Annotated in this window: 99 protein-coding genes and 2 pseudogenes (2 of these 101 only partly in view); 64 read left to right on the plus strand and 37 right to left on the minus strand. The window is 54.3% G+C overall.

The window, feature by feature from the left end:
- From guaD to dcp, 5 genes are all read left to right on the plus strand, one after another.
- Positions 1-803 carry the 3' portion of a guanine deaminase gene (gene guaD / locus LK04_RS08780; protein ID WP_039336149.1) on the plus strand. Its footprint begins 526 nt before the window's first position, so only the last 803 of its 1,329 coding nucleotides appear in the window; its start codon lies beyond the left edge, outside the window; the stop codon is at positions 801-803.
- Complete coding sequence (gene xdhA, locus LK04_RS08785; RefSeq protein WP_039336151.1) at positions 800-2,242, plus strand: xanthine dehydrogenase small subunit; 1,443 nt, start codon at positions 800-802, stop codon at positions 2,240-2,242. The genes guaD and xdhA overlap by 4 nt, the downstream gene beginning before the upstream one ends.
- A complete protein-coding gene (gene xdhB / locus LK04_RS08790) occupies positions 2,232-4,598 on the plus strand; it encodes a xanthine dehydrogenase molybdopterin binding subunit (protein ID WP_039336153.1) in 2,367 nt (788 codons plus the stop codon). Before xdhA ends, xdhB begins: the two co-directional genes overlap by 11 nt.
- Positions 4,585-5,367, plus strand: coding sequence for a xanthine dehydrogenase accessory protein XdhC (xdhC, locus tag LK04_RS08795; RefSeq protein WP_039336155.1), 783 nt, complete (start codon positions 4,585-4,587; stop codon positions 5,365-5,367). Before xdhB ends, xdhC begins: the two co-directional genes overlap by 14 nt.
- A gap of 73 nt (positions 5,368-5,440) precedes the next feature.
- Complete coding sequence (dcp, locus tag LK04_RS08800) at positions 5,441-7,486, plus strand: peptidyl-dipeptidase Dcp (protein ID WP_039336158.1); 2,046 nt, start codon at positions 5,441-5,443, stop codon at positions 7,484-7,486.
- A 28-nt stretch (positions 7,487-7,514) separates the two neighbouring features.
- On the opposite strand, the gene hpxO is transcribed toward dcp, so the two are convergent.
- Positions 7,515-8,672: an FAD-dependent urate hydroxylase HpxO gene (hpxO, locus tag LK04_RS08805; protein WP_039336160.1), complete on the minus strand. Its 1,158-nt coding sequence runs from the start codon at positions 8,670-8,672 to the stop codon at positions 7,515-7,517.
- A 251-nt stretch (positions 8,673-8,923) separates the two neighbouring features.
- On the opposite strand from hpxO, the gene LK04_RS08810 reads away from it, so the two are divergent.
- Positions 8,924-9,163, plus strand: coding sequence for a hypothetical protein (locus LK04_RS08810; RefSeq protein WP_039336162.1), 240 nt, complete (start codon positions 8,924-8,926; stop codon positions 9,161-9,163).
- A gap of 75 nt (positions 9,164-9,238) precedes the next feature.
- Entirely contained in the window at positions 9,239-10,489 is a 1,251-nt protein-coding gene (locus LK04_RS08815) for an acid phosphatase (RefSeq protein WP_039336164.1), read from the plus strand.
- A gap of 32 nt (positions 10,490-10,521) precedes the next feature.
- Here the strand turns inward: LK04_RS08815 and LK04_RS08820 are convergent, their stop codons facing one another.
- The 6 genes and pseudogenes from LK04_RS08820 to LK04_RS08845 form a co-directional block, all read right to left on the minus strand.
- Positions 10,522-10,986, minus strand: coding sequence for an RES family NAD+ phosphorylase (locus LK04_RS08820; RefSeq protein WP_231568908.1), 465 nt, complete (start codon positions 10,984-10,986; stop codon positions 10,522-10,524).
- 35 nt (positions 10,987-11,021) lie between these two features.
- Positions 11,022-11,504 (minus strand): antitoxin Xre/MbcA/ParS toxin-binding domain-containing protein, encoded by a 483-nt coding sequence (locus tag LK04_RS08825; protein WP_039336167.1) that lies wholly within the window; start codon positions 11,502-11,504, stop codon positions 11,022-11,024.
- A gap of 89 nt (positions 11,505-11,593) precedes the next feature.
- Complete coding sequence (locus tag LK04_RS08830) at positions 11,594-11,923, minus strand: DHCW motif cupin fold protein (protein ID WP_039336169.1); 330 nt, start codon at positions 11,921-11,923, stop codon at positions 11,594-11,596.
- Positions 11,924-11,989: 66 nt separating this feature from the next.
- On the minus strand, positions 11,990-13,477 hold the full coding sequence (locus tag LK04_RS08835; protein ID WP_039336171.1) for an FGGY-family carbohydrate kinase: 1,488 nt from the start codon (positions 13,475-13,477) through the stop codon (positions 11,990-11,992).
- 60 nt (positions 13,478-13,537) lie between these two features.
- A pseudogene (locus tag LK04_RS08840) lies at positions 13,538-14,378 on the minus strand (class I fructose-bisphosphate aldolase).
- Positions 14,362-16,116 (minus strand): glycerol-3-phosphate dehydrogenase/oxidase, encoded by a 1,755-nt coding sequence (locus tag LK04_RS08845; RefSeq protein WP_039336173.1) that lies wholly within the window; start codon positions 16,114-16,116, stop codon positions 14,362-14,364. Before LK04_RS08845 ends, LK04_RS08840 begins: the two are co-directional and overlap by 17 nt.
- 207 nt (positions 16,117-16,323) lie before the next feature.
- On the opposite strand from LK04_RS08845, the gene ampC reads away from it, so the two are divergent.
- Complete coding sequence (gene ampC / locus LK04_RS08850; protein ID WP_039336175.1) at positions 16,324-17,448, plus strand: class C beta-lactamase; 1,125 nt, start codon at positions 16,324-16,326, stop codon at positions 17,446-17,448.
- A 43-nt stretch (positions 17,449-17,491) separates the two neighbouring features.
- Here the strand turns inward: ampC and LK04_RS08855 are convergent, their stop codons facing one another.
- Positions 17,492-18,124 carry a LysE family translocator gene (locus tag LK04_RS08855; protein WP_059109788.1) on the minus strand — a complete coding sequence of 211 codons (633 nt, stop codon included), beginning with the start codon at positions 18,122-18,124 and terminating at the stop codon, positions 17,492-17,494.
- Between the two features lie 134 nt (positions 18,125-18,258).
- Between LK04_RS08855 and LK04_RS08860 the strand changes: the two genes are divergently transcribed.
- The 3 genes and pseudogenes from LK04_RS08860 (at position 18,259) to LK04_RS08870 (ending at position 19,593) form a co-directional block, all read left to right on the plus strand.
- Positions 18,259-18,558, plus strand: coding sequence for a putative quinol monooxygenase (locus LK04_RS08860; RefSeq protein WP_039328681.1), 300 nt, complete (start codon positions 18,259-18,261; stop codon positions 18,556-18,558).
- A 160-nt stretch (positions 18,559-18,718) separates the two neighbouring features.
- Positions 18,719-19,201, plus strand: coding sequence for a hypothetical protein (locus LK04_RS08865; protein ID WP_052205930.1), 483 nt, complete (start codon positions 18,719-18,721; stop codon positions 19,199-19,201).
- Positions 19,198-19,593 (plus strand): annotated as a pseudogene (locus LK04_RS08870) (VOC family protein). Before LK04_RS08865 ends, LK04_RS08870 begins: the two are co-directional and overlap by 4 nt.
- A 209-nt stretch (positions 19,594-19,802) precedes the next feature.
- Here LK04_RS08870 and LK04_RS08875 read toward each other — a convergent pair.
- Positions 19,803-20,138 carry a cupin domain-containing protein gene (locus LK04_RS08875; protein WP_039328693.1) on the minus strand — a complete coding sequence of 112 codons (336 nt, stop codon included), beginning with the start codon at positions 20,136-20,138 and terminating at the stop codon, positions 19,803-19,805.
- A 241-nt stretch (positions 20,139-20,379) separates the two neighbouring features.
- Between LK04_RS08875 and LK04_RS08880 the strand changes: the two genes are divergently transcribed.
- Both LK04_RS08880 and LK04_RS08885 read left to right on the plus strand, forming a co-directional pair.
- A complete protein-coding gene (locus LK04_RS08880; RefSeq protein ID WP_039328679.1) occupies positions 20,380-21,642 on the plus strand; it encodes a DUF1479 domain-containing protein in 1,263 nt (420 codons plus the stop codon).
- 42 nt (positions 21,643-21,684) lie between these two features.
- Complete coding sequence (locus tag LK04_RS08885) at positions 21,685-22,425, plus strand: DNA-binding transcriptional regulator YciT (RefSeq protein WP_039328678.1); 741 nt, start codon at positions 21,685-21,687, stop codon at positions 22,423-22,425.
- Between the two features lie 2 nt (positions 22,426-22,427).
- On the opposite strand, the gene LK04_RS08890 is transcribed toward LK04_RS08885, so the two are convergent.
- On the minus strand, positions 22,428-23,555 hold the full coding sequence (locus LK04_RS08890; RefSeq protein ID WP_039328677.1) for a substrate-binding domain-containing protein: 1,128 nt from the start codon (positions 23,553-23,555) through the stop codon (positions 22,428-22,430).
- Positions 23,556-23,948: 393 nt separating this feature from the next.
- Between LK04_RS08890 and LK04_RS08895 the strand changes: the two genes are divergently transcribed.
- The 7 genes from LK04_RS08895 to LK04_RS08925 all read left to right on the plus strand — a co-directional run bounded on the left by LK04_RS08895 (position 23,949) and on the right by LK04_RS08925 (position 30,234).
- On the plus strand, positions 23,949-24,521 hold the full coding sequence (locus LK04_RS08895; protein ID WP_039328676.1) for an SIS domain-containing protein: 573 nt from the start codon (positions 23,949-23,951) through the stop codon (positions 24,519-24,521).
- A 14-nt stretch (positions 24,522-24,535) separates the two neighbouring features.
- Positions 24,536-25,009, plus strand: coding sequence for a VOC family protein (locus LK04_RS08900; protein WP_039328675.1), 474 nt, complete (start codon positions 24,536-24,538; stop codon positions 25,007-25,009).
- Positions 25,010-25,024: 15 nt separating this feature from the next.
- A complete protein-coding gene (locus LK04_RS08905; RefSeq protein ID WP_231568835.1) occupies positions 25,025-26,014 on the plus strand; it encodes an autoinducer 2 ABC transporter substrate-binding protein in 990 nt (329 codons plus the stop codon).
- A 90-nt stretch (positions 26,015-26,104) separates the two neighbouring features.
- Positions 26,105-27,586: a sugar ABC transporter ATP-binding protein gene (locus LK04_RS08910; RefSeq protein ID WP_039328674.1), complete on the plus strand. Its 1,482-nt coding sequence runs from the start codon at positions 26,105-26,107 to the stop codon at positions 27,584-27,586.
- 27 nt (positions 27,587-27,613) lie between these two features.
- Complete coding sequence (locus tag LK04_RS08915; protein WP_039328691.1) at positions 27,614-28,615, plus strand: ABC transporter permease; 1,002 nt, start codon at positions 27,614-27,616, stop codon at positions 28,613-28,615.
- An 11-nt stretch (positions 28,616-28,626) separates the two neighbouring features.
- Positions 28,627-29,634 (plus strand): ABC transporter permease, encoded by a 1,008-nt coding sequence (locus LK04_RS08920; protein ID WP_039328673.1) that lies wholly within the window; start codon positions 28,627-28,629, stop codon positions 29,632-29,634.
- A gap of 48 nt (positions 29,635-29,682) precedes the next feature.
- Positions 29,683-30,234, plus strand: a complete 552-nt coding sequence (locus tag LK04_RS08925) for a GNAT family N-acetyltransferase (protein WP_039328672.1) — start codon at positions 29,683-29,685, stop codon at positions 30,232-30,234.
- Here LK04_RS08925 and LK04_RS08930 read toward each other — a convergent pair.
- The 4 genes from LK04_RS08930 to LK04_RS08945 are packed head-to-tail and all read right to left on the minus strand — an operon-like array spanning position 30,220 to position 35,231.
- A complete protein-coding gene (locus LK04_RS08930; RefSeq protein ID WP_039328671.1) occupies positions 30,220-31,176 on the minus strand; it encodes a sugar-binding transcriptional regulator in 957 nt (318 codons plus the stop codon). The two genes, LK04_RS08925 and LK04_RS08930, sit on opposite strands and share 15 nt — an antisense overlap.
- Before the next feature lie 25 nt (positions 31,177-31,201).
- Entirely contained in the window at positions 31,202-32,140 is a 939-nt protein-coding gene (locus tag LK04_RS08935; RefSeq protein WP_039328670.1) for a sugar phosphate isomerase/epimerase family protein, read from the minus strand.
- Between the two features lie 3 nt (positions 32,141-32,143).
- Positions 32,144-33,670, minus strand: coding sequence for a glycerol-3-phosphate dehydrogenase (locus LK04_RS08940; RefSeq protein WP_039328669.1), 1,527 nt, complete (start codon positions 33,668-33,670; stop codon positions 32,144-32,146).
- A 10-nt stretch (positions 33,671-33,680) separates the two neighbouring features.
- Positions 33,681-35,231 (minus strand): FGGY-family carbohydrate kinase, encoded by a 1,551-nt coding sequence (locus LK04_RS08945; RefSeq protein ID WP_039328668.1) that lies wholly within the window; start codon positions 35,229-35,231, stop codon positions 33,681-33,683.
- A 408-nt stretch (positions 35,232-35,639) separates the two neighbouring features.
- On the opposite strand from LK04_RS08945, the gene LK04_RS08950 reads away from it, so the two are divergent.
- The 6 genes from LK04_RS08950 to LK04_RS08975 all read left to right on the plus strand — a co-directional run bounded on the left by LK04_RS08950 (position 35,640) and on the right by LK04_RS08975 (position 41,426).
- Entirely contained in the window at positions 35,640-36,293 is a 654-nt protein-coding gene (locus LK04_RS08950; protein WP_039328667.1) for a DUF2291 domain-containing protein, read from the plus strand.
- Positions 36,290-37,828, plus strand: coding sequence for a sugar ABC transporter ATP-binding protein (locus LK04_RS08955; protein ID WP_052205928.1), 1,539 nt, complete (start codon positions 36,290-36,292; stop codon positions 37,826-37,828). The genes LK04_RS08950 and LK04_RS08955 overlap by 4 nt, the downstream gene beginning before the upstream one ends.
- Positions 37,829-37,850: 22 nt before the next feature.
- Positions 37,851-38,906, plus strand: a complete 1,056-nt coding sequence (locus tag LK04_RS08960) for an ABC transporter permease (RefSeq protein ID WP_039328688.1) — start codon at positions 37,851-37,853, stop codon at positions 38,904-38,906.
- A gap of 70 nt (positions 38,907-38,976) precedes the next feature.
- Complete coding sequence (locus tag LK04_RS08965) at positions 38,977-39,924, plus strand: D-ribose ABC transporter substrate-binding protein (RefSeq protein ID WP_039328666.1); 948 nt, start codon at positions 38,977-38,979, stop codon at positions 39,922-39,924.
- A gap of 197 nt (positions 39,925-40,121) precedes the next feature.
- Positions 40,122-40,988 carry a DeoR/GlpR family DNA-binding transcription regulator gene (locus tag LK04_RS08970; protein WP_039328665.1) on the plus strand — a complete coding sequence of 289 codons (867 nt, stop codon included), beginning with the start codon at positions 40,122-40,124 and terminating at the stop codon, positions 40,986-40,988.
- A gap of 228 nt (positions 40,989-41,216) precedes the next feature.
- A complete protein-coding gene (locus LK04_RS08975) occupies positions 41,217-41,426 on the plus strand; it encodes a glycine zipper 2TM domain-containing protein (protein ID WP_034823502.1) in 210 nt (69 codons plus the stop codon).
- A 71-nt stretch (positions 41,427-41,497) separates the two neighbouring features.
- On the opposite strand, the gene LK04_RS08980 is transcribed toward LK04_RS08975, so the two are convergent.
- Entirely contained in the window at positions 41,498-42,868 is a 1,371-nt protein-coding gene (locus LK04_RS08980) for an amidohydrolase (RefSeq protein WP_039328664.1), read from the minus strand.
- A gap of 919 nt (positions 42,869-43,787) precedes the next feature.
- Between LK04_RS08980 and LK04_RS08985 the strand changes: the two genes are divergently transcribed.
- The 7 genes from LK04_RS08985 (at position 43,788) to LK04_RS09010 (ending at position 51,729) form a co-directional block, all read left to right on the plus strand.
- On the plus strand, positions 43,788-45,230 hold the full coding sequence (locus tag LK04_RS08985; protein WP_039328663.1) for a cytochrome ubiquinol oxidase subunit I: 1,443 nt from the start codon (positions 43,788-43,790) through the stop codon (positions 45,228-45,230).
- A gap of 17 nt (positions 45,231-45,247) precedes the next feature.
- Complete coding sequence (locus LK04_RS08990; RefSeq protein WP_039328662.1) at positions 45,248-46,294, plus strand: cytochrome d ubiquinol oxidase subunit II; 1,047 nt, start codon at positions 45,248-45,250, stop codon at positions 46,292-46,294.
- Between the two features lie 112 nt (positions 46,295-46,406).
- On the plus strand, positions 46,407-47,288 hold the full coding sequence (locus tag LK04_RS20875) for an ABC transporter ATP-binding protein/permease (RefSeq protein ID WP_233797843.1): 882 nt from the start codon (positions 46,407-46,409) through the stop codon (positions 47,286-47,288).
- Positions 47,239-48,063, plus strand: a complete 825-nt coding sequence (locus LK04_RS20880) for an ABC transporter ATP-binding protein (RefSeq protein WP_233797845.1) — start codon at positions 47,239-47,241, stop codon at positions 48,061-48,063. Before LK04_RS20875 ends, LK04_RS20880 begins: the two co-directional genes overlap by 50 nt.
- On the plus strand, positions 48,060-49,706 hold the full coding sequence (gene cydC, locus LK04_RS09000) for a thiol reductant ABC exporter subunit CydC (protein WP_039328660.1): 1,647 nt from the start codon (positions 48,060-48,062) through the stop codon (positions 49,704-49,706). Before LK04_RS20880 ends, cydC begins: the two co-directional genes overlap by 4 nt.
- A gap of 111 nt (positions 49,707-49,817) precedes the next feature.
- The gene (locus LK04_RS20085; protein WP_071885740.1) at positions 49,818-49,988 is read left to right on the plus strand and encodes a YlcI/YnfO family protein; all 171 of its coding nucleotides are present in this window, start codon (positions 49,818-49,820) and stop codon (positions 49,986-49,988) included.
- A gap of 1,081 nt (positions 49,989-51,069) precedes the next feature.
- Positions 51,070-51,729 carry a DUF1345 domain-containing protein gene (locus LK04_RS09010; RefSeq protein WP_039328686.1) on the plus strand — a complete coding sequence of 220 codons (660 nt, stop codon included), beginning with the start codon at positions 51,070-51,072 and terminating at the stop codon, positions 51,727-51,729.
- Here LK04_RS09010 and LK04_RS09015 read toward each other — a convergent pair.
- On the minus strand, positions 51,726-52,034 hold the full coding sequence (locus tag LK04_RS09015) for a hypothetical protein (RefSeq protein ID WP_039328659.1): 309 nt from the start codon (positions 52,032-52,034) through the stop codon (positions 51,726-51,728). The genes LK04_RS09010 and LK04_RS09015 overlap by 4 nt on opposite strands.
- A gap of 110 nt (positions 52,035-52,144) precedes the next feature.
- Between LK04_RS09015 and LK04_RS09020 the strand changes: the two genes are divergently transcribed.
- Positions 52,145-52,423: a VF530 family DNA-binding protein gene (locus LK04_RS09020; protein ID WP_039328657.1), complete on the plus strand. Its 279-nt coding sequence runs from the start codon at positions 52,145-52,147 to the stop codon at positions 52,421-52,423.
- A gap of 191 nt (positions 52,424-52,614) precedes the next feature.
- A complete protein-coding gene (locus LK04_RS09025; protein WP_039328655.1) occupies positions 52,615-54,045 on the plus strand; it encodes a purine-cytosine permease family protein in 1,431 nt (476 codons plus the stop codon).
- A 37-nt stretch (positions 54,046-54,082) separates the two neighbouring features.
- Here the strand turns inward: LK04_RS09025 and LK04_RS09030 are convergent, their stop codons facing one another.
- From LK04_RS09030 to LK04_RS09045, 4 genes are all read right to left on the minus strand, one after another.
- Complete coding sequence (locus LK04_RS09030) at positions 54,083-54,634, minus strand: YbhB/YbcL family Raf kinase inhibitor-like protein (RefSeq protein WP_039328654.1); 552 nt, start codon at positions 54,632-54,634, stop codon at positions 54,083-54,085.
- A 76-nt stretch (positions 54,635-54,710) separates the two neighbouring features.
- Complete coding sequence (locus LK04_RS09035; RefSeq protein ID WP_039328653.1) at positions 54,711-56,810, minus strand: FUSC family protein; 2,100 nt, start codon at positions 56,808-56,810, stop codon at positions 54,711-54,713.
- Positions 56,811-57,160: 350 nt separating this feature from the next.
- Complete coding sequence (locus tag LK04_RS09040) at positions 57,161-58,276, minus strand: lactonase family protein (protein WP_039328651.1); 1,116 nt, start codon at positions 58,274-58,276, stop codon at positions 57,161-57,163.
- A gap of 248 nt (positions 58,277-58,524) precedes the next feature.
- On the minus strand, positions 58,525-58,776 hold the full coding sequence (locus LK04_RS09045) for a helix-turn-helix domain-containing protein (protein WP_052205924.1): 252 nt from the start codon (positions 58,774-58,776) through the stop codon (positions 58,525-58,527).
- Positions 58,777-58,903: 127 nt separating this feature from the next.
- Here LK04_RS09045 and LK04_RS09050 point away from each other — a divergent pair, with 127 nt between their 5' ends.
- Positions 58,904-59,935: an NADP-dependent oxidoreductase gene (locus tag LK04_RS09050; protein ID WP_039328650.1), complete on the plus strand. Its 1,032-nt coding sequence runs from the start codon at positions 58,904-58,906 to the stop codon at positions 59,933-59,935.
- Between the two features lie 310 nt (positions 59,936-60,245).
- Here the strand turns inward: LK04_RS09050 and rluF are convergent, their stop codons facing one another.
- Complete coding sequence (gene rluF, locus LK04_RS09055) at positions 60,246-61,127, minus strand: 23S rRNA pseudouridine(2604) synthase RluF (RefSeq protein ID WP_039328649.1); 882 nt, start codon at positions 61,125-61,127, stop codon at positions 60,246-60,248.
- A 190-nt stretch (positions 61,128-61,317) separates the two neighbouring features.
- Here rluF and LK04_RS09060 point away from each other — a divergent pair, with 190 nt between their 5' ends.
- Positions 61,318-62,031 carry an HPP family protein gene (locus tag LK04_RS09060; protein ID WP_039328648.1) on the plus strand — a complete coding sequence of 238 codons (714 nt, stop codon included), beginning with the start codon at positions 61,318-61,320 and terminating at the stop codon, positions 62,029-62,031.
- A gap of 20 nt (positions 62,032-62,051) precedes the next feature.
- Here the strand turns inward: LK04_RS09060 and LK04_RS09065 are convergent, their stop codons facing one another.
- From LK04_RS09065 to LK04_RS09115, 11 genes are all read right to left on the minus strand, one after another.
- Positions 62,052-62,957 carry a metallophosphoesterase gene (locus LK04_RS09065; RefSeq protein WP_039328647.1) on the minus strand — a complete coding sequence of 302 codons (906 nt, stop codon included), beginning with the start codon at positions 62,955-62,957 and terminating at the stop codon, positions 62,052-62,054.
- A gap of 12 nt (positions 62,958-62,969) precedes the next feature.
- On the minus strand, positions 62,970-63,788 hold the full coding sequence (locus tag LK04_RS09070; protein WP_039328645.1) for a carbohydrate ABC transporter permease: 819 nt from the start codon (positions 63,786-63,788) through the stop codon (positions 62,970-62,972).
- Positions 63,785-64,696, minus strand: coding sequence for a carbohydrate ABC transporter permease (locus LK04_RS09075; protein ID WP_039328644.1), 912 nt, complete (start codon positions 64,694-64,696; stop codon positions 63,785-63,787). The genes LK04_RS09070 and LK04_RS09075 overlap by 4 nt, the downstream gene beginning before the upstream one ends.
- Positions 64,697-64,706: 10 nt before the next feature.
- Positions 64,707-65,984, minus strand: coding sequence for an ABC transporter substrate-binding protein (locus LK04_RS09080; RefSeq protein WP_039328642.1), 1,278 nt, complete (start codon positions 65,982-65,984; stop codon positions 64,707-64,709).
- A gap of 27 nt (positions 65,985-66,011) precedes the next feature.
- On the minus strand, positions 66,012-67,115 hold the full coding sequence (locus LK04_RS09085; protein WP_039328641.1) for an ABC transporter ATP-binding protein: 1,104 nt from the start codon (positions 67,113-67,115) through the stop codon (positions 66,012-66,014).
- A gap of 202 nt (positions 67,116-67,317) precedes the next feature.
- Positions 67,318-68,283 carry a sugar-binding transcriptional regulator gene (locus LK04_RS09090; RefSeq protein WP_039328640.1) on the minus strand — a complete coding sequence of 322 codons (966 nt, stop codon included), beginning with the start codon at positions 68,281-68,283 and terminating at the stop codon, positions 67,318-67,320.
- A 107-nt stretch (positions 68,284-68,390) separates the two neighbouring features.
- Positions 68,391-69,248 carry a phosphogluconate dehydrogenase C-terminal domain-containing protein gene (locus LK04_RS09095; RefSeq protein ID WP_039328639.1) on the minus strand — a complete coding sequence of 286 codons (858 nt, stop codon included), beginning with the start codon at positions 69,246-69,248 and terminating at the stop codon, positions 68,391-68,393.
- A 5-nt stretch (positions 69,249-69,253) separates the two neighbouring features.
- Entirely contained in the window at positions 69,254-70,063 is an 810-nt protein-coding gene (locus LK04_RS09100; protein ID WP_039328638.1) for a sugar phosphate isomerase/epimerase family protein, read from the minus strand.
- Positions 70,063-70,836, minus strand: a complete 774-nt coding sequence (locus tag LK04_RS09105) for a triose-phosphate isomerase family protein (protein WP_039328637.1) — start codon at positions 70,834-70,836, stop codon at positions 70,063-70,065. The genes LK04_RS09100 and LK04_RS09105 overlap by 1 nt, the downstream gene beginning before the upstream one ends.
- A 2-nt stretch (positions 70,837-70,838) precedes the next feature.
- Positions 70,839-72,584 (minus strand): dihydroxyacetone kinase family protein, encoded by a 1,746-nt coding sequence (locus tag LK04_RS09110; protein WP_039328635.1) that lies wholly within the window; start codon positions 72,582-72,584, stop codon positions 70,839-70,841.
- A 1-nt stretch (position 72,585) separates the two neighbouring features.
- Entirely contained in the window at positions 72,586-73,920 is a 1,335-nt protein-coding gene (locus tag LK04_RS09115) for an MFS transporter (protein WP_039328634.1), read from the minus strand.
- A 442-nt stretch (positions 73,921-74,362) separates the two neighbouring features.
- Between LK04_RS09115 and LK04_RS09120 the strand changes: the two genes are divergently transcribed.
- From LK04_RS09120 to LK04_RS09130, 3 genes are all read left to right on the plus strand, one after another.
- A complete protein-coding gene (locus LK04_RS09120) occupies positions 74,363-74,821 on the plus strand; it encodes an RpiB/LacA/LacB family sugar-phosphate isomerase (RefSeq protein WP_039328632.1) in 459 nt (152 codons plus the stop codon).
- Positions 74,822-74,850: 29 nt separating this feature from the next.
- Entirely contained in the window at positions 74,851-76,842 is a 1,992-nt protein-coding gene (gene tkt, locus LK04_RS09125) for a transketolase (RefSeq protein ID WP_039328631.1), read from the plus strand.
- A gap of 203 nt (positions 76,843-77,045) precedes the next feature.
- The gene (locus LK04_RS09130) at positions 77,046-78,062 is read left to right on the plus strand and encodes a lipoate--protein ligase A (protein ID WP_039328630.1); all 1,017 of its coding nucleotides are present in this window, start codon (positions 77,046-77,048) and stop codon (positions 78,060-78,062) included.
- Positions 78,063-78,112: 50 nt separating this feature from the next.
- Here LK04_RS09130 and LK04_RS09135 read toward each other — a convergent pair whose 3' ends face one another.
- On the minus strand, positions 78,113-78,817 hold the full coding sequence (locus LK04_RS09135) for a pirin family protein (protein ID WP_039328629.1): 705 nt from the start codon (positions 78,815-78,817) through the stop codon (positions 78,113-78,115).
- A 227-nt stretch (positions 78,818-79,044) separates the two neighbouring features.
- On the opposite strand from LK04_RS09135, the gene LK04_RS09140 reads away from it, so the two are divergent.
- Positions 79,045-79,608, plus strand: a complete 564-nt coding sequence (locus LK04_RS09140) for a TetR/AcrR family transcriptional regulator (protein ID WP_039328627.1) — start codon at positions 79,045-79,047, stop codon at positions 79,606-79,608.
- Positions 79,609-79,610: 2 nt separating this feature from the next.
- Here LK04_RS09140 and LK04_RS09145 read toward each other — a convergent pair whose 3' ends face one another.
- The 4 genes from LK04_RS09145 to LK04_RS09160 form a co-directional block, all read right to left on the minus strand.
- Entirely contained in the window at positions 79,611-80,192 is a 582-nt protein-coding gene (locus LK04_RS09145) for a TetR/AcrR family transcriptional regulator (protein ID WP_039328626.1), read from the minus strand.
- Positions 80,193-80,326: 134 nt separating this feature from the next.
- Complete coding sequence (locus LK04_RS09150) at positions 80,327-81,751, minus strand: efflux transporter outer membrane subunit (RefSeq protein WP_039328625.1); 1,425 nt, start codon at positions 81,749-81,751, stop codon at positions 80,327-80,329.
- Between the two features lies 1 nt (position 81,752).
- Positions 81,753-84,914 carry an efflux RND transporter permease subunit gene (locus LK04_RS09155; RefSeq protein ID WP_039328623.1) on the minus strand — a complete coding sequence of 1,054 codons (3,162 nt, stop codon included), beginning with the start codon at positions 84,912-84,914 and terminating at the stop codon, positions 81,753-81,755.
- Between the two features lies 1 nt (position 84,915).
- The gene (locus tag LK04_RS09160; protein WP_039328622.1) at positions 84,916-86,064 is read right to left on the minus strand and encodes an efflux RND transporter periplasmic adaptor subunit; all 1,149 of its coding nucleotides are present in this window, start codon (positions 86,062-86,064) and stop codon (positions 84,916-84,918) included.
- Positions 86,065-86,799: 735 nt separating this feature from the next.
- Between LK04_RS09160 and LK04_RS20315 the strand changes: the two genes are divergently transcribed.
- The 23 genes from LK04_RS20315 to LK04_RS09275 all read left to right on the plus strand — a co-directional run.
- Entirely contained in the window at positions 86,800-89,127 is a 2,328-nt protein-coding gene (locus LK04_RS20315; protein ID WP_052205922.1) for a type VI secretion system Vgr family protein, read from the plus strand.
- Positions 89,127-91,421 (plus strand): DUF2169 family type VI secretion system accessory protein, encoded by a 2,295-nt coding sequence (locus LK04_RS09170; protein WP_039328621.1) that lies wholly within the window; start codon positions 89,127-89,129, stop codon positions 91,419-91,421. Before LK04_RS20315 ends, LK04_RS09170 begins: the two co-directional genes overlap by 1 nt.
- 3 nt (positions 91,422-91,424) lie before the next feature.
- Positions 91,425-92,510 (plus strand): pentapeptide repeat-containing protein, encoded by a 1,086-nt coding sequence (locus tag LK04_RS09175; RefSeq protein WP_052205919.1) that lies wholly within the window; start codon positions 91,425-91,427, stop codon positions 92,508-92,510.
- Positions 92,497-93,105, plus strand: coding sequence for a DUF3540 domain-containing protein (locus tag LK04_RS09180; protein WP_039328620.1), 609 nt, complete (start codon positions 92,497-92,499; stop codon positions 93,103-93,105). The genes LK04_RS09175 and LK04_RS09180 overlap by 14 nt, the downstream gene beginning before the upstream one ends.
- 13 nt (positions 93,106-93,118) lie before the next feature.
- Complete coding sequence (locus LK04_RS09185) at positions 93,119-93,499, plus strand: DUF4150 domain-containing protein (protein ID WP_058972768.1); 381 nt, start codon at positions 93,119-93,121, stop codon at positions 93,497-93,499.
- Between the two features lie 76 nt (positions 93,500-93,575).
- On the plus strand, positions 93,576-94,079 hold the full coding sequence (locus LK04_RS09190) for a hypothetical protein (protein WP_039335526.1): 504 nt from the start codon (positions 93,576-93,578) through the stop codon (positions 94,077-94,079).
- Entirely contained in the window at positions 94,064-94,567 is a 504-nt protein-coding gene (gene tssJ, locus LK04_RS09195; RefSeq protein WP_039335528.1) for a type VI secretion system lipoprotein TssJ, read from the plus strand. Before LK04_RS09190 ends, tssJ begins: the two co-directional genes overlap by 16 nt.
- Before the next feature lie 19 nt (positions 94,568-94,586).
- Positions 94,587-95,930: a type VI secretion system baseplate subunit TssK gene (gene tssK / locus LK04_RS09200; RefSeq protein ID WP_039335530.1), complete on the plus strand. Its 1,344-nt coding sequence runs from the start codon at positions 94,587-94,589 to the stop codon at positions 95,928-95,930.
- Positions 95,931-95,951: 21 nt separating this feature from the next.
- Positions 95,952-97,175 carry a DotU family type VI secretion system protein gene (locus LK04_RS09205; protein ID WP_081998142.1) on the plus strand — a complete coding sequence of 408 codons (1,224 nt, stop codon included), beginning with the start codon at positions 95,952-95,954 and terminating at the stop codon, positions 97,173-97,175.
- A gap of 11 nt (positions 97,176-97,186) precedes the next feature.
- Positions 97,187-100,780 carry a type VI secretion system membrane subunit TssM gene (gene tssM, locus LK04_RS09210; RefSeq protein WP_039335534.1) on the plus strand — a complete coding sequence of 1,198 codons (3,594 nt, stop codon included), beginning with the start codon at positions 97,187-97,189 and terminating at the stop codon, positions 100,778-100,780.
- Positions 100,781-100,883: 103 nt separating this feature from the next.
- Entirely contained in the window at positions 100,884-101,555 is a 672-nt protein-coding gene (gene tagF, locus LK04_RS09215; protein ID WP_039335536.1) for a type VI secretion system-associated protein TagF, read from the plus strand.
- Between the two features lie 11 nt (positions 101,556-101,566).
- Complete coding sequence (tssA, locus tag LK04_RS09220; RefSeq protein ID WP_039335538.1) at positions 101,567-102,583, plus strand: type VI secretion system protein TssA; 1,017 nt, start codon at positions 101,567-101,569, stop codon at positions 102,581-102,583.
- A 26-nt stretch (positions 102,584-102,609) separates the two neighbouring features.
- The gene (gene tssB, locus LK04_RS09225) at positions 102,610-103,182 is read left to right on the plus strand and encodes a type VI secretion system contractile sheath small subunit (protein WP_052206217.1); all 573 of its coding nucleotides are present in this window, start codon (positions 102,610-102,612) and stop codon (positions 103,180-103,182) included.
- A complete protein-coding gene (gene tssC / locus LK04_RS09230; RefSeq protein ID WP_039335543.1) occupies positions 103,175-104,674 on the plus strand; it encodes a type VI secretion system contractile sheath large subunit in 1,500 nt (499 codons plus the stop codon). The genes tssB and tssC overlap by 8 nt, the downstream gene beginning before the upstream one ends.
- A gap of 64 nt (positions 104,675-104,738) precedes the next feature.
- The gene (locus tag LK04_RS09235) at positions 104,739-105,221 is read left to right on the plus strand and encodes an Hcp family type VI secretion system effector (protein ID WP_034823617.1); all 483 of its coding nucleotides are present in this window, start codon (positions 104,739-104,741) and stop codon (positions 105,219-105,221) included.
- A gap of 177 nt (positions 105,222-105,398) precedes the next feature.
- Positions 105,399-107,012 (plus strand): type VI secretion system-associated FHA domain protein TagH, encoded by a 1,614-nt coding sequence (gene tagH / locus LK04_RS09240; RefSeq protein ID WP_039335546.1) that lies wholly within the window; start codon positions 105,399-105,401, stop codon positions 107,010-107,012.
- On the plus strand, positions 107,012-107,788 hold the full coding sequence (locus LK04_RS09245; protein ID WP_039335548.1) for a PP2C family protein-serine/threonine phosphatase: 777 nt from the start codon (positions 107,012-107,014) through the stop codon (positions 107,786-107,788). Before tagH ends, LK04_RS09245 begins: the two co-directional genes overlap by 1 nt.
- Positions 107,789-107,798: 10 nt before the next feature.
- Positions 107,799-108,665: a hypothetical protein gene (locus LK04_RS09250; protein WP_039335549.1), complete on the plus strand. Its 867-nt coding sequence runs from the start codon at positions 107,799-107,801 to the stop codon at positions 108,663-108,665.
- Positions 108,665-109,216, plus strand: a complete 552-nt coding sequence (tssE, locus tag LK04_RS09255; RefSeq protein WP_039335550.1) for a type VI secretion system baseplate subunit TssE — start codon at positions 108,665-108,667, stop codon at positions 109,214-109,216. The genes LK04_RS09250 and tssE overlap by 1 nt, the downstream gene beginning before the upstream one ends.
- Positions 109,213-111,084 carry a type VI secretion system baseplate subunit TssF gene (gene tssF, locus LK04_RS09260; RefSeq protein WP_039335551.1) on the plus strand — a complete coding sequence of 624 codons (1,872 nt, stop codon included), beginning with the start codon at positions 109,213-109,215 and terminating at the stop codon, positions 111,082-111,084. Before tssE ends, tssF begins: the two co-directional genes overlap by 4 nt.
- Entirely contained in the window at positions 111,081-112,124 is a 1,044-nt protein-coding gene (tssG, locus tag LK04_RS09265; protein WP_052206219.1) for a type VI secretion system baseplate subunit TssG, read from the plus strand. The genes tssF and tssG overlap by 4 nt, the downstream gene beginning before the upstream one ends.
- Before the next feature lie 107 nt (positions 112,125-112,231).
- Positions 112,232-114,853, plus strand: a complete 2,622-nt coding sequence (tssH, locus tag LK04_RS09270) for a type VI secretion system ATPase TssH (protein ID WP_059109789.1) — start codon at positions 112,232-112,234, stop codon at positions 114,851-114,853.
- Positions 114,846-115,343, plus strand: partial view of a serine/threonine protein kinase gene (locus tag LK04_RS09275; protein WP_059109790.1) — the 5' end (the start) only. Its footprint extends 915 nt past the window's final position; only the first 498 of its 1,413 coding nucleotides appear in the window; the start codon lies at positions 114,846-114,848; its stop codon lies off the right edge, out of view. Before tssH ends, LK04_RS09275 begins: the two co-directional genes overlap by 8 nt.

Below are 115,343 nucleotides of genomic sequence, written 5' to 3' on the forward strand. Positions count from 1 at the left end.
CCGAAACCCCCGAAGAGAGTTATCAGCATACCCTGGAACTGATTGAGCGCTGGCACCAGCGTGGTCGGCTTAGTTATGCATTGACGCCGCGCTTTGCGCCAACGTCATCACCGGCGCTGCTGGAGAAGGTACGTCAGCTGCGTGAAGAGTTCCCTGATACCTGGCTGCACACACACCTCAGTGAGAACCAGCAGGAAATTGCCTGGGTGAACGAATTGTTCCCAGAGCACGACGGCTACCTTGATGTGTATCACCAGCATCAACTGACCGGTAAGCGCAGTGTGTTTGCGCATTGCCTGCATCTGGAAGATCGCGAATGGCAATGCCTGCACGATACCGATTCCTCCATCGCATTCTGCCCCACCTCCAATCTGTTCCTCGGCAGCGGGTTGTTCAACATCAAACGCTGCTGGCAGCAGGGTGTGCGCATGGGTATCGGAACCGATGTCGGCGCAGGTACCACTTTTAATATGCTGCAAACCCTGGGGGAGGCTTACAAAGTTGGGCAGTTGCAACAATACCGACTCAGTGCCTGTGAAGCCTTCTACCACGCCACACTGGGCGGGGCGCATGCGCTCGATTTAGATGACAAAATTGGTAACTTCAATCCCGGCAAAGAGGCCGATTTTGTGGTGCTCGATCCGGCGGTGTCACCGCTGCAAAAATTACGCAGTGCCAACAGTAAAGACATCTGGGAACGCCTGTTTGTCATGATGACGCTGGGCGATGACCGCAATATTGCCCAAACCTGGCTGAGTGGCAAACCCGTCTGGCAGCGGCATGGCGAGGAGATAACCGCATGATCCAGTTTCTGCTCAACAACCGCCTGATCACCGAGACGGCTTTAGACCCCAATCTCACGGTGCTCAATTACCTGCGCAATCAGCAGCAGCGGCGCGGCACGAAGGAAGGTTGCGCGTCAGGAGACTGTGGTGCCTGCACGGTAACGCTGGGTAAAGTGGTAGCGGGGCGCATGCAGTATCAAACGGTCAACAGCTGCCTGACACTGGTGAGCAGTTTACAAGGCAAACAGTTGATTACCGTAGAAGATCTCAAGCAGGGGCGTGAACTGCACAGTGTGCAGCAGGCCATGGTGGATTGCCACGGCTCGCAATGCGGTTATTGTACGCCGGGGTTTGTCATGTCCATGTTTACCTTGCAAAAAAACAGTCAAGGCTGGAATCCGCACCATGCCGAACAGGCGCTGGCGGGCAATCTGTGCCGCTGTACCGGCTATCGACCGATTATGGCAGCGGCGCAGCAGGCGTGTGAGCAGCCAGTAGCAGATGCATTTACAGCTGATGAAACCGCGCTGGTACAGCGGCTTCAGGCATTGAACAACACAGAAGTGCAAACCCTTGAAGCCAACGGCAGCCGCTGTTTTGTGCCAAAAACGCTGGCGCAGTTAGCCGCGCTGTATGAGCAGCATCCTGACGCGCGTTTGCTGGCGGGCGGCACTGATCTGACTTTGCAAATTACCCAGCAGTATCAACGTCTGCCATTGTTGATCGCCTTAGAGCAGGTGCAGGAATTAGCCGAGTGCAGCGAAGATGAGGACACGTTCCGGCTGGGAGCGGCCGCGCCGCTGCATCTCTGTTACCACTTCCTGACCGACAAAATCCCGGCTTTTAGCGCCACACTCGAGCGTTTTGCGTCACTGCAAATTCGCAATCAGGGCACGCTGGGCGGCAACATCGGTAATGCTTCACCGATTGGCGACTGTGCGCCGATGCTGCTGGCGTTGAATGCGCGTTTGGCCCTGCAGAAAGGAAAAGTGATGCGTGAGGTGCCACTCGACCAGTTCTTCATCGGCTATCGGCAAACGGTGCTGCAGGCGGGGGAGTTTATTCACTCCATCATCATTCCAAAAGTGACGGTGTCACATGACTTTAGCGCATGGAAGGTGGCTAAACGACTGGATGATGATATCTCTGCGGTGTTTGTCGCCATCAACATTCAGGTGGAAGACGGCGTGGTACAGCAAGCACGACTGGGCTTTGGTGGCATGGCCGCCACCCCAAAACGTGCTCTGGCTGCTGAAGACGCGTTGAATGGGATGCCATTAAATCAAGCCAGTATCGAAAAAGCCTGCGCTGCACTCAGTCAGGATTTTCAGCCCTTGAGCGATTTTCGCGCCAGCGCAGACTATCGCTTGCAGGTGGCGCGCAATCTCTTGCGCCGCTATTACGCCCAGATCACGGGCGAACTGACTATCACGGAGGTGGCGCGTTATGTCTCATAACCGACCCGAGCTGACCGAAACGCTGCTGAAAAGCCAGTTCGCTACTGAGATGAAAACCGGTGTCGGACGCAGTCAAAAGCATGAAAGTGCCGACAAACATGTCACCGGCGAAGCTTGTTACATCGATGACAAACCCGACTTGCCGGGCTTACTGCATCTTTGCCCGCGCTTGAGTGAACATGCACATGCCCGCATCACACATATCGATGTGCAGCCCTGCTATGCGATCCCCGGCGTGGTCAGCGTGCTGACGTGGCGCGATGTGCCCGGACTGAACGATGTCGGTCCGCTTGAACCAGGCGATCCGTTGCTGGCGCAAGATAGCGTCGAATATCTGGGACAAATCGTGATTGCGGTGGCAGCAGACTCCCCGGAAGCGGCGCGTGCGGGCGCAGCGGCGGCAATTATTGAATATCAGCCTCTGCCCGCCATTCTTGATGTGCGTGAAGCGCTGGAGAAACAGCACTTCGTACAACAGCCGCATATTCACCAGCGTGGTGATGTGGATTCCGCGCTGGCGCGTGCGCCACATCGTATTCAGGGCGAGTTTCACATAGGTGGTCAGGAGCATTTTTATCTGGAAACCCAGGTTGCGCTGGTGATCCCCGGCGAGGATGACACGCTGCAGGTTTACTCCTCGACGCAAAACCCCACGGAAGTGCAAAAGCTGGTGGCTGAAGTGATGAATATCACCATGAACAAAGTCACCATTGATATGCGCCGAATGGGTGGGGGCTTTGGGGGGAAAGAAACGCAAGCGGCCGGCGTGGCGTGCTTATGTGCCATTGCAGCCCGGCAGTTGCGTCGGCCAGTGAAAATGCGCCTCGCACGCCGGGATGATATGCGCATCACCGGTAAGCGCCATCCTTTCTATGTGCGTTACGATGTCGGCTTTGACGATCAGGGCATTTTTTGCGGTGTCAAAATCGATCTGGCAGGCAATTGCGGCTATTCGCTCGATCTTAGCGGATCGATTGTCGATCGTGCGATGTTCCACGCAGATAACGCCTATTACCTTGGCGATGCACTGATCACCGGTTATCGCTGTCGTACCCATACCGCCTCCAATACTGCCTATCGCGGTTTCGGTGGGCCACAGGGGATGGTGGCCATTGAGCAGATCATGGATCACATCGCCCGCGAACGTGGGCTTGACCCGCTCGAACTGCGCAAACGCAACTACTACGGCAAACACGACCGCAATGTTACCCATTATTATCAGCAGGTTGAAGATAACCTGCTGCAAGAGATGACTGCGCAGTTGGAAACCAGCAGTGAGTATGCGCAACGACGCGCTGAGATCACCGCCTTTAACGCCAGCCAACGCTTTATGAAACGAGGCCTGGCTCTGACGCCGGTCAAGTTTGGGATTTCCTTTACCTCCAGCTTTCTCAACCAGGCGGGAGCGCTCATCCTGATCTATACCGATGGCACGGTGCAACTGAACCATGGCGGGACGGAGATGGGTCAGGGCTTGAATACTAAGGTGGCGCAGATTGTGGCAGAGGTGCTGCAAATTGATATCAGCCAGATTCAGGTCACGGCAACCGATACCGGTAAAGTCCCCAATACTTCACCGACCGCTGCTTCCAGCGGGGCCGATCTCAACGGTAAAGCAGCGCAGAATGCCGCACAGATATTACGCGATCGCTTAACCGAGATGCTGTGTCGCTTACACCAGTGTTCAGCTGATGACGTTCACTTTAGCAATGGCATTGTGCGTGTGCCGGGACAGCACTTTACCTTTGCGCAGGTGGCACAGCAGGGTTGGCTGAATCAGGTGCCGTTATCGGCCACCGGTTTCTACAAAGTGCCCGGCATTCACTACGATCGTCAGGCCGGGCGCGGCAAACCTTTCTATTACTATGCCTACGGCGCGGCGTGCTGCGAAGTGCTGGTGGACACGCTTACCGGCGAGTATCGGCTGCTTCGTGCGGATATTCTGCATGATGTGGGCGCTTCTCTGAACCCCGCGCTGGATATCGGGCAAGTGGAGGGCGGCTTTGTGCAGGGCATGGGTTGGTTAACCTGCGAAGAGTTGGTATGGAACGACCAAGGAAAATTACTCACCGATGGCCCCGCGAGTTACAAGATTCCGGCGATCAGCGATGTGCCACAGGATCTGCGCGTAACGCTGGTAGAGAACCGCAAAAATCCACAGGACACGGTTTTCCACTCGAAAGCCGTTGGGGAACCACCGTTTATGTTGGGCATCGCGGTATGGTGCGCATTGCAGGATGCGGTTGCCAGCGTGGATAACTATCGGCGTCATCCACAGCTGGATGCGCCAGCCACACCGGAGCGGGTTTTCTGGGGTGTACAGCGCCTCTCGGGAGCGAGTGATGATTTACCATGACTGGATCGCCGTATTGCACGCGCTGCGAGAGCAGCGTGAAAGCTGCGTATTAATCACCGTGCTGAGCCAGCGGGGTTCCGTGCCGCGTGACAGTGGCTGCAAGATGGTGGTCAGTGCCAGCGACACTTTTCTCACCATTGGTGGCGGCCATCTGGAATACCAGTGTATTGCGCTGGCGCGAGAGATGCTGCAGCAACGTAGCCTGCAACCGCGCACCGAAGAGTTCGCACTGGCGGCGCGTCTCGGTCAGTGCTGTGGCGGTCATGCCACGCTGCTGTTTGAGCCGCTAATGCAACAGCAGCCTGAGATTCAGGTTTATGGTGCGGGGCATGTGGGGCAAGCGCTGGTCAATCTGTTGGCCACCTTACCCTGCAAAATCACCTGGATTGATAGCCGTGCCGCACTGTTTCGGGCGGTTCCGCCAGGTGTCACGGTGTGTCAGGTTGAAGACCCGATCGACTGCGTTATAGAGGCTGCGCCTGACAGCTATTTCATTGTGATGACACACGACCATCCGCTGGATTTTGCGCTGAGTGAAGCGATATTACGTCGCGGGGATTTTCGCTATCTCGGGGTGATTGGCTCTGCCACCAAGGCACAACGTTTTCGCTATCGCCTGTCGGGCAAGGGCATTGCCGCTGACGCGCTGGAAAGATTGCGCTGTCCGTTAGGTCTACCGGACGTGAAAGGAAAATTGCCGGCTGAGATCGCAGTAGCGGTAGCTGGCGAGATCATTAGTGTGTATCAGCGCCAGCAAGGCGGTTGTTGAGCGGCGTTGAAGCTGCCAGGATAGAAACATCCCGCCGCACAGGTTGCGGCGTTGCTGATTATCAGGAGCGATAATGACTTCACGAGCAAATCCGTTTTTCACCGCCAGTACGTTACCGTATCAAACCCCGCCATTTGACCTCATCCAGGAGGAGGATTTTTTACCTGCGCTGGAAGCGGGCATTGAAGAAAAGCGTCAGGAAGTCGCGGCGATTGCCAACCACCCTGAGCCTGCCACCTTCGCCAATACCTACGAAGCGCTGGAGCGCTGCGGACAACTGTTGAATCGCGTTGAAAAGGTGTTCGGTGCTATGACCTCCGCCAATACCAGCGATCGCCTGCAGGAGATTGACGAGTTAATCACGCCAAAGCTCACTGCGCTTAGCGATGAAATTCATCTCAACAGTCAGCTGTTCGCTCGTCTCGACAGCGTCTATCAGCATCGTGGATCAGCGTGCCCAGATGCCGAGTCGATGCGCTTAGTGGAGGTCACCTGGCAGCAGTTCCAACTCGCCGGTGCCAGCCTGAGTGATGCAGATAAACAGCAGCTGCGTGCCTGTAATCAAGAGTTGGCTACGCTGAGTACGCGCTTTGGCAACAAACTGCTGGCGGCCACCAAAGCGGGTGCCTATACCGTCAGCAGCCCCGTGGCGTTGGCAGGATTGACTGAAGAAGAACTGGCGCACGCCAAAGCCGCTGCCGAAGCGCGCGGCTTAGCCGGCGAGTGGCTCATTCCGTTGCAAAACACCACGCAACAACCGGCATTGCAGTCACTTGAAGTCCGTGCCACGCGTGAGGCGCTGTTTACTCAAGCACTGACGCGAAGCGAACAGGGCGATGATAACGATACGCGCGCCATTGTCTTGCGCATGGCGCAGCTACGTGCGGAACAAGCGAAACTGTTGGGCTTCAACACCTATGCTGAGTGGAGCATGCAGGATCAGATGGCGAAGACGCCTGATGCGGCGTTTGATTTTATGTGCAACATCGTCCCAGCAGCCCGGGCGCGTGCCGAGCGTGAAGCGGCAGACATCCAGCAACTGATTGAGCAGCAGCACCACAGTTTCCCGCTGCGTGCGTGGGACTGGAATTTCTACGCTGAGCAAGTACGTAAAGCGAAGTATGCGCTGGATGAGAGCCAAATCCGCCCTTACTTTGAACTCAACAGCGTGCTGGAGAAAGGCGTGTTCTGGTCGGCGAGCCAACTGTTTGGTATCCGATTTGAGCAGCGTCACGACTTGCCGGTTTATCATCCTGACGTCAACGTATACGAAATCTTTGATGCGGACGATGCTCCGCTAGCGCTGTTCTACACCGATCTGTTTAAGCGTGACAATAAAAGCGGTGGTGCCTGGATGAGCAATTTTGTCGACCAGACCACGCTGCTCGGCACTCAACCGGTGATCTATAACGTCTGTAATTACACCAAACCGCAGGCAGGGCAACCCGCACTCATCAACTGGGATGAGGTGATCACCCTGTTCCATGAATTTGGTCACGCTTTGCACGGTTTGTTCGCAACGCAGCGCTACCCGAGCCTCTCTGGTACCAATACGCCGCGTGATTTTGTCGAGTTTCCTTCGCAGATTAACGAGCACTGGGCCAGCCATGAAGCGGTCTTTGCCAACTATGCGCGTCATTATCAGAGCGGTGAAGCGATGCCTGCCGAACTGCGCGAAAAGATGGTCAAGGCCTCTAAATTCAATAAAGGCTATGACATGACGGAGTTGCTGGCCGCCGCGCTGCTTGATCTGCAGTGGCATTCACTGACGACCCATGATAATCCGCAGGATGTCAGCCACTTCGAGCTTCAGGCGTTGGCTGCAGAAAACATCGCGTTGGCAGCGGTGCCGCCGCGCTATCGCTCCAGCTATTTCCGTCATATCTGGGGAGGCGGCTACGCCGCCGGCTATTACGCCTATATCTGGACGCAGATGCTGGCCGATGATGGCTATCAGGCGTTTGAGGAGCGAGGAGGCTTAACCCGCGAAAATGGCCAACAGTTCCGGGAACACATTCTGTCACGTGGAAACAGCAGCGATCTGCAGCATTTATGGCTGGCATGGCGCGGTAAAGCACCGGAGATTGGCCCGATGCTGAAAAATCGCGGCTTAGAGTAGGGGCGACCTTCAGGCCGCCCGATCGCGCTTAACCCAGCGGTCCACCTTCAATGGTGTCACACATACCGGCCAGCACCCGCTCGCCGGTTTCATTTTTCAGGTCTGCATACCACGCGGCAGTAACTTCCGCATCTTTCGCATGCGTGACATCGCAACGCTTGCGCGCCTTTAACACCAGATCTTTGGTGCGTTCTACGCGACGCGCTTCGTAGCGCAGGAGCGCATCCTCAATGCCCAACGAGTGCGAGGCCAGCGTCTGTGCCAGCACCACCGCATCTTCCATCGCAGCACAACCGCCCTGGCCGATGTCAGGTGTGGTGCTGTGCGCCGCATCGCCCAGCAGCGCCACACGGCCTTTAACAAAACGGCTAAAGGGTTCGATATCGTGAATTTCCACGCGGTTAGTGGTGTCTGGATTGATGTTGTCTATCAGGCGTTGCACCGGTTCGGCCCAGCCCTGGAAGTAACCGCGCAGATCGTTTTTGAGTGTCGAACGATCTTCTGGCAGGCCTTTAGGCAAGGGCACATCAAAGAAGAAGTAGAAGCGGTTATCGCTGACCGGCATCAGAGAAACACGTTTACCTTCGCCCACAAAGGTCGTCCATTGGTCGGCCGGGGCGATGCTTTCATCGATGGTCACCAAGCCGTTCCAGTTAACATAGCCAGCATAGCGGCGCTCAACGCTTTCACCCAATACATAGTGGCGGATCACTGAATGCGTGCCATCGGCAGCGATCAGGAAGTCGCCACTGGTTTGCGTGCCATCATCAAACCAAGCGGTAACACCGGTATCGGTTTGCTCGACTTGTGTGACGCGTTTGCCAAATTGAATGCGCGAACGGCCATAGGTATCAATCAGCATCGCCTGCAGCTCAGCGCGTGCCACCGGGTAAGGGTATTCACCCACCTGTTGCACCAGTGGCGTCATACTGAAGCGGGTCAGGGTGTTACCGCTGTGTCCATCGTTGTAGGCCATGAATGCCATGTTGCCGCCTAGTGCGCGCAACGGCTCTTTCATACCCAGTGCATTCAGGCACTTTACGCCATTTGGCCAGATTGAGATGGCGGCACCGACAGGTTTCATCTCTTTAACTGCTTCAAATACCGCCGTCTCAAATCCCGCTTTCTCCAGCGCTATCGTCGCGCTCATGCCACCGATACCCGCTCCAATTACAATCGCTTTCATCACCGTCTCCTTTGTCTACAGGTAAATCCGTGCAACTTTTGTACCAACGAATGCGTTTGGAGTTATATGGATTAACTCAATGATAAATATGCTTTAATGCAAACGACGTTCAGTTGAGTGCGCACTGTAATGGAGCAATGTCATGCACCTAAAAAGCGCTTTCCGCGACTTTGTCTGAATCGAAAGTTTCACCATGGTATTTGTTCGGGGAGGCGTCATACTCTTTAGATCGTTTCGATGAGGAGTTCACCATGAAGTGGATAATGGCCTTTACCTTATTTTTGAGCGTCAGCGCCCTGGCACAAAGCCAGTGGCAGCCCGAACGTAAAGCACCGGTGGCACAACTGACGCCCGTAGCAGCGAAATGTGATCTCTCTGCGTGTCAACAGAACTGTTACGTGCAGCAATCACAGTGCAAAAACGATAACGGCGGCGGTTGTGGCTCGCTGGCACAAATTTGCGTACAAAACTGTTCAAATCAGTGCAAGTGATTGAAATAAATCTGTCATAACAGGGTGCTAGCGTATTTCCCCGGCAAGGTAATGTTCTGATAACAGGGGAAAATAATGAAAACCCGCTACACACTGATTGCAACGGTTTTACTGCTGGCTCAGCAGGCACACGCGACGACACTGCCACAAGTCGCCGCACTGGCAGCGCAGACATCTACCGGTGCGACACCGGGTTACACCCAGCTTGAGCAGCAGTCGCTGCAGGCGGAGCGCAAATATCTGCAAGGTGACAGCGCCACGCTCAAACGTGATTTGCTGGAAAAAGCCAAGCAAACCAGCACGCAAGCCGATAAAGCCTGGCTGAAAAGCAGTGGCTATGATTTCAATGCTAAGCAGAACCAGCAGGCTGGCATCGCACTGCTGTCGGGATTTAGCACCTTGCCAGCCAGCGTACTGGACGCCAGTCGCGCCACCGTGACCAGCATCAACCTCAACGCCACACAGAATGTGCGTCACCAGGCGTTGCAGGATGCTGAAGCCATCAGCAGCCTCTATTTCCTGTCTGATGCCATGGGGCCACGCCTCGGCAAAGCATTCCTGGCAGCCTATGATAAAGGCGAAATCGGCAAAGCCGCTGCGCTGATCAAAGCCAGTGAAGTCAGCACCAGCGCCGCCAAAAAACATTTTAATTATCCTCGTCCCTTCTTACACGAAGGCAACACTATCCATTTGGTACCCGATGACGTCGTGGTGAAAGACAATGTGCGCTATACCGCTGACGGCGGATCCTTCCCCAGCGGCCATACCAACACCGGCTATACCGATGCCTTATTAATGGCCGAAATGGTGCCAGAACGTTTTGAAGCGCTGGTGACACGTGGTGCACGCTATGGTTATTCGCGTCTGGTATTGGGTGTGCATTACCCACTGGATGTGATGGGTTCACGTATGGTGGCAGAGCGCAACGTGGCCACTTACCTCAACGATGCCCGTTACCAGGTACTGTTCAAAGAAGCGCGTGACCAATTGCGCACCGCACTGGAGAAAGAGTGTGGCACCTCGCTGGCTGAATGTGCTCGCACAGCGGGTAAAGATGATCCGTATCGTTCGCCAGACATGAAGACGTTCTATCGCTTCACCATGAGCTATAACCTGCCAAAAGCGGATGTGAAAAACACGCCGGTACAGGTTCCGCAAGGTGCGGAGATTTTGCTGAAAACCGCCATGCCGCATCTGTCTGATGCTCAGATCCGCAACCTGATGGTGAAAACGGCGCTGCCAAACGGTTATCCGTTGTCGGGCAATACTGAGCAATCCTTCTGGCAGCGTGTGGACCTCACCGCAGCCTACGCGATGGCGAAATAATGCTTACAGGGCGTGCCTGGCGCGCCCTGAGTCTATTCTTTGATACGGCGATCGATGGTGAAAGGTGTTGATGTGGCGTGTGCGATGATGTCCGCCGCAGAGGGATGATCGGGGTTGAATAGGGCGTTATCTTCTCCGGTTAAAATACTCGGCACGGTCATCAGCAGCGGATAGCCACTTTCCAGATTGAGAAAGGCCGCGCCGATGGCTTGTGTCGCTTCCTGTTGCTGATACTTCTCCCAGCCTCGCGGCAGTTTGCTGCTATCCAGCGCAATGATTTCACTCTCTGGGATCGTCAGGGTGAAGATCACAAATCGATTCTGTTCCAGCAGTGTTTTGCCTGCATGCACCACCGTTTCCAGCAATGCTAACGCTCTGGAACTGCTGAGGTAGACCGCTTTGGTACCCGGTGGATTCCAGCGGCCGCCCCATTTTTCCGCGCCATAACCGTTAAATGCCTGGCTTACATATTCTTCTTTCACTAAACGATAAAACATACTTGTTGATTCAGCCGGTTCCTTCCGTTGTGGCATTACACAATCACTCCATGTTCCAGGCGACCCGTCAAGGTGAGTATGGCGTCGCAACCTGCTGGCGTGCTCAGCATTTCCATGGGTTGCGCCCCATCCAGCGCCAGTGCGGGTTGATACATCCACTGCATCGCCACTTCGGGATCGCCGCCAAACAGGTGAATGACGGCATCCAATACTTCAAATACCTGATAGATGCGCGCGCCCTGGTCAACGGAAAGTTGGCTGCCGGATTTCTCACGCCGACGATAGGTATTACGATCAATAGACACCATTTGTGCCACATCAATCGGTGTCGCTTTAAGAATTGTTGCGGCGCGCACCACAATACCGACATCAATTCCTTCGGTAATGAGCTTATGTGCCTGCAATCGGTTTCGGGGAAGCCCCATTTGATCCATAAATGACGGGTCAGCATGGGGGATCAGCGAAGGGTCAAACACACGCGCGCCACGAGTATGATTGAGTGCAGATGTCATAGACATGTAACCTCCTGACGATGTTCACTTGAACATTGTAATGCATCAAGTGTACATCAGTTCGCGTGACTTGTCATTTTTTGAGCAGCCTGAAGTCAATCAACAATGAAAAGTTTGGCACCCTGGCGAGTAGAAGATTGATGCGCCTCGGCGTTATCCGCCACCTGATAGCTGACACCTGGCGTCAGGGTGAAGGTGCGACCATCTTCCAGTTCTGTCACCATTTCACCTTCCAGGCACAGCAGAATGTGGCCTTTGCTGCACCAGTGGTCAGCAACATACCCGGCGGAATACTCGACCATGCGCACGCGAATGTCGCCAAAGCGTTGTGTGCGCCACAGGGCATAGCCTACGTCGCCGGGGTGGGTTTCGGTTTCGATGGCGCTCCAGTCGGTAATACCAAACGGCAGTTGATTGATTTGCACGGGATATCCTTATTGCGTTGACGAAACAGCCACTATTACCACTCGGCTGAAAATAAACCAGTAAAATCAGCCAACTTCGCGCCACATTTCGCTCATCGCCAGTTCGAGCTTTTTAAATATCCGATACCGAGCATCGTGAAAGGCAAAACGTTCAGATCTGGGCAATAGTTCGCCGGGCGTAATCTGTACCGCTTGTTTTACCGCAGCGGCCAGATTGGGCCAAACGCCGACACCCACACCAGCGCAGAGTGCGGCGCCTAAAGCACCGGTTTCTTTGCACTCGGCTACACGAATGGGAATACCCAGCACATCGGCAAACATCTGTGGCCAGATGCAACTGCGTGCCGCACCGCCCGAGAGCGTCGCGTGGGTGAAAGGAATGCCTGCTGCCCGTAAGCGGTCGATGTGCGCCCGATGCGCAAACGTCACGCCTTCAAACAGCGCAAACAGCATATCTGCGCGGGTGTGCCAGCCGCCCAGACCGTAAAAACCGGCTTTGGCAGGTTCAGATTTGCGACCAGAGTAGAGGTAGGGGTGATAGAGCGGCAGCTGCGCATTCAGCTCGACATGCGCGACCGTGTCACTGCTGCGGGCCGCGCCTTGACCGCTGCGGCCATCGTCGAATTCACGTAGAAACCAGTCCAGATTGGCGGCCGAGGTGGCGCTGGCCTCAATGGCCATAAAGCGGTCTTTTTCGATGATCGAATTCATAAACACCGGGCGCAGATAATCAGGTTTATCGACCACCACCTGATTGATGCTCCAGGTGCCCGCCACTATCGAGGCGTCACCGGTTCGCACCACGCCTGAACCAATGGCGCTGGCTACCACATCAAAAATACCCGCCACCACCGGAATACCCGCCGGTAACCCGGTCAGTTGCGATGCGCGATCGGTGACGTGGCCGATCACATCACAAGATTCACACAGCGGTGGCAGCAGGGCGAGAGCCTCTTCAATTCCGTACAACGCCATCAGTTGCGGGCTGTAATCGCGTTGCCGGTAGTCAATCAGCCCGGCGCCTGCGGCATCGGAGTAATCTGCGCTGATGGTGCCACTGAGAAAATGCGCAATCACATCTTTGGCGCAAAGCACATGGCCGAGTTGCGCCCAACGATCTGGCTGGTGGTGTTTGATCCAACTGATCAACACCGGTGTGGCTGCGGGCCACGGTTTTTGCAGCGATAGCTGATAGATCGCTTTATCTGCGCCACTGGCTTCCAGCGCCTGCACGGTTTCCATGGCGCGATGATCAATCGATTGAATACCAAACAGCGGCTGTTGCTGTTTATCCAACGCATACAACCCATTACCATGCCCTGCGGCACCCACCGCAATGACTTCTCGCGCATCAGTTCCGGCCTGTTGCAGGCAGCGGCTCACCGCCTGGCTCACGCCGTGCCAGATATCAACCACCGGACGCTCAGCGTAACCCTCCTGTGGTTGATGGGTTTCACCGGCGCACTCTGCCACTGACAGCACACGACCACTAAGATCAAACAGTACCGCTTTGATCATGGTGTTACCGGCATCTATGCCAAGAATTTGACTCATTTCCGACTCCGTTTTTCTGGCGAAGACGGCGCACCGCTTAAGCGCCGGTGCAGGTAAGGCTTAACCCTGCTGATAGATTTCCAGTGCATCCGGGCCGCTGGCACCCTGATGGATGATGGCCATGAGCGCTTTCACCACGCGCGACGGATTATCGTGCTGATAGACGTTGCGGCCATACACCATACCGCTGGCCCCTTGCGCCATCAGCGCGGCACTTTTTGCCAGTACGCCACCCAGTTCGCCTTTGCCGCCACCGCGCACCAGCGTAGGGCAACGCGCGGCTTCCACCACACGATGAAAGTCGTCGATATTTTCGGTGGGATCGGCTTTGATGATGTCCGCCCCCAGTTCACGCGCCAGGCGCACCAGTGGTACAATTTTCTCGACATCACCCAGCGAACCATAGGCAGCACCTTGCCCGGCCGGTGCCATCACTAAAGGTTCAATCATCAGCGGCATGGCATAGCGATCGCACGCCTGACGTAATCGTCCAATGTTCTCGACACACATGCGGAAAATACCGGGTTCGTCTGGAATCAAATAGAGATTGACCACCACCGCGGCGGCATCCATCTGCAGAGCAGCAAGAATGGGCTCATCAGGATTGTGCAACACGGCCCACATCTCCCGATGACGCGCGGCGTTATAGGCATTACCGACATCGGTACGCATCACCAACGCCGGTTTGCGTCCGGCAACGCGCTGTAACAGATCGGCCTGGCCATAGTTCACCTGAATTGCATCGGGTTGTGCGGCGATCAGGTTTTCCATCACGCCCTCAATATTTTCCAGGCCAATCAGGAAATCGGGCTCGTTGGCGATGCCGTGGTCGATCGCCACGTCAAGGCATTTACCGTGCTGAAAACAGGCGGTTCATGCGGACTTTATTGGTTACTAACATGTCGTGTTTCCTCCTGAAAAATCGTGGGATTAAGGTGAGTCAGGCCGTGCCATTGCGCCAGACGGGCGCAACTCTGATCCAGATGCTGCCTGCGGTGGCTGTCACTCCAACCCAGCGTGCTGGCTAAAAGGTGTGATATCTCTTCCACCAGCGGCAAGGTCAGTTCGCCGCAGATGGCCAAGGATGTGCGTCGCACCAGCAGATCTTCCAACTGTTGTACCTGCTCGTGCTCAATCAGATAACGCAGTTCCAATGCGCTGTACTCGCTATGATGTTGCAGCGGTTGTTCGCCTTGTTGCTGAATCCGTTGCAGAATGGGCAGAGCGCGACTGCCGTAGCGCTTCGCCAGTAATGACACGCGAGGCAGCGGCAGATCATATTGTTGCGCCAGTTGCGTCAGCCAGCGCGTTTGCCCGGAAGGTGCCGGAAAGTCACGGCCGCCACCGATAGGCATATCGCCGCTCGATTGACGCCGTTTTTCACCCACCAATCGCAATACCCGGTCTGCTGCCTCCTCACCAAACTGTCGGAATGTGGTCCATTTCCCGCCCACCAGACACAGCACGCTGTACGCATGCGCCGCATCTGGCGGCAACAGCACCAATGAGTGATTACGGGATATCTGCCCGTTCACTTTTGCATCGCTGGCGGGCAGGGGGCGGACACCACAGAAGGTGTAGAGGATGGACGATTCTGGTACCACCACATTGGGGAAGACGAAGCGTAGCGATTCGAGGATGTAGGCTTTCTCATCCTCTTCACACACCACGCTATCGGGGTCGTCAACACGGATGTCGGTAGAACCTAACAGCACTTTGCCGAACCACGGGAACATAATGCACACCCGACCTTCCTGGTTTTCGAAATAGACCATCTCGCCGTCGAGCATGTGCCGCAATTCGGGATGGTCGATAATCAGGTGCGAACCCTTGGTGCCGCCAATTAATCTCGCCGTGGTTTCCGTGGGGACCAATCGCTGATTAAGCTGATCAATCCACGCACCGCCAGCATTCACCAGCACATGGGGTTGCAGCGTAAAACGCTCGCCGCTGAATGCATCCTGAAGCGTGACGGATTCGCCATTGGTGCTGACTAACTGAAGATAGTTCAGCGCCAGCGCGTCGGGGCAGGCGCGTTCGGCATCCTCTATCAATTCATAGCCTAAGCGTTCGGGGGCACTGATCCACGCATCATAGTAGCTGGCGCTGTACTTCACCCACGGGGCAAAACCGGGCCAGCGGTCCCGCGTTGCGGCTTCTGCGCGTACCTGATGTTTAGGCATCGAACCATATTGTCGCGTGTAGATATCGTAAAGACTCAGGCCCGTTTTGATCAGCAAAGCCCCCCGTCGGGTAGGTTTATCACTGAGTCGAAGAAAGCGACGAGTGGCATTGATTAGCCCCCCACCGAGATTGTCGATTGGCACCGTGGTGCGCAGCGGGAAAACGTAATGTGAGGCGTTTTTCAGTAGCCGGTCACGCTCGGTCACGGACTCTTTTACCAGGGTAAATTCACCGGTTTCCAGATAACGTAATCCGCCGTGAATCATGCGCGATAGCGCGCCGCTGGCGGCCTGACACCAGTCGCCTTTCTCCACCAAAATTACCGGAATGCCCTGTAGCGCCAGTTCACGAAAGGTGCTGATACCATTAATCCCCCCGCCGACAATTAACACGGGGGCCGTAGTGCGCTGTCGCAGCGCGTTAAGTCGTTGTTCGCGTGTTGCGTTATTCTCCATGGGTTGCTCCCCGGCTCATGGCCATCTTCATAAGCGCAGATAGATAAATCGTTGACGCAAAAAGAGGTGAGGGTTAATGGAAGCTGCAATTGTTGTGATTACACTCACAAAGAGAGCTTTATCGAAGGTTCAGGCTAAGCGCTTTCAGTTGGGCTGAATTTCGTTTCGTGGCAAAATAGTGACTTAACTAAAATATAAGGGATTATCATGCAATTACCAAAAACACTCAGTATTTTGGCTCTCATAATGAGCAGTAACTCTTTCGCACAAACCCCCGCGCCGGACACGATTATCAAACCCCTGATGCAGCAATACCAGATTCCCGGCATGGCTGTGGCCATTCTGCATAACGGTAAAACGGAATTTTATAATTACGGTGTGGCATCTAAAGAGACTCAACAACCGATCACGCAACAGACGCTGTTTGAGATTGGTTCGTTGAGCAAAACCTTTACCGCAACGTTGGCCAGCTACGCCGCGCAGCAGAAAAAACTGCAATTCAGCGATAAAGCCAGCACATGGTTGCCTGAACTCAAAGGCAGTGCTTTCGATCGGGTATCACTGCTGAATCTCGCCACCCACACCTCCGGCACACCTTTGTTCGTGCCGGATGCGGTCACCAATCAGCAGCAGTTAATGGACTGGTACAAACACTGGCAGCCTGATGCAAAGCCCGGCACTGTGCGCGTCTATTCCAATCTTGGCATTGGTATGTTGGGCATGATTGCTGCGAAAAGTTTGCAACAGCCTTTTATCAGCGCAATGGAAAAGCAGCTTTTACCGGCCATGGGCATGCACCACAGCTATGTGCAGGTGCCGGCGTCAGCAATGGGGCAGTATGCGCAGGGGTATAACAAGCAGGATAAACCGGTACGTGTTACACCGGGTCCGTTGGATGCAGAGTCTTATGGACTCAAATCGACCTCATCAGATTTGATTCGCTGGTTGTCGATCCAATTGGATGAGCAAAAAGTCGCACCTGACTGGCAGCAAGCCATTGCTCGCACGCATCAGGGTTACTACCAAACCGATGCATTTACGCAAGCAATGATGTGGGAGTATTACCCGCTGCCCGTCACCGCGCAGCAACTGGTTGAGGGCAATAGCGGGCAACGCATTATGAAAGGGATGTCTGCGACACTGATTTCGCCACCGCAGCCTGCGCCACAACAGGCATGGTTCAACAAGACCGGTTCCACTAACGGTTTCTCGACTTACGCCGTGTTTATCCCATCGCAAAAAATCGCGGTGATCATGCTGGCGAACAAATGGTTCCCGAATGACGATCGCGTGATCGCAGCGGATAAAATCATTAAGCAGCTGAATAAGTAGCTGTTAACTCAGGGCGCTTTATTGATGATGTGCGTCCTGTTCATTATTTGCGCGCATCCAGCGCCAGCTTTACCGCCATTCCCGCCAGCACTGTGCCCATGAGCCAACGTTGCAGACGCTGCCAACTGGGACGAGCCAGCAAAAAGGTTGAAACCTGGCCTGCGGTGGTGATGAAAATCGCGTTAACCGTCAGGCTAATCACAATTTGTGTGACACCCAGCACCAGCGATTGCATTAACACGCTGCCGTGATCCGGGGTAATGAACTGTGGCAGGAGAGATAAAAACATCATGGCGATTTTGGGATTCGCAAGATTCGTGAGAAATCCCATGGTGAAAAGTTTACGGTGGTTATCGGCCGGCAGGTCGCGCACCGCAAACGGGGATCGGCCACCCGGTTTCAATGCCTGCCACGCGAGATAAAGCAGATAGAGCGCACCGCTAAAGCGCAGCGCGTCGTAGGCCCACGGCACCGCCAGCAACCAAGCGGTGATCCCCAGTGCCGCGCACAGCATGTAAAACACAAAACCTAACGCCACGCCGCCTAACGAGATATATCCAGCACGCTTGCCCTGGCACAGCGAGCGGGAAACCAGATAAATCATGTTTGGGCCGGGGGTCAACACTAATCCTAATGCCACCAAAGCAAAGGCTAACCAACTGGATAATTCAGGCATGCGTCACTCCTTGCGTTCATCATCAGCGATTATGACGCGAATGTTTTGGTGCAGGCAACGCACATTTAGGACTGACAGCAGGAATAAGCTGAGTTAACGTAAATCTGCATTTTTTATTTAATAGGGAGATGAATATGACGGTTCCTGTTGTTGCATTGCTAACCGCAAAACCAGGCTGTGAAGATAAAGCTGAGCAATTATTCCGTGGCGTGATTGAAGAGACGTTACAGGAAGAGGGATGTATCACCTACCAGCTGAATATTGACAGCAAAAACACACGCCGCTTTGTCTGGACAGAGGAGTGGGCGAGCCAGGAATTACTGGATAAGCATCTCAATGCCCCCCATATTGTTAAGTTGTTTGCCGATCTGGAACCATTGCTGGAGCAGGCAGAAGTGGTGGCATTGAAAAAAGTGGCGGGTGGTAATGCCTGATACAGAATAAGCAGATTTCGGTCTGCTTTTTTATTTTTCTGAATGTAGCGAGTCTGACATGGGATGTTTTGGTTCGGTAAGCAGAGCAGAGAATTCACGCTGGAAAAATAGTTCACCTTTATTACCTGAATTTCACTTTCATGAAATTCACCGCGCCAGGATGCATGCAGACAGTGCGCCCACGATTATCCAGGCGCTGAAGCAATTCGATATGCAGCAGGATGTGATTGCACGCACCCTGATGGCGATTCGAAAATGGCCTGAGAAGCTCTTACCCGGCTTCACACCTCAGGATTTTAACCTGCATCGATTTACCTTACTCAATGAATCTGCAGAAGAAATCACCTTCGGGCTGGTCGGGCGCTTCTGGCGTCTGGATATGGGGCTGGAAGCGATTAACGATGCACAGGATTTTATACGGCATGACAACCCATTGCATGCGCGTTTAATCGTGCGCAATCAGGTCTTTCAGCGATCGGTTGGCGAGTATGAGGTGATGACCGAAACCTTCATTTACTGCCCGACGCCACAGGTAAAGCGTCGCATGCTTCCCTACTGGCTGACCATCCGTCCGGCCAGCGGTTTGATTCGTTTGCGCATGCTTAAACTGGTTCAGCAGAATATTAACGGAGAGATGAAGTGAGAACGCAAAAACGTTGTATGGGTTATGTAGCGATTGTAGTGGATGATTATGATCGCGCTATTGAATATTACACGCAAAAATTAGGTTTTCATTTAATCGAAGATACGCCACAACCCGGCAAGCGTTGGGTGGTGGTGAATCCGAATCCGTAAAGTGACTGTAATCTGTTATTAGCACAGGCGTCTAATGAGCGTCAGCAAAGCTTTATTGGCAATCAGTGTGGCGGCCGTGTGTTTCTGTTTTTGCAGACTGACGACTTCTGGCGTGATTATCAGCAGATGAAAGCCAACGGGGTAACTTTCTGTGAGGAACCACGTGAAGAGGAATATGGCACCGTGGTGGTGTTTGAAGATATTTATGGTAACCGCTGGGATCTTTATCAGAACAAATAATGGGCCCGACGCTCTGTCGCTCAGTTTAGTGAACAATACCATGTATGCTGGTGCGCATAAATGCGCACTCTACGAAAATCGCAGCCATTTTTGCTGATGTGCGTAAATGCGCGCCCTTCGAAAAACCGCTTCCATTCTTGTAGGGGCGCCATTCATGACGACCGCCGTAAGTTGAACAGATAAGACCCTGAAACTGCGTATGGTCATCCTCAAAAATTCGTACGGTCGCCACGGGTCGTCGGATGAGAGATCACCAAAAACTCCACCGGGGATGCTGAATCATTACGCGCCTGATGTGGCGCGTCAGGAGGAATTTCAATCCCTTGCTGTGCCTGCAATCGGTGATATTCGCCCTGTAATTCCATCGTCAGCTCACCGCTCAATACAAAGAAAAACTGACGAGATACAGAGTGGTAATGACGCTGTTCGGCACTGCTTGCCGGCATTCTTTCATGGATCACCAGCATGTCCTGGCGCTCAAGCAGCGTCCAGCCATCACAATTGCCGCCCCAAATATAATGTGGTGCATTCTCTTTAGAAATCATGGTGTTTCCTTTTGGTGCTGAAAATTCATCAACGCCTTGTTTTAACATTAAGGGCAGAACAAGCAAACAGTTGCAGCACGGCATTTTAACTGCCAGTACCGCGGACAGGTTCCTGCAATTCGTTAGCAGAATAACTGTGATTCCGGTCATAAAACCAAGCGCAGGCGATTGGCGTAATTTTGTCCTTTTGTTATGAATGAAACTATATCATGTTTCAAACGAAACAAAGCGGAGCAAAAACATGAACACTATCTTTACCTCAGAACAACAACCCGAAGATTTCAAAACCAACGTGCGTCTGATGAAAAAGGTCCTCAGAGAGCAAATCGGTGATGTCGAGGGGCTATTTGAGCAAGTCAGAAGCAAAATTGTCAGTGAACTTCAGGCCGCGCGGGCTGAAGAGGCGCAAAACGGCACAGCATGGCCGCAGGTAACCGCACAAGATATTGCAGAAGGCCGAGTAAGCGATGAGGTGAAAAATCATATTCGCCGCCGCGGTTGTGTGGTGGTCAAACAGACCTTCAAACGCGATCAGGCGCTGGCCTGGGATGAATCCATGCTCAAGTACCTCGACGACAACGATTTTGACCAGGTTTACAAAGGGCCGGGCGATAACTTCTTCGGTAACCTGGATGCGTCACGCCCGGAAATCTATCCGATTTACTGGAGCGATGCACAGATGTCGGCACGTCAAAGCGATGCCATGGCCAAAACTCAGTCGTTCCTCAATCGGCTGTGGATCTTCGAATCAAATGGCACACGCTGGTTTGATCCTGATGTCAGCATCATCTATCCCGATCGTATCCGTCGTCGTTTACCGGGTACTACCTCAAAAGGGCTGGGCGCACATACTGATTCCGGCGCGCTGGAGCGTTGGTTGCTGCCTGCGTACCAACAGGTGTTTGGCAAGATCTTCAACAATCAGTTCGATCAATATGATCCATGGGATGCGGCTCACCGCACGCAAGTGAATGAGTACCAGGCGGGCACCACTACTAAGTGTTCGGTATTCCGTACCTTCCAGGGCTGGACTGCACTGTCAGACATGCAATTGGGTCAGGGCCTGCTTCACGTGGTGCCAGTTCCAGAAGCGATGGCGTATTTGCTACTGCGCCCGTTATTGAAAGATGTGCCTGAAGATGAACTCTGTGGCGTTGCACCAGGCAAAGTGTTACCGGTTTCTGAAAAATGGCATCCAGAGTTGATTCAGGGACTGTGCTCGATTCCGGCGATGGAGGCGGGCGATTCCGTCTGGTGGCACTGTGACGTCATCCATTCCGTAGCACCGGTAGAGGACCAGCAAGGTTGGGGCAATGTGATGTATATTCCGGCGGCCCCTCTGTGTGATAAAAATGCAGCCTACGCCAGCCAAGTCGCGCAGGCGCTGGCAACCGGGGTTTCACCCGGAGATTTCCCGAAAGAGGATTATGAAGCCAGCTGGCGCGATCGCTTCACACCTGAGGCATTAAATGCCAACGGACGCCGTAGTCTCGGTTTAGGCTGAGTTTCTGATAAGCTTGATAAAAATTAACGGACAGCAGGTTTTATGAACGCACGTCATCAGCACATTATCCAACTGGTCAGCGAGCGCGGCAGCGTGAGCGTCAATGAACTGGCGCAAACCACCGGCGTCTCGGAAGTTACCGTGCGTCAGGACTTGAACCTGCTAGAAAAGGGCGGTTTTCTGCGCCGCGTGCACGGTTCTGCCGTGGCGCCAGAAAGTGATGACGTGGGCGCACGTATGCAAACGCGTTTTGCCGTGAAAAAACGTCTTGCTGAGTACGCTGCATCGCTGGTGAATGCGGGAGACACCGTCTTTATTGAAGGTGGAAGCACCAATGCACTGTTGGCGCGTGAACTCAGCGATCGCAGCGATATCACCATTATTACCGTCAGCCATTATATCGCCGGTTTACTGCGGGAAAAGGGCGGCGATGTGATCATCCTGGGCGGTCTGTTTCAGAAAAGCAGCGAGTCGGTGGTGGGACCGCTGACTCGCCTCTGCATTCAGCACCTCAATTTCCATAAAGCCTTTATCGGGATTGATGGCTGGGATGCGGTGACCGGGTTTACCGGTCGCGATATGCTGCGATGCGATGTCGTCAACGCGATCATGGACAAACAGACTCACACCATTGCGCTCACGGACGCATCGAAATTTGGTCAGATTCATCCTTATGCACTGGCACCGACTCAACCTTTCAAACAGGTAGTGACGGATGCAGGATTGAGTGCGGAGTATCAAAAAGCGTTGCGGGAACAAGGCATAGTGTTGAGCCTGGTGTGATATTAATTTTTGGGTTTAACGCTGTGGCATGAAGCCCGCACGATCAGTTCGCCCTGGGCTATGGTGTGTATTGGGCTGGCATCAGGATTTTGCAGCCGATGCATCATCGCCACCACCGCATTATGTCCAATGGCGTTAAAGGGCTGTTTCCACGTGGTGAGTGGGATGCCAAGCAGCGCGGAATACTCGTTGTCATCAAATCCGACGACGTTTATTTTCACACCTTGTTGACTGCACAAAGAGAGCAACTTCATGGCGGTGAAATCATTGGCGCAGACCACATCGCGCGCGCCGCTTGCCAGTAGTTCGGTAATAAAGTCGGGCTGATTAAGTTCCCCTTCATGCTGCCAGCTGGGTTGCAGCGCCACGCCAGCCTCCAACAGTGCGAGCTGGTAACCGAGCATGCGCATATGAACCGTGTTGGCGGAAAAACGTTCACAGAGAAAATCAATACGTCGTGGGTGGTCGGCCAGTAAATGGCGTGTCATCAGCATGCCGGCACCCACATTATCAATGCCAATTAAGTCCCAACGACTGCGTGCCGGCCAGCGCACTACATCACTGTCGAGCAGCACCACACTCATGCCATCACGTTCGAGTTTACTCAGGATCAACTGATTGATTTCAGCCGCAAAAGGATGAAACTCAATCGGGATAAAAAACACCCCTTTTACGCCACTACGCTGGTAACGCTCAATCACCCCATCGATCTTATTGATAATCGCCTGACGCGTGGCGCCAGCGCCTAAGGTCATGACGCCATTCCACACTAAATCAAAGTTGAATTGCTGTGACAGGGCGGCGATGGATTTAAAGATCTGCTCAAACAGGAATCCACTTTCGTTAGCTTCCATGCGTGGAGAAAGGATGCCTAGGGCAATGGCAGGGGGCAGTTCAGCGGGATAAGCGACATCAGACCAGGTAATGTAATGCCCCGATCCTTGCGTACTGCTGATCATGCCTTCTTCCCGCAGGCGGGCAAGGGCACGAGAGAGTGTCGGGCGTGATACATCCAACTCTGCACAGAGCATCAATTCCGTTGGCAGACGTTCCCCGTTGGCATAATCACCGCGTTGAATACGCCGTGTTAGTTCGTGGTAAACGCGATCCAGTTTGCCCGATTTCGCCATAGCCCAGTTCACCCAATGTTTGACTGTGTCAGCGTTTATCCCTTGATTCACGCTGGAACACATTAAGGGAGTTAATAAGTAAAATCAAGAATCTGAAAATCGCGTAAATTTGTAAAAAATCCAAAACGACTGGCTGACTTTGTTTGCCATGCACATCAAACGGCTGAAAGGAAAGTAGCGTATTAATTCAGCTAAAACGTGTGATCCAGCTCGCTAATTCAGTAGTTCAGGACGAGTTGTAAACGATTGGTGTTCAATTTGTGATCAAAACCAAAAGAAAAAGTAAAAATCTTGCGTAAGGTTATTTTCAGTTGTCAGGTCATTTACTTTACAAATTTGTAAACATAAAAACCCTACACCTGCACCCTTGCAGGGCCAACTGAGGAATGACACATGTCTCAATACGCAGCACTGGTAGAGAAGGTCATCAATGAAAACCGCGACACCCTGCAGGCCGTCGATCCCGCTCAAATAGACCAACTGATCACTGAAATTCGCCAAGCCAAAACTATCCAGCTTTACGCCATGGGCCGCATGCAACTCTCGGTACGCGGCTTTGCCATGCGCTTGAAGCACATGGGCTTTGACAGTTACGTCGTCTACGACACCACTTCGCCCTATCTCGGCAAGGGTGACCTGCTGATCGTGCACTGTGCCGTCACTAACGTTGAACTCAACATCATCAAACTGGCGAAAGAAGCGGGTGCGCGCATCGTGTTACTGACCGCGCATCCGGAGAACGAACATGGGCAGTACGCGGATTTGGCCGTGCGCGTGCCCGGGCAAATCTTTGGGGGCGATCAAGAGATCCCATCAATCCAACCGATGTCGACGTTGCTGGAACAGGCGCTTTTCCTGTTCACCGATATCGTCACCATGATGCTGATTGAACAGTGCGGTATCGAAATGGAGGCGATGAAAGCCAGTCACACCAACCTTGAAGGTTTGCCGCACAAGTTTGCTTAATCGGAGCGCTTACGATGAAAGACGGTGACATCATTCAGATTGCCCATCTGGTCGAGGATCTTGATGCGGCGATGCAGCACTACTGGGAAGCTTTCAATATGGGACCCTGGGATATTTACACCTATGGTCCGCACAACATTAAAAACTCGATGTATCGCGGCCAGCCCGCAGAGCATATCTACAAAATCGCCGTGTGCTGGATCAACGGTATTCAGATGGAGTTGATGCAGCCGGTTTCCGGTTACAGCATCTACGACGAATACATTGAAAAACACGGCTACGGCTTGCACCACCTCAAACTCTACTTCGCCGATTGTGAACAGGCGCTCAAAACCTACCAGGCACGCGGCTATGACGTGGTGCAGAGCGGCAATATCGGCGATGACGTTTTCTATTACCTCGATACCGAGGAGCGTTTTCAGGGTGCCGTGATCGAAATCGGTAACGCTGGCTCCATTCCTGAACCTGAACGGCGCTATCCCGCCTGATATAGGACACACATCATGATGAAAACGCGTAACGCCCTCACGCTGGCTCTGATGCTGAGCGTCACTTCACTTTGTGCCGCTCTGCCTGCGCAGGCCGCAGATGAATACACCATGGTCGGGATTCCGAAACTGCGTTCGGCCTGGTTTAACGACTATGAAACCGGGCTGAAGAAAGCAGCGAAGGATTTCAAGATCGATGCTTACCAGCAAGCCCCGGCTTCGGCAGATGAAGCACAGCAGGTGCGTATTATTGAAGACAGTATCACCCAAGGCGCGAATGCCTTGCTGGTGGTGCCCAATAATGCCAGTTCCGTAGAGCCGGTATTTAACCGTGCACGCGGGCAGAAAATTGTGGTGATCACCCATGAGTCGGTGAACCAACCCGGTGCCGATTATGATGTTGAGATGATTGAGAACGAGAAGTTTGGTCGCTACATGATGGACGAGTTCGCCAAACATGCCGGTGGTAAAGGGGAATTCGCCATCTATGTGGGTTCGCTGACGGTGCCAGCGCATAACACCTGGGCGGATGCGGCGATCAAAGAGATGAAAGAGAAGTACCCCGATATGAAACTGGTCTCAGACCGCTTCCCGGTCAGTGAGGACCGCAACGCCTCGCGTCAGAAAACCCTGGAGTTACTCTCAACCTATCCCGATCTGAAAGGGGTCCTGGCCTTTGGCAGCCAGGGTGGGCCTGGTGCGGCACAGGCGCTGCGTGAAAAAGGCCTGGTCGGCAAACTGACGGTGATTGGTACCACATCGCCGAAAGAGAGCGCCACCTTCCTGAAGGACGGTTCGCTAACCGAGTCTATCTTGTGGAGCCCAGGCGAAGCCTCGTATGCCATGGCCTACATCGCCAAAATGGTACTGGATGGCAAGCGTGACCAGATCAAACAAGGTCTGGAGATCCCGACGCTGGGTGTACCGACTATCAGCGGGCAAAACATCATTTTTGATAAGCCGTTGACCGTCACTAAAGACAATTACAGCAAATACGATTTTTGATGGCGAGGCGGTCTTGCGGCCGCCCACGGAAATTGTCGTGTCGCCAGTGATGGCGACCGCTTCCTTCACCGCACGGTTTGCGGAGGTCATATGCAGTTTTTGTCCGTGGCAAATGTCACGAAAAAATTCGGTGGTGTCACTGCGCTTAATGACGTCAGCTTTGACATCAATGAAGGTGAAATACATGGACTGGTGGGTGAGAACGGTTGCGGCAAATCGACCCTGATGAAAATCATCGCCGGGGTTGAAGCGCGCGATCGTGGCACCTTGACCGTGAAAAACCAATCCGTGCAGCGTTTCACCGCCATGGACGCGGTCAAGCAAGGCATTGGCATCATCTATCAGGACCTGTCGCTGTTCCCAAACCTTACGGTGCTGGAAAACATCTACATCAGCCAGATGCTCAATGACCGTAAAGCGCTGGTGCACAGCCGTACCTACCAAGAGAATGTCGAAAAAATCATTGCTCAGCTGGGCATTCGGCTTGATCTCGATGCCACGGTGGATGAACTGCCGATTGCCAAACAGCAACTGGTGGCGATTGCGCGTGCGCTGGTGAATGAGTCGAAACTGATCATCCTGGATGAGCCGACCACCGCGCTGACGCGCAGTGAAATCAATAGCCTGTTTGCCATTCTGCGTCAGCTGAAACAGCAGGGTATTGCCTTTATTTTTATCAGCCACAAACTCAATGAACTGCTGGAAATCTGTGACAGGGTCACCGTCATGCGCGATGGCAAAGTCATTGATTGCCAACCTACCGCGCAACTCACCAGCGGTGATATCGAAAATCTGATGCTGGGTTACGCGCTAACCTTTGAAACCCGCCAATCCAGCGCCTCGCAGGATGTTCTGCTCAGCGTTCGCCATCTCAGCAAACGCAATAGTTTCCAGGACGTGAGCTTCGATCTACACAAAGGTGAAGTGCTGGGCATCGCAGGATTGCTGGGTGCCGGTCGCACCGAACTGGCAATGGCGCTCTTTGGCGTCGAGCCGGCGCAAAGCGGGGAAATTTATCTGCAGGGGCAGCGTGTCGAGATCAACAGCATTCATACGGCGGTGAAAAACGGGATTGCCTACGTGCCAGAAGATCGTCTGGCTCAAGGTTTGGTGATGGAGCAGAGCATCGCCGCCAATGCCGCCATTTGCACACTCGACCACTATCTGACGCCCATGCGGTTATTGAACGGCCGCAAGATGCGCGAAACGGTTGAGGGTTTACTCAAAGGCATGCAGGTGAAATACGGCAGCCAGGACCAACCCATTCGGATGCTTTCGGGCGGCAATCAGCAAAAAGTGGTGCTGGCAAAGTGGCTGGCGATGCGACCACAGGTGTTCATTCTGGACAGTCCGACCGTGGGCATTGATGTCGGCGCCAAAAATTATATTTATCAAACCGTCAAAGCCAAAGCTCAGGAAGGCATGGGCATCATTTTCATCTCTGATGAGCTGCCAGAACTGCTGGCCAACTGTGATCGCATCATCATGATGCAGCGCGGAAGGCTGGGAAAAAGCTGGCGAAGTGATGAGATTGATAATGAAACGCTGCAACGTGAGATCGAGCGGCAATAACGTTCGCTGGAGGAGAGTGTCGTGGAAATGATGAAACTGCTCAAAGCGCGAGAAACACTGCTGCTGGTGCTGATTGTGGTGTTGTCGATCGTGATCACCAGCATCAATCCCAATTTTATCAGCTTTGATAATCTGACCGATCTGCTGAAATCCTGGACGGTACTCGGCATCTTTGCGCTGGGCGTTTTGCTGGTACTGATTTCGGGCGGTTTTGATGTCTCCTTTACCGCCATTGCCCAGGTCGCTCAGTATGTGGTGGTATTTTGGTTCCTGCAGTTAGGACTCGATAATATCTGGCTGGCGATTCTGTGTGCGTTGATCCTCGGCGCATTGATGGGGCTGCTCAACGGCTTGATCATCTATTATTTCAAGATCACCGCGATTATCGTCACCATTGCCACCAACAGTCTGTTCTACGGTGCGCTTTATGTCATCACGCAAGGCGATCTCATCTACGATTTACCCCCTTCGTTGCTCAGTCTGGCGGAAATCAAAATATTCCCGCTGCAGGCGGCTAACGGCGCCTGGTACGGCTTGAGTCTGGTGACCTGTCTCTGGTTTGCCCTGGCAATATTTCTGCATCTGTTCCTCAAACACACCGTATTGGGCCGCAGCATTTACGCGGTGGGGGGCAACGCGCTGTCAGCCGAACGCGTCGGGTTCAACCTGCGTCGGACAACGCTATTCATTTATACCTTTGTCGGGGCCATTTCTGGTTTCGCCAGCATTATTCAGGTGTCGATTGTGCAGACAGTGATCCCCAACTCGATTGTGGGTTCTGAGTTGCAGGTTATTGCTGCAGTGGTGCTGGGGGGCGCATCGGTCACCGGCGGGCGCGGCAGTGTGGCGGGGACTTTACTGGGTGTCTTGCTGTTCGCCATTCTCAGCAACAGTCTGACGCTACTGAAAGTCTCGCCTTATTACTACAACGTCTTCACCGGGCTGGTGATTCTGTTCAGCGTGTCGCTGAATGCGCTGCAAATTCTGCGGCAGAAAAGGGCGCAGGTGCGTGTGGTGGTGGAGCAATGAGGAGCAATGCCATGAAAACTTACACCCCTGCGCGTTTGCGTTTCAGCGCGATCATTGCGGAGAATCTGTCACTGTATGTGGTGCTGATTGCCGTATTTGTGCTGATGTTCGTGCTCAACGGCGAGAAATTTATCCGCCCACAAAACCTGATATCAATGGCCTATCAATTACCGATTGTGGGACTACTGGCGATTGGCATGATGATCTCGATGCTGTCGGGCGGCATTAATCTCTCGATCATTTCAACGGCCAATCTCAATGGCATCATTATCGCGCTGTGCCTGCAGACTTTCTCTGCGCAGGGGATGAAACTGGCGGGAGGTGAACTGGTGCTACTGGCGGTGTTACTGGGTTTTATCGCCTGTCTGCTGGTGGGGGTGATCAATGGCTTGCTGATCTCGATCCTCAAGATCCCGGATATTCTGGTGACGCTGGGTACCATGACGTTAATCGCGGGTCTGAATGTGGTGCTTACGCGGGGATATACGTTGTCTGGTTTTCCTGATTCACTGTTGAATATTGGCAATGGCGTGAGTTTCGGTATCCCTAATGCGTTGATTCTGTTTGTGGTGGCGGCCATTGTGGCATCGGTGATCCTTAACAAAACCCGCTTTGGTTTTAGCCTCTACATGATGGGATCAAACGCAACAGCGGCACAGTACGCCAACGTCAATCTGGTCAAAATCACCGTGATGCAGTATGTGTTTTCATCTACCTTTGCGGCGTTGACCTCGTTGGTGATGATGGGGCAACTCAACTCCGTTAAAGCCAGCTATGCGGATTCCTACCTGCTGGTGGCCGTGCTGGCCGCGTTTCTTGGTAAGGTTAGTCCCTTCGGCGGATTTGGACGGGTTTCCGGTGTGGTGCTGGCGGTAATTATCCTGCAGATGATCTCCAGTGGCCTCAACTTGCTCCGCCTCGATCCTTTCATGATCACCGCTACCTGGGGCGCAATTATTATCGCCATCGTGGTCTGCCGCGGTTTATTCTCACAGATTAGGCAGCGGTTGGGGAAGTGATTGTCTAAAGTCACCCGCAACGATGATGATGAGACTTAAAAGGAAAACATGCTCTTAGACATCCTTTCTAAACGACTACAGTATCGCCAAATCAACGCTGAAGATTGGCCCTTTTTCCTGGCGCTGCAGCAAGATGATCAGGTCATGCAATTTGTTGCTGATCCAAAGCCTGAAGCCGTCATCCGTCGCGAAAGGTTCGAGGTGCGTTTGCCGCAGTGGCATACAGACAGTTCGCATTGGCTGTGCCTGGTGATGATGGAAAAGGGCAGCGTTGTGCCACTTGGCGTGACAGGCTTTATTGACCGCGGTGATGGCATCGCTGAGGTTGGGTTTATGCTGGCAACCTCCGCGCAAGGCAAAGGTTTTGGCGCGGAATCCCTGCGCGATATCAGTCAGTTTGCATTGATGGATGTAGGCTACCGCAAGTTGGTTGCTACGGTCACCGCGGGCAATCAAGCGTCGCGCAGGACGCTGCTGAAAGTAGGATTTCAGCAGGAGGGTACTCTGCGCAAAAGCTATTTTCTTGGCGGTGAGTGGCGGGATGACTGGCTGTTTGGTTTGTTAGCTGAGGAATTTCACGCGGAGCTACTCCGCAAGTAGCGCCTGCGCCGTTAATTCATCGGTAATTAACCCGGTCACTAAGCCGCTTGCCAGCACGGCGCGAATCGCCGCAACCTTGCTTGCACCGCCGGCTAACGCCACAATCTCCGCGCGATGGGTAAGATCCAGTTCAACTGACAGCGTGCGCGCCGTCAGGCTGGAGTGAATCATTTGGCCGTGCGCGTCAAAGAAATGGCCCAATAATTCTCCTACCGCGCCAGAACGTGAGATATCGTTGATCTCGGCTTCATCGATCATCCCTGCTTCCACCAGCTGTGCAGCGGGTTCTACGGTGCCAATACCCACCAGTTTCACCTCACTCTGCGCCGCCATGGCAAACACTTCGCTGACGCCGCGCTGTTTCAACAGCACTTCGCGGTCTTCCTGCGTATTGGCAAAAAAGGGCACTGGCATCATGTAGGCCTGTGCACCGGTTTTTTCGGCGATACGGTGCATCACATCGTGCGGGTTCAGCGCGTAATTGCGCGTCAAACATCCGAGCAGCGAAACAAAACGCATATGGGGAGCGTCGATGCGCGGCAGCTGATGAATGGCGGCGGAGAGGGTACGCCCGTGTCCCAGGCCGAGCGTAATAGCGGGTTGCGCGCTGAGCAGGTTACGCAGGTAATCCGCACCGGCCATGCCCAGCGCGCGAACCGGTAAGCCTTCTTCTCCGAGGTCGGGGGCGACGTGGCAAAATGTCAGTCCATGCTTTTCACGTAGTTGGTCCTCAAGCGCGACGCACGCCACGATATCGCCATCAATCGAGACTTTTACCGCACCTTCCGCCACCATGCGCGCAATCATGCGATGGGTTTTGACCGAGGGTAATCCCAGGCGTTTAGCGACTTCAGCTTGCGTTAAGCCGCCAACGTAGTGCAACCAGGCGGCACGCAGGGCCAGAGAATCATCGCGTTCAGCGGGGGTTGGAGCCGGTTTCATATTTCTTTTCCTGGTGAAATTGGCCTCACGAAGCCAGATGCAAATCCTGCACGCCCGTATTAATGTGCGATGCCCAAAAGGCAACGCTCTCCGCAATATCCGCGACCACCTGCCGGTCGGTGGGCTCGCGCTCTTTGAAACTCAACTCAAGGCAGATCTCATTATCCTGTGCGCCACCGCGAGCCAGCGCCTCCAATAGAGGTTGAGGCTGAATACGGCCGCCCGCATTGTACTGCAAAGTGAAAGGCCGGTGGCCGCCTTTGTCCATCATGCTTTGCTTTATGTGGATAATCGGCGAATAACGCGGCACCGCTTCAGCCCAGGCGTAAGGGTCGTAATCCCGCGGGTCTGCTGAGGTGACATCACCGTGATCGATATCTGCCATCATCCACATCGGCAGTGCGAAAGACTCACTGCTCAGGCGCTGCTGTAACGCCAGGCAGGCCGGGATAGTCTCACCAAACTCGCGCCCAATGCTCATTGGCTCCCAGAACAGATATTTCAGTCCCGCTGCTTTGGCGTGCTCTGCCACCTCAGCCCAACAATCGATGGCGATATCGATCAACGCTTCACGCCGCGAAGCATCATTAAAATCCTGCTGCGTAAAAATCGCGAACTGAGAACCCACGGCATCTCCACCTAAATCGGCGGTGATATCCGCAAAGGTTTTAAACCAGTCCACGTAATAACGCCGCACCTCAACATCCGGATGACCAAAGTGATTTAAACGACCATAAGGTCCGGTCATGCCCGATGTCACGCGCACGCCGGTTTCACGCATGGCCTGCTGCATACGCCGCGTCATGCGATTAATGGTCGCGGCTGGCCAGCCGGGATTAATGAATTCATGGGTCAGTTGCAGATCGCGAATGCGAATCTGCTGTGCCACGGTATGAATCAAATCCTGCGGTTCAGCAAAACGATTTACCAGCGGATTAGTATTGAGCGAAAGCGTTAACGGCATGATTTACGCCTCCTTACGCAACGGCACAGGGGCAGTAAAGGTTGCTGCAAACCACTGGATAAACGCCTGTTGCTGATCGTCGGTGAGGTGTAGCCGATGTTTGGTGCGCCGCCAAAGCACATCTTCAGCTTGCTGCGCCCACTCATTCTCCACCAGATAGCGCACTTCGGCTTCGTACAGTTGCGCGCCAAAGTGGCGGCCCAGATCGTCTACACCATTGGCATGACCCAACACTTTTTCGATGCGTGTGCCGTAAAGACGCGCATAGTGTTTACGCAGGGATGCAGGTAGCCATGGCCAGCGCGCTTTCACCTGTTCAAGGAAAGTCTCGAAATCACCGTTGGCCATATCGCCGCCCGGCAAGGTCGCGTCTCGCGTCCAGTCGGTGCCCATTGAGGGGAAGAAGGGAGCAAGCTTCTGTAAAGCATGCTCCGCCAGCTTGCGGAAAGTGGTGATTTTGCCGCCGAACACATGCAGCAGAGGGGCGCTTTGCTGATCGTCGAGGTCAAATACGTAATCTCGCGTCACCGCCGAAGGATTCCCTTTGCCGTCGTCAAACAGCGGACGGACACCGGAGAAGCGGGTAATCACATCGCTGGCGCGCAGTTTCACTTTGAAGTAGCGGTTCACCACATCAATCAAATACTGCTGCTCGCTATCATCGGCGGTCACATCCTCGGCTTTGCCCTGCCACGGAATGTCGGTGGTACCAATCAGCGCTTTGTCGCCTTCGTACGGGTTGATGAATATCACGCGTTTATCGGTGTTTTGCACCAGATAAGCCTGCTGACCTTCCCAGAACTTCGGCACGATGATATGCGATCCTTTCACTAGCCGTACGCTGCGTGTGCTTTTGGTCTGCGTCACTTGGTTAACGATATCCAGCACCCATGGCCCGGCGGCGTTGACCAGCACTTTGGCAAATACCGTGCGCTGCGCCCCACTGGCTTCATCCTGCACGGTAATTTCCCATTTACCGCTGTGGCGTTTCGCCGCCACACAACGAGTACGCGGCAAAATCGCTGCGCCGCGTTCGGCGGCATCCAGCGCATTGAGCGTCACCAGTCGCGCATCGTCAACCCAGCAGTCGGAGTATTCAAAACCTTTGCTGTAGCTATCCAGGATTGGCGCACCTTCCGGGGCGCGCATCAGATCGAGTGAGCGGGTGCCCGGTAACTTTTTACGGCCCCCGAGATGGTCATAAAGAAACAGCCCGAGACGTACCAGCCACGCCGGGCGATCGGTGGGGCTATGCGGCAGAACGAAACGCATCGGCCAGATAATGTGTGGCGCGGCATTAAGCAACACTTCACGCTCAATCAACGCTTCACGCACCAGGCGGAATTCATAATATTCCAGATAACGCAGCCCGCCGTGTACCAGCTTGCCAGAGCGCGAAGAGGTGCCTTGGGCGAGATCGTCTTTTTCGCACATCATCACCGACAAGCCACGACCAGCGGCATCACGTGCGATGCCTGCGCCATTGATGCCACCACCAATCACAAACAGATCCAGCATATTTTCACTCATGATCAACTCCTTAAAACGTGTTCAGCGCCTGCCAGGCGGCAGGAAGATCGCTGCGGATCTGCTGATAGTGGGGATACAGCTGGTTATAGCGTTGAGACAGTTCAGCGGAAGGTGGCTCAGGCGCATCCAGAAGCGGGCGCACCCAGGTCTCGACGCACTGCGCCATGGAAGGGTAAGCACCTATCGCCACGGCGGCCATCATGGCAGCACCCGCGGCGCCAGCTTCATCACGCTGGCTGATGCGCACCGGCGCGCCAATACATGAAGAGAGAATCTGACGCAGCGGCTGAGAACGCACCGCGCCGCCAGTGAGGCGGATCTCGCCTGGCAAGGTGCTGCCCATCGCCTGATAACAGTCACGTGCAGCCATGCCAATCCCTTCAATAACGCCACGCACCAGATCGCCAAAGTTGTGTTGGTAATTGAGCCCGGTAAAGCTGGCCCGTGCATCGGCGTTAACAAACGGACCGCGCTCGCCAGCAATCGAGATATAAGGGTGGAACAGCAGCGTGCCGGGCTGCGCGTTGTTCAGCCACTGATCAATATGCGCCACCAGACGGGCGTGATCGACTTCGCAGCCGAAACCACTTAACAACTCGCTGGCCACATTCAGCAGCCAGTCAAGGTTTAGGGTGGAGGCCATATTGGTCTGCACTTGCGTAACATAACCGGGCCACGGCAGCGGGATCACATAGCCGGTTTGTGCAGGGTTAAGCCAGACGTTATCAATGGTGACACTGCGCAGATGTACGCCGGTGGAACCGACGATCGAGCATGCAGTATTGGCTTCGCCGGTGTGTACGCCAGCACCGAGTGCGGTCATCGCCATATCGACGTAGCCCAGTGAAACCGGCGTGCCCGCACGCAATCCGGTCAAATTCGCAGCGTCAGCGGTGAGCGGATGAGTGATCTGCGTACCGTCGATGATCTCCGGCAGCAAATGGCGGTGCTGTTCTAATCCCAGCGCGGCGATCACCGTGTCGTCATAACGTTGGGTGCGGAAATTGCCAAAGGTGAAGCTGGCTTCTGAAGGGTCGGTGGCGCGAATGCCGGTCAGATTGAGGTAAAGCCAGTCTTTACAGTGCAGTGCGACTTCACTCTTAGCCAGCAGCTCAGGGTAGTGGCGGTCCATATGCGCCAGTTGCGATCCCTGCTGGCAGGTATTGAGCCCGGTGCCGGTGGCTTTAAAGCGCTCACCCGCCAGGGCATGTTGATTTAACGTGTCGACGGTATGCGCCGCTCTGGCATCCAACCAAATCCAGGCATCGCCGACCGGTTGGTTATCTTTTCCCACCAGCCAGGTGCCATCACCTTGGGCCGTCACCGCTACGGCTACCACGCGAGCCGCCAGATTCTCGACGCGCTCGGCCAGTTTACGTATTGCACCGACGGCGTCCTGCCAGGTTTGCGTCATGGATTGCTGAGCTGCACCGCCTTCACTGCGGTAATAGCGGTTGCGCACCGAGGCGCAGGCCAACTGCGTGCCTTCCAAATCAAACGCCACCGCTTTAACCACTGAGGTGCCGGAATCCAGACCCAAAATGATATCGCCGTTACTCACGTACACCTCCGGGAGAAGAAGAGTTAAGTCATCACGCTGTGTTAATTCCCTGTGATGAATATGCTAAATAATGTCTTACACCACTTCTCACGGAGATAACATATCTTTTGTATTATTTTTCTATAAATCGAATAAATTTCATTTCAGTTAGCGATTCCGATCACGAAAAACGAGGGTAATCCCTACAGGTTGAATTGAAATTAGGTGGCTGAAAGAGTTGTATGGCGGGGTTTTCACGTAAGGCATCGTGAAGTGGTTAAATTAGCGATCCAGATCTCTCTCCTGAAAAAATTGCGCTTACTCTGTTGACAATTTAGTCACATCAGAACAATTCTCATCACACAAGTTATCACATTTATAACATTAACGCGGCGGATTATCGCAGCAGTTAACAGTGAGAGGTCACGTATGTCCGATGTCTCGATGCTTGCACAGCAACTCTCTCGGAAGCGCGCACGCCGCTACACCCTTTTGGCAGTGGTGGTCGTGGCGGTGATTGCCGCCATGGCGCTGGATACCAAAGTGGTGAAGATCGGTTCAGAGCAGGATGCGCAAGAACAAGGTTTCTCGCCAGACAGCTACGGCCAGAAAACTTTTCCTGGCATCCAGCAGGATGTGGAAGCGCGCGCCGTGGACGCGAAAACCCTCGCTGACGCGTTAAAAGCGAATCAGCAGGAAGCGGTGCAGAAATATGGCGTGGGTTCACCGTTACCCGTGTTCGCGGTGAAACTGGAAGGCGTAGTGCAGCCGGGTCAGATGGGCATCTTCCCACTTAAAGTGGAAGGATTACCTGAAGGTAACCAGGTGCGCTTGCAAACCGGGCCCGCCATTACCGGCACCGATTTACGCGATGCCAGCGGCAAAATCCAGTTCGGCGATTTTACCAACCAAATTGAGTATCAGAATGCCGGTTCGGCGATTAATCGCGCCATGAAAGCCAAAGTGCTGGATAAGTTGGATCGCGAGACGCTGCCAGGCAAAACCGTGCAGGTTGTGGGTGTATTCAGGCTGTTAACGCCCACCAACTGGATGGTGACTCCGGTCAGCGTGGAGGTGAAATGAAACCGTTCAACGTCAATCCTGCCTTGCTGAAAGGCGAAGTGATCCTCGAAGCCCGCAACATTAGCAAAGTGTACGGCTCAACCCATGCGCTGAAGGGCGTGAATTTCGAAATTCGTCGTGGCGAAGTGACCACGCTGTTTGGTGAAAACGGCGCGGGTAAATCGACGCTGATGAAGATCTTGTCAGGCGTGATTACGCCAACATCCGGGGAAATTCGTTACAACGGCGAAGAAAAAGTGTTTCGCTCGGCGACGGAAGCGCGTGACTGCGGCATCTCAATTATCCATCAGGAGCTGAACCTCGCGCCCAACATGAACGTGCGCGACAACATCTTTATGGGGCGGGAAATCATGAAGCCTGGCGGCGTGGACTATGCCGAAGAGGCACGCATCACGGCCCATCTGATGGCGGCGCTGGAGGAGGAGATCGACCCGTTAACGCCCGTGGAGAATTTGCGGCTTGGGCAGCAGCAGATTGTCGAAATTGCCCGTGCGCTCTCGGTGAACTCGCAGATTTTGATCATGGACGAACCGACCTCCGCTTTGAGCGCAACGGAAGTCGCGGTGCTGTTTCAGGTGATACGCGACCTCACCAGCCAGGGCGTGGCGATTGTGTATATCTCACACCATCTTGAAGAGGCGCTGGAGATCACCGATCGCGCCGTGGTGCTGCGTGACGGTGTGATGACCGCTTACGCCAAACGCGATGAGATCGATCTCGAATGGATCGTGCGCAACATGGTCGGCGATCACTTTGATCTCGGCTCGCCGCCGGAAGGATACGCCTTTGGAGAATCGGCGTTGAAAGTACAAGACCTGACGCTGAAAAGTAAAACCGGCATTCGGCTGGTGGACAATTTATCCCTGAGCGTCAAAGCCGGTGAGATTGTCTGCATCTACGGACTGATGGGCGCCGGACGTACCGAGTTACTGGAGTGTATCGCCGGACGATTACATCAAACCAGCGGTCAGATTCTGCTGCAGGACACTGAGGTGTCCAAACTGACCATCCAGCAACGCATTCAAATCGGCCTTGCGCTGGTGCCGGAAGACCGGCAGCGCGATGGTCTGGTTCAAACCATGTCAGTCGGTGAGAACCTGTCGCTCGCCAGTATCAGTGAATTCGTGCGCGGGCTGGTGCTGTCGCCACGCCGTGAGAAACAACTGGTAACGGACAGTATCCGCAACGTGACGGTCAAAACAGCGGGCGGTGAGGCGGCTATCGGTTCGCTCTCCGGTGGGAATCAGCAAAAAGTGGTGATCGGCAAAATGCTGGCCACCCGTCCCAAAGTCATTCTGTTGGATGAGCCGAGTCGCGGCATCGATATCGGTGCCAAAGCGGAGGTCTTTCGTCTGCTGGCGGAGAACGCCAAAAAGGGGCTGGCAGTGGTGTATACCACTTCGGAAGTTGGCGAGTGCCTGAGCATTGCCCATCGCATTGTGGTGATGAGCAAAGGGCGCATCAACGCCATTTTTGATTCCAGCGTGAGTAAAGAACGCATTATGGCCGCTTCAGGCGAGTCTCTGGTGGCATGACATGAAAAACGGAGCAAACGGTATGACAGACAGAACCCAAACGCTGGATTCGCCGCCAGTTGCTGTGAAAAAGAAAGCTGATAAAAGCCTTAATCTCGCGCGATTGTTGCTGGAAGGGCGCGCCTTTATTGCGCTGCTGGTGATCATCGCCACCTTTTCCCTGCTTTCACCTAACTACTTCACCGGTGCCAACTTCCTGACCATGGCGTCGCATGTGGCGATCTTCGGTTTACCCGCGATTGGCATGCTGCTGGTGATCCTTAACGGTGGCATCGATTTATCGGTGGGATCGACGCTGGGCCTCGCCGGAGTCATGGCCGGTTTTATGATGCAGGGCATCAACCTCGAAGCGCTTGGCGTGGTGCTGTATCTGCCGGTATGGGCGGTGGCGATTTTGACGCTGGTGATGGGGGCGCTGGTGGGACTGGTGAACGGGGTGCTGATCGCCTGGTTCCGTGTGCCGGCCTTTGTCGCGACCCTCGGCACCATGTATGTGGCGCGCGGTATTGCGCTGTTAATCACCAACGGCCTGACCTACAACAAACTCTCTGGCAGCGAAGCGCTTGGCAACACCGGCTTTGACTGGCTGGGATTCAACCGCATCTTCAACGTTCCGGTTGGCGTGCTGGTGCTGGGCGTGGTGGCTTTGGCCTGCGGATTCCTGCTCAGCCGTTCAGCATTTGGCCGCTGGCTGTATGCCTCTGGTGGTAATGAACGCGCCGCCGATCTCTCTGGCGTGCCGGTGAAACGCATCAAAATCAGCGTCTATGTTCTTTCCGGTATTTGCGCCGCGATGGCAGGGCTGGTGTTGTCTTCACAGCTGACTTCAGCTGGTCCCACGGCGGGCACCACCTATGAGCTGACAGCAATTGCTGCTGTGGTGATTGGCGGTGCGGCGTTGACGGGGGGGCGCGGTAACGTGCGCGGCACCCTGTTGGGCGCATTTGTTATCGGTTTTCTCTCTGATGGCTTAGTGATTATCGGCGTCTCTGCTTACTGGCAGACGGTGTTCACTGGCGCCGTGATTGTGCTGGCGGTATTGCTCAATACTTTGCAATACGGCAGGCGCGGTCGCTAACTCACGCGCGCTGTCTGGCAGTGCGCGGTTATCCGTAAAACCTGTACCCCTAAATAATAACGGAGCACCTATGTTCACTAAACGTTTGTTTATTGCCGCAGCCGCCATGGCCATCACCACCTTTGCCGCACCGACCTGGGCGGACAACGGATTGATGACCATCATCGTTAACGATCCATCCAATCCCTACTGGCTAACGGAAGGTCAGGTGGCGCAAAAAGCCGCTGAGAAACTGGGCTACAGTGCCAAAGTCAGCGCCCATAAAGGCGATACCAACACCGAAAGTCAGCTGATCGATACCGCGATCACCAACAAGTCTAAAGCGATTATTCTCGATCCGGCGAACGCGGACGGATCGGTGGGATCGGTGAAAAAAGCCATCGCGGCGAATATCCCGGTTTTCATCATCAATGCTGAGTTAAATCAGAGTGGATTGGCGAAAGCACAGCTGGTGTCTAACAATGCGCAAGGTGCCGCCGTGGGCGCGATGGAGTGGGTAAAACAAGTGGGCGATACCGCTAACTATGTTGAGCTGGTGGGACCGCCTTCGGACAATAACGCCGCGACCCGCGCTAACGGCTTTGATACCGTGTTGTCGCAGTATCCGAAGCTGAAAAAGGTCGGTCAGGAAGTGGCGAACTGGGATCGTACCCAAGGTTTCAACAAGATGCAGTCTTTGTTGCAGGCTAACCCGAATATCAAAGGCGTGATCAGCGGTAACGATGAGATGGCGCTGGGCGCGATTGCGGCTCTGAAGGAAGCGGGCAAGCTGAATCAGATTAAGGTCGGGGGTTTTGATGGTTCACCGGATGCGGTGGATGCGGTAAAAGCCGGAACCCTGGCCTATACCGTGATGCAGCCGGTGGCGCAATTCGCGCAGAAAGCGGTAGAGCAGGCGGATAGCTTCCTCAAGACCGGAAAAACCGGTGCAGCGTCTGAGAAACAGCTGTTTGACTGTATTCTGATCACCAAAGAGAACGCGGGCAACTTCGTGTCACCGTTTGTGTTGAAGCAGTAATGGATGACGGTCGCCATGAATGGCGACCCTACAACGTTGGGTGCGCATGATGCGCACCTGGTTCCGGCATGAGTTGTAGAGTGCCCATTTATGCGCACTGAGTTCCTCGCATTAAATGCAGTTTGTTTGCAAAAAGCCCATTTCCGCGTTGTAATCATGACGAACCCGCATTTCTGCATCACTTTCCCGGACGAAACATGGCGCACAACCCGCAGGACTCTTCTCTAAACGTATTTATGGCCGAACCCTTACCCAGCGATAGCCGACAGGCGCGACAACTGGCGCGGCGCCAGCTGATTGCAGAAGCGGTTATGGCAGAAGGTGCGATTCGTATTGAAGATATCACTGAGCGTTTCGGCATCAGCCTGATGACCGCGCACCGTGATATTGATGAGATGGTCGAGCGCGGGTTACTGCATAAATCACGCGGCGTGGTGTCAGCCACCTCAACCAGCCTGGTTGAATCCAGTGATATTTATCGCGCCACACGTCAGTTGGAAGAGAAGCAGGCGATTGCCGAAGTGGCCGCCAGCTATCTTGAGCCTGGGCAGGCGATTTTTCTCGATGATTCCACCACGGTGCTGCAGATGGCGCGTTTATTATCTGCCCGAGCGCCTCTTACCGTGATCACCAACTCACTGACGCTGATGAATGAGCTTCGTAATGGGCGAGACATCACACTGATGGGGTTGGGAGGGCAGTTTTATCACTGGTGTAACGCCTTTATGGGGCGGATGACGCGTGAGGAAATCGCCAGCCTGCGCGCCGATGTGTTTTTCGTCAGTATGTCGGCAATTATCGATGATGCGGTATTCCACCAATCTGCTGAAACCGTGGAAACCAAACGCGCGATGTTTGATGCCGCGCAAAAACGCATTCTGATGATGGATAACACCAAATTTGAACGCCGGGCGCTGCACCGTTTTGCTCACCTCAGCGAGTTTGATGTGGTGATTGTTAATCAGGGCACACCGGTTCCCATTTTGCGTCGCCTGCAAGATCTCGGGGTAAACGTGGTGGTTGCGCCAATGAAGAGCAGTTATATCCCGCACGAAGAACAGTAACTTCCCACACCGTACGGCGCGGCCTACGAGAGCCTCAGGCACTGAAATGCCTGGCTTTTCGCCGCTTCGCCAGTACCGTCTTAAAATAGGAATTTTTACCTATCCCCGTTTTCGATTTCGCCATAAATTAGCGCCGACGAGCAGTGCAAGCCGCCAATGTCCTGGCGCCTTAACAACAATCAAATTAAAACAATGACATTCCATTGAATAATGGTAATGAGGATTTCGATGCTTTTAAAACGCAGCTGCAGTATCGCCATTGTCGCATTAGTGTGTTTGTCCGTCACCGCTTGCGGTATGTCGCATCGTGGCCGTAATACCGCGATTGGTGCAGGTGTCGGTGCAGTCGGTGGTGCCGTATTAACCGGTGGCAGCACCTTCGGTACTTTAGGTGGCGCGGCTATCGGCGGTTTAATCGGACACGAAGTCAGCCGCTAATGTTTAATTCCGCCGCGCAGATTTTGCGCGGCGGAATATATCTATCACATCTATCTCGTCATTCCCTACTATTACACCTTCGCCAGGCTACCAAATACCTGCTTACCGTTATGGAATGTCGCCACTACTGGCGCGACATGGGCAACAGCTTCAGCCGAACAACTCGCAGCGACGAGCATCATGGTTGCCGTATCCTGCGCTTTTGGCCATTGCTGCTCCCCTTGGCTGTTCAGCGGTAACACCTCATTAGTGGCAATACCCAGCGCACGACTTAGTGAAAATTCATCTGGCCCACGGTAGAGCTGTGAATAGACGTTGGCTTTTTCCAGCATGCTACCACTGCCAAACGGCTGCCAGTGGTCGGCAATGGTATCGGTGCCTGACCACACGGGAATCCCTGCAGCGCGCAGTTGCGGCAATGGCATGATGACGCGCCCAATCGGTACTGTGGTGGCAATGCTGAACTGCTGCTCCTTCAGTTCCTCAATCATCGCATCCAGCTCTTTACCCGAGAGTGTGCCTAAAGCGAATGCGTGGCTGATCGTCACTTTGCCTTTCAGCTGCGGATTTTCACGCACCGTTTTCAGCATGTAACGGACCGCCGCCACGCCGTGGGGTTCGGTTTCATGCAGGTGAATATCAATCGGGGCCGCAAAATCCAGTGCGATGCTGAACATGGTATCCAGCGACTTCTCCATCGCGCCGTCTACATTGGTGGGGTCCAGCCCGCCGACATAGTTAGCCCCCATCTTCATTGCCTCACGCATCATGCCTTCGGCATGTGAGCGCAACAGGCCGTGCTGAGGAAAGGCAACAATCCTGGCACTGAAATCACTACGATGATTGGCAATGGCTTGCTGGAGATGGGCTAAACCCTCCAGCTTGCTGATCGGGTCTATGTTGCAGTGGCTGCGCGCTTCGGTACTGCCTTTCGATTGCAGCAGGCCAATCAGCTTTTCCGCACGCATCTCAGAGGTTGGCACCAACTCCGGCAGGATCTGCTCTTCCTGATGGATCATATCGATAACGCTTTTACGCGGCAGCGGGGCGCGCCAGCCTTCACCATAGAAGGTTTTATCGAGATGAATGTGCATATCACGCGTGGCGGGCAGCAGAATGTGCCCACCGGCATCCCAGGCCGGAAGAGGGCTGCTCACCCCCGAGGCATGGATCGCGGCGATACGGTCACCGTTGATCTCAACATCATATAAGCCGGTACGGGTCGCGGTGATGACATCCTGCTTACGAATGAATCCTTCTTCGAGGCGTACATTGCGCAGCAGGTAATGGCTGACGTTAATCGAACTGTGATTTTCCGGCACACAGGTTTGTGCCGCAGACGCACGGCTGGCTAAGCCCGTGCCAAGCAGCGTGCCTGCAGCGGTTAACTTGATGCCAGAAGTGAGAAAGTCACGGCGATTGCCGGCAGATAAGAGGCTCATGTTTTATCTCCTTGTAGGGGAGATTTACCCTAAAGAAGCAGATAGCGCTGTGCTGTGATTTTTTCCACTGATGGCTATGGGGAAAAGTAATGATGCCGGAGGAAGCAGGAGTGTGAGGGGGGACATTTATCAATGTGCGCACAGTGTGACTTAATTGTTGCGCATTGGTGTCTTTAAATTAACGTATCTATTAAATTAATTACATGGCTGTGAAAAATTAACAAGGTAATAATTGTTCCTTGTCTGTTAAATTAATTAACACCCGCTGTTATAGAAAAATATCAAACCATCCATTGTTAATTATCTGTGTCATTAATGTTGAGTGGGTGTCTCAATAATTTGTCACTCAGATAAACAATGCTGCATAATGACTATTGTTGTTATTAGCCATGCACTTATCTAAGTCGTCTAAACTTGTTTCATATCAATGAAATTTTATGCTATTGAAATTAAATAAAAAAATCCAAATCCGCTTGTGTGTGACTCTTCGCAACACATTGATTTAACTGCAATCAAAACCCGACCAGGAAACTCCCATTAGCTTTTTGTTACAAGTTACCCCTGTAATTGGGGTGCCTTTGTGTAAGTGAGAATATAGAATAATTTACAGAAGTTTTCTTATCTCGAGCATGTTCCATCGCTTATTTCTGTGAGTTTCACCTGCCAACAATCAGTTCACATTGTTGATTGTTTATTTGTGCTCATTCAGGGATAAGCACCGCAGTGGATATTATATTTTCAGCCAGCTCCTGTCTGGAAAATATACTGTCGGTTGCGGATCGAAGATAAGTGGAAGACGACAGTGTGACACCTTTTCTACTTGTTATGCCTGAGCCTGGCTCATCTCACTTGTATGACAAGAGAAACGGCGCTGCGTTGCCGTTAACTAACACGGTCACTCATATATAAGAAGATAGTCATGTTAAGTAACGATCTTACATCGCTGATCACGCGCATAGACTTCGCGCTAATTTCATCTATTCACATCATTTTTCCTCCGCTAACCATCGGCCTGGCAGCACTGCTGTTCTTTTCTGAGTTGATGTGGGTCCGTAAGCAGGATGAGAAGTGGTATCGACTGTGTCGCTTTTTTGAAAAGCTGTTCATCGTTAACTTCGGTGCGGGTGTCGCCACCGGCGTCACCATGGAGATGGCCTTTGGTATTCTGTATGGTCGCTTCTCCCAGGCTGCCGGTCCTTTCTTCGGCCAGGTTTTAGGCTACGAGACCATTACGGCCTTTATGTATGAAGCCGGATTCATCGGTTTGATGATTTTTGGCTGGGGCAAAATCAGCCGTGGCATGCACCTTTTCGCCACTTTCAACGTTGCGCTCTCTTCAACGCTTTCTGCCATGTGGATTCTGGTCGCCAACTCGTGGATGCAAACCCCAACAGGCGTTGAGCTGCATAATGGCATCTTCATTGTCACGGACTGGTTGGGGGCACTGTTTAACCCGAATGCGCGCAGTGCTTTCCCGCACATGCTGTTGGCCAGTTTTGAGCTATCGCTTTGTTTTGTGGTGGCAACCTGTGCCTGGTTCGTATTGAAGCAGCGCCATGTTGAACTGTTCCTGAGACCGCTGAAATACGCGCTGGTGGCACTGGCGGTGGTCGCTGCGGCACAGATTTATATGGGTGACGTCTTGGGTGAAGATACTCTTGAGCATAAGCCTGCAGCGCTGGCCGCGATGGAAGGTCATTACGACACCTATGATGCTAACGGTAACGTTAACAGTGCCTGGCACATCCTCGGCTGGCCAAACAAAGAAGGCACCGGTCTGGCGTGGTCTCTTGATATTCCGCACGGTCTGAGCCTGATTGAAACCAAAACCTGGAATGGTCCGGTGAAAGGTTTGAACAGCTTTGCGAAAGATGAACAGCCGCCTGTCGTTTTACCGTTCTACGCTTTCCGTGTGATGTCCGGTGCAGCAGCTGCGATTCTGGCCGTTGCGGTTTGGGGGCTGTGGTTAATGGCACGTCGTCGTATGACGGTTGAACTCGCGCCACGCAATAAGCTGTTCCTGTTACTGGCAGTCGTTATGGTGGTTCTGCCTTACCTGGCGGTGATTGGTGGCTGGTGGACGCGTGAAATTGGACGCCAACCGTGGATCGTGTACGGCCTGATGCGCACCGAAGATGGTATGAGCGCGATGACCTTAGGTCTGGCTATCTTCTGGCTGGTGGGCTTCGCCATCTTCGAAACGGCCGTCGTGGCGGGAACCATCTGGTTCCTGGCGAAGGTGGTGCGTAACGGACCGGACTTGACCAGCAAAATACCGGGCGAAGGGCATGAACATCTGGGGCACCTTGAGATGCCAGCCAGTGGTCACGCCGATCATCCTGAATACATTCGTCCGGTTTAAGGGGAGCAGAGACACTCATGGACATTAATTCTTCACAGCATTTCCTGATCATCGCGTGGTGGTTGGCATTTGGCATCAGCGTTCTTTTATATATTGCTCTGGATGGCGCCGATTTGGGCGCAGGGATCTTCTCGCTGTTCGTGCGTGACCATGATGAACGTGGCGCGATCATGGCGGCGATGGCAGGGACCTGGGATGCCAACGAGACGTGGCTGATCGTCGCCGGGGGTATCATGTTCGGTACTTTCCCGTTTGTGTACGGTTCCGCGTTTAGCTATTTGATGGTGCCGATGGCGCTGGTGTTATGGGGCATTATGTCCCGCGCAGTCGCGCTGGAGTTCCGCCACCTTGCGTCACCATTCTGGCAGAAATTTTCAGATGGCATTTTCGGTGTCGCCAGTCTGGCGGTGACCTTCTTTGGTGGCATGAGTGTCGGTGCCATCTTGCAAGGTTTTGGTCTGGACCACCCAACCCAAGGCGTTCCTCACTATATCGGCGGTGCGTTCAGCTTTGTCTCTGCCTTCTCCATCTGGACGGGTGTGGCTTCCTGTGTCGCCATGACGTTAGCGGGTGTTCTGTTTGTCCGTGCTCGTTTTGAAAAAAATGAGCCAATCCGTCAGGATGCCGCGCGTTGGACGGCGGTAATCTTCTGGCTGGCAATTGCTGCAGTTGTGATTACCTGGGTGTGGAGTGCGGTGCTGTTCGACTGGGCGCGTGCTAAGTGGTTCGGCCCACACTTCTGGATCTGGGGCCTGTTTGGTCTGCTTGCGCTCTACTGCATTGAGCAGGTGCGTCGTGACACCCTGAAAGACAAAGATTTCGCTGCCGTGCTGTGGTACAATGCTGCCGCTGTGATTCTCGGTTTCGGCATGCTGATCACCATGTTCCCGTATATTGTTCCGGGCACATGGACCATCTGGGATGGCGCAAGTCCTCAGGTTTCAATGATCACCTTCACCATGACCATGGGCGGATTTGTCCCGGTAATGCTGATGTATAACTGGTACCAAATTTGGGTATTCCGCGGCCGTATTTCGAAACTGGTCGGTCACGAGGGGCATTAATCGCATTATGTCTGCTAGTCTACCTCCTAGTGGAAAAGCAGCCCGCCTGGCGGAACGGTGGCTTTCGAGCCTCCGTCGCCAGGCGGGCGGTTTATTTTCATTATCCATCAGTATGGCGGCGATCAATGCGGTACTGATGATCGCTCAATGCTGGCTTCTGGCTTGGTTGATTAACCAGGCGGTGATGCATAGCACAAGCTTCTCCGGATTCATGCCTTACCTGTGGCTGCTGCCGCTGGTGATGTTGCTGCGGGCTGGCGTCGATGTCTTGCGCCAGGGTTTTGCGTTTGAAGCTTCTGCTCGTATCCGCCAAGGCTTACGCGGCATGTTACTCGACCGCATCGCCGCTTTGGGTCCCGCCTGGAGTCAAAATCAACGCACCGGTAGCATTGCCAGTTCACTGGGTGAAGGCGTTGAAGCCATTGAAGCCTATTTCTCCGGATTCCTGCCTCAAAAGATCATCATCGGCATCGTGCCGCTCGCAATTCTGGTCGCGCTATTTCCCTTCGACTGGGTCTCCGGTCTGATCATGCTGATCACCGCACCGCTGGTTCCGCTGTTTATGATTGTGGTGGGTAAGGGCGCGGAGAAGATGAGCCTCAAGCAGTGGCATAAACTCAGCCTGATGAGCGCCCACTTCTTTGACGTTATCGCCGGTTTGACCACGCTGCGACAGACCAATGCCGCACGTCGCCAGGCGAATATTATTGCGGCTATTTCTGACAGCTATCGTCAGACCACCATGAAGGTTTTGCGCCTGGCCTTCCTCTCTTCTCTGGTGTTGGAGTTTTTCGCCACCATCAGCACCGCCATGGTTGCCGTCTATGTTGGCTTCCGTCTGTTCTACGGTGAGATGGGCTTCTTGCCCGGTTTGTTTGCATTGTTGCTGGCGCCGGAGTTTTTTCCGTCCACTGCGCGATCTGGGTACGCACTACCATGCACGCATGGATGCCATCGGCGCGACAGAAGGGTTCCTGGCGATCCTGAATGCTGAACTGCCTGCGTCTGCACAGGGCAAAGCATTACTCTCCGCGCAACCGCGTGAAATCAGCATCGAGGGTGTGAGCTATCAGTATGAAGAGGGCGGCGGCGTAACGGATATCTCCTTCACATTGCGCCGTGGCGAAACGCTGGCGATTGTCGGGAGCAGCGGGGCAGGCAAAACCACGTTATCGCGCTTACTGCTGGGCTTTATCACGCCAGCCTCAGGACGCATCGTTATCGACGGTTGCGACCTTTCATCACTGGATCTCGCCGCATGGCAGCAACACTTGGGCTGGCTGCCGCAGCGGCCGACGCTGTTTGCCGGTTCGATTACTGAAAATATCCTGTTATCGCGTCCAGATATCAGCCGTGAAGCCATCGAGTCCTCGACGCAACTGGCACAGGCTGAAAGTTTTATCCAGACGCTGCCCGGGGGGTATGACTACACCGTAGGAGATGGCGGGCAAGGGTTATCTGGTGGTCAGATTCAGCGTATTGCGATGGCCCGTACGGTGTTGAACTCGCCCCCGATTGTGATCCTCGATGAGCCGACGGTGGCACTAGACCGCCATACGGCACAGCAGATGATTGTGGCAATGCGTGACCAACTACCCGAGACAGCAAGTTTGATTATTACCCACGATACCGAAATCGCGTCGACGGCTGACAGGGTGATTGTTCTGGAGCGTGGTCGAGTGATCGAATCCGGTACTCCGCAGGCATTGCGCGACCAGGCTGGCGTATTCGCTGAGCTTGAGCGGCTGCAAAAAGGAGCGCTCTCATGAATGATCTCTGGCATCTCTTGCGCCTCGCGCGACCATGGCGTTTACGCATGGCAATAGGCGTTTTGCTCTCCGTCATTGTGATTATCTCCAACGTTGCGCTGCTCGCTTTGTCTGGTTGGTTCATCACCTCAATGGCACTGGCTGGCGTGGGCTCACTGGCGCTGGAGTTCTTTACTCCGGCAGCCGCGATCCGCGGTCTTGCCGTATTACGCACCTTCGCGCGATATCTGGAAAGGCTGGTCACGCACGATGCCACACTGCGGCTGTTGTCTGTGTTGCGCGTCTGGTTCTATCAGCAAGTGGCTCCGCTGGCACCTGCTCGATTGCAGGATTTCCGTGAAGGGGATGTTCTGACGCGTTTCCGGTCAGACATTGATAGTCTCGACAACTTCTATCTGCGCATCTTAACGCCGGCGATTTCAGGGTTGATCTCGGCCATCATCATTCTGGCGGGGCTGTACTGGTTTTCACCTACCGTAGCCTTGATTGATGCCATGGTGTTGATACTTGCCGGGGTGATTGTGCCTTATATTGTCGCATCGTTAACCAGAACCAGTGGCAACAAGATTGCTGTGGGCCGTTCGGCAGTGCAGGCGGCCTCCACTGATTTGATGCGTGGTCTGGGAGAGTTGCAGGTTGTTGGGGCTGTCAGCCATCAAACCGACCATTTGCGTCAACTTTCTCAGCAATTGATTGGTGCACAACGTCAGCAAGCGTGGATGAGTGCCAGTGGCGGGGCGGTCTGCGCATTGATGGGACAACTTGGGTTGTTCATCGCCTTCGTGCTGTTATTCGCTCCCGGACAGTCGGGCGGACTGACGCCAAGTGAGATCGTCTTGTTGCTGTTCACGGTGCTCGCCAGCACTGAAGCGGTGGCCGGATTGCCTGCCGCCTTCGCGGCACTGGGCACGACACGCGAAGCGGCGCGCCGTCTGTTCTCGATGACGGAACTGACACCCGCGATCGTGTTGCCGGAAACCTGTACGCTGCCAGAAAGCAGCGAATTGACTTTCGCATCGGTGACCATGCGCTATGCGCCAGAGGCACCAACGGTATTGGATAAGCTGAGTTTCACGGTGCCCGTTGGCCACTGTTTGGCAGTTCTTGGCCCAAGCGGCGCGGGAAAAACGACGATTCTGAATCTGGTGCAAGGGTTCTGGGACAGTACCGACGGCGAGGTGTTGATAGGTGGGCATCCAGCCAGTTCGCTTTCTGAAGCGACATTGCGTCAGATGATCTCCGTCGTCAGCCAAAAGACCTATCTGTTCAATGCGTCTATTCGTGACAACCTGCGTCTGGTTTCGCCTGATGCAGATGATGATGCGTTGTGGGATGCACTGACTCGCGCCGCCTTAGCTGACGAAATCCGTCGCTTCCCGCAGGGACTGGATGCCATGGCAGGGGAATTAGGTGTCCGCCTGTCTGGCGGCCAGGCTCGCAGAATGGGAATTGCCCGTGCGTATCTTTCAGATGCACCGATTGTACTGCTGGACGAACCAACCGAAGGGCTGGACGCGGTGAATACCGAGTTAGTCCTGAACAGTTTAAAAGAGTTGATTAGGGGTAAAACCACGCTGTTGGTCACCCATCAGATCCAGCCGCTGTCGCTCGCCGATAGTCGGTTACTGCTTGATATTCAATAACAAAGGCAGGGATCTGAAGTTTGTTAGATTGAATGTTTGCTCGGGGGAGACCCGGGCCATTTTCATCAATACAACAATAAATTTTGTGAGACAACTGACCAGGGATAAATCATGGATAAAATGACCAATGCCAAAACCCGACGAAAACATATTCGTTTTCCTCATCTGCTGATTGATCAGATTGAAGAGAGTATGAAGCTGGAGAACAGCCAAAACTTTTCAGCTTGGGTGGTGGAAGCCTGCCGTTTGAAAGCGCGGGAAGCCAATAGCGGAAAGAAGTAATTAAACATTTTCCCATCAGTGGCACGTTTTTATCGCGAGAGGTGTTGCTGATGGGGGGATCGTGTGAAATCTCTGCTTCAATAGGTAGCCTAAAACGGCCAGGGTTGCCATTTCGCCCGGAGGCGTTTTCATCTGAAATTGGGTTCCCGTTGCTAAGGACGCGAATGAACCTGATGTCATCACCGATATGGTCGTCGGGAGAGGACGAGTGCCAGGGCTGCGAAGCAAATATATCAACACCAGAATGAAAGTGAAAGGCGGTTCAGCTTTTTGTTCGACATGGTCACCAGCATCAGCAGAGATCTCCCAGAAAAGGTGGCAAACGCGCCGCATCTGGGGATAACAACATAACCAGTCCAGGCAAACATCCGCATCTCCAGAACGGCCAGGTCAGCTTTGCCTCTATAATTTAAGTGCGCATAATCATGATTATGTTAAATAAGGTATCTGGTACGCACTCATCACTGGCTCACGACATTCCCTGCCATCACTTACTCTCCGTCCTGATGCTGTTCTCTCTTGTTTCTGCCACCACTCGTCATCATCTGAACCCCTCCGTGATATCCATCAACCACTTCCCGTAACGTCGTATCCGTTCGATGGTTGTTTCCAGCACGACGGCATATCGTGGGCGTGCAACAGGCTTAACGCAATTGATCCCTCTTTCCGTTAGCGCCTTCCCGGCTGCTAACCTCACTTGAAAGACATAATCATTTTTCGCCAGATATTGTAATGCCTCAATGCTGCGTGGATCAGCGCATGTCTTTATTTCCTTTATGAGATTCAATCGCTTATGGAAATCTGTCTTATCTTTCAGAATCGTTTCCACTTCATCAAACTGCACGGCCACCTTCACTAAGCCTATAAACACGGCGTCGCTACGCAAATCCTTGCGGGTAAAGTCTCACGTGTATCTACAGAATTCACGTAGACGCGTCTCAAATGAAGCCTATTTATCACTCATTTTGTCAGATTTCGCCGTCACGTCATGTTCGTCACCAGAATCGATCCCGCGTTAACCTGGCTAAGCCAACAATCGTCTACAGTTAAGATACTCAATCTCTGGGAAATTATGCTCGCCATGCCCTTTTCTCTTATGCCTCATCTTTTCGCGCGCCTGCGCCTGCTTATCTCCGTTGCGGCCGGGATCGTCTGCTATTTGCTACTCCCTGCACAATTGGGCGAAATGCAGCGATTACTGATTGGCTGGAATGTGCTGGCCTGGCTCTATTTATGGTTTCTTTGGTTCCGGATGTTGCGCACTGACTCAGGGGAAATCAAACGTATTGCCAGGATGCAGGACCAAAGTGCGGCGCTGGTACTGGGTATGGTGATCTTGGCTTGTATGGTCAGTATTGTGGCCATTATGAGTGAGTTGCCCACATTGAAAAGCCTGCATGGTACGCCCAAAATATTGCATTTGGTGCTGACAGCGATGACGCTGATTGTTTCATGGGCGTTGCTACCTAGCTCTTTTGCCATGCACTACGCCCATCAACATTACCTGCGGAAAAGTGACAACGTCACACCGATGATCTTCCCTGAAAAACCCGATGACCCCAATTACTGGGATTTTCTCTACTTCTCCTTCACCATCGCGGTCGCCTCACAAACCGCCGATGTGGCAACGGGCACCACTGAGATGCGCAAACTGGCCCTGCTTCAATCCGTGATCTCGTTTATCTTCAATCTGGCCATTCTTGGATTATCCGTGAATGTCGGCGCCGGGTTACTGAGCTAACGGCGGCCCTTAATCACCGAGGCCGACCAGCTAAAATCACTGACCTCACTCGCCGATTGTGCTTCAGGTTTTTTACGACGAGTGGGCGTTTTCTTGGCTTTGTCGGCTTTCGCTTTCTCTTTGGCCAGCTTGAGGCTCATAACCTGTTGGCGCGCTTCGGCGGTGTACTCTTTTTCTTTCTTCGCGTCAGGCTCTTTACCGCTGCGCAGCCGATGTTTTTGCATCAGCCCTTTGAAAATCTCATCCACTTCTCCTCGCTCAGCCTCATTAAACTGATCGATTGAAATCATTTTCTTGTCGCTCATTGCGTCTGTTCCTGTGATAAATGGCCCGACCTCAGTTTACATCATTGCTGCAAGCTCGGCTTTCTTGTAACCTTGCCCGCCAATCTCTCGCCTGTAAACAAGGATTCATCATGACCGCACACCCTTCTAAAGATCCGCTGCACGGCGTGACGCTGGAGATGATCGTGAATGCACTCGTGGCCCGCTACGGTTGGGATGAACTCGGCAAGCTGATCAATATCAACTGTTTTAAAAACGACCCCAGCGTCAAATCCAGCCTGAAATTTTTGCGCCGCACGCCGTGGGCTCGCGCGGAAGTTGAAGCCCTGTACCTCGATTCACTGGATCAACCCGCAGACAACAATGAGGAAGCAGCAGGATTTAACCCATGGACCGAGGGCCGTAAATAACGCAAGGCACTACGCATGCCATTCGATTAGCAACCTTGCCAGCGTCATCACATTTTCCAATGACCCGCCGCCTTGTAACTTCACATCTCGCATGACAATATCGGCACATGTATATACATGTATCTTCAATTGCATTCACACCACACTAACAATAAAGCCCCTGTCGCGTTCATTGTTTCAGCGAGGAAACTATGTCAACCGAATCACCTGCAGCAGACTATAAAGGCACTGACAAACAAAGCCTGACAGAAACCCGTTCTATCGATTACATCCCGTTGCACGAACGTCATGGCCACCCTTTCAGCCAGTTCACACTCTGGTTTGGCGGAAACTTACAAATCACCGCGATTGTCACTGGTGCGCTGGCCGTGGTGCTGGGTGGCGATGTGGTATGGTCGCTGATCGGTTTACTGGTTGGGCAGATCGTTGGTGCAGCCATCATGTCATTACACGCCGTTCAGGGCCCACGCCTCGGTTTACCGCAAATGATCACCAGCCGCATGCAGTTCGGCGTGTTTGGCGCAGTGATTCCCTTGGTACTGGTGTGCATAATGTATGTGGGCTTTTCCGCAAGCGGTACCGTGTTAGCCGGGCAAGCATTAGCGAAGCTGATCAACGTCAGCAATGCGGCTGGCATGATCCTGTTTAGCGCCATTATTGTCGTGATCGCGGTACTGGGCTATCGCGTAATTCACAAGCTGGGTAAAGTGGCCAGTGTGATTGGGGTACTGGCTTTTGCCTACCTGTTCATCACCTTGCTCTCTACACATGATTTGTCAGGGGTTTGGCAGAATCAGCACTTCACCCTCGCCAATTTCCTGTTGGCCGTTTCGCTGTCATCCTCCTGGCAAATCGCCTTTTGCCCTTATGTGTCGGACTACTCGCGCTATCTTCCGGCTGATGTCTCAGCCAGGAAGCTGTTTAGCTCCGTGTTCTTTGGCACCGTATTGGGTACTCAGGCGTCCATGAGCTTGGGCGTGATTGTTGCCGCAATTGCCGGGAAAGCTTTTTCAGGTAACGAAGTGGGCTACATCGTCGGCTTGGGCAGTACAGCTACCATGGCGATGGTGATCTATTTCGCCATCTGCTTCGGCAAAATCACTTTTACTACGCTTAACGCTTACGGCAGTTTTATGTCACTCACCACCATTGTTTCTGGCTTCCGCCAGCAAACCTCGCTCAGCCGAGGGAGCCGCATACTGTTTGTGGTGCTGATGGTGACGGTGGCTTGCATCATCGCGCTGATCAGTGAACCGGCCTTCCTGAAATCCTTCACGCATTTCCTGTTGTTCCTGCTCGCTTTCTTCGTGCCATGGAGCGCCATTAGCCTGACTGATTTCTATCTCATCACCAAAGGCAAGGTCGATGTCCCTGCGCTGTCACAGCCCAATGGCCGTTACGGTCGCTGGAACTGGACGGGTATCACGGTTTACTTCCTGGGCGTGCTGGTGCAGTTGCCTTTTATCGACAACCCCTTGCACCATGGTTCGTTAACCTGGATTTTCGCCGGCAATGATGTGTCGTGGATTATCGGTTGGTTTGTCACTGCACTGCTGTGGCTGGCGGCAAGTCGCTGGGATCGTCGTGGAAAATTAGTACGTTCAGTCTACCCGTTTGAGTGACATTGTCACGGCCGCCCAATGTGGCGGCCGTTCTGCATTACTTATCGTTGGTAAACTTGCCAATCAGCGTTGCTCCGCCTAAGGCATGCCCCTTCAATTTTGCTATCAGCTCATCATGCGTCAGGCCAGCCGGTAGCTGATTAACGGGCAAATCGGTCGCAACCAGTACAAAGTTGTAGTTATGCATACCACTCCCTACCGGTGGACAAGGTCCATAATAGCTTGTGGTGCCAGGTGAGTTTTTACCACCGGTATAACCCACTCCTTTGCTCAATTCACCTTGCGCAAACTGACTGCGATCGGCCGCAATGTTATAGGCTACCATGTGCGTCACACCCAACCCTTTACCGCCTACCGGGTCCGTGAGCACCAGAGCAAAACTGCGGGTTCCCGTCGGTACATTTGACCAACTCAATGCCGGGGACACATTGTCGCCGGTGCAGGATGGATTGTTTTTGTTGTTGCCCGCGAAGGTCTTGTTCAGCACCGCACTGTCATTAAAATCTGACGATTGTAGTGTAAACACCGGGGCAGCCATCACGGCTCCGGGTAGTAGCGCCAACAATAAAATCGGTTTCAACCTAACCATCATTCACTCCTGTTGATGAAAAATCAGTCACGGGAACAAGTATATAGCCTGATTGTGTCGCTGCTGCTTTTATCGCTTAGTAGGCGCGCTGGCGATAGTCCTGCAGTTGCATCATCTCGATTTGGCGTGGTGTTGCCACCGGCCACGACTGTTGCGGGTACAAATAAAGCCGGATGCTGAACAGATGGAAAAGTGGCGTCAGCAAGCTGTCATCGCGCTTCGCCAGTCGCTCCAGCAATAACAGTAGAAGATCCAATTCATCCAGCAGATCCTGGTGCGGCGGTGTTTGTAGTGATTTAAGGCGACGCTTAAGAAACAGCGCCAGCTCATGAAACATCTGGCCACTGTCCAACTGGTATTTAGCCAACAGATCTTTATGGCGTGCGTAATAATCGAAACTGTTTACCCCCAACCAAACCTCGGTGAGTAACATGCCAGCAGTTGACATGTCGGGCTGCGGATCGAGTCGCAGGCGTGGTAGCACCACATTGACCTTGTCCAACATCAGGCTGATAAATCGCTGCCGTCCAAGCAGCGACGAACCGTTACGTTCCAGCTCTTTGATGAAACGCAGTAGCTCCCGTAATCCCTGACGCACTGCACGTCGCGCCGTCCAGGACGGTCTTTTGTTACGCATTAATACCGTGACAATCACCGCAAACAGTACGCCCGTTAACGAAGCGATGGCATTGTTGATTAGCAGTACCAAGTCAGGCTTGAGGTGATGCCCTAAACCGATAAAACCGGGGATTTGGATCGCTACGCTAATCCCAATCATGTTGGTTGAGGGGCGCGCAATCATTAGTCCTAACACTAACAAGCCCGGCGCGAGACAGATGATCAAGGCTTCAAACGAGGTCGCCTGTGGTATCAGTAACGCCACGTAAATCACGCTAATAAAAATGGCGACGATGACACCTCGCACAAATAACTTCATCGAGGTAAGTGGTGTGTCCATGCTGGCGAACAATGAACTTAAGATCGCTGCCATTACCGGTGCGGAGGCACCATCATGCCAACCGGTGCCGATCCACAGCAGGCATGATCCAAAGATGGCGCAAAAAGCCGTTAATGCAGAGAGCCGTATCAGCCCCTTATCATAGAAACGATGCGTTCGCTTGCCGCGAGCTGGCGTGGTATCCCCTGAGAGATCGCTGACCAACCCGCCCACACTTTGATAAGCACCGGCAATGCGCACGAAATCGGCCATGCGCTCCAGTAGTCCGGTTAGCAGCATGCAGTGTTCAGTCGGCAAATCACCGTTGCGCCATGCGGCGTTGATATCACTTTGACAACGACTGAGTTCCAGTTGAATACCGCTGGTTTCGCCTACCGCTTCACCATCGTTGAGCCAATGCAAAAACAGCCTGAAAGCCACGGCAACATTGTCTGGGAACGCAATCTGCTGCGCCGACAACCGCTGCAGGCGCATTTCAATCGCCGTCAGGGTTGGGATCAAATAGGACAGATGTTGATACTGTACGCTTACAAGACGGATCAATCGCCTTGCTGCATCACCTTCATACACACAGTGGGTGATCAGCATTTCCACCTGCTGGGGGTTGGTGGCCATACGCGTCAGAATCTCATCGCGCTCTGGTGATTTATCGCTGGGAATACCTGAAAACAGGTCATTGCATAGCTTACGCGCATTGAGATACCACTGGCTGACGCTCTGCTCCAGCAAACTGCGCATAGAGACCGGGAACAGTAAGGCATGCACCAGGCTGCTGCATAGCGTACCCACCGCAATTTCTTCGATACGGGATAACACGGTATTGGTGATCGCCATCGGCGTCATGACTTCAGGAAAACCCATGATGGCGGCACTGTAGCCAGCCAGCATAAAGACATAGCTTTTGGGCGTGCGGTCATGTAACGACAAATAGAGACAAACACTTACCCACAGCGAAATAGACAGGCTAAACAGCAGCGGATGTTCAACGGTGAGCGGGAACACAAAGAAGACAAATACGCCACCCAGCAAGGTGCCAAGCATACGGAACAAGGATTTAGAGATCGTCGATGCTGAGTAGAGTTGGGAGGCAATAAATACGGTAGTAATTGCCCAAGCCGGTTTATCTAGATTGAGTTCCAGTGAGAGATACAGTGCCAGAAAGGCAGCCAGACAGGTTTTTACAGCAAAAAAAACGGCGTTTTTTGAAAACCACTGCATGACAGTATTGAGACCAAACCAGCTTAAGTGCGGCGTATCCTGACAGAATAATATTTCTGCTCACGGCGATAAATATGTCAAATTATTACATCATCGAAAATGGTGTTTTAACCTCGCAATCGATATCAGGATAATTATTAAGGTTTACTTATGTTCTTTAATCTAAAAAACCTTAGTTTTGGCGAATCCCTCTGATTTATATAGGCTTTTAAATGCAGATGGTTATCAGCACCATAAATGTGTTCTGGATCACACTTTTAAAAATAACCCTAACAATAACAACGGCTCCATAAAAACATTTCGCGCAATCTGGCGCAGTTTCCTGCGCCAGATCATCGCGAAGTCGACATTCAGTCACTGACTATCGTCACCCAGTTTGCATCTCCGCCTGCCGGTGCTTCACCAACGCGTTTTAGCGCCCCGCTTTCCGCATCGATGTCATAGCTGCCGGTCACCTGGCTTTTCTCACCGCTGGCAACAAGCCAACGTCCATCCTGAGTAATCGCAAAGCTACGTGGCTGTTTTTCTACTGGCCAGCTGCCAATCAGCGTGAGTTTTCCATCCGCGCTATTCACGCGATAGCCGGTTAAGGTGCTACTGGTGCGTTCGCTGACATAGAGAAAATGTCCATTGGGAGTGAGATGAATATCCGCCGACCAAATTCGTGGCGTGGTGTCACTGTATCCAGCTGGGCGTTCGTGACCGTGTTGCAATTTATACTCTGCGGCCACAGCATTAGGTGTCTCACCGACTTTAGACAGCTCACCCTGCTCATTTCGGCGGAACTGCGTGATGATGCCGCCCATTTCACCCACGTTATAGAGGTAACGTTGGTCCGGTGATAACACCGAGTGGCGTGGGCCGTTTCCTGCTTCAGTTTTGACGTAACCATTAGCCAGTGCGCTGAGTTCACCCTCGGAACTCAGTTTTAGTTGCAGCACGCGATCGGTACCGAGATTGCCGACATAGGCGGTTTGCCCTGCATCATCAACAATCACCGAATGCGCTGCATGGCCCGTTTTATAACTGCCCACTGCTGGCGCGATTATCTTGCCATCTTTTGCCAGGCGATAGACATGTACCACATCACCGTCATAAGAGGCACCGAGTAAAAAATGCCCTTGTTTGTCGGTGCTGATATAGGGATAGCTCGCTGCAGCAGCGACTTCGCCGGTTTTACTGAGATCGCCCGTAGCGCGATCGATGTGCCAGCTCACCAGTTTTAACGGTTTGCTGCGAATAGCGGCGTATAAATGCTGGCTGTCAGCACTGAGTGCCATCGGCATGACTTTGCCCCCTGCTGGCGTTCGACCGAGCAGTTGCAAAGCGCCAGTTTGATCATTCAAGGTATAGCGCGCGATAGTGCCGTCGTCCGCTTCTGAAACATAGACAAAGGTTTTAGCCAGCAACGGTGTGCTGAGCGTCATCGCCGCCAATATAGTCGCGGCCTGTAAAGCTTTTTTCATTTCATCCTCTCCACGCACCGGTATTGGCACCGCAATAGGTATAGTCAGCTGATTTAAAAGCCGTTATGTGAGATTGCCTGAGACCGGCTGTGCGCTTGTACAAGCTTTGAATTTATTCAAGGGGTTATGAAATTTGGCGTAGAGAAGTTTAGTGTGGGTTTGTGCGCTGGCTCACTGGGAAGAAGTATGCTCCCCAGCGTGTTCAGAGTAAGGAGTCTGTCTTGCGTTTTTTTGGGCGTTTCACATCATCAGTCATCGCTAAACAACGCCTCTAGTTCATCTAACTGCGGAATGCCCGCTGACTGCACGGTAAGCTTTAACCCAAGTGTATTGAGGTATAAGGTCAATACTTTCAAAGATCCTGAGTAATGGCCATTTTCTATCTGAGAGATAACCGTTCGGTGTATCCCCGCATAGGTTCCAGCTGTGGCTTGTGTCCAGCCGTTGGCCTTACGCTTCTCTTGGCACTTCTTCCCGATTTCACGCATACCTGGCAACATAGGCCCTCAAATGTTGTTATATAGCAACATAAAGCCAATAATGAACCTTTTGTTATTATATAGCAACACTACGATCAGGCTTTGCATCAACTACACTTGCCTTATCTAACACTACTATGAGGTTTACATGCCACAACCAACACAGGTCAATCACGCTTGGCTACTCGCCTCACGCCCTCACGGCGAACCGACAAAAGAGAATTTCAGGCTAGTTGAACAGCCCATCCCTGCCTTAAAACAGGGTGAGATGCTGCTGCGTACCGCGTATTTGTCACTTGACCCTTACATGCGTGGACGTATGGATGACAGCAAGTCTTATGCGGCCCCGGCACAACTCGACCAACCTATGGTGGGCGGCACCGTGTCTCAGGTGACGGAATCATTGCATCCTGATTTCAACGTTGGCGATTGGGTAGTCGCAGGCAGTGGCTGGCAGAGTTATGCCGTGTCCGATGGCAGTGGCGTGAGTAAAATCGGCGACCTTCCCCATCCTTCCTGGGCGTTAGGGATTCTGGGTATGCCCGGATTTACCGCCTATATGGGTTTAATGGACATTGGACAACCCAAAGACGGTGAAACATTGGTGGTGGCGGCGGCAACCGGACCCGTTGGCGCAACAGTTGGACAGCTCGGGAAATTAAAAGGCTGCCATGTGGTGGGTGTTGCAGGTGGTGAAGAGAAGTGCCGCTACGCAATTGAAACCCTCGGTTTCTCGGCCTGCCTTGATCATCATAAAGAAGATTTCGCTGAGCAACTCGCAGCAGCTTGTCCTGATGGCATTGATATCTATTTTGAAAACGTTGGCGGTAAAGTGTTTGATGCGGTCTTCCCGTTACTCAATACCGCTGCGCGCGTACCGGTTTGTGGGCTGGTTTCGACTTACAACACACGCAACGCTCCGACGGAAGGCCCCGATCGCACCCCACAGATCCTTGGCAGCATATTAAAACGCCGCATCCGCCTACAAGGATTCATCATTTTTCAGGATTACGGTGATCGATATCCAGAATTTCTACAGGCAATGACGCCTTTAGTTGAGCAGAAAAAAATTCACTATCGCGAACACATGATTGAAGGCCTGGAGAATGCGCCGCAGGCATTCTTTGATATGCTGAAAGGTAAGAACTTCGGCAAAACAGTCATTAAGGTTGCCGGTTAGTAGCGATGAAAGCCGGCTGTTTCAACTGATTCAACCGGCGTAATGGACATTCACTTTTGCCTGGTCTGTGGCATGAGCAGTTCAGAAAGGATTTGACTGCGCTGCTGGGTAGAGAGCCAAAACAGGCGTGGAACCCAAGCGGGTCGAGTTTGAACTGCGTATAGGCATTGCATCTCTTTTAACCATTGTGCGTTATTCATTGTTTCCTCCTTTGTTATGAAAAGTATGGAGGCATAAAACCGGAACAAATAGTGAGGTGTTTAAAATTACTGTTCCGGGTTTATGTATTCAATCAAATAACACTGAGAAACTAGCGCCCTTTCTTTTTACGACCGGGTTGGGTAAAGCGCTGACGTCCAGCAGGCTTACCCGCCGCTTTCTCGCTCTGTTTAGGTCCGTTAGAGCTGGGTTTCTTCGCCGCCGTGGCCGGTTTTTTCTTAGCCTGACTTTTCTGTGTTTTTTGATCTTCTGAAGAGGAGTCTTCAATCAGCTTAAATAAGTCAATCAGCTCATCATCAGTAAGATCGCGCCACTCACCCAGCGGAATCCCCTTGAGGCTGACGTTCATAATGCGTGTGCGCTCAAGTTTGGTGACTTCAAAACCAAAGTGCTTGGTCATACGGCGAATTTGACGGTTTAAACCCTGTACCAAAATAATGCGGAATACAAAGGTCGACTCTTTCTTCACTTTGCATTTTTTGGTCACCGTACCCAGCATCGGCACACCGGCTGCCATCCCGGCGATAAATTCATCGGTGATAGGTTTATCAACCGTGACCACGTACTCTTTTTCGTGATTATTGCCAGCACGCAGGATTTTATTGACCAAATCACCGTGGTTGGTCAGAAAAATCAGGCCCTGCGAATCTTTATCCAGGCGACCAATCGGGAACACGCGTTTACTGTGGTTAACGAAATCACCAATATTATCGCGCTCGCCTTCTTCCATGGTGGTAATAATGCCCACCGGTTTGTTAAGCGCGATCAGTACCAGGTCTTCTTCGTTGCGCGGTTCGATCAACTGCCCGTTAACCTTCACTTCATCCCCGGCGAACACCTGCGCACCCACCGTGGCGCGTTTACCGTTAATAAAAACGTTGCCTTGTTCGATGTAGCGATCGGCGTCACGGCGTGAGCAGATTCCGCTCTCGCTGATATATTTGTTCAGGCGCGTGGATGAGTTGGGCAGCATGGATCCTCCGAAAAAAAACGGACTATACAGCAACCTTAGACGTTGTGTAAGCCACTGTTAACCATCACTGCATTGATGGGCATTTTAATCACCAAACCGTAACAACACACTAACAGTGTGGTTGCTCCTGACGAATCGATCAGCGACAATCGCCATCCATCGTTTTTTCTTATGACAGAGTAATTCCACTATGACAGCCCGATGGCTCCTCTCGCTGCGAACTCTCCTCGCGCGTCTCTGGCCGCATCCGCTTCCCGTGGCCAAAAAGCAGATGGCGATAGCCAGTTTTGGTGCAGGCCTTGGATTAATGATCACCAGCCTGATCAGCCACAAGTTGCTCGGCGAGGTGAACCTCTGGTTTGTTGCTCCAATGGGCGCTTCCGCAGTATTGCTTTTCGGTTTGCCCAACAGTCCATTGGCACAGCCATGGTCGATTGTCGGTGGGAATCTGGTTGCAGGATTGATCGGTGTGACCACGGCGATGTATGTTCCTTACCCCGCTTTGGCCTGCGGCATTGCCGCTTCACTGGCGATTGCCGTGATGTTTCAACTGCGCTGCTTACATCCACCCAGCGGCGCAGTGGCGTTGACGGCAATTCTTGGCGGCAGCGGAGTGCAACAACTGGGCTACCACTTCATTCTCACACCGGTATTGTTGAACTCTTTGTGTCTGGCGCTGCTGGCCGTGCTGTTTAACAATCTTGCTGGCCGACGTTATCCTCACCCGCTGGCGGCGAGTGAATCCAAGCCTCAACCGATTGCTTTGGAGGTCCCTATTACGCGCGCCGACCTGCACCAAGCGCTGGAGGGAGGCCAATTGCTCGATATTGATGAGGACGATTTGCAGCAGTTACTACAGCGAGCAGAAGAGATCGCCAGATGCCGGCAACAGCAAGGTGAATAATTTTAAGAGCCGGGCGCGCATCACGTCCGGCTAATTTCACCACCAAATCCGCTAATACTTACCCGTTCTTCGCTTAATTCCACAACCGCAAACGGGACGTTGCTGGGGTCATCCAGCATCCCTTTCATGGTATAAAAGCCTGTTTGACCGATACGAGCAACGTTGCCGCGATGGTCATGACCAGAGAAACAAAATCGTATGTTGTAACTAGTTATAAGATCCACCAGCACACTGCTGTTCATCAGGGTATGTGTCGTCAGTGGTGCCAGCGGATAGTGGCCAAATACCCCAACATTTTCGCCCTGCAACTGAGCCTCAATAAGCTGCTGCTCAATCCAGGCTAACTGCTGTTGCCCTACCGCACCATTCCACGGCTGGGCCTGTGGTTGTTGTTGCGCCTGTAACTCAGCTAGCAAGGTTTCGGCTTGATAATAATCATCGCCATTCAACGCATTGCAGTAGAGACTGACATCGTTTCCGTCATAAACAATAAAACGCCACCCACTGAAACGAAATGCGTAATAGCTTTTCGGTAAGGGCGCACGATTGCGAAGATGCTGTGCAATGGTCTGAGCATCATGATTACCCAACACCACCGCATGCGGGTGCTCCAGCCGATCGTACAGCGGCAAAATAGCGCTATAGCTCTCCCAACCGCGGTCAACGATATCCCCTAACGTGACGACAAAATCCAGGGGCTGTTGATTCAGTGCCGCTATCGCTTGTGGCAACTTTTGCAGCGCATGGCGATAGTAAAGATCATTGGCGATATCCGGGGCCACATCGGCATACTGCGGATCGGCAATCAGGCCAAAGCGCAGCGTGCTGTTTAATGGATTAGCTCGCAAATCGGGCATGGCGTAGAGTTCGGCAACATCACCCAACAGTTCGCGCTGTAATGAGGTCAATGGATGCGGATTTGTCACGGAAAGTACTCCTTAGCGAATACCGGCACGCATAAATGACTGAATAAACTGGCGCTGGAAAATCAGGAACAGCACCAGTAATGGCAAGCTGGTCATCAGCGTCGCCGCCCCAATCAGCGCCCATTGCACGCCCTGCTCTGGCGCGGAAAATAACTGTAATCCCACGGTCAGTGGTCGCACATTAACCGAGTCGGTAATCACCAGCGGCCACAGGAAATCATTCCAGTGGAAACTGATCGACACCAGCGCAAAGGCGATATAAATCGGCTTTGCCAACGGCATATAGATTTTGCGCAGGATATAAAAGCGACTCGCCCCCTCCACTATTGCCGCCTCTTCCAGCACCAGCGGAATGCTTTTGAACGTCTGACGCAGCAGGAAGATAGCAAAAGCAGAGGCAAAATAAGGCAGTGCGATGCCCGTCAAGGTATCGCGCAAACCCAGTGCGCCGATGGTTTTGTAGTTATTCAGAATCAACACATCGGGGCTGATCATGAGTTGCAGCAAAATCAGCGCGAAGATGCATCCTGAGAACTTCATTTTGAAGCGCACCAGAGCGTAAGCCGCCATGGTCGCCAGAATCAGTTGCACCACCACAATCATCAGTACCAGCAGCGTGGTATTGAGGAAGTAGCGTGCAAAGGGTGCGGCATGCCAGGCGTTGATAAAATTATCAAACGTCAGAGGGGATAACAGCGAGAAGCTGGCCTGATCCGAAGCGGGATGGATCGCCACCCATAATGCCACCAGTATTGGCAGAAACCACAGTAGCGCGGCCAGCCAAATGACCAGGTTCAAACACTTGCCACCCAACGAATCTGTTGTCTTCATTGATAGTGAGCTCGCTTGTCCAGCAGGTTAAATTTAATCAGCGCAATCGCCGCCAGAATCACCAGTAGTACTACTGTCATCGCAGCCGCCGCAGGCATATCCCAGAAGCTGAACGCGGTGCGATAGATATAGAACAGCAGCAGACTACTGCTGTTGTTAGGCCCGCCGTTGGTCATCGCAATCACCTGATCAACAATGCGGAAGGCATTCATCGATGCATTGATCAACACAAACAGCGTGGTGGGCATCAGCAGTGGCCACTGCACCCGTCGGAAAAAATACCCGCGTGACGCCCCTTCAATCTCTGCAGCTTCACTCAGACGCGGATCGATCTGCTGCAATGCAGCAAGATAAAAGATCATAAAGAATCCGGCCTCACGCCACACCGACACTGCCATCAAGCAATATAGAGATGTACCAGGTTCACCAAGCCAGTTCACCGCAGGCAACGAAAACAGCGCCAGCAACTTATTGAGTAACCCTAACTGCGGCGTATAGAAAAACAGCCACAGATTCGCGATGGCAATCATAGGCAACAGTGAAGGAATAAAGAACGCAGCACGCACCAGTGAGTTACCCGCCAGACGGCGATTTACTGCCAGCGCCATCAGCAAGGCCAGGATGACGGCCAGAGGAATGGTGATCAACGCATACCGCAGATTGTTCCACAGCGACTGGATGAAGATATCGTCATCGAGCAAGGCCAGATAATTATCCAGCCCGACAAAATGGGCTGGATGGTTACTACGCGAAGCACTGAACAGACTCTCCCAGACGGTTGCTACCGCAGGATAGTGAGTGAACAGCAGCAAAAAACACAGCGCCGGTAGAATTAACAGATATCCATAAAGTTGCATCGACCATAAACGCGGACGATGCAGCGGGATACTGGTGAGAGTCGTGCTCATAGCGCTTCCGTTACTGATACGATTTTAACAGGCGATCGGCTTGCTTCTGTGCACCTTCCAGCGCTTCAGCAGGGGTTTTGGCCTGCGTCACTGCGGCTTCTACCGCATGATTGAGTGCATCCTGAATCTGCACGCTGTTGTAAGTAGAGAGTTCTGGCTGGGCATATTTCAACTGCTCGCGAGCCACCAGTGCCTGAGGCACTTGTTTCACGTAATCCTTCATCACAGCGGTGTCCCATGCAGCTGGAGACGTTGCGACGTAACCTGTTGCGATACTCCAACGCGCGGCCTGCTCCGGCGACGTCACCCAACGGATAAACTCCATCGCTGCTTTTTGCTGCTCAGGTGAGCCATTTTTGAAGACGTAAAGGTTGCCACCCCCGGTTGGGCTGCCGCGCTGGGTTTTCTCTGGCAGCATTGCCACGCCAAACGGGAATTTAGCATTATCACGCACGTTGGTCAGATTGCCGGTAGTCGTCACCATCATGGCGGTTTTCCCGCTGATGAAATCCTGCGGCGTTGTGCCCCAAGCGATCGCGCCTTTTGGTGAGACCTCTTCTTTCTGACCCAAATCGGTCAGCCACTGCAGGGTCTCAATGTTGCCAGGCGTATTGAAATTGACGGCAGTGCCCTTGCCATTATCCAGGCGACCGCCATTGGTGGCAGACAATCCCTGGAAGGTCCAGTAACCAATTGGCGTTGAGGGGATTTCGATGCCCCACTGACTCACATCATTGCCATTTTTGATGGTCAGTTTCTTACCAAAATCGACCACTTGCTGCCAGTTGGCCGGTGGAGTATCAGCATTCAGGCCAGCTTTATCGAACGCCTGCTTGTTCCAGAACATCACGATAGTCGATCGCTGGAACGGCACACCCCAGACCTTGCCGTCAATATGACGCAGAAACGCCGGATAGAAACCTTCGATCCACTTTTTACCCTCATCACCGGTTGCCAGATCGCTGGCGGCAACAATCGCACCCGCATCAATCAGCGAATAGGCTTCAATATCACCGATCACCGCCAGTTGTGGCGCATTACCGCCACGGAAGGCGGTCAGTGCTTTGGTGACTGTCGTCGAGTAGTCACCGGTGTACACCGGTTGAATGCTCACTTCCGGATGCACTTTTTCGAAATCAGCGACCAGCGCGTCAACGGTATGGCTGACTTTGCCACCCACCGCGATCGGATAGTACATCTGCAATTTGACAGGATCGGCCGCAAAGGCCGAGGCAGTGACGCAAAGTAGTACAGCAGAGGCCAGACGTGAGTAACGGATCGCAGACATGATTTTCCCTTGGGCGAAAAACAACGGTTAAACAGCGTATTTATTCTGTGAAGCAAACATGTGTTGTTCAGCGGAGGTGCTGCGTTTGCCACTGGTGGTTGAAAACAGGTATTGGCGGGCGGCAGACCACTGCAATCCCACCTGGCTGCCCTCGTCATAGCGCTGCATGCCGGGCACTTTGACGGTGATAACTTCGCTCAATCCAGCCAACTGGCAGGCCAGTAAGGTGTCAGCCCCCATATATTCGTAACTGACAACGCGCGCAGTCAGTGCCGCACTGGCGGGGGAAATCAGCTGGATATCTTCGGCACGCAGCCCGAGGCTCAGCGCGACCTCATCGCAATGCTCCACCACCGGAGTCTGTAAATGGCTGAGATAGTGATGCTCACCCTTCGCATGCAGCGGCAGGATGTTCATCGGTGGCGCGCCGATAAACTGGGCAGCAAAGATACTGGCCGGATTGTTATAGAGATCGTTCGGTGTGCCGTGCTGTTCAATTTGGCCGTCATTGAGCAAGATGATGCTGTCAGCCATGCTCATCGCTTCTGTCTGGTCATGCGTGACATACAGCATGGTGAGTCCCAGCTTCTTCTGTAAGGCACGGATTTCACGACGCATGCTTTGGCGCAGTTTGGCATCAAGATTGGATAACGGCTCGTCCATCAGACACAGATTGTTATTGGCGATCACCGCCCTACCCAACGCCACGCGTTGCTGCTGCCCACCGGAGAGTTGCGAGGGCAAGCGTTCGAGCAGTTTATCCAGCTCCATCAACTTGCTGACATCATCAAGCCGCGAGGCGAAAGTCTGCTTATCTTCGCCGCGCGCTTTCAAACCAAACAGCAGGTTTTCCCGCACGTTGAGGTGCGGAAACAGCGCATAGGATTGAAACACCATTGAGAGCTTGCGCTGAGAGGGTGGCAAATGAGTGATGTCGCTGTGTTTAAAATGGATCTGACCGCTATCTGCGGTTTCCAGTCCTGCTATGGTGCGAAGCAGTGTCGATTTACCACAACCAGAGGGACCAAGTAGCGCGACAAAACTGCCTTCTGCGGCATCGAAGCTGATGTTGTCCAGGGCAATTTTTTCACCCCAGGCTTTAGTAATGTGATGAAGCGAAAGATGGCTCATGCATCCGCAGTCCTGAAAACAGAATGGCGGTAAGCTAGCGTAGGGAAATGAAGGATTTATGTAACTGGAGTGACGGTTGAGTGACTGGCAAAAAATGACAGCATTCGACCGCAAGGAAAGTTTATAAAACTTGTTATCAACGGCGATAATCGCCGTTGATTTAAGATCTTATAAACTCTCTTGAGCGAACAGTGATTCTAAATTACTGCGACATACTCAAAATCGTGCGGATATTCTGTGCAGTGGTCGCCACAATATCGATCGCGCCGGTGCGCAGTGCGCCGAGAATCGCCAGCGCTTTGGTATTCTCTGAGGCAATGGCAATCACACAGGGGATCTTACGTAACTCTTCGATGCTGAGACCAATCACGCGGTCGTTCATCACCGTGTCCACATGTTGTCCCTGCGCATTAAAGAAGTCATAGCCAGCAACATCGCCTGTCACGCCCTGATTAACGTGCGCATCAATAATTTCGTGCGGCGTAAACCAGCCCAGTTTGACCATATAACTGTTTTCATTCATATCCCCGATGCCCACTAAAGCGACATCGGCTTTACGTGCACGGTCTAGCGTCTCTTTAATGGTGCCGTTTTGCATAAAGGCATCACGCAACCCGCGGTTTTCGACGTAGGCCGGCGCATACAGGGTTTCACTGATGCCACCAAACTTCTTCGCCAGACGACGGCTAATGTGGTCCGCATTAATCGCATCACCCGGACGATGAGTACCCCCAATCCCGCTGATAAACAGACAGTTGCGCGTGGGAACCTGACCAGGATAATCGGCGACGGCGGCAACGTTGCGCCCCTGTCCTACCGCGACAATGGCGTTATCTTTCAGCGACTGGGCAAGATGCGAGGAGACGAGCGCAGCAACCTGACGGCGCTGTTCTTCATCATCGGGGGAATCCAGGGCGATCAACGCGCGTTGCAGTTGCGGGAAACGATTTTGCAGTTGTTGTTCAAGACGCGTACTGAACACCGGATGGTAGCGCACATTAATTTCGACGATGCCCTCTTCACGCGCACGTTTGAGCAAGCGACCAACCTTAATGCGGGAAATCCCAAACTTACGCGCAATCTCCTCCTGGGTGATTTCGTCCTGATAATAAGCCACTGCAATTTCTGTCAGCAGCTCGGAGTCCTGAGAAAGCGTGTTTTTTTCCATCCGTTACCTGTCTTGTATCGTGACACTTGATTTGAGGAAGGAGTTATATCATTGATACGACTCGCTTCGCCAGACAGCGACGATGCGAGTCGTTGACCACATCACGCTTAACGCTTGATCGCGTCGATTTTCAGCATGCGGGCAATCACGATATCCAGTTCTTTCTGATCGAAGATCTGCTTCCAGTCTGGCTTCACAATCTTCTCACGGCCGTACTCCATGGCGATCATGCAGGCATCAGAGAACGGGTTTGTTGCACGGAAGGCCACGGCCAGTGCGATCTGAATATGACCATACAGCATCGCTTTAGCGGCTTCTTCTGGTACACCGCTGTGTTTCACGGTCTCATCCAGCGCTTCTTTCATAAAGGCACCGACCATACAGGCCACGGTTTCTACCAGCGTTGGCTCCAGATAAGCCAGCTGCGTTACGGTGACCCAGTGCACTTCCTCCACCGGGCCGTACATCACGCTGATCACTTTGCTGAGCTCGGCTTTCTGTGCGTCGCTGCCGGTTTCATAAGAAGCCGCTACGTGCTGAACAGCGGCGATGCCGCCGAAGGCATCAGCGTGCTCTTCTTTGGTGTAGCGCTCCAGGAACACGGATGGATGGCAAGGATGCGCAACCGCATACTCAATACCCTCACGATGGGCAATCAGATTCGCGTAGGCTGCAGCCGGGTCGAGGGTCAGCAGAATCGCGCCTGCCTTCATCTGCGGTACAACACCTTCTGACACTTTGCCCAACACGATATCTGGCACCGCCAGAATCACCACGTCACTCAACGGCACCACTGAGGCAGCATCAGACAATTCGCGACCTTGAGCGGTAACTTGTTCCTGTGCTTTTGGTGAGTTCTCAACGTAAAACACCTGGTAATCGCTTTTCTGGAAGTTGGCAGAAATACGCATACCCATTTTGCCGCCCGCGCCAATCACGGTGATGGTTTTCAATGCATTGCTCATGTGTGTTACTCCTGATCTTGTTTACTACGTAAGAATTCAACGGTGCGGCGAGTCCATTCGGCTTCTCGCTCGCAGGTCAACGCGGCATCGTCTTGCCACGGCAACCAGTGTTCGACGATTTGGTTAATCTCTCTTTCGACCGGGCGCACGCTGGCGATCATCCGGTCGTAATCCAGTAGCCCTTCGCCCATCGGGCAACCGGCAAAGGTAAAGCCGACCCAGCCATCACGCCGGGTGAAGGCGAAATCTTTGATATGCAGATTGCCAACGCGTGCTGCGGTATTGGCGACCACCTGCTCCGGCAGTTCCAGTCCGGCAACACAGTTTGCCGGGTCCAGACAGACGCACAGCCATGGCGACAGAAACTTATTGATCACCGACATCATGGCGCCACTGTTCACCTGCTCATAGGTCTCAAGGCAGAGGCGTACTTGCTGGCGGGCGAAATCAGGCAACACTGCTCCAATTAATTCCGCCGCTTCATCCAGTGACGGACGATGATCGGCGGTATAGAACATTGAGCGCACCACACGCGCATCAAGAATGTTGGCCATGTGCAAATAGCCACGCAGATGGGCCGTGCCCAACCCACGCGTGCCCAGCTCAAGCGTGATGCCCAGCGTATCCGCCTGCTGACGCAGCGCCTGCAACTGCTCGTCAGACCAACTCTCTATCGCTGGGTAGTCACAAATCTGGAATACCGACACATCCATCTCTGCGGTCTGTTGCAACATCTGCTCCAGCGTCAGGGGATGCGGCACTTTGCTGGACATACGCCAGAAAAAGGCATAAGTACTGAGTCCGATACGGCTCATTAACGGATCTCCTTTGCCAGCACGCTGGCTTCTTCAATAATTTGCGCCAGCGCATGCGGATCATGGGCAAAGCGACCAAGGAACAGACCATCCACGTCTGCCCCCAGGCGTTGAATCAGCCCCGGCCCAGCACTGCCGCCGTAGATAATCTTCAAGGTAATGCCTTCAGGCGTTTTCAATTGCTGCAAGCCCGCGCATACCGCACGAATGTAACTGTCAGGTGCAGGTTGCGGCGCACCAATCGCCCACTGTGGTTCATAGGCGAAGAACACTTCACCGCGTAATCCTTGCTGCGTGGCATCGGCCAGCGCTTCGGCGAGTTGCTGCTCGCACAGTGCAATCGCCTGCTCCGGTTCAGCCTGTTGCTCTTCCCCGATGCACAGCACCGGCGTCAAACCGTGGCGCAATGACATCGCCACCTTGGCCGCAATTTGCGCTTTATCTTCATGAAAATGACGGCGGCGCTCAGCATGGCCAATTTCAGCCAGGGAACAGCCCAACTCCTGCAACATGCTGGCGCTGACTTCGCCGGTCCAGGCACCGTTTTCCGCCTGACAGACATCCTGTCCGCCGAAGCGTATTGGCGTGCGGGAAAAGATCTCGGCAATCGCCGGAATTGCCGGATAGGCAGGCAAAACAAATAAGCCTACGTCGCCGTTTTTGACAGCCGGAAGCTGCGCCAATCCGGCCACTTTGCGGCACCAGTCCAACGTTTGCTGGTAGCCGAAGTACATTTTCAGGCTCACGCCAAGCCAGATTTTAGGCTGAGACATCATTAGGCTCCTTGCTGAGAGGCACGGTATTCTTTTAGCAGGTCGCCGACCGTGTTGACGATCATCGCCAGCGAAATCGCACCGGCATCAGGCGTACCCACACTTTTTTCTGCTAAAGGACGCGCACGGCCCATTTTTGGCACCAATTGCGCAGTATCCTGAGCCGCTTCGTCCGCGATTTTTGCTGCAGCCAACCATGCTTCAGTGAGTGACGAACCCTCAGCAACCGCGGCATTCAGGCTGTCGCTGAATGGCACCAGCACATCCACCATAGTCTTATCGCCGACTTTCGCTTTACCAAAGTGCATGATGCCCTCTTTGGCTTCTCGCACGCCCGTTGCAACGCGCTGCGCATTCGGTGATTGCTGATCGCCAATTGCCGTACCCAACGCCGTCAAGGCTACGCCCCACAATGCACCTGAAGTACCACCGGCTTTATCTGCCCAGGCATCTGCAGCACGGCACAGCAAGCTGCCCGCACCCGCACCACGCGCAGCCACTTCACGCGCTTTTTCTACGGCGCCAAGAACACCGCGCTCCATACCAATGCCGTGGTCGCCATCTCCAGCTACCGCATCAATATCACCCAACTTGCCTGCGTTACGTTGTAACAGGTCGGCAACGGCTTCGAGTGTATGCAACACGCGCTGCGCGCTTTGCTGCGACTCAACAGAGGCCTGCGGCAACGCTTCTTCGCTACTTTCTTCACACTCTGCCGCGCTCAGCGGTTCCGCAATCAACACGCTGCCTTTACGGTAAGCCGGCGTATTAGCCGGTGCGCGCCACAGTGTTTCCAGCTCGTCGTCAAGCCACATCAAGGTCAGTGACACACCAGCCATATTAAAGCTGGTGACAAACTCACCCACATCTGGCTCAACCACCTGCAATCCTGCCGCATCAAGCAATTGCGCGACGCGGCGGTACACCACAAACAGTTCTTCATACTTCACCGACCCCAGGCCATTCAGGATCACCGCCACGCGCTGACCTTCAATTTTCTGGATATCGACAGGCAATTCACTCAGCAGACGCTCGACAAAGATTTCGGCCAGTTCATCTGCACGCGGGACAGCGGTTTCACTAATACCGGGTTCACCATGAATACCTAATCCCAACGCCATGCGCCCTTTTTCAACTTCAAACAGCGGATGAGACGCGCCAGGCAGCGTGCAGCCCGAGAACGCCACACCAAAGGTGCGAGTCCGATCGTTAGCATGCTGTGATTTTTTCAGCACGGTGGCTAAATCATCACCAGCTTCTGCTGCCGCACAGGCGGCTTTGAACACGCATAAGTCTCCGGCAACGCCACGGCGCTTCGCCAGTTCGTCTTTGCTAGCACTGGAGATATCATCCGTTACCGCCAGAATCTCGCAGGCAATGCCTTCAGCACGCAGGCGTTCGCAAGCCTGGCCAAAGTGCAACACGTCACCCGCATAGTTTCCGAACATCAACAACACGCCCGCACCGTTATGTGCCGCACGCGCCACGTTGTAAATCTGCTGGGCAGATGGCGAGGCAAACAGGTTACCCATTGCCGCGCCATGTGCCAGACCTTGTCCAACCAACCCGGCGAAGGCCGGATAATGACCGGAACCGCCGCCCACAATCACCGCTACAGTATTGGGCTGGCTGCGCGTACTGCGCACCACACCACCGGTGACCTGACGAACTTTATCGGCGTTGGCGGCGACAAAGCCTTCAATGAGTTCAGCAGCAAAAGCTGAAGGTTGATTAAACAGGTAAGTCATTTTAGTGCTCCTGTGCGATAGAGGTCGGCTGAGACTGCGGACGGCGGCGGTTAAGTAACAACATGAGGACAGCAGACAGCAGCATGAATCCACCGACCACGAACATCGGTAAGACGTAGCTGTTGGTGGCGTCATGCAGTGCGCCGGTGATATAGCCCGCGGAGAAGCCCGCCACGTTTCCTAAGGTATTGATCAATGCAATCGCCGCCGCAGCGGATGCGCCCGTCAGGAACTGCGTAGGCAGTGTCCAGAAATTCGGTAAGGCAGCAAAGATTGAGCTGGCTGTAATAGCAATGACCATGATGGTGGTGAACGGAGAGTCCATATACAGCGCCAGGGGCACGCTGATCCCCCCCGCCAGTGCCGGAATGGCAATGTGCCAGGTTTTACAGCCGCGGCGAGTGGCATCTTTTGACCAGAAATACATCACCACAGCCGCGATGAGGTATGGCACGCCGGTAATCAAGCCTTTCTGCATCACGTTAAAGGTGGTGCCAAACTGCTGCTGGAACCCAGCAATGATGGTTGGCAGGAAGAAGGCCAACGCATACAGGCCATAGATAAAGCCGAAATAGATCAGGCACAGCATCCACACACGGCCATTACCCATCACTGAACGCAGGCTGTGTTTCTGTTGCCCCTGCTTCTGCTGGTGCTCGGCATCCAGTTCGTTAGTCAGCCAGGTTTTCTCTTCGGCTGTCAGCCATTTGGCCTGGCGTGGGGAATCCACCAACCAGAACAGCGCTGCAATACCGATCAGAATCGCCGGGACGGAAACCCCCAGGAACATGACGCGCCAGCCGTCCAGACCAAACAGACCGTGCTGTTCGATCAATCCAGCTGCGAGCGGTGCACCAAAGACCACGGTCAGCGGCTGCGCCAGATAGAACAGTGACAGAATTTTGCTGCGATGACGGCCTGGGACCCACATGCTCAGGTACAGAATCGCGCCTGGGAAAAAGCCCGCTTCGGCGATACCCAGCAACAGACGCAACGTATAGAGCCCTTCCACACTGCTCACCCAAGTGAACAGCAATGAAACGATACCCCAGCTGATCATGATGCGTGCCAGCCAGCGACGCGCACCAAACTTATGCAGCGCCAGGTTGCTTGGCACTTCCAGCAGGATGTAGCCGATAAAGAAGATACCCGATGCCAGACCAAACTGAACGCCCGTCAGACCAAGGTCTTGGGTCATACCGTTAGGGCCAGCAAATGAAATCGCCGTGCGGTCAAGGAAGTTGATAAAGAACATCAGCGCCACGAAGGGCACCAGACGCCAGGAGATTTTGTTGATAGCGGATTTTTCAACCGCTGTCATGGTTTGCTGACTCATAACGCACCTCCGTGACGTGCGTGGTTAAAGCTTTTGATTGGTGTTGACCAGCTGCCAAAGTGGCGCTGGGTGCAGGTGTACTGAGAGGTACGTTTTAAATGACACATGTTCGAGTCCTCGATGGGTCTTCTTGTACATTGGTATCGTTATGCGAACAAATGAACACTACACGTATAATTGTGCATCTCTCAACTGCAAATGATGAAAGTGTGAGCCTGCTCATGAGATTTGAATTTGCTGCCAAATCGGAGGAATACAGCAAAATAGCGGCTGAGCAGCGCTGGGACTACGTTCCTCTCCTGTTATGGTGGGCAATCAGCACTCAAAACATATGAACAACCATTGAACATATGATGGAATTTATGGCAGGCTGTCAGTGAACATCTTATCGCCTACGTAACAAACGCTCAGGCATAGGAACCCAACCCGCTGGAGAACGACGATGAAAACAATCGCTATTGGCGCCGATGATGCGGCTATCGAATTGAAAAACATCATTAAGAAACTGCTGGAAGAGAAAGACTTTCAGGTGACGGACTATACCAATGACGCGCAGAACGACCGTCCTATGTACCCGGATGTTGCTTTTGCGCTTGCCACCGCCATTCAGAAAAATGAATTCGAGCGCGGCATCCTGCTGTGCGGCACCGGTATCGGCGTTGCCATTGTGGCGAATAAGGTTGAAGGCGTGCGCGCCGCTCAATGCCACGACACCTTCTCTGCCGAACGTGCCCGTAAAAGCAACAACGCACAGATCATGACCATGGGCGCGCGCGTGATTGGTCCAGAGCTGGCGAAAAATATCGTTAACGCCTGGCTGGCTTCAGAATTTGAAGGCGGCGGTTCAACGGCCAAAGTCGAGAAGATCGGTTACTACGAACAGGTTTCACATACTAAATAATCGCCGACTTCCACCTCTGGAGAATCCTTATGTCAACACGCCGGGAAAGAGCAAACGCCATTCGTGCATTGAGCATGGATGGCGTTCAGCAAGCGAATTCAGGACATCCGGGTGCCCCGATGGGCATGGCGGATATCGCGGAAGTTTTGTGGCTTGATTTTTTGCAACATAACCCTACTCACCCTCAGTGGGCCAACCGTGATCGCTTCGTGCTGTCTAATGGCCACGGTTCGATGCTGATTTATAGCCTGCTGCATCTCACCGGCTACGATTTGCCCATCGCTGAACTGAAGAATTTCCGCCAGTTGCATTCTAAAACGCCAGGGCATCCGGAATACGGCTATACACCGGGGGTGGAGACCACCACTGGCCCGCTCGGTCAGGGCATCGCTAACGCCGTAGGTTTCGCAATTGCTGAACGTACACTGGCGGCACAGTTTAACCGCCCAGGCCATGACATTGTCGATCACCACACTTACGTGTTTATGGGTGACGGTTGCATGATGGAAGGCATCTCACACGAAGTGTGCTCTCTCGCCGGTACCCTGAAACTGGGCAAACTGGTGGCCTTCTATGATGACAATGGCATTTCTATTGATGGTCACGTTGATGGCTGGTTCACCGATGACACGGCGATGCGTTTCGAGTCTTACGGCTGGCACGTGGTACGTGGCGTCGACGGGCACGATGGCGATGCCATTAAGCAGGCAATTGAAGAAGCCAAAGCGGTGACTGACAAACCTTCACTGTTGATGTGTAAAACGGTGATTGGTTTCGGTTCGCCGAACAAAGCGGGCACCCATGATTCGCACGGCGCCCCGCTGGGTGTTGACGAAATCGCGTTGAGCCGGAAGCAGTTGGGTTGGAACCACGCCCCGTTTGACATTCCTTCAGACATCTATGCCCAATGGGATGCCAAAGAAGCCGGTCAGGCCAGAGAAGCGGCATGGGATGAAAAAGTGGCGGCTTACGCAGCGGCCTACCCGGATTTGGCTGCAGAGTTCAAACGCCGTATGAATAACGCGTTGCCAGACAATTGGGCCAGTGAATCGCAGAAGTTCATCGAACGGCTGCAGGCTAACCCAGCCAAAATCGCCAGTCGTAAAGCTTCTCAGAATGCTATTGAAGCCTTCGGTAAAATCCTGCCGGAATATCTTGGCGGCTCAGCTGACCTGGCACCGAGTAACCTGACCATGTGGTCTGGCTCTAAGCCGATCAATGAAGATGCTGCCGGTAACTATATCCATTACGGCGTGCGTGAGTTTGGTATGACCGCTATCGCCAACGGCATCGCCCTGCACGGTGGTTTCCTGCCGTACACCGCCACCTTCCTGATGTTTGTTGAATACGCGCGTAATGCCGCGCGTATGGCTGCGCTAATGAAGGTGCGTCAGATTATGGTCTACACCCACGACTCTATCGGTCTGGGCGAAGACGGTCCAACCCACCAGCCGGTTGAGCAGATGGCGAGCCTGCGCGTGACACCCAACATGAGCCTGTGGCGTCCGTGCGATCAGGTTGAGTCGGCTGTGGCGTGGAAATACGCAATTGAGCGCCTGGACGGCCCAACGGTGCTGGTGTTCTCCCGTCAGAACCTGGCGCAGCATGATCGTACCACTGAGCAACTGGCTAACGTGGCACGCGGTGGTTACGTGCTGAAAGACAGCGAAGGTACGCCAGAGCTGATCCTGATCGCCACCGGTTCAGAAGTCGAGCTGGCTGTCGCCGCTTACGAGCAACTGACCGGCGAAGGCCGTAAAGTGCGCGTGGTGTCTATGCCATCTACCGACGCCTTCGACAAGCAAGACGCAGCCTACCGTGAATCTGTGCTGCCGAAAGCGGTGGCTGCACGTGTCGCCATTGAAGCCGGTATCGCCGATTACTGGTTCAAATACACCGGTCTGCACGGCGCGATTGTTGGCATGACTACCTTCGGTGAGTCTGCACCAGCAGAGCTGCTGTTCAAAGAGTTCGGCTTCACCGTTGAGAACGTGGTGAAGACCGCGAAATCGATTCTGTAATCCGTGGTCGCCATAAATGGCGACCGTACAGATTCTGATAACCGTAGCGTGCGCATTTATGCGCACTTTTTTTAAGCCCGCACTTGAGCTGATACTTGTCCCCCATGCGACCCCGGACGGCTTTAGCACAGGTTGCTTACCTTCGCCCCTGAATACGCGTATTCTGTCCCCCGCTTGCCCTTTCTCATGGAACCGGAGGAACGATGTCCACCCTACGCTTACTTATCTCTGACTCGCACGATCCCTGGTTTAACCTCGCGGTAGAAGAGTGCATCTTTCGTCAGATGCCCACCACCCAGCGCGTGCTGTTTTTATGGCAGAACGCGGAGACCGTGGTCATCGGACGCGCGCAAAATCCGTGGAAAGAGTGCAACACACGGCGCATGGCTGAGGATGGCATCAAACTGGCGCGACGCAGCAGCGGCGGCGGTGCCGTGTTTCATGACCTGGGTAACGCCTGCTTTACCTTTATGGCGGGCAAACCGGAATACGATAAAACGGTTTCAACTGCCATCATCTTGCAAGCGCTGGAAAAGCTTGGCTTGCGTGCGGAAGCCTCGGGGCGCAATGATATCGTGGTCGATGTTGAAGGCGTCATGCGTAAGATTTCCGGGTCTGCCTACCGCGAAACCCCAGATCGCGGTTTCCACCACGGCACCTTTTTGATGAATGCTGACCTGTCACGGCTGGCGGATTACCTCAATCCCGATATCAAGAAACTTCAGGCCAAAGGCATTACCTCTGTGCGCTCTCGCGTGGCCAATATGGCCGAGTTCATCCCAGATATCAGTTTTGCTGATATCTGCCGTGAAGTGATTGCTGCCTATTTTGCCTACTACCGGGAAACCTGCGAACCGGAGTACATCTCGCCACAGGCATTGCCGGATTTGCCCGGATTTAAAGAGCAGTTTGCGCGTCAGAGCAGTTGGGAATGGAATTTTGGTCAGGCACCGGATTTCTCACATGTGCTGCAAGAGCGTTTTGTCTGGGGCGGCGTGGAGATCCACTTTGATGTTGAGCGCGGCGTGATTACCCGCAGCCAGATATTTACTGATAGCCTCAATCCTGCCCCGTTAGAAACACTTGCGGTGCGCCTGCAGGGCGTGGCCTATCGCCCGGAGTCTCTGCAAACCGAAATGCAAGAACTTATCAACGAATTTCCAGCGCAACACAATGAACTGAGCCAACTGGAAAATTGGCTGATTAACAGTATCAGGTAAATATGCACACGCATTAAGCAGGCATAGGCGTACATCAGTACGCCTTGACCTCAGGTTCCACTAACCGTCCCGCTCATTACCGCCGTTGCGGCATCGCGCACCAGAAACGCGATGAGCGTCGCGTCACGTTCGCCGCGCACCGGCGGCAATGCGCCCTGCTCACTGATAGCATCACCTTGCAGCAGACGCGCCTCGCCCACCTGCACGATACCGTCCAGCACGGAAATCCAGCTGCTATATCCCTGCAAATGCGGAACGTCCACTTCAACACCACGTACAATTTTGAGATCGAAAATCAAAACATCCTGACGCAGGATCATCGGCGCGTCGCTACTTTCCGGTCCAGCCAGCAACGTCCAACTGTTAGCGGGCGCATCGGCGGCACGGCTGAACGTCTGCACGCGTGACTCCCCGCCGCTGTAAGATGGCCGAATATACACCTGCAGCATCTCTGTTTCGATAAAAGGTGCAGACTCGGCAAAACGCACGCCGCTGCCCGCACTGACCACCATCGCGCGTTTAGTATTGAGCGCTGTTTTCTCGCCGTCCTCGCTAAGATGCTGAGCCGAGCCGCGCCAGACATAGCTGAAGATCTCATCATCTTTGTGCGTATGCAGCGGGATGTGCGCATCCATTTTCAGCGTCATCTGGTCGATAACCGCCAGCGGACCTAATGACTCACCGGGACGTTGACGACGAATAGTAAAGGGACCGTATTCAAACAACTGATCCCGCTGAGCACGTATCAGATTCATGGTTTCTTCCTCACGAATTTCTCTCTTACCCATCATGATAACGGCAGAAAAAAACCTGAACAGATGTACAATTTGCTCGCTTACATCAAATATTTTGAATATTAATCACCTGTAGCAATCATCATCGCAAGCACACAAATCCTCAGTGTTAAGTTTTTCCATTCTGGATTAGTCAATAGGCTTTTTTTTGCGTAAAATAAGCTTTTCTCCAGCGGGTAATAAACAACATGAATCGCAGCGAACAAATATTGGATGCAGCCGAGCAGTGCATGCGACAAAAAGGGTTTCATCAAACGTCGATTCAGAATATTGCCAGCCAGGCTGATATCAGTATTGGTTTGATATATAAATATTACAAAAACAAAGAGGCGATCATCGAAGCGCTGGTGACGCACGTTGTTCAGCGTATGATTACCATGCTCAATGCAGATTTCGAGCAAATCGCGCATGCCGGTGGCATGACGCATTCAGCCAATGACATTATTCCCGCTGATGTGGAAAACAGTATTATGTTGCTCATGGAAGTGTCGTCAGAAGCAACGCGTAATGCGCGCATTCGTCAGATAATGAATGATGCCTGGTTGGTACTGAAAAATAACTTCATTACTCAGGAGCAGGCACTGAATCCTGCTCTGGATGATAATAAAATCCACACGCGTTTATACATCATGTCGCTGGTTATTGACGGCATCATCATTCGCCGATGCATGAAACAGCGTGAAGTGCCGGCCAGTTTTATGTCCTTCTTTGACAACATCGCTAATGATGTTAACCAGCATGGCATCGCGTAATCTCAGCTAAACAGGTGACGACTGAGGATACCGTTGATCCTGGTGAGTTCCTGTTGATCCACCTCTTTATCGCCAAATGCGCGACAGGCAACACCGTCCACCAGCATCAATAAAAACTGAATCCGATGTGCACGCTGTTGAGGATTGGCCTGCGGCATCTGTCGCGTAAAAATGGCGTCCAACTCCGCCACCAGTAATTGTTCTTCTGCCGCCAGCACATCGCGGACAGATTGACTGCGTGATGCTTCTGAATACATTTCAAGTAATAGACAGCGGTCCTGATGCGGCCACGCCTGCCAGAAAAGGGAATCCGGATTGATAATATCATCGGTCCGCGTTTCGCCCGGTAGATTACTGGTCAGAAAAACACGCCAGTTAATTGCAATATTCTTAATCGTTTCGCTAACGATTAACTCCTTACTCTTAAAATAACGATATATCTGCCCTGCCCCCAATCCGGATTCACGGCTAATATCGGCCATGCTGGCACCGTGAAAACCCGAGCGGCTAAAACAGATTTTCGCAGAGGCAATAATCAACCGCTGGCGCTGTTGTATTAATGATTCATTTTCTGATTTGCTCAAAATAGCTCCCACAATGACAACGGCATAATTATTTTTTTATCATCATACGCGAAGGTTTTTATCGCCGAAATGGCAGACTTAAATCCGGTTACATTTTTACCCCAAGCCGATGCATGACCGACTTGGGGTTTTCCTTACAGTTTCAGTTCAGATTCTTTCAATGCCGTACCGCCACCCATCACCTTGTAGAAAGTATTGAGGTTTTGGTAGTAGGCCTGCTCAACGCTCACCAGACTGGTGCGCGCGGTATACAGCGTGCGCTGCGCAGTTAACGCATTAAGATAGGTATCTACCCCATTCTGATAGCGCAGATCGGCCAGATGGTAGTACGTCTGCGAAGCCGCAACGTTATTGCGCTGGCTGGTGAGCTGATCGTTAATGGTGCCACGTCGTGCCAGGGCGTCAGCCACTTCCTGGAACGCGGTTTGTACCGCCTTCTCGTACACCGCCACGTAATACTCTTTCTGCGCTTTGGTGTAGTTCAGGTAAGCCACGTTATAGCCGCCTTTGAAGATCGGCAGAGAGATGCTGGGTGCAAATGACCATACGCCCGCCCCGTTCTTAAACAGCGACGAGAGATCAGAACTGCCCACGCCGCCGCTGGCCGTCAGCGAAATGCTCGGGAAAAAGTTGGCACGCGCCGCACCGATATTGGCATTTGCCGCTTTCAGATTGTGCTCAGCCTGCAACACGTCAGGGCGATTATTTAACGCGTCAGATGATACCCCAGCCGGCACGCTACGCAGCGCATTGCCAATCGACTCAATGCTCTCCGGCAGCAGGTTATCCGGCACGCTTTTTCCCACCACCAGATCGAGCGCATTTTTATCCTGCGCCACACTGGTGGTATAGCTGGCCACATCCGCCTGCGCAGACTGATAGGTGGTTTCAGCCGAAGCGACATCCACCATCGAATCCACGCCGTTTTGCATGCGTTTGCGCGTGACCTCAAGTGACTGTCGCGCGCTTTCCGCCGTCTCTTTGGCGATGGCCAAATTGCTGCGATCGGCGGCCAGCTGCAACCAGTAATCCACGGTGTTGTACAGCACCGTCAGGCGCGTACTGCGCGCGCCCTCCAGCGTGCCGAGATAGGTTTCATATTGCTGGCGCGTCAGACTCTGGTTTTTGCCAAACAGATCCAACTCGAAGGAGCTGACGCTGCCCTCTGCGGTATAGCTACTGCTCAGCGCGGTTTGATTGCCTTCCCCGGTCAGGGCGCGTGAGCGTGTGCCGCTCACACCCGCACTGAGGGAAGGGAACAGATCGGCTCGCTCCTCACCATACTGCGCATGCGCAGATTTCACGCTGGCCACCGCTTCACGCAAATCACGGCTGCTGTCGAGCGCCATCGCCACCACCTGACGCAACTTCGCATCCAGCACATAATTCTGCCAGCTGATATCGCGATAGTTCGCCGCAGTGCCCTGCTGATTACGATAGGCATCGCCGGCCGGTGTTGTGGTGCTGACCGCATCTTTCGGACGATCATAATGCGGATCGAGTGACACGCAGCCCGCAAGGAAGCACGGCAAAAACACCATTAGAAGTTTTGCAGACATATTACTCCTCCGCCTTAACAGCAGATTCAGTTGACTGTGCATCGTCATGCGGAATCGCCGGGAACACGCGACGGACCAGAACAAAGAACAGCGGAACAAAGAAGATGGCCAGCAAGGTGGCGGTCAAGGTACCGCCGATAATGCCGGTACCAATGGCGATACGGCTGTTGGCCCCCGCGCCCGTGGATATCGCCAACGGCAGCACCCCAGCGGTAAACGCCAGCGAGGTCATAATGATCGGACGCAAACGCATCGACGCAGCATGAATCGCTGCTTTGACCAGGTTCTCCCCTTTGCGGTAATTCTCCTCAGCAAACTCGACGATCAGAATCGCGTTCTTCGCCGACAGCCCGATAATGGTCAGCAACGCCACCTGGAAATAAACATCGTTTTCCAACCCGCGCAGGCTGATCGCCAGCAACGAACCAATCACCCCTAACGGCACCACCATCATCACCGAGAACGGCACTGACCAGCTTTCATACAGCGCCGCGAGGCACAGGAACACCACAATCAGTGAGATGCCATACAGAGACATCGCCTGGTTACCCGAGAGTTTTTCCTGATAAGAGAGCCCACTCCACGCGAAGGTCGTTCCGGCCGGCAGTTTCGCCGCCAGTTTTTCCATCGCGGTGATGGCGTCACCCGAACTTTTACCGGATGCGGCCGATCCTTCAATCTCGTAGGAAGCCAAACCGTTATAACGTGACAGCACATCTGGACCGTACGCCCATTGGGAGGTAGCAAACGACGAGAACGGCACCATGGTGGTATTACTGCTGCTGTCCGTGCCGCGCACATACCATTGATCGATATCTTCAGGCTTGCTGCGGAACTGTTGATCGCCCTGCATATAGACTTTCTTCACGCGACCGCGATCGGTGAAGTCATTGACGTAACTGCCGCCAATCGCCGCACTGAGCGTGTCATTGATATCGCTGATGGTCAGGCCCAGAGACTGCGCTTTAGCATCATCAATGCTGACATCTAACTGCGGCAGATCCGGCAGCGAGTTAGCACGCACCGCACTCAATACCGGATCCTGATTGGCTTCGGCAATCAGCTGGTTACGCATCTGCAGCAGCTGGTTACGGTCGGTTGCGCCGCGTCCCTGTAGCTCAAAGGTAAAGCCGTTGGATTGCCCCAAACCCGATACGGAAGGCGGTGACAGTACAAAGATTTGTGCATCGCGGATACTGGACAGCGCCGCCATCGCGCGGCCGGCAATCGCATCGGCGCTGTTTTCGCTGCCTTTGCGCTCGCTCCAGTTTTTCAGAGAAATAAAGCCGATGCCGGCGTTCTGACCGCTACCGGCAAAACTGAAGCCGTTCACCAACATGCTAACGTTGACGTTGTCCTTCTCTTTGGTCGCGAAGTACTGCTGTACCTGGCGGCGAACTTCACTGGTGCGATTTTCAGTGGCACCCGGCGCCAGCTGATACTGCACCATGATATAACCCTGGTCTTCGGTCGGCAGGAAGCCGGTCGGCAGACGCATATAGAGCACCGCGCAACCAATGAGCAGCACCGCATAGAGCAGCAGATAGCGCACCGAGCTGTGCACCACATGGCCAACGCCTTTGTGATAGCGCGCCTGCACTTTTTCATAGCTACGGTTAAACCAACCAAAGAAACCTTTGGTGCCACTCTCGTGGTTATGCGGTTTCAGCAGCGTGGCGCACAGCGCCGGGGTCAGCGTCAGGGCGACAATCACCGACAGCACCATAGAAGAAACAATGGTGATAGAAAACTGACGGTAGATCACACCAGTCGAGCCACTAAAGAAGGTCATCGGCAGGAATACCGCTGACAGCACCAACGCGATTCCCACCAGCGCGCCGGTGATCTCCTTCATGGATTTCTCCGTCGCCTGGCGCGGCGGTAATCCCTCTTCACGCATCACACGTTCAACGTTCTCCACCACCACAATCGCGTCATCGACCAGTAGCCCGATGGCGAGCACCATACCAAACATGGTGAGGGTGTTGATGGAGTAGCCAAATACGGATAGCACGCCAAAGGTGCCCAGTAATACCACCGGGACGGCAATCGCAGGGATTAAAGTGGTACGGATGTTTTGCAGGAAAACGAACATGACGATGACCACCAGAATCACCGCTTCAATCAAGGTCTTAACGACCTCTTCGATTGAAATCTTGACGAAGTCGGTGCTGTCCAGTGGGTAGGCAATCTCATAACCCGCTGGCATGCTGCTGCGGAATTCATTGATGGCGGATTTAACCTGCTCGGCGGTGGAAAGAGCATTGGCACCCGATGCCAACTGCACCGCGATACCCGAAGCCGGATGGCCGTTCGCCAGCACGTTCGCGCTGTAGTCTTCATCGCCCATCTCGACACGCGCCACATCACTCAGACGCACCACCGAACCGTCGGTCTGACTTTTCAGCACGATATTGCGGAACTGTTCAGGCGTTTGTAGACGCGAACGGGAACGCACGGTCGCCACCAGTTGCTGCTCTTTGCTGGCGGGCTGCGCGCCCAACTGACCGGATGAGACCTGGGTGTTCTGGCTCTCCAGTGCCGTAGTGACATCTGACGGCATCAGTGAATATGAAGCCAGCTTGCTGGGATCAAGCCAAATGCGCATCGCGTATTCAGCGCCAAATACCTGCACGCTGCCCACGCCTGGCACACGCGCCAGGGTATCTTCCATGTTACTGACCATATAGTCGGCAACATCCGATGAACTGCTTTTATTGGTTTTATCGTAAACCGCAAGAATCAGCAGGAAGTCGCTTTGCGCCTTTTCCACCGTGACACCTTGTGACGTCACCGCTGTCGGCAGACGACTCTCGGCTTGCTGAACCTTGTTCTGCACCTGTACCTGAGCGATGTCAGGATCGGTGCCCTGTTGGAAGGTCACGTTAATTTTCACCTGCCCCGTGGATGCGGTGCTGGTGGAGTTAAAGTAGAGCAACCCATCAAGCCCGGTAAGCTGCTGCTCGATCACCTGCGTCACGCTGCTCTCCAGCGTTTCCGCCGAGGCGCCGGTATAAGTGGCCTGAATACTGATCTGTGGCGGCGCAACGTCAGGGTATTGTGCAACCGGCAAGCTATTAATACTCAGCAGACCGAACATCATAATGCAGATGGCGATAACCCAGGCAAAGACCGGGCGGCGGATAAAGAACTGAGCCAACATATCAGTTGCCCTCGCTGGTCGCGGCTTTATCGTTTGGCGTCACTTCCACCGCTTTGACGCTCATGCCTGCCTGCACTTTACCGGTGCCTTCCACAATCAGTTTGTCGCCACTGTTGAGCCCCGAGGTAATCAGCCATTTGTTACCAATCACGCGATCTGCCACCACTTCACGGCTTTCTACTTTGTTCTCTTTATCTACCACCAAAGCCGTGGCATTGCCTTTGGCGTCACGAGTGATGCCCTGCTGCGGTGCCAGAATCGCATTGGTTTTTACGCCGTTCGTCACGTTGGCTCGCACATACATGCCGGGCAGAAGTTCATGCTGCGGATTGGGGAAGATCGCGCGCAGCGTGACGGTGCCGGTCGCTTCATCCACGGACACTTCCGTCAGTTCCAGTTTGCCGGGATGGTCATAGGCGCTGCCATCTTCCAGTTTCACTGTCACCGGCACTTCATCCGTGCTCTGCTGCAGTGAGGCCTGCTGGCGCTTCAGTTTTAGTAACTGCACGCTGGATTGGGTCAGGTCGACATAAATAGGATCTAAAGCGCGGATGGTTGCCAGCGCGGTGGTTTGGCTGGCAGTCACCAGTGCACCTGGCGTAACCGATGAAATACCAATACGACCGCTGATCGGTGCGGTAATACGCGTGTAGTTCAAGTTGATGCGCGCGCTTTCAACGGCAGCACGATATTGATCAACTGACGCCACATTCTGCTGATAGGTGGCCAGCGCATCGTCAGCATCCTGACGCGATACGCCATTTTCTTTCACCAGCGCGGCATAACGTTCCGCTTTCAATTTGCTGCTTTTTACCAGTGCCTGCGCATTTTTCAACTGCGCCACTGCCTGGTCGTAACTGGCCTGGTAGCTGGCAGGATCGATCTGATACAGCACCTGCCCGGCTTTCACTTCATCGCCCTCAGTGAACAGGCGTTTCTGAATAATGCCCTCAACCTGAGGCCTTACTTCTGATGTCATGCTGCCCGTGACGCGCCCGGCGAGTTGGCTGTCCAGCGTGACTGATTCGCTTTGCAATGTTTTGACGCCCACTTCGGTGGCCGTATTCGGGGCTTGTTGGTTGCTATTTTGATCGCAAGCGGCGACTAACATCACCAGCCCGGCGATCACACTGCGCTGAAAATTCTTCATGAATTACCCTGTAGTGAACGTTCATTCTCAGATTGTAGTCTATCAAAACATCGACTCAGCGACTGTCAGGAAAATGAAAAATTTGCCAGGTACGGGATTCTGGAAACATGAGGAAATTTAATATTCAGCATGAAAGATAATCATGTTACGAGCTGGCAATAGATATGCCCTGTTAAACACATAACAACAAAATTAAAATGCATTTATTTGCATTAAAGTGTTTAAATGCACTATTCTAGATTAAAGTGACTTTAGGAAAGGCTATTTTCAATAAATAACTCTCAGTTAAAGTTACTCCCGATATCTTCCCCAATTAACATCATCACCCTCTGTTTTATTAACCTCACTCGTCCCTGAATTTATTGAGCAGCCCGTCATAATAAAAAATTATTATTCGCTCAAAAATAAAGTGGCAGGTGAAACACAGGTTTTTGCTATTGGCTGCCAGGCCAATATTCACAAGGGAAGCGCTATTTGTCGGACTAAAGATGACAATTTAATTTGAAGCGTTATGCTTTTGTTAGAAAAGCGTTTAGGAAGTTTCTTATCTTCACACCGACCAGCAAATAATATAAAAACATTTCAAGATTTGTAAATTTCACTATTAGCAAAGGGCATCCGTGAAAACGGAATTAAGTGCTCTCAGGTTTTTATTGCCAATTTATTTCAGGATGCAAAATGGAACATTTTGCGGTCCGTGCGGTAGCCATGCCGAAATAAAAAGGAAGGGTCAATATGGATCGTGTCGTTGTTGCACATTCTCCACTGGGCGAGTCACTGCTGTTCAAGAGCATGACTGGCCATGAATCACTCTCCTGCATTTATCACTATGATGTTGAATTCCTGTATAAAGACAACAGTATTGCTCTGCCTGACCTGTTGGGGAAACCGCTGACTCTGGCGCTTAATCCGCGTCCCGGCGTGACCCGTTATTTGAGCGGCATCATTACGCGCATGGCATTTCTCGGACATGAGAAACATCGCGAGGAATATTATACCTATCGTGCGGAGGTCAGACCTGAATTATGGTATCTGACGCAAAACCGCGGTTTCCGCATTTGGCAAAATCAGACGGTGAAACAAATCATCGCGGTGGTCCTGAATGACGCGGGCATTATCTTTGAAGACAAACTCACGGGCAGTTACCGGGAATGGGAATTCTGTGTGCAGTATCAGGAGAGCAGCTTTGATTTCATTCAGCGACTGATGGAGCACGAAGGCATCTATTTTTATTTCGAGCATGCCATGGATAAACAAACGTTGATTCTGGCTGACGATCCTTCGGTCCACACTCCTTTTCCCGGTTACGACACCATCGAATATCATCAGGCTGCTGCAGGCGGTTATGTGAATGATGAAAGCATCAATATCTGGCAAGCATCGGCCGCTATTTCACCCAGCCTTTATCAGCATGATGATTACAATTATCTGGAAAGTAATGCTGATCTTTCCGCAAATGGGCAAATTAGTCAGTCACACGCCGAAAAAGTCGCTACCCAACGTGAATGGCCGGGGCAATATCCGCAGCAGGCAGACGGACAACATTACGTCACGGTGCGCCAGCAGGAGTTTGCCGCCCGTCAGTTGGAGTCCGATGGCGTGGGCGATGCGTTTGGTTTAGCCCCCGGATACACCTTTGCCTTAGCGAAAGCGCCGCGTGCCAGCGATGAAGGGCAATCGTTTCTGATTACCTCAGTGGATTATCAACTGGTAGAAAACAGCTACGCCAGTAACGATGAAGACTTCACGCGCCATTGCTTTCAGTTCCGCGTTGTCCCGGCCACGGTGAACTGGCGCCCTGCCCGTAACACGCGCTGGCCACGCACCAGCGGCCCGCAAACGGCGGTGGTGGTTAACGCCCCGGATGCCAGTAAAGGCGACAACAGCACCGTTGCCACAGACCAGTATGGTCGCGTGCGGGTCAAGTTCCTGTGGTTCAAACCCGACAATGAGCAAGATCTCTACTCATGCTGGTTACGCGTCGCCAGCGGTTGGGCCGGCAGCCAGCAGGGTTACTACCAGATACCGCGCGTGGGTGAAGAAGTGGTCGTAGATTTCATCAACGGCGATCCACACATGCCAGTGATCACCGGACGCGTTTTCAACAATCTGCAAACGCAACCCGTGGGTGAAAGTCTGTTAACCATCGGCAGTGAAAGCGATGTTGCCGACAGCGACAGCATCACCGCCGAAGCGGCCGACTCCTGGTCGTGGTCCAAAAGCGGATTTTGGTCGCGTTCGGTTGGCAACAGCGATGCCAGTAACGGTAACTTCATCTCGTTCGAGGATTTATCGGGCGAAGAGTCGCTGGATATCCATGCGCAGAAAGACCTCAATCTCTCGGCCAACAACGCCATCAAAATTTACGCCGCCAAGGAGGGAGATGGCGCACTGAAGATTTGGGCTCCGGGTAAAGTGACGATTCACAGTAACGATACTGTCTCCACCAGCGCCCCGACCACCTATCACACCTCACGCGGCAGTTACTACACCGTTACCGGGGCTAACTTCACCACCACCGGCATCGGGCTGACGATTAACGGCGTCAACGGCACGGTTAACGCCGTCAGCAACGTGGCGGCCAGCACCAGCGATTTTGCCGTAAAGGGTGTCAGCATGGATTACACCTACATCAAGCGCAGTAAAACACAGGTCGAGTACAAAGCCGATTTGCAGCGTTTTGAGCAGGTACCGTTTTACACCTTGCGCACCAACATGATGTCGATCATGAGCGGCGCGGTGAGTGAAGGACTCGGCAATACCCTGCAAGAGAAGATCAAGAAACTCACCGATGAGCGCGATGCGCGCAAAAGCATCAAACAGGACGCTGACGACAAGAAGAAAACCGACTGGGAATCACAACGCGACGAAAAGGTTACGCAGAAAAACAGCCCACAAACGCGTGAACAGGCCCAAAGAGAGAACAACAACAACAACAACAACAACAACAACAACAACAACAACAACAACAACAACAACAACAACCAGAATAATAATAACCAGAACAACAATCCTCCTACGGACGAAAACGACCCGACCTTTAACCCCTGGGCGGACGCGTAATGCAGCTGATCAAACCGACACGGCTCAGCCTGATCACCCGCCCCTATCGCTGGCAGCAGCAAGACTATCTCGGTGTGGCGGTCATCGCCCTACTGGATATGTCAGCCCAGCCCGAACTGCGCGATGAACAAACCTTATGGCAGCGCGTCAGCGAGGAGTTGCAATCTCCCGACGGGGTGTTGGATTTGGCGATACCCAAACGCTGTGCTGAATTTCTCGCCAGTGGCTATGGCTATGCGGCCCCCGAGGAAACCACCTGCGAAGTCGCGATTCAGGTAGAAAAGATCCGTAAACAGCAAACTGTCGCCCCGCAAACAGCGGCATCGTTTCATGCACTCGCCATGGATCACCCCATGCGCCAGGCCTTGATGGGAAAAGAATACGACGACCATTGGTTGCAGCATGATTATCCCGGTTTTGCCCGTGACACGGACTGGCGTCTGTTCAATCAGGCCGCCTCTGACCAGTGGTGGCCGGAGCAGGATGCGTTACCTGCGGGCGCCGAATGGCGTATCGACAACATGCATCCCAGCCAGCCCGTACAACAGGGCCAACTTCCGCGGTGGCAGGCCCGCGCCTTTGCTACGCGTCAACGTCAGGACACATTGCTGTTCGAAGATCTGGCGATGCGCGCCACTACGGTTCATTTCCTGCCGCATTGCGATGAGTTGTTGATCATCTGGCACGGTTGCTGTGCCTGCAATGAAGATGATGCGTCGGATGTGCAATCGCTGATGGTGGCTTTGGAGCGAGACGAAGCCCCGCGTGACCCGCAACACTATCGCCAGGTTCATCAGCTACGCAGCACCGATGCGGATGCCGCACTACACGCTCTGCGCGACAGCGATTTGATTGATCCCGCGATCCTCGCTAACGCGTCCCCTGCCACGCTGAATCGCGATCCCGGGCCCTTTGTGCAAAACCTCGCTCGTTACGAGCAGCAGCAGTGTCAGCAGTTTGATCGCCCGGTACCGGAAAGTGCGCTCCACAATTTCACGGTGGAACAGGACATCGCCGCACAGCTGTCGCGCCAGGAAAAGGAAGGTGAACAGCACTACCAGCAGATGATGGCGCTCCACGACAAGGAATCCCGGCGCAGCAATGCGGCAAATTTACCGCTGCTGGATGGTGCGGCTCAGTATCGACAGCAGCGCGAGGAATTACAGGCCAATCGCCATTTGCTCGGTCCACGAGCCAGTGACATTGCACACAGTGAACAGGCATTACTGGACAGCTATCGCCTGACCGCGCAGCAGCAAAAATCCGCCCCGCGATTGAGCCTGAGCGATTCAGAAATGCAGCGAAAGCAGCTGATGCATTGCATGGGCAGTGACAAAGATGCGCGAGGTTGGGATTTAACCGGAGCCGATCTTTCCGGTCTCGATTTACGGGGCATCGATCTGGAAAACGCGTTGCTGGAGAACGTTGATCTGAGCCATTGCCAACTCGATGGTGCCGATCTGCGCGGTGCGATTCTGGTCCGCGCCGAATGCCACTTTACCAGCCTGACACATTGCCTGTTGGACGGTGCTAACCTGGCGCAAGCGCAGTGCTGGCACTGTAACTTTAGCGACAGCAGCCTGAGCGAAGTTGAACTGGAAGATAGCCAGCTGGAGCACTGTGGCTTTGAGCGTGCGCTTCTGCGCCAGCTGTTTGTGCAACAGGCGACGCTGGCGCACTGCAATCTGCAACACGCCCTGCTCGACCGCTGCGATTTCATGGACTTGCACCTTGAGTCACTTAATTTTTCTCACGCTCAGTTTACCCAGTGCAACCTGATCCGCTGCGAACTCAGCGCGGTGCAATTTAACCAGATTGAAGCCCAGGGTCTGGCGCTGGTGACCTGTCGCTCTAACGATCTGTGTTTCGACGATGCACAACTCAAACAGTGCATGTTCACCGCGCAGAGCCAGTTGCCACACGCCCGTTTTCGCCGCGCCACCCTGGTGGAGTGCAATCTGCGCGACATTGATCTGCAGTCAGCCTGTTTTGATCAAGCAACGCTGAACAGCAGCGACTTCAGCGGTGCCGATTGCCGTCACGCCAGCCTGCAGCTGTTACGCACGCGCATGAGTCGTTTTGTCCGCACCGATTTACGCGCGGCGCGCCTGACCGGCAGTTTGCTGCTGGGTGCCGACCTGCAAAAGAGCCAGCTTGCCGGCTGTGACTTAAGTGATTGCAACCTGTTCCGTGCCGATCTGTCGCAAACCTTCACCGATAGCGCCACCCGCTTTGACGACGCATTGATGGACAGCATGAAAACGCTGCCGCGTCGCCGTGAAACTCAGGTATAAACCATGACGCCAAAAGACATTCAACAAGCCATAAAGCAGGGCAACGTGATCCACGCGCTGTCACCTAAACAGCGTGACTTTGCAGGTATGGATCTCTCCGGCGGCTGTTTTATCGGAGTCGATTTGCTGGGTGCAGACTTCCGCAACTGTAACCTGCACCAAACCCAGTTCAGTGAGTGTCAGCTCTCCGCTGCGCAGTTTGAGCAGGCCCAACTGCGTGAGACGCTGTTTAGCCAGTGCAGAATGGTCGCCAGCCAATTTAGCGGCTGCACGCTAACGGATTGCCTGTTCAATCAGTGCGCATTGATAGAAAGCGATTTCAGCGAAAGCATTCATATCAATAGTCAGTTCAACAAAGGCGATCTCAGCGACAGCAGCTTTTTGCTGGCATCACTTTATCAGTGCGGCTTTCTCACACTGCCCGTTCCACAGTTACTGCTACGCCATGCCAGCCTTGAGCAGTGCACCATGATGAGCCTGGATCTGCGCCGCACCGATTTGCATCGCAGTCGTTTTACGCTCTGTACCTTTTATCAGTGCGATATGCGCGGCGGTGACTATCGCCAGCAGCACTTTTCCCGCAGTCAGTTCACCGCCAGCCAGCTTGATGAAGCCAGCTTTCACGGCGCCGAGTTGATGCAGTGCAACTTCAGCCAGGTGTCACTGCGAGCAGTCGATCTGCGCGATGTACAGGCCAGCAAGGCGCTGTTCACCGGCAGCGATTTGCGTGACGCACGCTGTTCTGCAGCCGACTTTAACCAGGCCATTTTTATGCAGGCGCAGCTGGATGACACCGATTTCAGCCACAGCCAGTTACAACGCGCCGTGCTGCAACAGGCCCATGCTGAACGCAGCAATTTCCGCCACAGCCAGCTGCATTACGCCGATTTCTCCTACGCCACGCTCAATCACGCCGATTTGCGTGAGGCGCAGTTTTGCCAGACCCGCTTCCATCGCGCCAGCCAGCAGCAAAGCCAACTGTCGAGCCGCGACGGCATTCTTGAACAGGATGATGCGCTGTTTGCCGCTGAAAACTGGCAACCCCGTACCCGTCTGACACCGCACGAGGATCACCATGAACCCCGCTAATAATACTGTGGCACTGCCGCTGGATTTACCGCTGCAAGCTGAAGGCTTGCTGTTAAGCGTTGATCAAAACGGCCTGACTCAGGTGCTGATTGATGGCCGTCGCTGGCCCTGCCAGCGCGCCGCCAGCTGCTTGTTGACGCCGCAGGTTGACGATCGTGTGTTGGTCTACCGTGCCGGAGAACAGCTGTGGCTGCTGGCGGTATTGGTACGCGCACAACCGCAGCAGGCTGCCGAGTTGCATTACGAAGGCGAGTTGAGCCTGAGCGCCAGCCAGAAGCTCACGCTGCGCAGCCCAGCGTTTCACCTGGAAGCGGACAGCGGTGAATGCCATATCGACCAACTGAGCTATCGCGGTGAAAAGGTCTCCGCATGGGTCACGTTGAGCCGCCTGTTTGGCCAACGCTGTGAAAGCGTGTGGGAGAACCTGACACAGATCAGTCATCACCTGCTGCGGCGCACCACACATACCGAGCAAGTCCGTGCCGGGCAACTCGACGTCAAAACCAGCCAGCTCACACGCCTGCGCGCCCCCACCACGCTGATCAGCAGCGAATCGCTGACGCGAGTGGATGGCAAACAGATTCACATGGGTTAAGAAGGGGGAAACGATGTTTGCGAATTGTCAGTCCGGCGGCACCGATCAGGCAGTGGCCGATGTGTGCAAAACCCCGGCACCGGTCACCTTCGTCAATCTGGCGCTCGGCAACACCGCCGTGCCAACTGCCAGCACCGTGCTGTTTACCGGCATGCCAGCGCATACCCTTTCGACCATCACACCCATAACGCAAGGCGATGAAGCCGGCGTGCTGGGCGGCGTAGTCTCTGAAACCTTTATGGGCCTGTCACGCCATCTTACCGGCTGCAACTCGCTGCTGATCAACGGCATGCCCGCGACCCGCATGGGCAGCGTGACGCAGCAGAACGTGGCCAACGCCCCCGGCGTGCGCATCACGCCAAGCCAGACCACGGTGGCGCTGTTGGCAACCTAAAAACGCACGTGGTTTGTAGTGGCGCAGTTTATCCCTTTTGAAATCAAGTTTTTACTTACACAGGACGTTGATAACAATGAAAAATCACCACAGCAAACTCGCGTTTATCGCCGCCCTTTTCGCGGTGACGCTCACCGCCGGATGCAAGGCCCCACCGCCGACCGTCACGGCCGACACCCTTGAGACCAGCACCGTCAATAACGTGGCGCTGGTACACATGCACATCGTGCAGCCGCCGCAGCAGTTCACTGCCATCAACAGCGCCTATCGCACCCTCTATCCCGCCTCCTTGATGAACCGACCGGATTTCGGTGGCCTGCGCATGGAAACACTGGATGCCGGTGCCACGCTGCAAGTTCTGGGCGAAGTGGAAAACAGCTGGCTGGCGGTATCGACACAAGATAACGGTCAGCTTAGCGGCTATATCCCCTTCCGCGCAGCCGTTACCCGTGACCGCTACGATGCCACTGTCAAAGCCCAGGCCGCACGCCCGCGCCGTGCCCAGCAACAATGTATTGGGGTAGGTGCCGGTGACAAAGCTTGCCGTAAAGGCAGTTCCTCCACATGGATTATTCAGTGATGTGGCCGCGTATCGCCGTGTTGCTGGGGCTGCTGCTGCTCACCGGCTGCATGTCCTCATCCCGCCAGGTGCCGTCTGACTGGCAACTGACGCTCAACAGCGCGCCTGACGCGAACAGTGGCGCCCCGCTCAAGGTGCGCGTGTTTGTACTGCGTTCCGATGCCAACTTCCAGTCGGCCGACTTCTATTCGCTGCAAAACAACGCATCCAGTGTGCTGAGCGGCGATGTGCTGGATACCCAGCAGCGCTTTCTGACCGCGCAACAGCCGCAACAGATCATTACCGGTAATCCTTCGCTGGAAGCGCACTACCTCGGCGTGATCGCCGAGTACGCCAACATCAACGGCAAAACCTGGCGCGTGGTGATTCCGCTACCCGCACCAACCGAAACCAATTTCTACAAGTTCTGGCAGTTCTCGCCCGATGCACTGCATGGCCGCGTAACGGCCACCGCAGCCGGGCTGCATCTCACCGCCAAAGACGAATAAACCCACGCAGGAAGACGCTATGCACACCGCAGACAAGGTGATTTGGAGTGAAGGGATGTTCTTGCGTCCCCACCATTTTCAGCAGTCGGAACGTTGGCTGGAAGCATACAGCCGCAGTTGGGGCAAGCTGCAGTGCCCGTGGCACTGGGGTTTTATGACGCTGAGCATCGACCAGGCACTGTTACGCCAGGGCAAACTGGCGATTGCGGAAGCCAGCGGCTTGCTGCCCGATGGCACACCATTCTCCATCACCGGCGCGGACAATGCGCCAGCGCCGCTGGCGCTAAGCGATGTCCAGGAGCCGATTGACGTGGTGCTCGCGCTTCCCGAACAGCGTCAGGGCCAGACCGAGGTCATCTTCAGTGACGCCAGTGATTCGCTGGCGCGCTATCTCAGCCTGGATCGCGAAGTCGACGATCTCAACGCATCGTCCGTAGGTCGTGCGCCAATGCAGTTCGGTCGTCTGCGCCTGTGTCTGATGCCCGCCGCAGACCTGAATGCGGAGTGGACCGCTATCGGGGTGGTACGCGTCAAAAGCAGCGGCAACGATCGTGCACTGACCCTCGACAGTGATTACATTCCGCCACTGCTCAATGGCCACATCTCTCCTGCCATCACCGCCTTTCTCAACGATATGCACGGCCTTTTACAACAGCGCAGCGAGCAGATGGGTGAGCGCCTGCAACAGGCTGGGCGCGGCGGCAATAGCGAAATGATCGACTTTATGCTGCTCACCTTAATCAATCGTTACATCGGTCAGGTGGCACACAGCCGTCGTTTGCCGCAGCTGCATCCGGAACGTTTGTTCAGTGAATGGCTGCAGTTCGCTACTGAGTTAGCCAGTTGGTCTCCGTCGCGTCGACCGGGCGAACAACTGCCGGTCTATGACCACGACAATCTTTATCTCAGTTTCAGCCGGTTGATGATCCAGTTGCGCCAGAGTCTGTCACTGGTGATGGAAGAGAACGCGCTGCAACTGACGCTCACCGAGCGCTCGCACGGGCTGTTTGTGGCGACGGTTTCTGATGTCAGCCTGATCCGCGACTACGGCTTTGTGCTGGCGGTTCGCGCCGACCTGCCGGGCGAAATGCTGATCACCCACTTCCCGGCACAGATGAAAATTGCACCTGTCACGCGCATTCGCGACCTGGTCCAGTTGCAGCTTCCCGGCATAGGTTTGCGCGTGATGCCTGCCGCTCCGCGTCAGATCCCGTGGCACTCTGGCTATGTCTACTTTGAGCTGGAACGCAGCGGTGAACTGTGGCAGCAGATGGCGAAAGCAGAAGCCTTTGCCCTGCATCTGGCGGGCGAGTTTCCTGGTCTTGACCTGCAACTATGGGCGCTGCGCCACGCGCGCGGCTAAGCACGGAGAGAAGCGATCATGATGCAGCCACAATCGCTTAATGGCGAACTGGAAGGCACCACGGCCCATGAAAATCCACTGGTGGCGATTGCCAATCCACTGATTAATTCGATTGCGCAGCTACGCCACTCCGTTTCCCACGACAACCCAGCGGGATTGCGTCAACAGTTGATCGACCTGGTACGCCGCTTTGAAGTGGCCTGTCAGCAGGCACAATTGCCGTATGAAACCATTGTCGGCGCGCGTTACTGCCTCTGCACCTCGCTGGATGAGGCCGCCGCACTCACGCCGTGGGGCAGCCGCGACGTCTGGCCGCGCAGCGGGCTGTTGGTGACCTTCCACAATGAAACCTGGGGCGGTGAGAAGTTTTTCCAGCTATTGGCTCGCCTGTCGCAGCACCCGCAGCAAAACATCCTGCTGCTGGAGTTGATGAACGCCTGCCTGTTACTGGGCTTTGAAGGGCGTTATCGCATCATGGAAAACGGGCGCACCCAGCTTGAAACCCTCAAGCTACGCCTGCTACAGCTGATTCGCTCGGTGCGTGGCCCCTATGCGCCGCCGCTGTCACCGCAGCCGCTGGATGAGCCGGTGCAGCAAAAGCTGTGGAAGCCGCTAATTCCTCTGTGGAGCTTTGCCGCGCTGCTGGCGCTGCTGGGATGTGCCGTTTATATCGCGCTCAACTGGCGTCTTAACCACTTCACCGCTCCTGTGCTCTCCGCCATTTATCAGACCGACTTGCCCAAGGTGGACATCGCACGCCCGGCTGCACCAGCGGCACCGGCCCTTGATTTACGTCACTTCCTTGCGCCGGAAATCGCCGAGGGATTGGTGACGGTACGTGATGAAGCCACGCGAAGTGTGGTGCTGCTGCGCGGCGACGGCTTGTTTGATTCTGCCGCGACCACTATTCGCGATCGCTATCGTCCGGTGATCCGCCGGATCGCCCAGGCGATGGACAACGTCAACGGCCAGATTCGGGTCAGCGGCTACACCGACAACGTCCCCATTCGCAGCGCGCGCTTTAACTCCAACTATGCGCTCTCTCTGGCACGCGCCCAATCGGTGCAGGAGATGCTGGCACAAGACTTACAGCAACCGCAGCGCATCATCGTTGAGGGACGCGGCGAGAGTAACCCACTTGCGCCGAATGACACTGCCGCGAATCGCGCCCGTAATCGCCGTGTCGAAATCACGCTGCTGGTCGCACCGAAACAGACTGAATCTGAACTCAACAGCGTGCACTAAAAGGAATAGCCATGATTCGCACTGTCTTTTCCATTGCCACCAGCCGTCTGATGTGGAGCGGTCTGGGCATCACCGCGCTCTGCTTACTGATCTGGACGGTGGGCCCACTGGTGGCGATTGGGGATTATCGTCCACTGGAGTCGTCGCTGTATCGCTATATCGCCATCGCCGTGCTTTACACGCTGTGGATCAGCTATCGCGTGGTGCCACGCCTGTGGCGTCGCTGGCAAAACCGCCGGCTGGTGCAGAGAATGGCCCCCGCCGCCACGGAAACTGCTGAAAATGATGACATGTCAGCGGAGCATCCGCTGGCCGAGCGTTTCAGTGAGGCCACACAGCTGCTGCGTCAGGCTCGCTTCAACCGTCCAGAGAGCCGCCGCTGGCCGCGCTGGATGCAAAAACTTAATCGTCAGTATCTCTACCAGTTGCCTTGGTACATGCTGATTGGCGCACCCGGTGCCGGTAAAACCACCGCCCTGGTTAACTCCGGGCTGCACTTCCCGCTGGCCGCGCAGTTTGGCAAAACCGCGTTGCGCGGGGTCGGGGGCACGCGCCACTGCGACTGGTGGTTCACCGATGAAGCCATCTTGCTGGATACCGCTGGTCGCTATACCACGCAGGAGAGCGATCGCCAGCAAGATGCTCAAGAGTGGCGCAGCTTTATGGGGCTGCTGAAAAAGTATCGCCCGCGCCAGCCAGTGAACGGTGCCATCATCACCATCAGCGTGGGGGATCTGCTGAGCGAGTCGGAAGAGGCGCGCTATCAACAGGCCAGCGCCCTGCGTAAACGGCTGTTGGAACTGCGCGATCAACTCGCGATCCCCTTCCCGGTTTACGTACTGGTGACCAAAACCGATTTGCTGAAGGGCTTTACCGCCAGTTTCGGTGCGATGAATAAAGCGCAGCGCGATCAGATTTGGGGATTCACCTGGCCATGGAGCGATCAGCAACTGGCGGTGGGCAGTGAGTTCGAACCGCAGTTTGATCGCCTACATCAAAGACTTGATGCGGGTTTGGCCGACCTGATGATCAACGAACATGACAGCGTTAAACGCGCTGAAATGTACCTGTTCCCACAAGAGTTTCTGGCATTAAAGCCGCTGCTCAAGCACTACCTTGACGTGGTCTTTGCCACCTCAGGTTATGACGCCAAGCTGATCCCGCGCGGTGTCTACTTCACCAGCGGTACGCAGGAAGGCTTACCCTTTGACCGCGTGATGGGACAGATGAGCCGCGCGCTGGGCCTGCCTGCGCTGCGCGCCGCCAACGCAGAACCCGCGCAGCCCGGCCACGGCCAGAGTTTCTTCTTGCATCAAATGCTGACGGAAGTGGTGTTTAAAGAGGCGGGCCTGGCAGGTATCAACCGTTGGTGGGCGATGCGTAATCGCATGGTGCATCTGATTGCTTACGCTGTGCTGGCGTTGTTGCTACTGCTGGCGTTAATCAGCTGGTTTACCAGCTATCACCACAATAAAGGTTACCTGGCGGAAGTGCAGCAGCGGGTGCCCGATATCGAAAAACAGAGCAAGGCGCTGTCACCGCTTAACGGTGAAAACCTCTTCTCACAGCTGCCGTTCCTGAACAGCCTCGCCGGATTACCCAGCAGCGACAAGCTGGCGGATGTGCAACAACCGCCGCTCAGCTGGCGTGCCGGACTGTATCGCGGTGAGGAGGTGTCCACCGCCTCGGACTCGCTTTACCAGCGTGCGCTGGAGCAGATGCTGCTGCCCGTCATCGCCCGCAATATCACTGACTGGCTGCGTAGTGATAACGGCAGTGATGTGGATTACAGCTACGAAGCGCTGAAGGCGTATCAGATGCTCTATCTGCCGCAGCATTACGACGGCAAATTCCTGCACGCCTGGGTGATGCTGAATGTCCAGCGCACTCAGGGTGCCAATGCGCCACAGGCACAGCTGAAAGCGTTGGATTACCACCTGGGTCAGCTGCTGGATGACAAGATTAACGCTTCGCCGTTTGAGCGTGATGAACCTCTGGTGGTGCGCCAGATTGAGATGATCAGCCGTTCACCTCTCTCAACGCGTGTTTATGGTCGTCTCAAGCGTTTGTTAATGCCACGCGTCAATCCGGGCGTGAGCCTGATCAACCTCAGTGGCGCGCAAACAGAACTGGTGTTGAGTCGCAAAAGCGGTAAACCGCTGACGGAGGCCATTCCCGGTTTCTTCACCCCCGCCGGATACTGGGGACCGTTCAACAACAATATTAAAAACGTCGCCGCCAGCCTGTTGCAGGAAGACCATTGGGTATTAACCCGCCGTGAAAGTGCCGATGATCAAAACACGCTGGAAGAAACGGTGCGCCGCCTCTACCTCGACGACTACATGCGTGTGTGGGATGCACTGTTGCAGGATATTCAGCTGCAACCGATCAACAATCTGGGTGAGCGCATCAACACTGCCCGCTTGTTGTCAGGTCGCACCTCTCCCCTGCGCCAGTTGATGATCAATCTGGGTCGCAACCTGACGCTGACACCGCCAGAAGATGAGAAGGCAAAACAGGATCAGCCATCGTTGCTGGAACGCAGCACTCACTACGTCAACAACAACGCCACGGCCACGCTGCAAGCGTTATTCCGTGCCCGTAAAGCAGCACAAAGCGGCACCCTTGAAGCGCCAGAACAGCGCGTGATGGCGCACTTCGCCAGCATTATTGAACAGGCGCAGGTCAGCGATCCGAAAGAGAACAGCATCCCGTTTGATGCGCAGCTGAAAGATATCGATGACCTCTACAGCTACCTCACCGCCGTACAGGACGCCAGCAACAGCGGCATGTCCCCGCCAGACAGCAGCATCATTTCACGTATGCAGGCCGATGCCGGACGCCAACCGGAGCCGTTCCGCACCTTACTGCTGGAGCTGGCCGTCGGTGCCAGCAGCGACACGCAAAAGCGCACCATGAGCAATATGCAGAAACGGGCGGGCGTGGAAGTCGGCAGTTTTTGCCGCAGCGCCATTGCCGGTCGCTATCCGTTGAACCGCAGTTCAGGCACTGATATCACACCGGACGATCTGGCACGCATGTTCGCACCTGGCACCGGGCTGATGGACAGCTTCTTCCGTGACAATCTGGCCAGCAAGGTGGATACCACGCACAGCAGTTGGCGCTACGCCCCAGGCGTGGACGGTAAAACCTTGCCCGGCGGCACCACGCTGCTACGCCCGTTCCAGCAGGCGCAGGCAATACGGGAAGCGCTGTTTGCCAATGGCTCCAGCACCCCTTCTTATCGCCTGACCATCACGCCGATCAGCATGGATAACAGCATTCTTAATCTGACGCTGGACGTTGATGGCCAGTTGATTCGCTACAGCCACGGCCCACAAACCCCGCAGGTGGTGAACTGGCCCGGCAGCGGCAACACCCAGCAGGTGCGCATGCAGATTGGGTTAACCGATGGCACCACCAACACCCTGAACACCAGCGGCCCTTGGGCACTGAACCGCTTGTTTGATAAAGCCAGCCTGCGTCCGGGAACCAGCCAGAGCCAGCAAGCCACCTTCAACCTCGGCGGTCATCAGGTGGTGCTGGCTTACACCCCCAACAGCGTGCGCAACCCGCTGCAACTGCCGGGGTTTAGCTGCCCATGAGTGTCATCGAGCGCTGGCACTGAATTTCGTAGGATGCGCAATTATGCGCACCTGAAACCACGATACAGGTCGCCATGAATGGCGCCCCTACAAGGATCCCTCGATGCAGTCACGCTCATCATTGGGTTGGTACGGCAAGCTCCCTGGCAGCGGCGATTTCCTGCGCCGCCGACTGCCAACCCGCTTGGTCAACAGCTGGGCGCAGTGGTTTCAGAGCAGTTTGCCGCGTCTGGCACAGCAGCCCGTCACGGGCCGGGCACCGGTGTGGAATTTCATCATTCCCGCCACTCTTGGCGTACCGCTGATTCAGATGGGTTGCCTGTTACCCACGCGCGATCGTGTTGGCCGTCAGTATCCGCTCTGCGCCATGCGGCTGTTTACGCCGGAACAGTGGCACGCCATGCAGTTACACACCGCCGGAGACTGGTATTACCAACTGGGTAAGACCCTGACGCTGGCCGTGCAGAACCGCTACAGCGGCGATCAGTTCGATAGCGCGCTGAACGCCCTTCCGGCTCAGCTGGCGCGCCCGCCGCAGTCAGATGTGTTTGATGTGATCGGTTATCAGGACACGCCCTGCAACCTCAACTGGCCACAGGTGGTGCACTACTTCGATCCGGCGCAGTACAGCAGCTTTTGGTGGAGCAACCAGAGTGATGGCAGCGCGTTTTACAGCCATTCGCACAGCGGCAACTTCACCACCCAGCTGTTTTTGCGTTTGTTCAATCCGCCCCACGCCAGCCGTGGTGAACCGCCGCTGTTTGGCCCGCTTTAACGGTGAAAAACATGAATCTCGACGCCCTTCTTGAACCGCTGCGTGACGATGCGCCATGCGGTGATGACCTGGAGTATGACGCGGCCTTTATGGCGCTGGAGCAGGCGCGCAGCGGCAAGGCCGAGCAACAGTTTGGCCAGACCATCATTCCTGCTGAGCCGCCGGACTGGCAACAGGTGGCACAACAGGCTGAACAGCTACTGACTCGCACCCGCGATATCCGCCTGCTGCTGATCCTCAGCGAGGCCTGGACGCACACCAAAGGGCTTACTGGCTGTGCGGCAGGACTGACGCTACTCAGTGAAGCGCTGACGCGATACTGGCCTTCCCTTCATCCTGCACTGGAATTTGATGGCGAGCCGGACCTGCTGATGCGCGTCAGTGCGCTGGCCGCGCTGGGGCCACAATCGGGCCTGAGCCGCGCGTTGCGCCATAGCTGGCTACTGAAAAGCGCCACCGGTGAAATCACGCTACGTGATGCCATTGCCCTGCTCGACGGCAGCAAAAGCGAAGTCGCGGATTTCCCCGGCGGCTTGCCGCGCTTACGTGAGGCACTGCAGCAACCCGATGCCGCCAACGCACAGGCCATTCGTACTCTCGCTCAGCATTTCACCACGCTGCGCCTCTGTCTGGAGCAGTATCTGGAGAGCGCTGATATGCCCGACCTGGCGGCCACCGAGAAAGCGCTGGCGCTGTTGCTGCCGTTGCTACCGTTACCAGCAGCCCCCCCCGCCGAGGCTGTCCAATCAGAGGCTGCTCCAGCGCAAACGCCGGAGACGTTAACCACTGCCGCGCCCTCGCCAACGCTCGACTGGCAGCAGGTGTCTTTGCATTCGCGCGCTGACGCCGAGTTGATGCTGGAAAAAGTGCGCCTCTACTTCCAGCAACACGAACCGAGCCACCCGGCACCGATCATGCTGGAACGGGTGCAGCGTCTGATTCAACTCGATTTTCTCGACATTATTCGTGACCTGGCGCCCGACGCCGTCACACAACTGCAGGGCCTGTTTGGCCGTGTGGGTGAATAAAACGCCTGATTTCAGGCCCATAACTGATGGAGAACACTATGGCTAATTATCCCACCATTAAACGCGCCCGTAGCGGACAGAAGTTCATTTCGCGCAACCGCGCGCCGCGCGTGCAGATTGAGTACGACGTGGAGATTTACGGTTCCGACCGCAAAGTGCAGTTGCCCTTCGTTATGGGCGTGATGGCCGACCTGGTGGGCCAGCCGGTTGAGGATCAGCCGGAGATCGCCGAGCGTAAGTTCCTTGAAGTGGATATCGATAACTTTGACGAACGCATGAAAGCGCTCAAGCCACACCTTGCCTATCACGTGGATAACACGCTGACGGGCGAAGGCAAAGTGGGCGTTGACCTCACTTTTAACAGCATGGATGACTTCCTGCCTGATGCCATTGTGCGCCGTGTTGAGCCACTGAATGAGCTACTGGAAGCCCGCACTCAGCTCTCCAACCTGCTCTCTTACATGGATGGCAAAAACGGTGCGGAAGCCTTGATCGCCGAGATCCTGCAAAACCCCACTTTAATGCAATCACTGGCCAGCGCGCCAAAACCAGCAGCCGCATCCAACGATGACCGCGCAACGGAGAAACATGATGAGTAATGCAGCCTCCCAAACGCAACGCTTGCAGGCGGAAACTGTCAGCCAGAGCGACTTTAGCGCCTTGCTAAATAAAGAGTTCCGTCCCAACAACGACCAGGCGCGCGACGCCATTTCCCAGGCGGTGCAGACGCTGGCGGCGCAGGCCCTTGAAAACAGTTTGCCGGTGTCCGACGACGCCTATCGCACTATTCAGGCCCTGATCGCCGAGATCGATGCCAAACTGTCGCAGCAGGTTAACGCCATCATGCATCACGATAGTTTCCAGCAGTTAGAGGGCGCGTGGCGCGGCCTGCACTACCTGGTGAACAACACCGAAACCGATGAAATGCTCAAGATCCGGGTGATGAGCATCAGCAAACGCGAACTGAGCCGCACCTTGAAGCGCTACAAAGGCGTGGGTTGGGATCAGAGCCCGTTGTTTAAGAAGATCTACGAAGAAGAGTACGGTCAGTTTGGTGGTGAGCCGTATGGTTGTCTGGTCGGTGACTACTACTTTGACCACAGCCCACCGGATGTGGAACTGCTGGGTGAGCTGGCCAAAATTGGCGCGGCGGCACACTGTCCGGTGATCACCGGTGCGGCACCCAGTGCCCTGCAAATGGAGTCCTGGCAGGAGCTGGCGAACCCACGTGATATCACCAAAATCTTCACCAACACCGAATATGCCGCCTGGCGTACCCTGCGTGAAAGCGAAGATACCCGCTACCTCGGCCTGGTGATGCCACGTTTCCTCGCGCGTTTGCCGTACGGCGTACGCACCAATCCTGTCGATAGCTTCGACTTCACCGAAGATACCGAAGGCGCCACGCACAAAAACTACACCTGGGCTAACGCCGCCTATGCCATGGCCGCCAACATCAACCGCTCCTTCAAGCAGTTTGGCTGGAGCACGTCAATTCGCGGCGTGGAGTCTGGTGGTTCCGTAGAAAACCTGCCGTGCCACGTGTTCCCGACCGATGACGGCGGCGTCGACATGAAGTGCCCAACAGAAATCGCCATCAGCGACCGTCGTGAAGCTGAGCTGGCGAAAAACGGCTTTATTCCGCTAGTACACCGTAAGAACTCGGACTTTGCCGCCTTTATTGGCGCACAGTCACTGCAAAAACCGGAAGACTATTACGATGCCGATGCCGCAGCCAACGCCCAACTGGCAGCCCGTTTGCCGTACCTGTTCGCCTGCTGCCGCTTTGCTCACTACCTGAAATGCATCGTGCGCGACAAGATCGGTTCGTTTCAGGAACGTGCTGATATGGAGCGCTGGCTCAACTCGTGGATTATCCGCTACGTCGATGGCGATCCGGTGAACTCCACGCAGGAAACCAAAGCGCGTAAACCGCTGGCCGACGCGCGCGTCACCGTGGAAGAGCAGGAGGACAATCCGGGTTACTACGCCGCTAAATTCTTCCTGCGCCCGCACTACCAACTTGAAGGCCTGACGGTATCCCTGCGTCTGGTCTCGAAATTACCGACGCTGAAACAGCAGCAAGGGTAAAACCCTCTGGGCGCACGTTCCCGCCCATTTATTGCTTGTTCATTACTAAAGGAGTTCGACCCGCATGACCATCGCAATGTATCTGAAGCCAGAAGGTGTTGAAGGTGAATCAAAAGACTCGGCACACACGGGCTGGATCGACATTCTCTCTTTCAACTGGGGTGCCAACCAGCCAAACAACATGAGCGTAGGTGGCGGCGGCGGTGCAGGTAAGGTGAATTATCAAGACCTGCACGTGCATGCCCGTATCGATAAAGCGACACCCACGCTGATGCTGTACTGCTCCAACGGTAAACACATCCCCACTCTTGAGTTTCACGTCACCAAAGCCGGTGGCTCGCAGATTATCTATAACAAAATCAATCTGACCGAAGTGCTGGTGACCAGCGTGCAGTTCACCGGTTCACGCGACGATGACACCGTAGGGATTGAGTACTCGTTCCAGGCCGCGCAGGTGGAAGAGATTTACACCCAGCAGTCCGAAGACGGTGCTGCAGGTGCCGACACCACCTTCGGCTGGAATATTAAAACCAACACCGCGTCTTAATCGTTTCGTTCGACTTGTGCAGGCGGCTACCTGCCGCCTGCCTGGCCGGACCCAACCGTTGCAGCGCGATTTATCGCGCGAGTTTAACGCTTGCAATGCTTGTTATATGCGCGACAAATCGCGCCGCTACAACGTTGCCAAATTGAAGATGCAAGATCACTTTTGCAGGTAATGCCTATGCGATTCACCCTTGTTGAAAGTAAAAACGGCGTACAGCCTCCGCTGACCAGCGTCGATTTCTATCCGCCGGGCGGTACCATTGGCCGCAGTGAAGACAACAACTTTATCCTGCCCGACGACAGCCGCACCATTTCCCGGCTGCAACTGCTGGTGCACACCTCCGCCGAAGGCGAGTGCCGCATCACCAATCGCGGCAACGTGATTAACGTCGATTTCAACGGTATTCCACTGGAGCACGGTCGCCAGGTTGAACTGCAAAGTGGCGATCTGCTGGGCATTGGTGATTACACGCTGGAAGTGAGCGACATTGCTGGGGAAATACCTGCGCCGCGTCAACCCACTCTACAGGCAACCCAGGCAACATCCATCAAGCGGGGCATCCCCTCTGACGTGCCCGGCGAGATTTGGGACAGTCTGTCGCGCGATTTCGCCACGCCGAAAGTGGCCCCTGTGGCAGCGGATGCCCACCACCCGCTGACGCAACCGGCAGCCAAAGCACTTAATCCCGTTGATCCGCTCGCGCATGAAGAACAATTCACCGAACTGGCACAGCTGGATGTACGTGAGAGTGACCCCGCACGCTTGTTCACTGGCAGTGACCTGTTTCAGCAGCCAACGATTCTGCAGGATGCCACGCCCACCACGCTGCGCGATCAACCTCAGGTGGCCCACCAGCAACCACAAACCGAACTTGATCCGTTAGCACTGTTTGGCAGCAGCGGTAACGCTCAGCCGGAAGATAGCGATCCTTTTGGTCTGATGAACGGTCAGGCGCAGCCCCTTACGCCGCCCGACTTGTTCCAACCTGAAGCCGCACCGGCCGCATTGCACACACCGCCTCCCGAACAGCCAATACCGCAACCCGCGGAACCGGCACCCATACCCACTCCCCGTGTGCAGCACATCAGCCCTGAACACTCCAATGCCAGCCGCGCCAGTGGACGTATGGGTATCGACCCCGTCAGCTATAAAACCGCCGCGCAACGCCGTGCTGCCAATACGCCGGGTGTCGATGCCGATTTACTGCAGGCATTTCTTAACGGCGCGGATCTCGCAGATATTGATGCTAAACCGCATCTCGACCAAGAGCAGATGTATCTGCTGGGCCAACTGCTCAGCCTTTTTTCACAAGGCACCGTGGCACTGCTCTCTTCGCGCACCATGTTAAAGCGCGGCGTCAACGCGGAAATGACCATGATCCTCGAACAGGCCAACAACCCCTTTAAGCTGCTGCCGTCAGGGAAAAGTGTATTAGTGCAGATGTTCAGCAGCCAGATGCCGGGCTTTATGGAGCCGGAAAAAGCGGTACGTGATGCGCTGGTGGATTTGCAGGCGCACCAACTGGGGATGATTGCGGGTATCCGCGCCATCATCACCGCGATGCTGCAATCCTTTAATCCTGACAATTTGCAGCAGGAAGAGAGCGGTCGCCACCTGTTCACAGCCTCACGTAAGGCGGCGCGCTGGGACAGCTTCGTGAAGCGCTATCAGACCATCGCCAGCGAGATCGATGACGATTTTCACACCCTGTTTGGCGAAGCCTTCCTGCACGCCTACGACGTCGAAGTGAACCATTACAAAGACCTGCAAACGCAAAAAACGGAAAAATGATGAATATAACGTTCGCGTCTATCAGCCATCAGGGCAAACGTAGCAGCAATCAGGATCGACTGGCGAACGCACTGGGCGCACGTGCCGCCTGTTTTGTCATGTGTGACGGCATCGCAGGCGAACAAGGCGGCGATACCGCAGCACGTCTGGCGTGCGACACCATCATCACGCAATTTGACGGTGACAATCATCTCAATGCACAACTGATCCGCGGGTATATCGCGGCGGCGAATCAGGCCATCAAACAGCAGCAACATCATCATGACAGCTTGAAAAATATGGGCACCACGTTGGTGAGCTTGTTTATCGATCGTGATTACCAACTCGCCTATTGGGCCCATGCTGGCGACAGTCGGTTATATCACTTTCGTCGCGGCTATTTGCTGGAGGTCACGCGGGACCACAGTCTGGCGCAACGCATGCAGGATGCCGGTTATCCCGCTGATGCCATTAATCACAACCTGCTCTATTTCGCGCTGGGCATGAAAGAGGATCGCGAAGCCAGTTACAGCGACGTGCTCGCGCTGGAAGATGGCGATGTATTTCTGCTGTGCACGGACGGCTTCTGGCATGAAATGAGCGTCAGCGATCTGGAACAGTCGCTGCGGATGGTCAGCAATCCACAAGAATGGCTGGCGCTGTTGCAGCGGATGAAACCGCACGACAACGGTGACAACTTCAGCGCCATGGCGGTATGGATGGGCGATCCGCAAGACTCGACCCTGCTCAGTTCGCTCAACGATGCGCAGCGCATTCTGCTGTCGCAGCGGGATTGAGGAGATCGCCATGAAAACCGCTTCAGCACTGTTGCTGTCCCTGATGTTGTTGCCGTGGGCGAGTGAGGCGAAAAGCGTGCGGATCGTTTGGTCACCGACACTGCGCCTGAGTGCCTGGCTGGATAACGTGGTTGATGGCCGGGTAAAAAGCTGGTGTGACGACAGCGTGGCGCTGCATTTCGAGCCGCAGGGGGAATTGAAACAGGATGCCGTAGAGACCTTTGTGCCCCAGGTCGGAAAACTGCTGCAACGCCAGTGTTCGGCACTCACCGTGCTGCACTGGACGCTGATTGATAACACTGGCAAGTCAGTACGTGAAGGCGATGCAACCGCAAAAGATAACTGGCGTGTCCCACCCAAACCCAAACCCGTTGTTGCCCCGGTTGATACCACCCCGTGGCAGCGTTTTCGTATCAGCGATAACTGTCAGTTACGCACCTATTGGCCAAGGTCCGGTGACGCACGCTTCACCTTCGAGGCGCATCCGCAGTGTGACAAACAGGGCTGGATTAATGGCGCAGGCGCGTTGCATCAAGGGGCGTCCGCCAGCACGCCATTGTGGTTCCTGCAGGGATATCCCCTGATTGACCTGCCTGTGGGCGCCTATGATGCCCACGTGGTTGCAGCCAACAATCAACGCCTGATTATTGCCAGCGCAGAAGATGCACAAAGTTGGCTGCTGCTGCCCTGGGACGCCGAACATCTCGCCTGGCGCTTCCGTGGCGACGTGCTGCTGAAAGCCAGCGAAGCGCAAGCGCGTGATGACAATGCGAGTGCGCAGCTTATGGCCGATGCGTTGCATCGTTGGCAGATCGACGCCAGCGCCAGCCAGCTGCACTGGCAGCCTGTTGATGCGCCTGATTTTAAGGAGCTGTGATGAAACCCCATCCCGACACCTTCAACGGCTGGCAGGCGCGCAAACAACCGCGCGTCACAGCACAGGATGAGATGCGCCCCAGCCTGCTTGACCGGCTCACCGATGACCATCCCGAACAACAAAACGTCGAACTGGGGCGCCAGACCGTCAGTCATCAGACGCTGCGCACCCAAGTGCTGCGCGATTTACAGTGGCTGTTTAACTGCATCAACAATGAGAGTCAGATAGACCTGCAACCCTGGCCTGATGCGCGCATGTCAGTGATTAATTTTGGTCTCACCCCGCTGGCAGGCAAACGGATGTCGGAGATTGAGTGGGACGATGTGCGCACCGCACTGAGACGCGCCATGTTGCAATTTGAACCACGCATCATCCCGCACGACCTACAGATCCGCTGCCTGACCGACGTTAACGCACTGAATAATCACAACACACTCGCCATCGAAATCAGCGGCAATTTGTGGTGCATCCCCTGGCCACTGGCCTTTGTGTTTCGCACCGACCTGGATCTGGAACACAGCCGATTTGACCTGAAGGACGCGGACGCATGAATCCTCAACTGCTTGATTACTACAACCGTGAACTTAATTACCTGCGCGAGATGGGGGCGGAATTTGCCGAACGCTACCCTAAAGTTGCGGGTCGCCTGGGCATGAGCGGCATTGACGTTACGGACCCCTATATCGAACGCCTGATGGAGGGCTTTGCTTTCCTCACTTCGCGTGTGCAGCTCAAAATGGACGCCGAGTTTCCACGTTTTACCGAACAGCTGCTGGAGATGATCTACCCCAACTATCTCGCGCCTACACCCTCGATGGCGATCGTCGAGTTTCAGCCCGATCATATGAAAGGCAAAATCAGCAGCGGCTTCTCCATTCCGCGTGGCTCGCTGATTGAGAACCAGGCAATGAAGAGCAAAGGCGTTAGCTGCAAATATCGCACTGCGCATGATGTCACGTTACTGCCTCTGCAATTGCGCGAGGTCTCGCTGGGCAGTATTCCAGCTAACCTGCCGGTTTCCGCCGCCAGTCTGGCGCAACGTGGCGCGGTACGTGCCCTGCGTATCCGGCTGCAAACCACCGGGAACATTCCATTACATCAGCTCGATATGGCGGAACTGCGCTTTCATCTCAGCGGTGCCGATCTGCCCGCCAGTGGCTTAATGGCGCTGCTGATGGCGCATTGCGTCGGGGTGCTCTATCGCAGCCCGGACAATGCACAACATTTACTGCTGGAGGCGGACGCCCTGCATCAACAGGGATTCGCCGCCGAAGAAGCCCTGCTGCCTGACGACCACCGCAATTTCAGCGGCTACCGCTTATTGCAGGAGTACTTCGCCTTCCCTGCCCGTTTCCTGTTTTTTCGCACCAGCGGGCTGCAACCGCTGGTGAAACAGCTGCGCGGAGCGACCGAAATGGAGATCGTGTTGCTGTTAGATAAAGCCGATGATGATTTGGAGAGCGTGGTGGACGTCTCTCATTTGGCGCTGCATTGCACGCCCGCCATCAACCTGTTTCCCCGCGTGGCCGAACGCATTCCGCTCACCGAAGGCCGCAATGATTATCATCTCGTGGTCGATAACACTAACCCGCTCGATTATGAAGTGTTCAGCGTCAGCCGCCTCTACGGCAGCGGCCAGGCGTTGCATCAGGAGCAAGTATTCCGTCCGTTCTGGCACAGTTTCGGCAGCGATCAGGGCAATTACGGGGCTTACTTCTCGCAACGGCGCGAGCCGCGTGCGCTGTCGGATCAGGCCAAAATCTTCGGCACCCGCACTGCCTATAGCGGCTCGGAACTGTTTGTCACATTGGTAGATGAACAGCAATCCCCCTGGTCTGATGATGTGCAGTACGTGATGGCCGACGTACTGTGCACCAATCGCGATTTACCTCTGCTATTAAAGCAGCAAGGGATGGATCAGTTCACGCTTCCGACCTCCGCTCCGGTGTTGGGCATTCACCTGCGTAAAGGGCCAACCGCGCCACGCCCCGCACTGGCAGCGGGTGCCACTTCATGGCGTCTGATCAGTCAGTTACAGCTCAATTATCTCAGCCTGATGGAGAGCGAAGGCGATCAGGGTGCCGCTTCACTACGCCAGCTATTGGGGCTATATGCCGACACCGCTGAAGCGGCGACATCGCGTCAGATCGAAGGTGTGCGCCATTGTGAATTACGCCCGGTTTTTCGCCGGGTACCGGAACCGGGACCGATTGTATTTGCGCGTGGGATTGCCATCACCCTGACGCTGGACGAACAGGCATTCGGCGGCGCCAGCCCCTGGCTGCTCGGCAGTGTGCTGGCAACCTTATTTAGCCGCATGGTGGCCATCAACACCTTTACTGAACTGACGCTGAACAGTAGCCAGAGCGGAGAAATTGGCTACTGGCCTGCACAAATGGGCAAGAGGTCGCTGCTATGACTGTGCTGCAACCAGGCTGGCGCATCTCTTGTCGCCTGCCGGACGACTTTTGGCAACAACGTCGCGCCGCGCCCTTTCAGTTCGATCTTTTCCAGCTACTGCGTCGCCTGGATGCACAGGCGGGCAGTGCGTGGCAACTGGGTAGCGCGCCGCTGCCCCGTAATGAACCGTTACGGCTGGGACAGTCCCCCTCGCTGGCCTTTGCGCCCGCCACCGTTGCGGGCATTCGTCAGCGCAATCGTGACGATTTGCATGAAGTGGATATCTGGAGCTTTGGCCTGTTTGGCCCCAACGGGCCGCTGCCGCTGCATCTGACGGAATATGCTCACGAGCGCGTCACGCACTTTGGCGACCGGAGCATGGTGGCGTTCTGCAATCTGTTTCACCACCGCCTTATCCTGCTGTTTTATCGTGCATGGGCGGATGCACAGCCGGCGATTGCTCTGGACCGTCCCGATCGTCATCAATTTAATCACTATCTCTCCTGCCTGACCGGTGTCGGACAACCGGCATTGCAACAGCAACGCGGCAGCCTGAATGAACATGCGCGCTATGCGCTAGCCGGGCACTTCACGCGGCAAACCCACGATGGCGAAGGCCTGACTCGTAGCCTCAGCTGGTATTTGCAGGTGCCGGTGGCGATTAAGAACCACATTCCACAGTGGATGCGCATCGAGAAACGTGAACAGGCACAGCTTCGCGCCGGTAAACATGCGCCGCGGTTAGGGGAAACCGCCTTTTTGGGGAGTGCGGTGCGCGATATTCAACACAAGTTTCGTCTGCGCTTTGGCCCACTGCGCCTCAAAGATTATCGGCGGCTACTCCCGCGGGCAGGCAACGCACAGCAGGTGGTGGATTGGGTACGCCACTATCTGGGCATTGAGTACGACTGGGAAGTCCAGCTGGAGCTGCATCAGGAGGATGTCAGGGGCGTTGCGCTCGGCAGCGATCAGCCGCTGGGTTACACCAGTTGGCTCGGTGAACAACCCGAGAAACGCCATCGTGATGATTTGGTTTATCAGCCTGCTGTTTCGCGCTGAAAACAGGTGCGCATGAATGCGCACTCTACGGACCGTTTCTGCCTGAACCTGTAGGGTCGCTATTTATGGCGACCTGGGAAAATTTTTGCGTATAAAAGGGACACACCATGTCAGATATCCGTCGCAACGTGTTGTTTAGCAAACTGAATCACACTCTGTTCACTTCACTTGAGAGCGCTACCGCATTCTGCAAACTGCGTGGTAACCCCTATGTCGAACTGGTGCACTGGCTGCATCAACTCTGGCAACTCCCCAACGGCGACTTGCAGCTGATTGCGCGACGTTTTGAACTGGATAGCGACCTGATAAGCCAGGATCTGATCGCGGCTTTAGATCGTCTGCCACGCGGTGCCAGCGCCGTGACCGACCTTGCGGAACACATCGATAACGCCGTTGAACGCGCTTGGATCTATTGCTCACTCAGCGTCGGAGAATCGAAAATTCGCGGTGGGCATCTGTTACTGGCCCTGCTGAAAACTGCGACGTTAAAGCACGTAACCATCGCGATATCAGGTGAGTTTGCACGGATTAGTGCCGATCGCTTGCTGGACGATTTTAACGACTATGTTCAGACCAGTGACGAGCAGCAGCAGATATCGAGTGACAACGTCACTCAATCATCTGCTTCGCCAGCAGGTGAGAACGTGTTGGCAAAGTATGGACGCGATCTCACGGCTGAAGCGCGCGCCGGGAATATCGACCCGGTGGTCGGACGCGATGAAGAGATCCGTCAGATGGTGGATATTCTGCTGCGTCGGCGGCAGAACAACCCGCTGCTGACCGGTGAAGCAGGCGTGGGGAAAACCGCCCTGGCAGAAGGTTTGGCGCAGTGCATCGCCAGTGGCAGTGTGCCGCCGCCGCTGCAGCAGGTGCAACTGTGGCTGTTGGATATCGGCCTGCTACAAGCTGGCGCATCGGTAAAAGGCGAATTTGAAGCACGCCTGCAAGCGGTGATCAATCAGGTGCAAGCCAGTCCACAGCCGATTGTGCTGTTTATTGATGAGATCCACACGCTGGTGGGTGCAGGCGGCCAGCAAGGCACCGGTGATGCCGCCAACCTGTTAAAACCCGCGCTGGCGCGCGGACAACTGCGCACCGTCGGGGCGACCACTTGGGCGGAGTACAAAAAATATATTGAGAAAGACCCCGCACTGACCCGACGTTTTCAGCCCGTCCAGGTGGCCGAACCGGACGAGCAGACTGCCATTCTGATGCTGCGCCATCTGGCACAACCGCTATCCCAGCACCATCAGGTATTGTTGCTCGATGAGGCGTTACAGAGCGCCGTGCGCCTTTCTCAGCGCTATATCCCTGCCCGTCAGTTGCCAGACAAAGCCATTGCCTTGCTGGATACCGCCTGCGCCCGCGTGGCGGTGAGTTTGCACCATCAGCCGCCAGAACTGGCGTTTTGCCGACAACAGCTGGCTGCGCTGCAACTGGAGATCGAGATTGCGCAACGTGAAGCTCGGCTCGGTTTTGACTCCGCGCCAGCGCGTATCACGGCCGCACAGCAGCAACAACTTCTCTTGCGCAGTGAAGAGCAGATGTTAGATCAACGCTGGCAGCAAGCGTTGGCGCTGACACAGCAAATGAGTGCATTACAAGCCGAACTGCGGATGGATCAGGATGCCGAACGTACAGCACGCTATCAGGCATTGCAGCAGCAGCTGGATGCACTGCAAGGCGATACGCCGCTGACCTTCCCAGCGGTAGACAGCGGCGTGGTCGCCAGTGTGGTCGCGGACTGGACCGGAATTCCCCTCGGCCGGATGTTACAAAGCGAACGCGATGCCGTGCTCAATCTCGCCCAAACCCTGGCTAATCGGGTAATTGGTCAGCCCGCGGCGCTTAATGCTATTGCCCAGCGTATTCAGACTTCACGCGCGGGCCTGGACGATCCGGGTAAACCGATTGGCGTATTTATGCTGTGTGGGCCTTCCGGCACAGGTAAAACGGAAACCGCACTGGCGCTGGCGGAAACCCTGTATGGCGGCGAGCAGAATCTCATCACCATCAACATGAGTGAATTCCAGGAAGCGCATAGCGTGTCGACATTGAAAGGCGCACCGCCGGGCTACGTGGGATACGGTGAAGGCGGTGTACTGACCGAAGCGGTGCGCCGTCGTCCTTACAGTGTGGTGCTGCTGGATGAGATTGAAAAAGCCCATCCCGACGTGCACGAAATCTTTTTCCAGGTTTTCGACAAGGGCTGGATGGAGGATGGTGAAGGCCGCCGCATCGACTTCCGCAATACGGTGATTATTTTGACCTCCAATATCGGCAGTGACGAACTGGCTCAAGCCTGTTCAGGTCCTGCACCTCATCCAGACAGCGCAGTACTCAACACTCTGCTGCGTGCGCCACTGCGTGAAGTTTTCCCGGCGGCACTGTTGGGAAGACTGGCGGTGGTTCCGTATCTGCCACTCAGTGATGAGATGCTGATCCGTATTATCGATTTGCGTCTGGCAAAAATTCAGCAGCGCTTGCGGGATCGCCATGAGATAACGGCAGCGTTCTCCCCCTCGGTGGCCCAGCAGATTATGCAACGCTGCACCGAAGGCGAATCCGGTGGGCGTATGGTGGACGCGGTACTGTCACAAACCTTACTGCCACAAATCAGCTGTCATTTGTTGAGTGAAGTCCCGACCACAATCCCAAGACATTTAAACATCGACTATCAGGATGCGGCATTCCAGCTCACTTTCAGCGCGGAGACAGCCCATGAGTGAAGCCAGCAGCAAATCGGTGTCACAGGCGCTGCCTGTCGGTTACCGCTTTAACGAATATGAAATTCAACAGGTAATTGGTGAAGGTGGCTTTGGCATTGTCTACCGCGCCTGGGACAGCGAGTTGGACCGCACCGTGGCGATCAAAGAGTTTATGCCGTCTTCGATTGCGCTGCGCGATGAGGATCACCATCTGCTGTTGCGCAGCGAGCGCTTTATGCGCCTCTATCAGGCTGGTTTAAACAGCTTTATTCAGGAAGCCAAAACGCTGGGGCGCTTTAATCATCCCCATTTACTGCACGTGCTGCGCTTCTGGCAGGCGAATGATACGGCCTATATGGTGACGCAATTTTATCAGGGTGAAACACTGAAAAGCCGCTACCTGCGCGATTTTACACCCTGCAGTGAAACGGATCTGCGTGCCATGTTGCCGCCGTTGTTCAGTGCGTTGAAAACCCTGCACGACCATGACTATCTGCATCGCGATATCGCA

Origin of the sequence: Pantoea vagans, from assembly GCF_001506165.1 — a bacterium.
Classification (GTDB): domain Bacteria; phylum Pseudomonadota; class Gammaproteobacteria; order Enterobacterales; family Enterobacteriaceae; genus Pantoea; species Pantoea vagans_C.

Bases quoted from the DNA above. Each gene is read 5' to 3' on its own strand.
- LK04_RS08835 (WP_039336171.1), bottom strand. From the start codon at position 13,477: ATGAGTCAAATTCTTGGCATAGATGCCGGTAACACCATGATCAAAGCG.
- LK04_RS08985 (WP_039328663.1), top strand. From the start codon at position 43,788: ATGTTAAGTAACGATCTTACATCGCTGATCACGCGCATAGACTTCGCG.
- LK04_RS20880 (WP_233797845.1), top strand. From the start codon at position 47,239: ATGGATGCCATCGGCGCGACAGAAGGGTTCCTGGCGATCCTGAATGCT.
- xdhB (WP_039336153.1), top strand. From the start codon at position 2,232: ATGTCTCATAACCGACCCGAGCTGACCGAAACGCTGCTGAAAAGCCAG.
- LK04_RS08930 (WP_039328671.1), bottom strand. From the start codon at position 31,176: ATGAAACCGGCTCCAACCCCCGCTGAACGCGATGATTCTCTGGCCCTG.
- dcp (WP_039336158.1), top strand. From the start codon at position 5,441: ATGACTTCACGAGCAAATCCGTTTTTCACCGCCAGTACGTTACCGTAT.
- LK04_RS08875 (WP_039328693.1), bottom strand. From the start codon at position 20,138: ATGATTTCTAAAGAGAATGCACCACATTATATTTGGGGCGGCAATTGT.
- LK04_RS09115 (WP_039328634.1), bottom strand. From the start codon at position 73,920: ATGAGTCAGCAAACCATGACAGCGGTTGAAAAATCCGCTATCAACAAA.
- LK04_RS09130 (WP_039328630.1), top strand. From the start codon at position 77,046: ATGTCCACCCTACGCTTACTTATCTCTGACTCGCACGATCCCTGGTTT.
- LK04_RS09160 (WP_039328622.1), bottom strand. From the start codon at position 86,064: ATGAAGAATTTTCAGCGCAGTGTGATCGCCGGGCTGGTGATGTTAGTC.
- LK04_RS08810 (WP_039336162.1), top strand. From the start codon at position 8,924: ATGAAGTGGATAATGGCCTTTACCTTATTTTTGAGCGTCAGCGCCCTG.
- LK04_RS08940 (WP_039328669.1), bottom strand. From the start codon at position 33,670: ATGAGTGAAAATATGCTGGATCTGTTTGTGATTGGTGGTGGCATCAAT.
- LK04_RS08905 (WP_231568835.1), top strand. From the start codon at position 25,025: ATGATGAAAACGCGTAACGCCCTCACGCTGGCTCTGATGCTGAGCGTC.
- LK04_RS08910 (WP_039328674.1), top strand. From the start codon at position 26,105: ATGCAGTTTTTGTCCGTGGCAAATGTCACGAAAAAATTCGGTGGTGTC.
- LK04_RS08890 (WP_039328677.1), bottom strand. From the start codon at position 23,555: ATGGCGAAATCGGGCAAACTGGATCGCGTTTACCACGAACTAACACGG.
- tssG (WP_052206219.1), top strand. From the start codon at position 111,081: ATGACTGTGCTGCAACCAGGCTGGCGCATCTCTTGTCGCCTGCCGGAC.
- LK04_RS09040 (WP_039328651.1), bottom strand. From the start codon at position 58,276: ATGAAAAAAGCTTTACAGGCCGCGACTATATTGGCGGCGATGACGCTC.
- LK04_RS08885 (WP_039328678.1), top strand. From the start codon at position 21,685: ATGAACGCACGTCATCAGCACATTATCCAACTGGTCAGCGAGCGCGGC.
- LK04_RS09095 (WP_039328639.1), bottom strand. From the start codon at position 69,248: ATGAGCAATGCATTGAAAACCATCACCGTGATTGGCGCGGGCGGCAAA.
- ampC (WP_039336175.1), top strand. From the start codon at position 16,324: ATGCAATTACCAAAAACACTCAGTATTTTGGCTCTCATAATGAGCAGT.
- LK04_RS09150 (WP_039328625.1), bottom strand. From the start codon at position 81,751: ATGTCTGCAAAACTTCTAATGGTGTTTTTGCCGTGCTTCCTTGCGGGC.
- LK04_RS09110 (WP_039328635.1), bottom strand. From the start codon at position 72,584: ATGACTTACCTGTTTAATCAACCTTCAGCTTTTGCTGCTGAACTCATT.
- LK04_RS08845 (WP_039336173.1), bottom strand. From the start codon at position 16,116: ATGGAGAATAACGCAACACGCGAACAACGACTTAACGCGCTGCGACAG.
- LK04_RS09085 (WP_039328641.1), bottom strand. From the start codon at position 67,115: ATGAGCCATCTTTCGCTTCATCACATTACTAAAGCCTGGGGTGAAAAA.
- LK04_RS08815 (WP_039336164.1), top strand. From the start codon at position 9,239: ATGAAAACCCGCTACACACTGATTGCAACGGTTTTACTGCTGGCTCAG.
- LK04_RS08855 (WP_059109788.1), bottom strand. From the start codon at position 18,124: ATGCCTGAATTATCCAGTTGGTTAGCCTTTGCTTTGGTGGCATTAGGA.
- LK04_RS09105 (WP_039328637.1), bottom strand. From the start codon at position 70,836: ATGTCTCAGCCTAAAATCTGGCTTGGCGTGAGCCTGAAAATGTACTTC.
- tssM (WP_039335534.1), top strand. From the start codon at position 97,187: ATGATTCGCACTGTCTTTTCCATTGCCACCAGCCGTCTGATGTGGAGC.
- LK04_RS09080 (WP_039328642.1), bottom strand. From the start codon at position 65,984: ATGTCTGCGATCCGTTACTCACGTCTGGCCTCTGCTGTACTACTTTGC.
- tkt (WP_039328631.1), top strand. From the start codon at position 74,851: ATGTCAACACGCCGGGAAAGAGCAAACGCCATTCGTGCATTGAGCATG.
- xdhC (WP_039336155.1), top strand. From the start codon at position 4,585: ATGATTTACCATGACTGGATCGCCGTATTGCACGCGCTGCGAGAGCAG.
- LK04_RS08935 (WP_039328670.1), bottom strand. From the start codon at position 32,140: ATGCCGTTAACGCTTTCGCTCAATACTAATCCGCTGGTAAATCGTTTT.
- LK04_RS08960 (WP_039328688.1), top strand. From the start codon at position 37,851: ATGACAGACAGAACCCAAACGCTGGATTCGCCGCCAGTTGCTGTGAAA.
- rluF (WP_039328649.1), bottom strand. From the start codon at position 61,127: ATGCTGCCCAACTCATCCACGCGCCTGAACAAATATATCAGCGAGAGC.
- LK04_RS09185 (WP_058972768.1), top strand. From the start codon at position 93,119: ATGTTTGCGAATTGTCAGTCCGGCGGCACCGATCAGGCAGTGGCCGAT.
- LK04_RS08860 (WP_039328681.1), top strand. From the start codon at position 18,259: ATGACGGTTCCTGTTGTTGCATTGCTAACCGCAAAACCAGGCTGTGAA.
- LK04_RS09050 (WP_039328650.1), top strand. From the start codon at position 58,904: ATGCCACAACCAACACAGGTCAATCACGCTTGGCTACTCGCCTCACGC.
- LK04_RS20875 (WP_233797843.1), top strand. From the start codon at position 46,407: ATGGCGGCGATCAATGCGGTACTGATGATCGCTCAATGCTGGCTTCTG.
- xdhA (WP_039336151.1), top strand. From the start codon at position 800: ATGATCCAGTTTCTGCTCAACAACCGCCTGATCACCGAGACGGCTTTA.
- LK04_RS09020 (WP_039328657.1), top strand. From the start codon at position 52,145: ATGACCGCACACCCTTCTAAAGATCCGCTGCACGGCGTGACGCTGGAG.
- LK04_RS09235 (WP_034823617.1), top strand. From the start codon at position 104,739: ATGACCATCGCAATGTATCTGAAGCCAGAAGGTGTTGAAGGTGAATCA.
- LK04_RS09180 (WP_039328620.1), top strand. From the start codon at position 92,497: ATGAACCCCGCTAATAATACTGTGGCACTGCCGCTGGATTTACCGCTG.
- LK04_RS09205 (WP_081998142.1), top strand. From the start codon at position 95,952: ATGCAGCCACAATCGCTTAATGGCGAACTGGAAGGCACCACGGCCCAT.
- LK04_RS09035 (WP_039328653.1), bottom strand. From the start codon at position 56,810: ATGCAGTGGTTTTCAAAAAACGCCGTTTTTTTTGCTGTAAAAACCTGT.
- LK04_RS09025 (WP_039328655.1), top strand. From the start codon at position 52,615: ATGTCAACCGAATCACCTGCAGCAGACTATAAAGGCACTGACAAACAA.
- LK04_RS08975 (WP_034823502.1), top strand. From the start codon at position 41,217: ATGCTTTTAAAACGCAGCTGCAGTATCGCCATTGTCGCATTAGTGTGT.
- LK04_RS08980 (WP_039328664.1), bottom strand. From the start codon at position 42,868: ATGAGCCTCTTATCTGCCGGCAATCGCCGTGACTTTCTCACTTCTGGC.
- LK04_RS09100 (WP_039328638.1), bottom strand. From the start codon at position 70,063: ATGAGCCGTATCGGACTCAGTACTTATGCCTTTTTCTGGCGTATGTCC.
- tssK (WP_039335530.1), top strand. From the start codon at position 94,587: ATGCACACCGCAGACAAGGTGATTTGGAGTGAAGGGATGTTCTTGCGT.
- hpxO (WP_039336160.1), bottom strand. From the start codon at position 8,672: ATGAAAGCGATTGTAATTGGAGCGGGTATCGGTGGCATGAGCGCGACG.
- LK04_RS09245 (WP_039335548.1), top strand. From the start codon at position 107,012: ATGAATATAACGTTCGCGTCTATCAGCCATCAGGGCAAACGTAGCAGC.
- tssF (WP_039335551.1), top strand. From the start codon at position 109,213: ATGAATCCTCAACTGCTTGATTACTACAACCGTGAACTTAATTACCTG.
- LK04_RS08915 (WP_039328691.1), top strand. From the start codon at position 27,614: ATGATGAAACTGCTCAAAGCGCGAGAAACACTGCTGCTGGTGCTGATT.
- LK04_RS08990 (WP_039328662.1), top strand. From the start codon at position 45,248: ATGGACATTAATTCTTCACAGCATTTCCTGATCATCGCGTGGTGGTTG.
- LK04_RS09030 (WP_039328654.1), bottom strand. From the start codon at position 54,634: ATGGTTAGGTTGAAACCGATTTTATTGTTGGCGCTACTACCCGGAGCC.
- LK04_RS09090 (WP_039328640.1), bottom strand. From the start codon at position 68,283: ATGGAAAAAAACACGCTTTCTCAGGACTCCGAGCTGCTGACAGAAATT.
- LK04_RS20085 (WP_071885740.1), top strand. From the start codon at position 49,818: ATGGATAAAATGACCAATGCCAAAACCCGACGAAAACATATTCGTTTT.
- LK04_RS08920 (WP_039328673.1), top strand. From the start codon at position 28,627: ATGAAAACTTACACCCCTGCGCGTTTGCGTTTCAGCGCGATCATTGCG.
- tssA (WP_039335538.1), top strand. From the start codon at position 101,567: ATGAATCTCGACGCCCTTCTTGAACCGCTGCGTGACGATGCGCCATGC.
- tssB (WP_052206217.1), top strand. From the start codon at position 102,610: ATGGAGAACACTATGGCTAATTATCCCACCATTAAACGCGCCCGTAGC.
- LK04_RS08950 (WP_039328667.1), top strand. From the start codon at position 35,640: ATGTCCGATGTCTCGATGCTTGCACAGCAACTCTCTCGGAAGCGCGCA.
- LK04_RS08865 (WP_052205930.1), top strand. From the start codon at position 18,719: ATGCATGCAGACAGTGCGCCCACGATTATCCAGGCGCTGAAGCAATTC.
- LK04_RS08880 (WP_039328679.1), top strand. From the start codon at position 20,380: ATGAACACTATCTTTACCTCAGAACAACAACCCGAAGATTTCAAAACC.
- LK04_RS08900 (WP_039328675.1), top strand. From the start codon at position 24,536: ATGAAAGACGGTGACATCATTCAGATTGCCCATCTGGTCGAGGATCTT.
- LK04_RS09140 (WP_039328627.1), top strand. From the start codon at position 79,045: ATGAATCGCAGCGAACAAATATTGGATGCAGCCGAGCAGTGCATGCGA.
- LK04_RS08825 (WP_039336167.1), bottom strand. From the start codon at position 11,504: ATGTCTATGACATCTGCACTCAATCATACTCGTGGCGCGCGTGTGTTT.
- LK04_RS08820 (WP_231568908.1), bottom strand. From the start codon at position 10,986: ATGTTTTATCGTTTAGTGAAAGAAGAATATGTAAGCCAGGCATTTAAC.
- LK04_RS09135 (WP_039328629.1), bottom strand. From the start codon at position 78,817: ATGAATCTGATACGTGCTCAGCGGGATCAGTTGTTTGAATACGGTCCC.
- LK04_RS09045 (WP_052205924.1), bottom strand. From the start codon at position 58,776: ATGTTGCCAGGTATGCGTGAAATCGGGAAGAAGTGCCAAGAGAAGCGT.
- LK04_RS09120 (WP_039328632.1), top strand. From the start codon at position 74,363: ATGAAAACAATCGCTATTGGCGCCGATGATGCGGCTATCGAATTGAAA.
- LK04_RS09250 (WP_039335549.1), top strand. From the start codon at position 107,799: ATGAAAACCGCTTCAGCACTGTTGCTGTCCCTGATGTTGTTGCCGTGG.
- LK04_RS09015 (WP_039328659.1), bottom strand. From the start codon at position 52,034: ATGAGCGACAAGAAAATGATTTCAATCGATCAGTTTAATGAGGCTGAG.
- cydC (WP_039328660.1), top strand. From the start codon at position 48,060: ATGAATGATCTCTGGCATCTCTTGCGCCTCGCGCGACCATGGCGTTTA.
- LK04_RS09060 (WP_039328648.1), top strand. From the start codon at position 61,318: ATGACAGCCCGATGGCTCCTCTCGCTGCGAACTCTCCTCGCGCGTCTC.
- LK04_RS09075 (WP_039328644.1), bottom strand. From the start codon at position 64,696: ATGAGCACGACTCTCACCAGTATCCCGCTGCATCGTCCGCGTTTATGG.
- tssC (WP_039335543.1), top strand. From the start codon at position 103,175: ATGAGTAATGCAGCCTCCCAAACGCAACGCTTGCAGGCGGAAACTGTC.
- LK04_RS08925 (WP_039328672.1), top strand. From the start codon at position 29,683: ATGCTCTTAGACATCCTTTCTAAACGACTACAGTATCGCCAAATCAAC.
- tssH (WP_059109789.1), top strand. From the start codon at position 112,232: ATGTCAGATATCCGTCGCAACGTGTTGTTTAGCAAACTGAATCACACT.
- tagH (WP_039335546.1), top strand. From the start codon at position 105,399: ATGCGATTCACCCTTGTTGAAAGTAAAAACGGCGTACAGCCTCCGCTG.
- LK04_RS08970 (WP_039328665.1), top strand. From the start codon at position 40,122: ATGGCGCACAACCCGCAGGACTCTTCTCTAAACGTATTTATGGCCGAA.
- LK04_RS09070 (WP_039328645.1), bottom strand. From the start codon at position 63,788: ATGAAGACAACAGATTCGTTGGGTGGCAAGTGTTTGAACCTGGTCATT.
- tagF (WP_039335536.1), top strand. From the start codon at position 100,884: ATGCAGTCACGCTCATCATTGGGTTGGTACGGCAAGCTCCCTGGCAGC.
- LK04_RS09155 (WP_039328623.1), bottom strand. From the start codon at position 84,914: ATGTTGGCTCAGTTCTTTATCCGCCGCCCGGTCTTTGCCTGGGTTATC.
- tssE (WP_039335550.1), top strand. From the start codon at position 108,665: ATGAAACCCCATCCCGACACCTTCAACGGCTGGCAGGCGCGCAAACAA.
- LK04_RS08955 (WP_052205928.1), top strand. From the start codon at position 36,290: ATGAAACCGTTCAACGTCAATCCTGCCTTGCTGAAAGGCGAAGTGATC.
- LK04_RS08965 (WP_039328666.1), top strand. From the start codon at position 38,977: ATGTTCACTAAACGTTTGTTTATTGCCGCAGCCGCCATGGCCATCACC.
- LK04_RS09170 (WP_039328621.1), top strand. From the start codon at position 89,127: ATGCAGCTGATCAAACCGACACGGCTCAGCCTGATCACCCGCCCCTAT.
- LK04_RS20315 (WP_052205922.1), top strand. From the start codon at position 86,800: ATGGATCGTGTCGTTGTTGCACATTCTCCACTGGGCGAGTCACTGCTG.
- LK04_RS08895 (WP_039328676.1), top strand. From the start codon at position 23,949: ATGTCTCAATACGCAGCACTGGTAGAGAAGGTCATCAATGAAAACCGC.
- LK04_RS09190 (WP_039335526.1), top strand. From the start codon at position 93,576: ATGAAAAATCACCACAGCAAACTCGCGTTTATCGCCGCCCTTTTCGCG.
- tssJ (WP_039335528.1), top strand. From the start codon at position 94,064: ATGGATTATTCAGTGATGTGGCCGCGTATCGCCGTGTTGCTGGGGCTG.
- LK04_RS09175 (WP_052205919.1), top strand. From the start codon at position 91,425: ATGACGCCAAAAGACATTCAACAAGCCATAAAGCAGGGCAACGTGATC.
- LK04_RS09010 (WP_039328686.1), top strand. From the start codon at position 51,070: ATGCCCTTTTCTCTTATGCCTCATCTTTTCGCGCGCCTGCGCCTGCTT.